Source organism: Actinospineispora acaciae DSM 45401 (assembly GCF_000620785.1).
Lineage (GTDB): Bacteria > Actinomycetota > Actinomycetes > Mycobacteriales > Pseudonocardiaceae > Pseudonocardia > Pseudonocardia acaciae.
Genome location: NZ_JIAI01000004.1, coordinates 1 through 113,081 on the forward strand (window position 1 = coordinate 1; position 113,081 = coordinate 113,081).

The 113,081-nt window shown below is 72.1% G+C and carries 107 protein-coding genes and 4 pseudogenes (1 of these 111 running past the window's edge); 43 read left to right on the top strand and 68 right to left on the bottom strand.

Features of this window, described 5'->3' with window-relative positions:
- Positions 1-82 precede the first annotated feature (82 nt).
- Entirely contained in the window at positions 83-739 is a 657-nt protein-coding gene (locus N912_RS0120065; protein WP_028923818.1) for a TetR/AcrR family transcriptional regulator, read from the top strand.
- Positions 740-772: 33 nt separating this feature from the next.
- Here N912_RS0120065 and N912_RS0120070 read toward each other — a convergent pair whose 3' ends face one another.
- From N912_RS0120070 to N912_RS0120105, 8 genes are all read right to left on the bottom strand, one after another.
- Entirely contained in the window at positions 773-1,600 is an 828-nt protein-coding gene (locus N912_RS0120070) for an SAM-dependent methyltransferase (protein ID WP_342670868.1), read from the bottom strand.
- A gap of 85 nt (positions 1,601-1,685) precedes the next feature.
- Positions 1,686-2,693: a zinc-dependent alcohol dehydrogenase gene (locus tag N912_RS0120075; protein WP_037065875.1), complete on the bottom strand. Its 1,008-nt coding sequence runs from the start codon at positions 2,691-2,693 to the stop codon at positions 1,686-1,688.
- On the bottom strand, positions 2,690-3,184 hold the full coding sequence (locus N912_RS53250; protein WP_156993802.1) for a hypothetical protein: 495 nt from the start codon (positions 3,182-3,184) through the stop codon (positions 2,690-2,692). Before N912_RS53250 ends, N912_RS0120075 begins: the two co-directional genes overlap by 4 nt.
- Positions 3,181-4,248 (bottom strand): aldose epimerase family protein, encoded by a 1,068-nt coding sequence (locus N912_RS0120085; RefSeq protein WP_245645355.1) that lies wholly within the window; start codon positions 4,246-4,248, stop codon positions 3,181-3,183. The genes N912_RS53250 and N912_RS0120085 overlap by 4 nt, the downstream gene beginning before the upstream one ends.
- A 150-nt stretch (positions 4,249-4,398) precedes the next feature.
- Entirely contained in the window at positions 4,399-5,166 is a 768-nt protein-coding gene (locus N912_RS0120090) for an ATP-binding cassette domain-containing protein (RefSeq protein ID WP_028923822.1), read from the bottom strand.
- Positions 5,163-6,137 carry an ABC transporter permease gene (locus N912_RS0120095; RefSeq protein ID WP_037065747.1) on the bottom strand — a complete coding sequence of 325 codons (975 nt, stop codon included), beginning with the start codon at positions 6,135-6,137 and terminating at the stop codon, positions 5,163-5,165. The genes N912_RS0120090 and N912_RS0120095 overlap by 4 nt, the downstream gene beginning before the upstream one ends.
- 3 nt (positions 6,138-6,140) lie before the next feature.
- Positions 6,141-7,229 carry a substrate-binding domain-containing protein gene (locus N912_RS0120100; protein ID WP_028923824.1) on the bottom strand — a complete coding sequence of 363 codons (1,089 nt, stop codon included), beginning with the start codon at positions 7,227-7,229 and terminating at the stop codon, positions 6,141-6,143.
- A 99-nt stretch (positions 7,230-7,328) separates the two neighbouring features.
- Positions 7,329-8,492: a mandelate racemase/muconate lactonizing enzyme family protein gene (locus N912_RS0120105; RefSeq protein ID WP_028923825.1), complete on the bottom strand. Its 1,164-nt coding sequence runs from the start codon at positions 8,490-8,492 to the stop codon at positions 7,329-7,331.
- A gap of 96 nt (positions 8,493-8,588) precedes the next feature.
- Between N912_RS0120105 and N912_RS0120110 the strand changes: the two genes are divergently transcribed.
- Positions 8,589-9,278: a FadR/GntR family transcriptional regulator gene (locus N912_RS0120110; protein WP_064745333.1), complete on the top strand. Its 690-nt coding sequence runs from the start codon at positions 8,589-8,591 to the stop codon at positions 9,276-9,278.
- A 198-nt stretch (positions 9,279-9,476) separates the two neighbouring features.
- Complete coding sequence (locus tag N912_RS0120115; protein WP_028923827.1) at positions 9,477-10,262, top strand: methyltransferase domain-containing protein; 786 nt, start codon at positions 9,477-9,479, stop codon at positions 10,260-10,262.
- 225 nt (positions 10,263-10,487) lie between these two features.
- Here the strand turns inward: N912_RS0120115 and N912_RS53255 are convergent, their stop codons facing one another.
- From N912_RS53255 to N912_RS67025, 3 genes are all read right to left on the bottom strand, one after another.
- Entirely contained in the window at positions 10,488-11,729 is a 1,242-nt protein-coding gene (locus N912_RS53255; protein ID WP_211261314.1) for an ankyrin repeat domain-containing protein, read from the bottom strand.
- Positions 11,698-11,961 (bottom strand): hypothetical protein, encoded by a 264-nt coding sequence (locus tag N912_RS65190; protein WP_211261315.1) that lies wholly within the window; start codon positions 11,959-11,961, stop codon positions 11,698-11,700. The genes N912_RS53255 and N912_RS65190 overlap by 32 nt, the downstream gene beginning before the upstream one ends.
- A 136-nt stretch (positions 11,962-12,097) precedes the next feature.
- Positions 12,098-12,289, bottom strand: a complete 192-nt coding sequence (locus N912_RS67025; RefSeq protein ID WP_156993905.1) for a nitrilase-related carbon-nitrogen hydrolase — start codon at positions 12,287-12,289, stop codon at positions 12,098-12,100.
- Positions 12,290-12,430: 141 nt separating this feature from the next.
- Here N912_RS67025 and N912_RS67030 point away from each other — a divergent pair.
- From N912_RS67030 to N912_RS0120165, 9 genes and pseudogenes are all read left to right on the top strand, one after another.
- A pseudogene (locus N912_RS67030) lies at positions 12,431-12,583 on the top strand (universal stress protein); the annotation flags it as partial.
- A 259-nt stretch (positions 12,584-12,842) separates the two neighbouring features.
- Positions 12,843-13,178 (top strand): annotated as a pseudogene (locus N912_RS60525) (MarR family winged helix-turn-helix transcriptional regulator); the annotation flags it as partial.
- 114 nt (positions 13,179-13,292) lie between these two features.
- Positions 13,293-13,892 carry an LLM class oxidoreductase gene (locus N912_RS53265; RefSeq protein ID WP_051580492.1) on the top strand — a complete coding sequence of 200 codons (600 nt, stop codon included), beginning with the start codon at positions 13,293-13,295 and terminating at the stop codon, positions 13,890-13,892.
- Positions 13,893-14,038: 146 nt separating this feature from the next.
- Positions 14,039-14,614 (top strand): hypothetical protein, encoded by a 576-nt coding sequence (locus N912_RS65195; protein ID WP_028923829.1) that lies wholly within the window; start codon positions 14,039-14,041, stop codon positions 14,612-14,614.
- Between the two features lie 12 nt (positions 14,615-14,626).
- A complete protein-coding gene (gene fdnG / locus N912_RS0120145) occupies positions 14,627-17,059 on the top strand; it encodes a formate dehydrogenase-N subunit alpha (RefSeq protein ID WP_084211046.1) in 2,433 nt (810 codons plus the stop codon).
- The gene (locus N912_RS0120150; protein WP_028923831.1) at positions 17,059-17,913 is read left to right on the top strand and encodes a formate dehydrogenase accessory protein FdhE domain-containing protein; all 855 of its coding nucleotides are present in this window, start codon (positions 17,059-17,061) and stop codon (positions 17,911-17,913) included. Before fdnG ends, N912_RS0120150 begins: the two co-directional genes overlap by 1 nt.
- Position 17,914: 1 nt before the next feature.
- The gene (locus tag N912_RS53270) at positions 17,915-18,751 is read left to right on the top strand and encodes a 4Fe-4S dicluster domain-containing protein (protein ID WP_037065748.1); all 837 of its coding nucleotides are present in this window, start codon (positions 17,915-17,917) and stop codon (positions 18,749-18,751) included.
- The gene (gene nrfD, locus N912_RS53275; RefSeq protein WP_051580494.1) at positions 18,751-19,692 is read left to right on the top strand and encodes an NrfD/PsrC family molybdoenzyme membrane anchor subunit; all 942 of its coding nucleotides are present in this window, start codon (positions 18,751-18,753) and stop codon (positions 19,690-19,692) included. The genes N912_RS53270 and nrfD overlap by 1 nt, the downstream gene beginning before the upstream one ends.
- Positions 19,693-19,732: 40 nt before the next feature.
- Positions 19,733-20,005 carry a DUF3040 domain-containing protein gene (locus N912_RS0120165; protein WP_028923832.1) on the top strand — a complete coding sequence of 91 codons (273 nt, stop codon included), beginning with the start codon at positions 19,733-19,735 and terminating at the stop codon, positions 20,003-20,005.
- A 90-nt stretch (positions 20,006-20,095) separates the two neighbouring features.
- On the opposite strand, the pseudogene N912_RS65200 reads toward N912_RS0120165, so the two are convergent.
- The 7 genes and pseudogenes from N912_RS65200 to N912_RS53295 form a co-directional block, all read right to left on the bottom strand.
- Positions 20,096-20,341: pseudogene (locus N912_RS65200) on the bottom strand (potassium-transporting ATPase subunit KdpA); the annotation flags it as partial.
- A gap of 152 nt (positions 20,342-20,493) precedes the next feature.
- Positions 20,494-22,944 carry a PEP/pyruvate-binding domain-containing protein gene (locus tag N912_RS0120175; protein WP_028923833.1) on the bottom strand — a complete coding sequence of 817 codons (2,451 nt, stop codon included), beginning with the start codon at positions 22,942-22,944 and terminating at the stop codon, positions 20,494-20,496.
- Positions 22,850-23,350, bottom strand: a complete 501-nt coding sequence (locus N912_RS53280) for a MarR family winged helix-turn-helix transcriptional regulator (RefSeq protein WP_211261317.1) — start codon at positions 23,348-23,350, stop codon at positions 22,850-22,852. Before N912_RS53280 ends, N912_RS0120175 begins: the two co-directional genes overlap by 95 nt.
- Positions 23,351-23,449: 99 nt before the next feature.
- Positions 23,450-24,202 (bottom strand): ABC transporter permease, encoded by a 753-nt coding sequence (locus tag N912_RS53285; RefSeq protein WP_084211047.1) that lies wholly within the window; start codon positions 24,200-24,202, stop codon positions 23,450-23,452.
- The gene (locus N912_RS53290; RefSeq protein WP_084211048.1) at positions 24,199-24,921 is read right to left on the bottom strand and encodes an ABC transporter ATP-binding protein; all 723 of its coding nucleotides are present in this window, start codon (positions 24,919-24,921) and stop codon (positions 24,199-24,201) included. The genes N912_RS53285 and N912_RS53290 overlap by 4 nt, the downstream gene beginning before the upstream one ends.
- Positions 24,918-25,472, bottom strand: coding sequence for a TetR/AcrR family transcriptional regulator (locus tag N912_RS0120195; RefSeq protein WP_028923834.1), 555 nt, complete (start codon positions 25,470-25,472; stop codon positions 24,918-24,920). Before N912_RS0120195 ends, N912_RS53290 begins: the two co-directional genes overlap by 4 nt.
- Positions 25,473-25,521: 49 nt before the next feature.
- Complete coding sequence (locus tag N912_RS53295; RefSeq protein ID WP_211261319.1) at positions 25,522-26,313, bottom strand: DUF4118 domain-containing protein; 792 nt, start codon at positions 26,311-26,313, stop codon at positions 25,522-25,524.
- 396 nt (positions 26,314-26,709) lie between these two features.
- On the opposite strand from N912_RS53295, the gene N912_RS0120205 reads away from it, so the two are divergent.
- Positions 26,710-27,279 carry a hypothetical protein gene (locus N912_RS0120205; RefSeq protein WP_037065749.1) on the top strand — a complete coding sequence of 190 codons (570 nt, stop codon included), beginning with the start codon at positions 26,710-26,712 and terminating at the stop codon, positions 27,277-27,279.
- Positions 27,280-27,296: 17 nt separating this feature from the next.
- On the opposite strand, the gene N912_RS53300 is transcribed toward N912_RS0120205, so the two are convergent.
- The 7 genes from N912_RS53300 to N912_RS0120245 all read right to left on the bottom strand — a co-directional run bounded on the left by N912_RS53300 (position 27,297) and on the right by N912_RS0120245 (position 32,268).
- On the bottom strand, positions 27,297-28,634 hold the full coding sequence (locus N912_RS53300; protein ID WP_245645357.1) for a DUF2252 domain-containing protein: 1,338 nt from the start codon (positions 28,632-28,634) through the stop codon (positions 27,297-27,299).
- 154 nt (positions 28,635-28,788) lie between these two features.
- On the bottom strand, positions 28,789-29,451 hold the full coding sequence (locus N912_RS0120215; protein WP_028923836.1) for a GAP family protein: 663 nt from the start codon (positions 29,449-29,451) through the stop codon (positions 28,789-28,791).
- 138 nt (positions 29,452-29,589) lie between these two features.
- Positions 29,590-29,814, bottom strand: coding sequence for a hypothetical protein (locus N912_RS63590; protein WP_037065752.1), 225 nt, complete (start codon positions 29,812-29,814; stop codon positions 29,590-29,592).
- Positions 29,815-29,832: 18 nt separating this feature from the next.
- Positions 29,833-30,003: a hypothetical protein gene (locus N912_RS63595; protein WP_156993804.1), complete on the bottom strand. Its 171-nt coding sequence runs from the start codon at positions 30,001-30,003 to the stop codon at positions 29,833-29,835.
- Positions 30,004-30,016: 13 nt separating this feature from the next.
- Positions 30,017-30,475 carry a DUF7144 family membrane protein gene (locus tag N912_RS53310; protein WP_037065753.1) on the bottom strand — a complete coding sequence of 153 codons (459 nt, stop codon included), beginning with the start codon at positions 30,473-30,475 and terminating at the stop codon, positions 30,017-30,019.
- 122 nt (positions 30,476-30,597) lie between these two features.
- Positions 30,598-31,083, bottom strand: coding sequence for a DUF1269 domain-containing protein (locus tag N912_RS0120240; protein WP_028923837.1), 486 nt, complete (start codon positions 31,081-31,083; stop codon positions 30,598-30,600).
- Between the two features lie 84 nt (positions 31,084-31,167).
- Positions 31,168-32,268 carry a DUF389 domain-containing protein gene (locus N912_RS0120245; RefSeq protein ID WP_211261320.1) on the bottom strand — a complete coding sequence of 367 codons (1,101 nt, stop codon included), beginning with the start codon at positions 32,266-32,268 and terminating at the stop codon, positions 31,168-31,170.
- Between the two features lie 79 nt (positions 32,269-32,347).
- On the opposite strand from N912_RS0120245, the gene N912_RS53315 reads away from it, so the two are divergent.
- Complete coding sequence (locus tag N912_RS53315; RefSeq protein ID WP_211261321.1) at positions 32,348-34,045, top strand: SulP family inorganic anion transporter; 1,698 nt, start codon at positions 32,348-32,350, stop codon at positions 34,043-34,045.
- Positions 34,046-34,055: 10 nt separating this feature from the next.
- Here N912_RS53315 and N912_RS0120255 read toward each other — a convergent pair whose 3' ends face one another.
- Positions 34,056-35,762, bottom strand: coding sequence for a SulP family inorganic anion transporter (locus N912_RS0120255; RefSeq protein ID WP_245645358.1), 1,707 nt, complete (start codon positions 35,760-35,762; stop codon positions 34,056-34,058).
- A gap of 122 nt (positions 35,763-35,884) precedes the next feature.
- Between N912_RS0120255 and N912_RS53320 the strand changes: the two genes are divergently transcribed.
- The gene (locus N912_RS53320) at positions 35,885-37,015 is read left to right on the top strand and encodes an AI-2E family transporter (protein WP_037065758.1); all 1,131 of its coding nucleotides are present in this window, start codon (positions 35,885-35,887) and stop codon (positions 37,013-37,015) included.
- A 6-nt stretch (positions 37,016-37,021) separates the two neighbouring features.
- Here the strand turns inward: N912_RS53320 and N912_RS53325 are convergent, their stop codons facing one another.
- A complete protein-coding gene (locus tag N912_RS53325) occupies positions 37,022-38,008 on the bottom strand; it encodes a hypothetical protein (RefSeq protein ID WP_051580497.1) in 987 nt (328 codons plus the stop codon).
- A gap of 240 nt (positions 38,009-38,248) precedes the next feature.
- On the opposite strand from N912_RS53325, the gene N912_RS0120270 reads away from it, so the two are divergent.
- Positions 38,249-40,138, top strand: a complete 1,890-nt coding sequence (locus tag N912_RS0120270) for an alkyl/aryl-sulfatase (RefSeq protein WP_028923840.1) — start codon at positions 38,249-38,251, stop codon at positions 40,136-40,138.
- 170 nt (positions 40,139-40,308) lie between these two features.
- Here the strand turns inward: N912_RS0120270 and N912_RS53330 are convergent, their stop codons facing one another.
- The 3 genes from N912_RS53330 to N912_RS0120285 all read right to left on the bottom strand — a co-directional run bounded on the left by N912_RS53330 (position 40,309) and on the right by N912_RS0120285 (position 43,941).
- Positions 40,309-40,848 (bottom strand): HdeD family acid-resistance protein, encoded by a 540-nt coding sequence (locus N912_RS53330; protein WP_051580498.1) that lies wholly within the window; start codon positions 40,846-40,848, stop codon positions 40,309-40,311.
- Between the two features lie 212 nt (positions 40,849-41,060).
- Entirely contained in the window at positions 41,061-41,261 is a 201-nt protein-coding gene (locus N912_RS0120280; protein WP_028923841.1) for a hypothetical protein, read from the bottom strand.
- Positions 41,262-41,349: 88 nt separating this feature from the next.
- Positions 41,350-43,941: a winged helix-turn-helix domain-containing protein gene (locus N912_RS0120285; protein ID WP_028923842.1), complete on the bottom strand. Its 2,592-nt coding sequence runs from the start codon at positions 43,939-43,941 to the stop codon at positions 41,350-41,352.
- Between the two features lie 480 nt (positions 43,942-44,421).
- Here N912_RS0120285 and N912_RS0120290 point away from each other — a divergent pair, with 480 nt between their 5' ends.
- From N912_RS0120290 to N912_RS0120300, 3 genes are read left to right on the top strand one after another with little or no spacing between them, the layout of a single operon-like run.
- A complete protein-coding gene (locus N912_RS0120290) occupies positions 44,422-44,829 on the top strand; it encodes an ArsR/SmtB family transcription factor (RefSeq protein ID WP_028923843.1) in 408 nt (135 codons plus the stop codon).
- A gap of 1 nt (position 44,830) precedes the next feature.
- A complete protein-coding gene (locus tag N912_RS0120295) occupies positions 44,831-45,475 on the top strand; it encodes an SRPBCC domain-containing protein (RefSeq protein ID WP_037065762.1) in 645 nt (214 codons plus the stop codon).
- A gap of 41 nt (positions 45,476-45,516) precedes the next feature.
- Positions 45,517-46,080, top strand: a complete 564-nt coding sequence (locus N912_RS0120300; RefSeq protein ID WP_245645359.1) for an SRPBCC family protein — start codon at positions 45,517-45,519, stop codon at positions 46,078-46,080.
- A gap of 71 nt (positions 46,081-46,151) precedes the next feature.
- Here N912_RS0120300 and N912_RS0120305 read toward each other — a convergent pair whose 3' ends face one another.
- From N912_RS0120305 to N912_RS0120345, 9 genes are read right to left on the bottom strand one after another with little or no spacing between them, the layout of a single operon-like run.
- The gene (locus tag N912_RS0120305) at positions 46,152-48,266 is read right to left on the bottom strand and encodes a C45 family peptidase (RefSeq protein WP_028923846.1); all 2,115 of its coding nucleotides are present in this window, start codon (positions 48,264-48,266) and stop codon (positions 46,152-46,154) included.
- A 1-nt stretch (position 48,267) separates the two neighbouring features.
- Complete coding sequence (locus N912_RS0120310; protein ID WP_169747914.1) at positions 48,268-49,962, bottom strand: ABC transporter substrate-binding protein; 1,695 nt, start codon at positions 49,960-49,962, stop codon at positions 48,268-48,270.
- A complete protein-coding gene (locus N912_RS65780) occupies positions 49,959-50,945 on the bottom strand; it encodes an ABC transporter ATP-binding protein (protein WP_028923848.1) in 987 nt (328 codons plus the stop codon). The genes N912_RS0120310 and N912_RS65780 overlap by 4 nt, the downstream gene beginning before the upstream one ends.
- Positions 50,942-51,736: an ABC transporter ATP-binding protein gene (locus N912_RS65785; protein WP_051580499.1), complete on the bottom strand. Its 795-nt coding sequence runs from the start codon at positions 51,734-51,736 to the stop codon at positions 50,942-50,944. The genes N912_RS65780 and N912_RS65785 overlap by 4 nt, the downstream gene beginning before the upstream one ends.
- On the bottom strand, positions 51,723-52,607 hold the full coding sequence (locus N912_RS53340) for an ABC transporter permease (protein ID WP_051580500.1): 885 nt from the start codon (positions 52,605-52,607) through the stop codon (positions 51,723-51,725). Before N912_RS53340 ends, N912_RS65785 begins: the two co-directional genes overlap by 14 nt.
- The gene (locus N912_RS0120330; RefSeq protein WP_028923849.1) at positions 52,604-53,578 is read right to left on the bottom strand and encodes an ABC transporter permease; all 975 of its coding nucleotides are present in this window, start codon (positions 53,576-53,578) and stop codon (positions 52,604-52,606) included. Before N912_RS0120330 ends, N912_RS53340 begins: the two co-directional genes overlap by 4 nt.
- Positions 53,575-54,504: an amidohydrolase family protein gene (locus N912_RS53345; RefSeq protein ID WP_084211052.1), complete on the bottom strand. Its 930-nt coding sequence runs from the start codon at positions 54,502-54,504 to the stop codon at positions 53,575-53,577. Before N912_RS53345 ends, N912_RS0120330 begins: the two co-directional genes overlap by 4 nt.
- Before the next feature lie 31 nt (positions 54,505-54,535).
- On the bottom strand, positions 54,536-55,135 hold the full coding sequence (locus tag N912_RS0120340) for an alpha/beta hydrolase (RefSeq protein WP_169747915.1): 600 nt from the start codon (positions 55,133-55,135) through the stop codon (positions 54,536-54,538).
- A gap of 38 nt (positions 55,136-55,173) precedes the next feature.
- Positions 55,174-56,124: a VOC family protein gene (locus N912_RS0120345; RefSeq protein WP_028923851.1), complete on the bottom strand. Its 951-nt coding sequence runs from the start codon at positions 56,122-56,124 to the stop codon at positions 55,174-55,176.
- Between the two features lie 126 nt (positions 56,125-56,250).
- Between N912_RS0120345 and N912_RS53350 the strand changes: the two genes are divergently transcribed.
- On the top strand, positions 56,251-57,084 hold the full coding sequence (locus N912_RS53350) for an FCD domain-containing protein (protein ID WP_084211053.1): 834 nt from the start codon (positions 56,251-56,253) through the stop codon (positions 57,082-57,084).
- Between the two features lie 8 nt (positions 57,085-57,092).
- On the opposite strand, the gene N912_RS0120355 is transcribed toward N912_RS53350, so the two are convergent.
- Genes N912_RS0120355 through N912_RS0120390 form a run of 7 tightly spaced genes read right to left on the bottom strand, consistent with a single transcriptional unit; the run spans position 57,093 to position 65,160 of the window.
- Complete coding sequence (locus tag N912_RS0120355; protein WP_037065765.1) at positions 57,093-57,836, bottom strand: ABC transporter ATP-binding protein; 744 nt, start codon at positions 57,834-57,836, stop codon at positions 57,093-57,095.
- Positions 57,833-59,596, bottom strand: a complete 1,764-nt coding sequence (locus tag N912_RS0120360) for a branched-chain amino acid ABC transporter ATP-binding protein/permease (protein ID WP_028923853.1) — start codon at positions 59,594-59,596, stop codon at positions 57,833-57,835. Before N912_RS0120360 ends, N912_RS0120355 begins: the two co-directional genes overlap by 4 nt.
- Positions 59,593-60,471 carry a branched-chain amino acid ABC transporter permease gene (locus N912_RS0120365; protein ID WP_028923854.1) on the bottom strand — a complete coding sequence of 293 codons (879 nt, stop codon included), beginning with the start codon at positions 60,469-60,471 and terminating at the stop codon, positions 59,593-59,595. The genes N912_RS0120360 and N912_RS0120365 overlap by 4 nt, the downstream gene beginning before the upstream one ends.
- 12 nt (positions 60,472-60,483) lie before the next feature.
- Positions 60,484-61,707, bottom strand: coding sequence for an amino acid ABC transporter substrate-binding protein (locus N912_RS0120370; RefSeq protein ID WP_051580503.1), 1,224 nt, complete (start codon positions 61,705-61,707; stop codon positions 60,484-60,486).
- Complete coding sequence (locus N912_RS0120375) at positions 61,704-62,660, bottom strand: ABC transporter substrate-binding protein (protein WP_028923856.1); 957 nt, start codon at positions 62,658-62,660, stop codon at positions 61,704-61,706. Before N912_RS0120375 ends, N912_RS0120370 begins: the two co-directional genes overlap by 4 nt.
- Before the next feature lie 4 nt (positions 62,661-62,664).
- Positions 62,665-63,993: an amidohydrolase family protein gene (locus tag N912_RS53355; RefSeq protein ID WP_051580504.1), complete on the bottom strand. Its 1,329-nt coding sequence runs from the start codon at positions 63,991-63,993 to the stop codon at positions 62,665-62,667.
- Positions 63,994-63,999: 6 nt separating this feature from the next.
- On the bottom strand, positions 64,000-65,160 hold the full coding sequence (locus N912_RS0120390; RefSeq protein WP_028923857.1) for a M24 family metallopeptidase: 1,161 nt from the start codon (positions 65,158-65,160) through the stop codon (positions 64,000-64,002).
- A gap of 737 nt (positions 65,161-65,897) precedes the next feature.
- Between N912_RS0120390 and N912_RS53360 the strand changes: the two genes are divergently transcribed.
- The 8 genes from N912_RS53360 to N912_RS53375 are packed head-to-tail and all read left to right on the top strand — an operon-like array spanning position 65,898 to position 76,512.
- The gene (locus tag N912_RS53360; protein WP_051580505.1) at positions 65,898-67,328 is read left to right on the top strand and encodes an amidase; all 1,431 of its coding nucleotides are present in this window, start codon (positions 65,898-65,900) and stop codon (positions 67,326-67,328) included.
- Complete coding sequence (locus N912_RS0120400) at positions 67,325-69,124, top strand: adenine deaminase C-terminal domain-containing protein (protein WP_028923858.1); 1,800 nt, start codon at positions 67,325-67,327, stop codon at positions 69,122-69,124. The genes N912_RS53360 and N912_RS0120400 overlap by 4 nt, the downstream gene beginning before the upstream one ends.
- Positions 69,125-69,143: 19 nt before the next feature.
- Positions 69,144-70,376: an amino acid ABC transporter substrate-binding protein gene (locus N912_RS53365; RefSeq protein WP_051580506.1), complete on the top strand. Its 1,233-nt coding sequence runs from the start codon at positions 69,144-69,146 to the stop codon at positions 70,374-70,376.
- On the top strand, positions 70,373-71,593 hold the full coding sequence (locus tag N912_RS0120410; RefSeq protein ID WP_028923859.1) for an ABC transporter substrate-binding protein: 1,221 nt from the start codon (positions 70,373-70,375) through the stop codon (positions 71,591-71,593). Before N912_RS53365 ends, N912_RS0120410 begins: the two co-directional genes overlap by 4 nt.
- The gene (locus tag N912_RS0120415) at positions 71,587-72,468 is read left to right on the top strand and encodes a branched-chain amino acid ABC transporter permease (RefSeq protein WP_211261322.1); all 882 of its coding nucleotides are present in this window, start codon (positions 71,587-71,589) and stop codon (positions 72,466-72,468) included. Before N912_RS0120410 ends, N912_RS0120415 begins: the two co-directional genes overlap by 7 nt.
- A complete protein-coding gene (locus tag N912_RS53370) occupies positions 72,465-74,294 on the top strand; it encodes a branched-chain amino acid ABC transporter ATP-binding protein/permease (RefSeq protein WP_064745335.1) in 1,830 nt (609 codons plus the stop codon). The genes N912_RS0120415 and N912_RS53370 overlap by 4 nt, the downstream gene beginning before the upstream one ends.
- Before the next feature lie 39 nt (positions 74,295-74,333).
- Positions 74,334-76,103: an adenine deaminase C-terminal domain-containing protein gene (locus tag N912_RS0120425; RefSeq protein WP_028923861.1), complete on the top strand. Its 1,770-nt coding sequence runs from the start codon at positions 74,334-74,336 to the stop codon at positions 76,101-76,103.
- 13 nt (positions 76,104-76,116) lie between these two features.
- Positions 76,117-76,512 carry a RidA family protein gene (locus tag N912_RS53375; RefSeq protein ID WP_051580508.1) on the top strand — a complete coding sequence of 132 codons (396 nt, stop codon included), beginning with the start codon at positions 76,117-76,119 and terminating at the stop codon, positions 76,510-76,512.
- Here the strand turns inward: N912_RS53375 and N912_RS0120435 are convergent.
- The 5 genes from N912_RS0120435 to N912_RS0120455 are packed head-to-tail and all read right to left on the bottom strand — an operon-like array spanning position 76,509 to position 81,915.
- Entirely contained in the window at positions 76,509-77,306 is a 798-nt protein-coding gene (locus N912_RS0120435) for an ABC transporter permease (RefSeq protein WP_028923862.1), read from the bottom strand. The genes N912_RS53375 and N912_RS0120435 overlap by 4 nt on opposite strands.
- A gap of 11 nt (positions 77,307-77,317) precedes the next feature.
- Positions 77,318-78,187, bottom strand: a complete 870-nt coding sequence (locus N912_RS0120440; protein ID WP_037065773.1) for an ABC transporter permease — start codon at positions 78,185-78,187, stop codon at positions 77,318-77,320.
- A 2-nt stretch (positions 78,188-78,189) separates the two neighbouring features.
- Positions 78,190-79,395 carry an ABC transporter substrate-binding protein gene (locus N912_RS0120445; protein WP_028923864.1) on the bottom strand — a complete coding sequence of 402 codons (1,206 nt, stop codon included), beginning with the start codon at positions 79,393-79,395 and terminating at the stop codon, positions 78,190-78,192.
- Positions 79,396-79,423: 28 nt separating this feature from the next.
- Positions 79,424-80,464 (bottom strand): ABC transporter ATP-binding protein, encoded by a 1,041-nt coding sequence (locus N912_RS0120450; protein WP_037065910.1) that lies wholly within the window; start codon positions 80,462-80,464, stop codon positions 79,424-79,426.
- Positions 80,465-80,493: 29 nt separating this feature from the next.
- Positions 80,494-81,915, bottom strand: a complete 1,422-nt coding sequence (locus N912_RS0120455) for an aminobutyraldehyde dehydrogenase (protein ID WP_028923866.1) — start codon at positions 81,913-81,915, stop codon at positions 80,494-80,496.
- 114 nt (positions 81,916-82,029) lie between these two features.
- On the opposite strand from N912_RS0120455, the gene N912_RS0120460 reads away from it, so the two are divergent.
- The 3 genes from N912_RS0120460 to N912_RS0120470 all read left to right on the top strand — a co-directional run bounded on the left by N912_RS0120460 (position 82,030) and on the right by N912_RS0120470 (position 84,180).
- A complete protein-coding gene (locus N912_RS0120460) occupies positions 82,030-82,782 on the top strand; it encodes a FadR/GntR family transcriptional regulator (RefSeq protein ID WP_028923867.1) in 753 nt (250 codons plus the stop codon).
- A gap of 24 nt (positions 82,783-82,806) precedes the next feature.
- Positions 82,807-83,535, top strand: coding sequence for a cache domain-containing protein (locus tag N912_RS0120465; RefSeq protein ID WP_028923868.1), 729 nt, complete (start codon positions 82,807-82,809; stop codon positions 83,533-83,535).
- Between the two features lie 381 nt (positions 83,536-83,916).
- Complete coding sequence (locus tag N912_RS0120470; protein ID WP_245645360.1) at positions 83,917-84,180, top strand: hypothetical protein; 264 nt, start codon at positions 83,917-83,919, stop codon at positions 84,178-84,180.
- Between the two features lie 51 nt (positions 84,181-84,231).
- Here N912_RS0120470 and N912_RS53380 read toward each other — a convergent pair whose 3' ends face one another.
- The 4 genes from N912_RS53380 to N912_RS0120490 form a co-directional block, all read right to left on the bottom strand.
- Entirely contained in the window at positions 84,232-84,543 is a 312-nt protein-coding gene (locus N912_RS53380) for an STAS domain-containing protein (protein WP_169747916.1), read from the bottom strand.
- Positions 84,544-84,713: 170 nt separating this feature from the next.
- Entirely contained in the window at positions 84,714-85,070 is a 357-nt protein-coding gene (locus N912_RS53385; RefSeq protein ID WP_051580510.1) for a DUF427 domain-containing protein, read from the bottom strand.
- Positions 85,071-85,290: 220 nt separating this feature from the next.
- A complete protein-coding gene (locus tag N912_RS0120485; RefSeq protein WP_028923870.1) occupies positions 85,291-87,081 on the bottom strand; it encodes a thiamine pyrophosphate-requiring protein in 1,791 nt (596 codons plus the stop codon).
- Between the two features lie 85 nt (positions 87,082-87,166).
- A complete protein-coding gene (locus N912_RS0120490) occupies positions 87,167-89,083 on the bottom strand; it encodes an acyl-CoA dehydrogenase family protein (RefSeq protein WP_051580639.1) in 1,917 nt (638 codons plus the stop codon).
- A gap of 81 nt (positions 89,084-89,164) precedes the next feature.
- Between N912_RS0120490 and N912_RS0120495 the strand changes: the two genes are divergently transcribed.
- Genes N912_RS0120495 through N912_RS67035 form a run of 3 tightly spaced genes read left to right on the top strand, consistent with a single transcriptional unit; the run spans position 89,165 to position 92,617 of the window.
- Complete coding sequence (locus N912_RS0120495; protein ID WP_028923872.1) at positions 89,165-90,445, top strand: acetyl-CoA C-acetyltransferase; 1,281 nt, start codon at positions 89,165-89,167, stop codon at positions 90,443-90,445.
- Positions 90,442-91,761, top strand: coding sequence for a 3-oxoacyl-ACP reductase (locus N912_RS0120500; RefSeq protein WP_028923873.1), 1,320 nt, complete (start codon positions 90,442-90,444; stop codon positions 91,759-91,761). The genes N912_RS0120495 and N912_RS0120500 overlap by 4 nt, the downstream gene beginning before the upstream one ends.
- Positions 91,762-91,765: 4 nt before the next feature.
- Positions 91,766-92,617 (top strand): MaoC family dehydratase, encoded by an 852-nt coding sequence (locus N912_RS67035; RefSeq protein WP_028923874.1) that lies wholly within the window; start codon positions 91,766-91,768, stop codon positions 92,615-92,617.
- A gap of 186 nt (positions 92,618-92,803) precedes the next feature.
- Here N912_RS67035 and N912_RS67040 read toward each other — a convergent pair.
- A pseudogene (locus tag N912_RS67040) lies at positions 92,804-92,908 on the bottom strand (hypothetical protein); the annotation flags it as partial.
- 486 nt (positions 92,909-93,394) lie between these two features.
- Between N912_RS67040 and N912_RS0120515 the strand changes: the two are divergent.
- The 3 genes from N912_RS0120515 (at position 93,395) to N912_RS0120525 (ending at position 95,486) form a co-directional block, all read left to right on the top strand.
- The gene (locus N912_RS0120515; RefSeq protein ID WP_028923876.1) at positions 93,395-94,366 is read left to right on the top strand and encodes a hypothetical protein; all 972 of its coding nucleotides are present in this window, start codon (positions 93,395-93,397) and stop codon (positions 94,364-94,366) included.
- A gap of 191 nt (positions 94,367-94,557) precedes the next feature.
- Complete coding sequence (locus tag N912_RS0120520) at positions 94,558-95,163, top strand: dihydrofolate reductase family protein (protein WP_028923877.1); 606 nt, start codon at positions 94,558-94,560, stop codon at positions 95,161-95,163.
- Entirely contained in the window at positions 95,160-95,486 is a 327-nt protein-coding gene (locus tag N912_RS0120525) for an alpha/beta fold hydrolase family protein (RefSeq protein ID WP_028923878.1), read from the top strand. Before N912_RS0120520 ends, N912_RS0120525 begins: the two co-directional genes overlap by 4 nt.
- On the opposite strand, the gene N912_RS0120530 is transcribed toward N912_RS0120525, so the two are convergent.
- From N912_RS0120530 to N912_RS0120570, 9 genes are read right to left on the bottom strand one after another with little or no spacing between them, the layout of a single operon-like run.
- The gene (locus N912_RS0120530) at positions 95,450-96,433 is read right to left on the bottom strand and encodes an aldo/keto reductase (RefSeq protein ID WP_037065780.1); all 984 of its coding nucleotides are present in this window, start codon (positions 96,431-96,433) and stop codon (positions 95,450-95,452) included. The genes N912_RS0120525 and N912_RS0120530 overlap by 37 nt on opposite strands.
- A gap of 26 nt (positions 96,434-96,459) precedes the next feature.
- Complete coding sequence (locus N912_RS0120535; RefSeq protein WP_028923880.1) at positions 96,460-97,926, bottom strand: aldehyde dehydrogenase family protein; 1,467 nt, start codon at positions 97,924-97,926, stop codon at positions 96,460-96,462.
- Complete coding sequence (locus N912_RS0120540) at positions 97,923-99,035, bottom strand: zinc-binding dehydrogenase (RefSeq protein ID WP_028923881.1); 1,113 nt, start codon at positions 99,033-99,035, stop codon at positions 97,923-97,925. The genes N912_RS0120535 and N912_RS0120540 overlap by 4 nt, the downstream gene beginning before the upstream one ends.
- Positions 99,028-100,002, bottom strand: a complete 975-nt coding sequence (locus N912_RS0120545; RefSeq protein WP_028923882.1) for a dihydrodipicolinate synthase family protein — start codon at positions 100,000-100,002, stop codon at positions 99,028-99,030. The genes N912_RS0120540 and N912_RS0120545 overlap by 8 nt, the downstream gene beginning before the upstream one ends.
- The gene (locus N912_RS53390; RefSeq protein WP_051580512.1) at positions 99,986-100,495 is read right to left on the bottom strand and encodes a VOC family protein; all 510 of its coding nucleotides are present in this window, start codon (positions 100,493-100,495) and stop codon (positions 99,986-99,988) included. The genes N912_RS0120545 and N912_RS53390 overlap by 17 nt, the downstream gene beginning before the upstream one ends.
- Positions 100,492-101,532, bottom strand: coding sequence for an ABC transporter permease (locus tag N912_RS0120555; protein WP_028923883.1), 1,041 nt, complete (start codon positions 101,530-101,532; stop codon positions 100,492-100,494). Before N912_RS0120555 ends, N912_RS53390 begins: the two co-directional genes overlap by 4 nt.
- On the bottom strand, positions 101,529-102,983 hold the full coding sequence (locus tag N912_RS53395; RefSeq protein ID WP_037065782.1) for a sugar ABC transporter ATP-binding protein: 1,455 nt from the start codon (positions 102,981-102,983) through the stop codon (positions 101,529-101,531). The genes N912_RS0120555 and N912_RS53395 overlap by 4 nt, the downstream gene beginning before the upstream one ends.
- A complete protein-coding gene (locus N912_RS0120565) occupies positions 102,983-103,729 on the bottom strand; it encodes an SDR family NAD(P)-dependent oxidoreductase (protein WP_028923884.1) in 747 nt (248 codons plus the stop codon). Before N912_RS0120565 ends, N912_RS53395 begins: the two co-directional genes overlap by 1 nt.
- Positions 103,729-104,856, bottom strand: coding sequence for a sugar ABC transporter substrate-binding protein (locus tag N912_RS0120570; RefSeq protein ID WP_028923885.1), 1,128 nt, complete (start codon positions 104,854-104,856; stop codon positions 103,729-103,731). Before N912_RS0120570 ends, N912_RS0120565 begins: the two co-directional genes overlap by 1 nt.
- A 102-nt stretch (positions 104,857-104,958) precedes the next feature.
- On the opposite strand from N912_RS0120570, the gene N912_RS0120575 reads away from it, so the two are divergent.
- Entirely contained in the window at positions 104,959-105,855 is an 897-nt protein-coding gene (locus N912_RS0120575) for a LysR family transcriptional regulator (protein WP_028923886.1), read from the top strand.
- Between the two features lie 20 nt (positions 105,856-105,875).
- Here the strand turns inward: N912_RS0120575 and N912_RS0120580 are convergent, their stop codons facing one another.
- Positions 105,876-106,427 carry a cysteine dioxygenase family protein gene (locus N912_RS0120580; RefSeq protein WP_028923887.1) on the bottom strand — a complete coding sequence of 184 codons (552 nt, stop codon included), beginning with the start codon at positions 106,425-106,427 and terminating at the stop codon, positions 105,876-105,878.
- A 132-nt stretch (positions 106,428-106,559) separates the two neighbouring features.
- Positions 106,560-107,498 (bottom strand): LysR family transcriptional regulator, encoded by a 939-nt coding sequence (locus N912_RS53400; protein ID WP_051580513.1) that lies wholly within the window; start codon positions 107,496-107,498, stop codon positions 106,560-106,562.
- 155 nt (positions 107,499-107,653) lie between these two features.
- Between N912_RS53400 and N912_RS53405 the strand changes: the two genes are divergently transcribed.
- Positions 107,654-108,979, top strand: a complete 1,326-nt coding sequence (locus N912_RS53405) for an MFS transporter (RefSeq protein ID WP_037065784.1) — start codon at positions 107,654-107,656, stop codon at positions 108,977-108,979.
- Positions 108,980-108,990: 11 nt separating this feature from the next.
- On the opposite strand, the gene N912_RS60530 is transcribed toward N912_RS53405, so the two are convergent.
- Positions 108,991-109,731, bottom strand: a complete 741-nt coding sequence (locus tag N912_RS60530; RefSeq protein ID WP_169747917.1) for a GntR family transcriptional regulator — start codon at positions 109,729-109,731, stop codon at positions 108,991-108,993.
- 145 nt (positions 109,732-109,876) lie between these two features.
- Between N912_RS60530 and N912_RS0120600 the strand changes: the two genes are divergently transcribed.
- The 4 genes in view from N912_RS0120600 to N912_RS53415 are tightly spaced (at most 26 nt apart) and all read left to right on the top strand, a layout consistent with a single transcriptional unit that may run on beyond the window.
- A complete protein-coding gene (locus N912_RS0120600) occupies positions 109,877-111,391 on the top strand; it encodes a class I adenylate-forming enzyme family protein (RefSeq protein ID WP_028923888.1) in 1,515 nt (504 codons plus the stop codon).
- 26 nt (positions 111,392-111,417) lie between these two features.
- Positions 111,418-111,840 (top strand): PaaI family thioesterase, encoded by a 423-nt coding sequence (locus N912_RS0120605; protein ID WP_028923889.1) that lies wholly within the window; start codon positions 111,418-111,420, stop codon positions 111,838-111,840.
- 9 nt (positions 111,841-111,849) lie between these two features.
- Positions 111,850-112,860: a zinc-binding dehydrogenase gene (locus tag N912_RS0120610; RefSeq protein ID WP_028923890.1), complete on the top strand. Its 1,011-nt coding sequence runs from the start codon at positions 111,850-111,852 to the stop codon at positions 112,858-112,860.
- Between the two features lie 3 nt (positions 112,861-112,863).
- A protein-coding gene (locus tag N912_RS53415; RefSeq protein ID WP_051580515.1) for a VOC family protein crosses the window boundary here: on the top strand, positions 112,864-113,081 show its 5' portion. The gene runs 454 nt beyond the window's last position; only the first 218 of its 672 coding nucleotides appear in the window; it begins with the start codon at positions 112,864-112,866; its stop codon lies off the right edge, out of view.

Genomic DNA, 113,081 nt, shown 5'->3' on the forward strand with positions numbered 1-113,081 from the left:
TACGCTTCAGTACATGTGAACGCAACAGTTCAGTCCAGATGAACTGGACGGGACAGTTCAGCGGGTTGGTAGCATGCGGGGCATGGCCGAACCACCCCGGCGCACGCCCACCGGCGAGCGCGCCGACCTCAAGCGCCGGGCCATCGTCGACGCCGCCCGCGAGGTGTTCCTCACCCGCGGCTACGAAGCCGGCATCGACCTCATCGCCCAGCGCGCCGACGTGTCCAAGGTGACGATCTACAACCACTTCGGGAGCAAGCGAGAGCTGTTCCTCGCGGTGATCCACGACGCCCTCGAAGACGCGCTCCAGCAACCGAAGTCGGCCCTGGAAAAGAGCCTGGCGGAGTCCAGCGACATGCGCGAGATCCTCATGCGGGCGGCGCGAGGATGGGTGACCGGAATGGCGCAGCCACAGGTACTTGCGCTACGCACCCTCGTCGCCAGCGAGGTGGAGCGATTCCCCGAGCTCGGCCAGGCATGGAAGGCCAACGGCCCCGGCCCAACGTCCGCCATCCTCGTCGAGGAGTTCCGCGCACGCATCGACGCCGGCGAGCTCGACATCCCCGACATCGACCTGGCACTGGTCCAGCTCTACGCACTCGTCCTCTACCCACACTTCGCCCACCTCGCATACGGCGAACGAATCAACAAAAACCGCGCCAACGAGCTCATCGACCGCGGCGTGGACATGTTCCTCACCTACTACTCGGCCAAAACTGTGTCGCAACCCAACTGCTGAGCGACAGCCAGGCAGAGAACCGGCTTCGGTGCACTATGGCTTGCGAGCGACCCCGCCGTGGGCATCGATCTCCTGTACGGTGCCCACCTCCGCCAGGTTCGGCCGCCAGCGGGTGACCGGCACCAAGCCGGGCTCCACCAGCTCCCAGCCGTCGAAGATCCGCTCCAGGTCCTCGGGCGTGCGCAGGTGGTACGCCACCGCCCCGGTCTCGGCGTAGCTCTCGCTGGCCCGGCGCTTGGCCTCGCCGGCGTCGGTGTCGTCCCACAACGCCAGATAGCTGCCGGACGGAACGGCCGCCGTCAGCCTGTCGACGATCGAACGCAGCTCGCCGAACTCGGCGACGTGGCCGAGCACGCCCATGAACATCACGGCGATCGGCTTGGTGAAGTTCAGCACGTTGCGGGCGCCATCGATGATCGACTCTGGGTCGTGCAGGTCCGCGTCCAGGTACGTGGTGACGCCCTCCGGGGTGGTGTTGACCAGCAACGCGCGAGCATGGGCCAACACCAGCGGATCGTTGTCCACGTAGACGACCCGCGCATCGGGCGCCACCGCCTGAGCGACCTCGTGGGTGTTCTGCATGGTGGGCAAACCGGTGCCGATGTCCAGGAACTGCCGCACCCCGGCCTCGGCGGCCAGGAAGCGCACAACCCTGATCAAGAACTGCCGTGACTGCTGCGCCATGGTCACGATGCCCGGGTTCAGCGCCACCCAGTCGTCACCGGCCGCGCGGTCCACCGGATAGTTGTCCTTGCCCCCCAACCAGTAGTTCCACACCCGCGCCGAATGCGGCACATCCGCGTCGACCTTGAATCTCGGCCTGCCCGCGGGACTGCTGTCCGCCACTCCACCCTCCAGCACTACCGGCTACTCCATCGAGTGCCCATTCAAGTCGCACGTTCGCACCGACGCATCACGACCCCGGCGGGCGCCGGGACCGCGACGGTCATGGTCGCAGCAGTACCTTGACCGCGCCCGCGTGTTCGTCCGCGAGCAGGGCGAACGCCTCACCGACCCGGTCGAGCGGCAGCTCGTGGCTGACGATCAGGCCGGGGTCCAAGGCGCCGGCCGCGAACGCGCGCACCGCGTGCGACCAGGCGCGAGACGGCGCGCCGAACACCGTGTGGACGGTGACCGCGCCCTGCACCAGGTCGGCGGCGGACAACGGCCGGTCGTCCGAGGCCGGTAGCCCGGTGAGGACCACCCGGCCACCGCGCCGCGCCAGGGCCACCGCCAGCCGCGCCGCGCCCGGCGCCCCGGCCGCCTCCAGCACCAGGTCGAACCGGCCCGGCTCGGCAGCCGCCCGGTCGGGGGTGAGCACCGCGCTCGCCCCGCACCGCCGCGCCAGCCCGGCGCGAGCCGCGCGCGGCTCCACCACCGTCAGCTCGCCCGGATGACAGGCCCGCAGCAGCTGGGTGGCCAGCAGGCCCAGGGTGCCGCCGCCGACCACGGCCACCGCCTCGCCCGGCACCGGCGCCGCCTTGAGGCAGGCCGCCGCGACACACGCGGCCGGCTCCAGCCCGGCGGCGGCGCGCAGGTCGGTCCCGTCGGGCAGCACGTGCAGCAGCCGGGCCGGAACCGTCAGGTAGTCCGCCCAGGCACCGGGCAGCGTGAACCCCGACTCCTCGTATCCGGCCTGGCACAGGTTGGTCTCACCGCGACGGCACGCGTCGCAGCGCTGGCAGGAGCGGAAGTTCTCCCCCACCACCGGCCGGCCCACCAGCCCGGCGTCCACGCCCGCGCCCACCGAGGCCACCGTGCCCGACCACTCATGCCCCGGCACCACCGGATACCTCACCAGCTCGGCCGGGCGCCCGCCGGCCAGCACCTCCCGGTCGGACCCGCAGATGCCGGCCCAGGCGATCCGCACCAACGCCTCGCCGGCCCCCGGCGGCGCGGGCTCGGCCGGGCCCACCCGCAACCGGGTCGGCCCCTCGATGTACACCGCCCTCATGGAGACTGGGCCGGCACCGGCACCGCCGTGTCCAGCACCCCGATGTCGGTGACCAGGACGCTGCGGATACCGGCGTCGGCGGACCGCTCGATGTCGGCAAGGCACGCCACGAGCTGCTCGGTGCCGTGCGCCTGCGCGCCCAGTGCGCCAGCCCCGGACGCCACCGCCGCGGCGGAGGTGCCCCATCCCGCCAGCGGCCGGGCGAACAGGCTCACCTCGATCGACCGGATCGCCGCCGTATGGACCATGGCGGACAGCTCGTCGTCGGTCAGCAGCATCCCGCCGCTACCCTGCGAGACGCGGTGCACCGGCACGCCCCGCGCGTCGGCCTCGACGAGGACCTCGGACAGCACCTCGGGCCCCTCCACGCTCGGGATCTCCACCCGATACTGCGCGCCGTCCGGGAACCGCTTCTCGCTGGACGGCACCGCATCGCCGTCCGAGGCCGCCAGCCCGCTGGAGGCCAGGAACTCCCGGATGTTCCGCATCATCCGACGCCGAGCTGGAACACGGTCGTCTGGTGATAGGTCTGGCCCGGGTTCAGCGTGGTGCTGGGGAACTCCGGGTGGTTGGGCGAGTCCGGGAAGTGCTGGGTCTCCAGCGCCAGCCCGGCGCCCTGCCGGTAGGCGTGGCCGCCGGTTCCGATGATCGTTCCGTCGAGGAAGTTCCCGGAGTAGAACTGGATTCCGGGCTCGGTGGTGAGCACGGTGAGCGTCCGCCCGGTCGAGGGGTCCTCCACCTTGGCGGCCTGCGCCAGCGAGGTGTCGTCTCCGCGGTTGATCGCCCAGTTCAGGTCGTAGCCCTGGCCGGTCAGCAGCTGCGGGTCGTTCGCGGTGATCCGGGCGCCGATCGCGGTCGGGGCGGTGAAGTCCATCGGCGTGCCCTTGACCGGGGCGAGCTGGCCGGTGGGGATCTGGGTCGAGTCGGTCGGGGTGTAGCGGTCGGCGTTGAGGGTCAGCCGGTGGTCGTAGATGCCCAGGGCGGACTCGCCGGCGAGGTTCCAGTAGCTGTGGTTGGTCAGGTTCACCACCGTCGGCGCGTCGGTGCTCGCCTGGTAGTCGATGTTCAGCCGGTTGGTCTGGTCGAGGGTGTAGGTGACCGTCGCCGTGAGCGCACCCGGATAGCCCATCTCCCCTGAAGGACTGACGTACTGCAGCTTCAGTCCGACCGTGTCGCCGCCCTGTTGCGGGGTGGCCTGCCACACCTTCTGGTCGAACCCCGCGGTGCCGCCGTGCAGGCTGTTGCCGTTGTTGTTCACCGGCAGCTGGTGGGCGGTGCCGTTGAGGGTGAAGGCGCCTTTGGCGATCCGGTTGGCGTAGCGGCCGATGATCGCGCCGAAGTAGGGGTTGCCCTTCTTCTTGGCGATGTCGAGATAGCCGTCCAGGGTGGCGAACCCGAGCACCACGTTGTCGACGTGGCCTCGGCGGTCGGGCACCTCCAGCGACTGGATGGTGCCGCCGTAGGTCAGGATCCGCACCGTCATGCCACGGCCGTTGGACAGCGTGTAGCGGCTCACCGCGGCGCCGTCCACCTGACCGAACGGCTCACTGGTCACGGTCGGCGCCTGGTTGGCAGCCGCGGAACTGGCTCCCGCCGAGGGCGGGGCGGGCGGCGTGCTCGTTGCGGTGCCGCCGCACGCTGTGAGGCCGACGATGCCGGCTATCGCTATCACTCTGACAAGCAGGATGCCGCGCATGGGCTCTCCTCAGTCGTGGTTGAGGCGGTATTCGGCGTGCACGAGCTCGAGCAGTTCGGCGACGGAGGTGTCCTTGGACGGTTTGTCGAAGGTGATCTCGCCGTGTTGGAGCAGGTTGACGCGGTCGCAGACGTCGACGATCTGGCCGTAGTTGTGCGCGATCAGGATGATGGCGATGTCGCCGCGCGCCTTGAGCTGTTGGAGCAGGCGCAGGATCAGCCCGCCCTCCTTGGCCCCCATCGCGGCCAGCGGCTCGTCCAGCAGCAGCAGCTTGGCCTCGGAGTGCACCGAGCGGGCCACCGCGATGGCCTGGCGCTGCCCGCCGGAGAGCTGGCCGACCTGCGCGGTCACCGACGGGATGTTGATGCCGATCGCGTCCAGCGCCTCGCGGGCGCGGCGCTTCATCTCCCGGCGGCGCAGGAACGGCAGCGGCGCGTGCACCAGCTCCTTGTTCAGGTGCAGGTTCAGGTAGACCGGCAGCTCGTTGACCATCGCCAGGTCCTGGAACACCGTCTCGATGCCCAGCGACCGCGCGTGCGTGACCGACCGCAGCACCACCGGTTCACCCTCGAAGAACAGCTCACCGCCGTCCGGCCGGTGGAAACCGGTCAGGATCTTGATCAAGGTGGACTTGCCGGCGCCGTTGTCGCCGATCAGGCCGAGGATCTCGCCTCGGCGCACCGACAGGTTCACGTCGCGCAGCGCGCTCACCGGGCCGAACCCCTTGCTGAGGTGCTCGGCCCGAACGACCTCGTCTGCTCTGATGTCGCTGCTCATAGGGCGCTCATCCGCTTGCGCAGCACCGTCAGGTACACGTTGATCAGCATCGCGACCAGGATCGCGATCCCCAGCACCACCGGGAACGCGCTGGCGTTGACCCCGGTCAGGTTGAACCCGTCGTACACGATCCCCAGCAACAGCGCCCCCAGGAACGCCCCGACCACCGTGCCCGACCCGCCAAGCAGCGCGGTGCCCCCGATCACCGCGGCGGCCACCGCGAAGAACATCGTGTTGAACCCGCCGTTGGTCGGGTCGTACGAGCCCACCCTGGTGCCCTGCAACACCCCGGCGAACCCGGCCAGCGTGCTGGTCAACGCGAAGTTGACCACCTTGACCGTGCCGGTGCGGATGCCCGACTCCGCCGCGCCGACCGGGTTGCCGCCGGTGGCCTGGGTGTACACGCCGAACCTCGTGGTGGACAGCACCACCTGCATCACCGCGACGATGAGCAACGCCCAGCCGAACTCGCTCCACGGCGCCTGCCCGATCCAGGTGGCCAGGCCTTCGCCGGTGGGCGCGGCGACCGGCGAGCCCCCGGAGATCACCAGCGAGATGCCCTGCAGCAGGAACGCCATGCCGAGCGTGGTGATGAACGCCGGCAGCCCGAACAGGGTGCGGATCAGCCCGTTGGCCGTCCCGATGAACGCGCAGACCACCAGGGAGCCGACCAGCGCGAGCAGCAGCGGCGCGCCCGCGTCGTAGAACAGGATCAGCACGAACGGCGACAGGGTGAACACGAACCCGGCGGACAGGTCGATCTCGCCGCAGATCAGCAGCATCACCTCGCCCGCGGCCACGATCGCCCACGGCGCCACGTACTGCGCGATCGTGTGGTAGTTGTCCACGGTGTTGAAGCCCACGCTGGTGGTGAGGCTGAAGTAGATCCCGGCGGCCACCGTCACCAGCAGGATGCTCAGCTCCTTGACCCGCACCGAGCCGGCCAGCAGCGCGCCCACGTTGTTCGGCATGCGCTAGCGGGTCAGCGCGGTCGCGGGCGGCAGCGGGATCGCCGAGGGCATCGGCACCATCGCCGCGTTCGGCCCGCCCTCGAACTTGCTGTTGGCCGACTGGTACGGGCCGACGTTCTCCTTGGTCACGAACGTGAGCCCGGTGTCGGTCACCGGCGGCGTCACCAGCGTGCCGGACAGCCGGTACATGTACATGTACAGCACCGGCAGGAACCCCTGCAGGTACGCGGACTGGTCGATGGTGAAGTCCAGCGCGCCCGAGCCGACGCCCTTGATCGTGTCCGCCAGCGTGTCGTACCCGCCGGCGTGCACCTTGCCCTGCAGGTTCCGGCTGGTGATCAGCTGCGCGATGGACGCGGTGCTGCCGGCGTCGACCGCGTAGATCCCCTTCGCGCCGGGGTTGCCGGTGTACGCGGCGGTGATCGCGTTCAGCTCGGCGGCCTGCTCGGCCCCGGTGTTCACCGACCTGACGGTCACCCCCGGCGCGGCCTGCTTGAGCGCGTCGGTGATGCCGTCCAGCCGGGGTTGCACGTTGTTGCCGCCCGGCTGTGAGATCCCCACCAGGATGTCCCCGGACGTCACATCGCGAGCGATCCGCTGCCCCATCAGGAACCCCGACCGGTACAGGTCCTGCCCCACATACGTCAGCGGGAAGTTGTTCGCCGCCGTGGCGTTGTAGGCGATCACCGGGATGCCCTTGGCCAACGCCCGCTTGGTCGGCTCGACGAACGCGTTGTCGTCGGTCAACGCCACCGCGATGCCGTCGGCATTGCTGGTGATCGCGGTGTTGAACGCGTTGGCCATCTCCGAGACGTTGCCGTCCTGCGAGCCCGTCCACTGCGGCGCCGGCAACCCCAACAACGCCGCCGCATCCGCCAGACCGGTCCGGGTCGGCACGAAGAACGAGTTCGTCGTCACGTGGTTGACGAACACGAACCGCCACGGCGGCGTCGCCGGAAAACCGCCCGCCCCCTTACCCTCCGAACCCTGGCGCCCGCCGCCGCACGCGGCCAGCAGCGCGCCCACACCGACCGCGCCACCGCCGGCGCCGACCAGCCTCAGCGCCGCCCTTCGGGAGTAATCACTCGTCACCGTTGACGTCATCACAGACCACGCATCCATCTCGGCGGGAACAACATCGACCCAAGCCCATCCTGCGTGCACGAATGATTCAATGATTCGCCCAAACCGTCAAGCCCCGCGGTCGCCCCTGGACTGGCGCTGCTCCCAGCCCTCCACGAACAGGTTGAAGTTCACCGCCTCGCGCGGGTGTCGGGCGAGTTGCTCGCGGTCCAGCTCGACCCCCAGGCCCGGGCGGTCGGGCAGCGGGAAGTACCCGTCGACGACCTCGGGAAGGCCCGGCGCGCACCGCTTCACGAACGGGTCGGCGAAGTCGTTGAAGTGCTCCTGGATCTTGAAGTTCACCGTGGTCGCGGCCAGGTGCAGGTTCGCCGCCGTGGAGATCGGCCCGCCCACGTTGTGCGGCGCCATCAGCAGGTAGTGGGCCTCCGCCTCGCCGGCCAGCTTCTTGGCCTCCCACAGCCCCCCGGAGTGGGTGATGTCGGTCTGGATGATGTCGGCGGCCCGCAGCTCGAACAGCTCCCGGTAGTCGAAACGGGTGTGCATGCGCTCGCCGGTGGCGATCGGGATCTCGGTGTGGGCGGCGACCTTGGCCAGCGCCTTGAGGTTCTCCGGCGGCACCGGCTCCTCGATCCAGGACGGGCGGTAGGGCACCAGCAGGTTCGCGATGCGGATCGCCGTCGCCGGGCTGAACCGCCCGTGCATCTCGATGAGCAGCTCCACGTCGGGGCCCACCGCGTCGCGGACCGCCTTGACCAGCGCGAGCGACCGGGCGGTCTCCTCGGCGTCCAGCTCGAACATGCCGGCGCCGAACGGGTCCAGCTTCAACGCGCGATAGCCCCGCCGCACCACCTCGGTGGCCGCCGCGTGGAACTCCTCGGGCGTGCGCTCGACCCGGTACCAGCCGTTCGCGTACGCCTTGACCCGATCCCGCACCGCGCCGCCGAGCAGCCGGTACACCGGCAGCCCGAGCGCCTTGCCGATGATGTCCCAGCAGGCGATCTCGACCACCGCCAGCGCGGACATCGCGATCTCGCCGGCCCTGGCGTAGTCGTGGCGCGTCATCCGATGCACCAGGCCCTCGATCTCGAACGGGTCCGCGCCGAGCAGGTGGTTCGGCAACGCCTCGGCCAGGTATCCCAGCAGCGCGTCGGTGTGGTTGAGCATCCGCGCCTCGCCAAGGCCGCTGATGCCCTCGTCGGTCAGCACCTCGACGATCGTCAGGTTCCGCCACGGCGTACCCAGCACGTGCGTGCTCAATCCGGTGATCCGCATGAGCGGTCCTTCCGCCTGTTTGACATTATTGATGAATCATTTGATGATTCGCATGTGAACAGTACGCGGCCCGGGCCCCTCGGACGGCATCGCACCATGCACGGCAGGGTCGTGGAGCTACTGGGTCGCCGGATCGTCTCCGGCGAGTTCCCGCACGGCAGCCAGCTCCCCAACGAGACCGACCTCGCCGCCCAGCTCGACGTCAGCCGGGGCGGGATCCGCGAAGCGGTCAAGGCACTCGCCGCCAAGGGCCTGGTCGAGCCAAGGCCCCGGCTGGGCACCCGGGTACTGGCCCGCGACCACTGGAACCTGATGGACCGCGAGGTCATCGACTGGCACGGCCAGATCGGACCCCCGGGCTTCCTGGACGACCTGCTCGAGCTGCGGCTCATGGTCGAACCCGGCGCCGCCCGGCTCGCCGCCGAGCGCGCCACCGACGAACATCTCGCCGCGCTCGACTCCGCCTACGCCCGCATGGCCGAGCACGCCCCCACGCTGCCCGACGGCGCCGAGACCTTCGTCCAGGCCGACCTGACCTTCCACCTCACCCTGCTGCGGGCCACCGACAACCAACTGATCCAACAGCTCGGCCGGCTGCTGCAAACCAGCCTCCATCACGGCCTGGAGGCCAGCTCACACGCACCGGGCGGCGTCGCGGCCACCCTCCCGCTGCACCACGCCGTCCTCGAGGCCATCCGCGCCCACCGCCCCACCGCCGCACACCGCGCCAGCACCCGACTGATCGAAACCACCCAAGCCGCGGTCCGACACATGGCAGAGAAGTGACACGCAGACCCTGTTCGAGGCGGCGACCAGAGCGGCCCGAGGCTTCGCCCCCATCACCAGTAACGACGTTACAGAGGACTGGCGACGCTCCCCTCGGACGGCGTTGATAAGCATCACGTGAACGCCGACCCGCCGTAACCCTGACACCCGCCCACGGATGCCAGGCCGTGGACAAGCAACGCCTTAGTGTGTTGTGTCATGACCACGCTGCGATTCGATGAGCGCGGTGCGCGGCGGACCGAGCGGATGTACGCGAGCCCCGATGTGGTGGCGCAGCGGGAACAGGTGCTGTCGCTGCTCGCACCGCAGCCCGGAGAGCGGGTGCTCGACGTTGGATCGGGGCCGGGCTATCTGGTGGCCTCCCTTGCCGAGGCGGTAGGCCCGGGCGGAACGGTGCACGGCCTTGACCCGAGCCCGGCGATGAACGCGCTCGCCGCCGCCCGCACCCGAGAGCTGCCGTGGGCGCACATCGACGAGGGCGACGCGGTCGCGCTGCCCTACGCCAACGGCACGTTCGACGCGGCCGTGTCCACCCAGGTCTACGAGTACGTCACCGACGTCGCGGGGGCGCTCGGCGAGCTGCGGCGGGTGCTGCGGCCCGATGGGCGCGCCTTGATCCTGGACACCGACTGGGACTCGCTGGTGTGGCATACGGCCGACCGGGAGCTGCACCGGCGCGTCGTGGCGGCGTGGGAGGAGCACCTCGTACACCCTCGGCTGCCCCGGACGCTGGCCGGGCTGCTGCGCCGAGCCGGTTTCCACGTCACCGGGCAGCGGGTGCACGTGATCTTCAACCCTCGGCTGACGGACGACTCGTTCAGCGCCGGCATGATGACGGCCATCGCCCGGTTCGTCGTCGGTCGACAGGGCCTGACCGAGGCCGATGCCTCGGCATGGCTCGCCGACCTCCGCGCGCGCGGCGACGAAGGCGACTACCTGTACAGCGTCAACCGCTACGTATTCCAGGCCACTACGAGCAAGTAAACGCCTCCGCATCGGTCTGCATCTCAGATGAACTGCTTCGGGGTACGACACGGTTCGTGCCGACCCTCGGCCGCGTCCGCTGTCGGCGCGGAAAGGTCACCGTGCTGGCCCCCAGGGTTCGCCGTTGGTCTCGTAGGCCGGCCGCCGGTCGGGTGTCGCTTGTCGAGTCTCGCTGATGACCGCTGAGGCTCGCCGCATGTGGGACCCCCTTGTCGCGCTGACGTCTCATGACAGGCGAGGGGTGTGCGAGGCCAGGTATTCCACCACTTCGCGCTGTTCGTTGTACTCCGCCCAGCCCGACGGGGTGGCCCGGTGCTCGGCGTCCTCGGCGTCCGGATCGGCGCCCAACTCAAGCAGCGCTCGCACCATCGGCAGGTCACCGCGCCAGGCCGCCTCGTGCAGCGGGGTACGCGCGCCGGCCGGGTTCACCGCGAAGCCCAACGAGGCCAGCAACCGGACCGCGTCCAGCCTGCCCAGCTCGGCCGCCCGACAGACCAATGCCGGGTGCGCGGCCACCGCTCGCTCGGTCAGCGAGGGGTCGTCGGCGAGCAGCCGGGTGGCCCCGTCCCGGTCGCCGCGCATGCACCGGGCGACGAACTCCAGCATCGGATCACCTGCCCGCGCCCCGGCCTCGCGCAACAGCCCTGCGACCTCCATGTTGCCCGACAGCATGGCCAGCTCGTACGCGTCCCAGCCTGCCGTGATCGGGTGCTCGGTGCCCAGGCCGTGCACGTCCACCCCGGCCGTCAGCAGCAGCCGCACCCGGTTCGGCAGGCCCTCGGCGGCCGCGTGCAGCAGCGCGTCCTGCAACAGCTTCGCCGGGGTCGGGTGCATCGGCCCCATCCGCTGGTGCCACGGCCCGCCGGAGCCCCGGCCCAGCCCGTGCGCGAGCAGCAGCTCCAGCCAGTCGTTGCGGTCCTCACCGGGGCCGGCGAACGCGCGGTTATACAGCGCCTGGCTGTCGTTGGCGTCCGCGCCGGCCTCCAGCAGCAGCCGGGTCAGGGCCAGCTCATGTTGGTGCGGCGGCTGGTCGCTCTCCCCGCCGCCGAGCGCACCGGTCAGCGCGGTGAACGGGGACGGCAATCCCTCCCACAGGTAGCCGGCGTTCGGGTCGGCGCCGTTCACCAGCAGCAACCGGGCCACCCCCAGCGTGTCCTGGCCCGGGCCGTCCAGCCGCGAGTAGGCCAGGTAGAGCAGCGGCGGCCAGTCGAAAGGGCCGCCCTCCGCGTTGGCCAGCGACGGGTCATCCGCCAGCGCGACCGCGGCCGCCGCCACCTCGCCGACCGCGGCCATGGTGTGGATGTTCGCGGTGGCCAGCTCGGGGTTGGTGGCGAGCAGCCGCCGCGCCTCGTCCAGGCGGGCCGGGGTGTCCTCGTCGGCGTAGGTCAGGCAGGCCAGCCGGAGCAGTCGGTCCGGGCCGGCCTCGTGGACGGGTTCACGGTGCGGCGCGCGCGTGTAGCGGCCCACCTGGATCAGGTGCTCGGTCAGCCGTGGCCAGCTGAGGAAACCGTAGGAGCGGGCCCAGCGCCAGCTGCGCGTCCGCACGGGACAGCTCGGCGAGCGCCACGTCCCTGGGGTGGAACTCGCGGACCAGCGAGCCCGCCTCCGGGTCACCGGCGCGCGCCCCGCGGTGCAGCTGTTTGGCCTGTTTGCGCAGGTTTTCCAGGTTCGGGTCACTGGGCAGGCGACGGGCAGGCACGACGGCCTCCTTTCCGGCTTGCCTGGTGTTCGCATGATCAGGCAGGAGAAGGAGGTCGGTACACAGGTATCGCGCATGCAACAGGTGGGCTGAGCCCTTCCCGCGAACCGGCGGCGCCCCGTGCGCCGCCACCATGCTAGCCGGGTGGATCTGTCGCCAACCACGGGGTTCCGGTGAGAATGATCTCCGCGCCCCGCACCGTCAGCACCCGCGCCGACTCCGGGAACTCCCTGTCGCAGCAGATCATCATGCCGACCCTGACCGGCCCGTTGCGGGTGTCCAACTCGACAACGCCGAAGCCGTCACCGGGCACCAGCGCCGCCTCCATACCGAAGTCGCAGGTGTGCACCTTCGAGTAGTGCGCCCGCGCGCTCGAGCACCACCGCGCGCTCGGCTTCGAGGTGCAACCGCACGACGACGGCCAGGAGTACGGCTCCGCCGACGAAACCCACGTACGCCCGGGCGCGAGGTGCTCGATGCCGGACCAGCGCAGCACCTTTCCGGCGTCCGACGCGGCGACCCCGCTGGTGAACTGGCCAAGGCGGCGCAGGAGAGCAACGCGCTGCTCATCGTGCTCGGCAGCCGAGGCGGCGGGCTCGCCGCGAGGGTCACGCGCTGGATCAGGCCGTCGGTGACGCGTCGAGCGATCCGGTGCCAGCACAGGCCCGTCCTCGTGGTACCCGCCTCAACGAGATCAGACCACCACGGCAGGCCCGTGTCGAAACGGCTGGCTCGACGGTTCTCGAACTCGGGGTGGAGCGCGGCTATGACCGAATGCCAGGCGACCGACCTGCTGCACACCCTGACCGCGGCCCAGAACCAGCTGACCGACCAGCTCAGCTCCGTGCTGGCAAAAGCAACGCAGTTCCCTCGAAGAATGGTGGGTGCTCTCCACGCTCGCCGACGGCGCGGGCCACACGATGAGCGAGATAGCCAGGGCCGTGCTCATGCCCGCCTCAACCCTCACCAAGCTGGTCAACGCAATGGTGATGCGCAAGCTCGCCTACCGCCGACCAGACCGCACCGACCGACGCAAGATCGTGATCCACCTGTCCGCCCGAGGCCGCGCCACCTACGACCGCCTTCACCAGACCCTCGACGCATCCACCGACCACATCGACACCGGACCCCTCTACACCCTCTACCGGGAACTAGCCCACTGGCTCGATGCCGAACACCCGCGCCGCATTCGCCCTTCGTCGCCGCACTCCACATAACCAACAACCACACCGCTCACCTTGCGGGTCGGACCGAATGTGCGACCCGTTCATGTTCGGCCACCTGGTGGATACCGGTTCACCCCCTGACAGCGCCTCGCTACGGTGAGGCGCATGGAGCCCCAGGTGGGTGAGGTCACCGCGACGGTGAGCGTCGGGGTGCTGCTCGCGCCGCCTCCGGAGGAGCTGGGTGGGTGGCTGGCCGACGCGGCGGCATTCGACAGCGCCGGCGCCGACGCGATCTGGGTGGACCTCCCCTCGGGCACGGGGCTCGATCCGCTTGCGGTGACGGCGGCGTTGGCGAGCCTGACGTTCCGGTCCCTGCTGGTGGCGGCCCTGCCGAGGTCCCCGGGCGGTTGGCGTGCCGACACGCTCGCCACGATCGCGCGGCTGAGCCACGGGCGCCTTGCACTGTGCGGCGAACCCTCGGCGTTCGCCGATCTCACCGAAGGCGACGAGGGCCGGCCCGACCTGGCGCTGTTCCGCCGGCTCGACGACGGGGTCTTCGAGCGTGCCTCGGCGGGCGGCACACCGGAACGCTGGATGCGGACCGCGTCGCCGGAGGGTCGAGCGGCCTGGCGGGTGGCGTTGGCCGAGGCCGCCGAACGCGGGGTCGGTGGGCTACTCGTACCCGCCGGGCCTCGGTTGCTGGATATCTTGCGCAACCCGGACGCACGGGGCGACCGAAGTGATCTTCAGCTCGCCCAAGGTTAGCCTTTCCAAATAAAATCGTTCCTCACGTTATTCACTCAATGCCCCTGACCAGGGCATTGACTCCTACAGCACACGATGGGAACAATTCAATACCCTGGTCGCCCGTTGGGGTGTGAGCGGGCGGTCGCCTGGCGAGGAGGCCAGCCGTGGATATCACCCGACGTGAGTTCCTGGGCGGGACGGTTGTGAGCGGGCTCGGGGCTTCGGCCCTGGGTTTCGACGTCGTCCGGGCGAGGATGGTCAAGCAGCGGTTGCGCATCGAGGGTGCCACGGTGTCGCACTCGGTCTGCCCCTACTGCGCGGTCGGTTGTGCGCTGCTGGCCTACACCCGCAAGACCGGGGACGGCAAGGTCGAGCTGCTCCAGATCGAGGGCAATCCGGACAGCCCGGTCAACGAGGGCAGGCTGTGCCCGAAGGGCGCGACGGCGCTGCAGCTGGCCGTGTCCAGCCGGCGGGTGACGAGCCCGCGCTACCGCGCGGCCGGGGCGAGCGAGTGGAAGGACGTGTCCTGGGACTTCGCCCTGGACAAGCTTGCGCAGAACATCAAGGCATCGCGGGACCGCACGTTCGTCGCCACCGACGCCGGCGGGAACACGGTGAACCGTTGCGAAGGCATCGCGTTCGCCGGCGGGGCGGCGTTCAGCTCCGAGGAGGGCTATTTCGCCACCAAGGTCATGCGCGGGCTCGGCCTGATCCACCTGGAGCAGCAGGCCCGCGTTTGACACGGCCCCACGGTGGTCAGTTTGGCCGCCACCTTTGGCCGAGGCGCCATGACGAACCACTGGCGCGACATCAGGCACGCCGACGTGATCTTGATCAATGGTGCCAACCCCGCCGAGGCCCACCCGGTCGGCTTCCAGTGGTTCATGCGGGCGAAGCTGGACCGCGGTGCGAAGATCATCCATGCTGACCCCCGGTTCACCCGCACCTCGGCGGTCGCCGACACGCACCTACGGATCCGGACCGGCACCGACGTCGCCTACTTCGGCGGCCTGATCAACTACGTGCTCCAGAACCGGCTCTACCACGACGAGTACGTGCGCTACGCGACCAACGCCGGGCTGGTGGTGAAGGAGGGCTACGCCTTCACCGACGGCATGTTCAACGGGTACGACCCGGCCAAGCGGAGCTACGACACCACGGCGTGGGCCTACGAGACGGGCCCCGACGGGTTCGCCGTGGTGGACATCGACCACCCCCGCTCGGTGCTCAACCTGATGCGAGCGCATTACGGCCGCTACACCCCGGAGATGGTGGAGCGGATCACCGGCATCCCGCGCGAGCAGTTCCTCGGGGTGGCCCGGACCGTCGGCGAGACCGGGCGGCCGGACAAGGTGATGACGATCGTGTACGCGGTCGGCCTGACCCACCACACCACCGGCGTGCAGCTCATCCGGTCGGGCGCGCTGCTGCAACTGCTGCTGGGCAACATCGGCAGGCCGGGCGGTGGCATGAACGCCGAGCGCGGCCACGCCAACATCCAGGGCAACACCGACCACGCGATCTCCTGGGAGATCCTGCCCGGCTACCTGAAGATCCCGGCGCCCGGCCAGCGCAACCTGAACGACTACGTGGCGCAGAGCGCGACCACGCCGCTGCGCCCGAACTCGCAGAACTTCTTCGGCGCGAACTACCGCAAGTTCATGGTCAGCCTGCTCAAGGCCTGGTACGGCGACGCCGCGCGCCCGGACAACGAGTTCGCCTTCCACCACATCCCCAAGCCGGCCTCGAACTCGTCCTGGATCTCGATCTTCGACGCGGCGCTGCGGGGCAAGATGGAGGGGCTCCTGCTGTCCGGGATGACGGCCACCAGCATCGGCCCCGACTCCAACCAGGTCCTCCAGGCGCTGTCCAACCTCAAGTGGCTGTGCGTGATGGACGCCTACCCGACCACGAGCTCGGAGTTCTGGCGCGCCCCGGGGATCGACCCGGGACGCGTCCAGACCGAGGTGTTCATGCTGCCGGCCACGCACTGGATCGAGAAGGACGGGTCGTTCACCAACAGCGGCCGCTGGGCGCAGTGGAAGGACCAGGTGCTCCCGCCGGAAGGGGACAGCCGGCACGACCACTGGATCCTCGCCGACCTCTTCGCCAGGGTGCGCCGCCTCTATGCCCAGCAGGGCGGCAAGTACCCGGATCCGATCATGGAGCTGACCCTGCCGTACCGGGACCCGACCAAGCCCGAGCTGGACGAGCTCGCCCAGGAGATCAACGGCCGGGACCTCGCCACCGGCAAGCGCCTGGACACCTTCGCCGCGCTCCGCGACGACGGCGGCACCATCGCCGGCGACTGGATCTACACCGGCCACTACCCGGAGAGCGGCAACCTGACCAGACGCCGCGACGGGGTGCAGGACCCGAAGCGCAACGACCCGACCGGGATGGGCTTCTACCCCAACTGGGCCTGGAGCTGGCCGCTGAACCGGCGCATTCTCTACAACCGGGCATCCGCCGACACCCAGGGCCGGCCGTGGGACCCGACCCGGGCCGGCATCGGCTGGAACGCCGCCGCCGGCAGGTGGGTCGGCGACGTGCCCGACTACCCACCCACCGCCAACCCCGCCGATCCCGCCTCCCCGCTGCCGTTCATCATGACCGGGGAAGGCACCGGCCGGCTGTTCAGCAACTCGGTGGCGGACGGGCCGTTCCCCGAGCACTACGAGCCGATCGAGTCACCGGTCGGCAACCCGCTGCACCCGGCGGTGGCGACCACGCCGGCGGCATTCCTCTACGACAAGCAGGCCGGGCGCCCCGACCGGTTCGGCACCCCGGCGGAGTTCCCGTACGTGGCCACCAGCTACCGGCTCACCGAGCACGAGCACTACATCACCCAGCAGGTGGACCAGCTCGTCCAGCTCCAACCCGAGGCCTTCGTCGAGGTCCCCGCCGCGCTGGCCAGGGAGAAGGGGATCACCAGCGGCGACCTGGTGCGGGTCTCGTCCAAGCGCGGCAAGCTCGAGGTGCGCGCGGTGGTGACCAAACGTCTCGGGCCCCTGCGGGTGGACGGGCAGCGCATCTACCAGATCGGCATCCCGATCCACTGGGGCTTCGTCGGCATCCGGACCGGACAGCACTGGCTGGCCAACGCGCTCACCCCGTTCGTCGGCGACGCCAGCTCCCGCACGCCCGAGTTCAAGGCCTTCCTCGTCAACATCGAGAAGATCTGATGTCCGGCGCGCGGACCGTGACCAGCCCGTGGGCGGACCACCGCCGCAGGGCCGCGGCGCTGCGCGAACGCCACGAACACGCCGCCGAGATGCTCACCCTGTACCTCGCGCTGCTGGACGTCTGGGAGCAGGCATGGCCTCGGACGCGAGCCGATCCTCCGGCCGCCGACGAGCTCGCCGGGTGGGCCGAGGAGCACGTGCTGCCGCACGCCGTCGAGGCCACCGAGCGACACGGCCCCCCGCTGCTGGTGGAGGGCGTGCGCGAGCTGCTCGACCGAGCCGCGACCGGGCGGGTGCTGCGCGGCTGGCTCGCCGGTGAGGACCTGACGCCGGTCGAGAGGTATCTGGCCCGCGCGGTCCTGCGCGGCCCACTGGAGACGATCGACGCCGGCGCCGCGTGCGCCCGCGACCCCGCCCCCCGGAACGAGCGGAGCTGCCCGCGCTGCGCCGGCCCGCCACAGCTGTCCTTGCGCGCCGACGCCAAGGACGGACTCGTCGCGGGCCGACGGCGGCTGGCCTGCGCCCGCTGCGGAACCACCTGGGCCTACTCCGCCAGCAGCTGTGCCTGCTGCGGCGAGACCGACGGTGCGCGGCGCACCATCTTCGCCGAGCACCACGACGGGCCGAAGGTGGGGCGCGGCAACGGCCACGTCCCCCCGGGCTCCGACCCGCCGCTGTTCCCCCACCTACGCATCGAAGCGTGCCAGGGCTGCTCGCGGTATCTGATCGACATCGACGCCGGCATCGACCCCCTGGCCGTGGCCGAGGTCGACGAGCTCACCGCGCTGCCGCTCGACCTCTACGCGGCCGAGCGGGGCCTGACGAAGATCACACCCAACCTGATGGGGTTCTGACATGGTGGAGATCACCCCTGGCCGCGCGTACGGCTTCTTCACCGACACCAGCGTGTGCATCGGCTGCAAGGCCTGCGAGGTCGCCTGCAAACAGTGGAACGAGCTTCCCGGCCACGAACCGTCGTTCCTCGACGGGTTCGACAACACCGGCCGCCTGGACGCCCAGAACTGGCGGCACGTGGAGTTCATCGACAACGTGCCCGATGAGACGATGTCCAGCGGCCAGGGCACGGCCTGGCTGATGATGTCGGACGTCTGCAAGCACTGCCAGCACGCCAGCTGCATGGAGGTCTGTCCGACCGGCGCGATCATCCGCACCGAGTTCGACACCGTCTACATCCAACCCGACGTCTGCAACGGCTGCCGCGACTGCATAGCCGCCTGCCCCTACGACGTCATCGGCATCGACCAACACAGCGGCGTCGCGCAGAAGTGCACCCTGTGCTACGACCGGCTCCAGGGCGGGATGGAACCCGCGTGCGCCAAGGCCTGCCCCACCCAGTCGATCCAGTTCGCGCCGCTCGACGAGCTGCGCATGACCGCACGCAGGCGCGTCGCCGACCTGCACGCCCAAGGGGTCACACAGGCCCGGTTGTACGGCGAGGACGACACGGTCTACGGCGGCCTGAACGCGTTCTTCCTGCTCATGGACGCCCCGGAGTCCTACCAACTGCCCGACAAGGAGAACGCCGTGCTGCCCAGCCGCAACAACGTGGGCGGCTACCTGGGGATGCTGGTCACCGCCGTGCTCGGCCTGCTCGCAGGGCTGGTCGCGCTGCGCCGGCGCCGCGAGCCCGCCGCCGAGACGCCCCCCGAGCCGGGGGGAGGCGAGGACTGATGTCGCCGTCGGTCGCCCAGCACTTCGCCGGCCCGCCGGAGTGGACCTGGTACATCCTGTTCTACTTCTTCCTCGCCGGCCTGGCCGGCGGGTCCTACGCGATCGCCACCCTGCTGCGGCTGCGCGGCGAGCCGGCCGACGAACCCGCCGCCCGGCTCGGCTACTACGTCGCCCTCCCGGCGATGATCATCTGCCCGCTGCTGCTCGCCCTGGACCTGAGCAGGCCGGAGCGGTTCTGGCACATGCTGTGGAACACCTCACCGGGCGCGGCGAGCCTGAACTTCAAGCACTGGTCGCCGATGTCCGTCGGCTCCTGGGCGCTGGTCGCGTTCGGCGCCGTCGCGACGGTGTCGTTCGTCGAGGTTTTGGTGCGGGACCGGGTGATCCGCGTCGGGCTCGCCGACCGCGCCGTGCGGCTGCTCGACGGCACCCCCGGCAAGGCCCTCAACGCGATCGGAGCCCTGCTCGGGCTCTTCATCGCCGGCTACACCGGCGTGCTGCTGTCGGTGTCGAACCAGCCGGTGTGGAGCGACACCTGGGCTCTCGGCGGCCTCTTCCTCGCCTCCGGCCTGACCGGATCGGCCGCGCTGCTGATACTCCTGTGCCGCTTGCGCGCACCGGCCCGGGACAGCATCGGCGCGCTCGAGGTCTCCGAGCGCCTCTACGCCCTGCTCGAGATCGCGCTGATAGTCGTGTTCGCGCTCACGCTGATCCCGGCCGGCACGCTCGGTGAGGTCTTCGGCTTTCCGTGGATCCTGCTCTGGCTGGTCGCCCTCGCCGGGCTCGCGCCCGGCCTCGGCTCACTGGCAACCGTCCGGCTCGCCACCACCGAGACCGGCACCGTGCCCGTCGCGGTGACGCGGACGGTGGTCGCCCAGCCAGCCCTGGTGCTGCTCGGCGTCCTCGCCCTGCGAGCCGTGATCATCTTCAGCATCCAGTGACCCACCCTCGGCTTCCCCTCACCCCCCGCGGCGGTAGCCAATGGCACTCCCAGACGACGAGGAACGAAAGCTGGTCGAGATCGAACAAGGCCTTGCCAGCGACGATCCCCGACTGGCTCACCGGTTCGTTCAGCTACCCGGGCCGACGGTCGGCTCGCTGGTCGCGACGACCATCGGGATCATCGTGCTGCTCAGCGCCGGGGCAGCGATCATCTCGATCGGCGCGCAACTCCACTCCCCCGCGGTGATCGCCCTCGGCGCGGTGTGCACCGCGCTCCTGCCGACGCTGGCAGGCCCTCGGCTTCGCCGATAGCCCGGTCGAACGTGTCCGCCACGAGCTCGCTCCACCCCGTCCGGACGGCGTCATAATGCCTCTACCGCTCGTCGGCCACCCCACCAGCGGTCAGGGTTGCCACCGTGACCATGCCGCCGGTGTGAGTCCTGCCGCTGGCTGGTGCAGCACGCGGCGGGTCGTCGACAAGCCGCCCTCGCAGATTCCTCGCCGCCGCTGTCTCCCCCGCGGCGGCCCGAACGCGAGAGACCGAACCGTCGACGTGCCCGTCGTCGACGCCGCCCACAGCCCGGAGGCGGCCGGGCCGAAACGAACCTCCTTGCCCTCCAGGTAGCCCCCCGACTGGTCCGCGGTGACCGCCGGCTGACCAACACCAACGCGACCACGAACGACAACGGCAGCATGATCCGCACCACCGTGCGGCTCAGGTCCACCGGGGTGCTCGGCCGCAGCACCGTCAAGCGTCGGGCCGGCCGCCGATCTTCATTCGGCCGGCCGCGCCAGCTGTTCTAGTCGGGTCCGATGTGGATGGTTCCGGCGGCGCCGTCGATGGTGATGGTCTGTCCGGTGGTGATGGTGTGGGTGGCGTCGCGGACGCAGATGACGGCGGGGATGCCGTACTCGCGGGCGACGGTGGGTCCGTGGGCGGCGGGTGAGCCGGTCTCGGTGACCAGTCCGGCGGCGGTCATGAACAGTGGGGTCCAGCCGGGGTCGGTGGTGGGGGCGACGAGGATCTCGCCGGGTTCGATGCGGGCGCCGGCGGGGTCGCGGATGACCCGGGCGCGGCCGGTGGCCTGGCCGGCCGCCGCGGGCATGCCCACCAGGACGCCGTCCTGGGCGGCGGGGGGCGGGGTGAGGGTTTCCAGGTCGGTGCCGTCGGAGAGCAGCCCGGCGGGGACCTGGGTCCGGCGCAGTTCGCGCTGGTAGTCGGCTCGGCGTCGGGCCAGGAGCCCTCGGTGGTCGACGCGGTGGTGCACGGCGGCGGCGAGTTCGTGCAGGTCGAGGAACATGACGTCCTCGGCGCGGTCGAGCAGGTGGTTCTCGGTGAGCTCGGCGCCGATCAGGAGCAGCTGGTGGCGGGCCTGCGCCAGGGGTGCGAGCCAGGCGAACTTGCCGATCTCGCGCAGCCCGCCCAGCGCGCGTGCCCGGCGAATCATGGCCACCGCGATCCTGCCCCGGACGGAGCGGGCCCGCGCGGCGAGTTCGTCGATCTTCGCCTCGGCGGTGGCGGCGGCGCGGGCGAACCGCTGCTCCGGGCTTTGGGCCGGGTCGTCGAGGCGCAGGTAGTTGGCGATGGTGGCGAACAGCGGCGTGGGGTCCTCGGCCCAGCGGGGCAGGCCGACGTCGATCTCGCCGGCCGCGCGCCGCCCGTAGGCGGCGAGGAAGGCGTCCAGGCCGATGTCGGGCAGCGCGTGTGCCCGGTAGCGGGCGGTGAGCCGCTCGGGCGGAGTGGTGGTCAGCAGCTCGCGGTGTTGGCGTGCATTGTCGGCCAGCCGCCACAGCGCGAGGTCCATCTCGGTGGTGACGTTGTGCGGCATCCCGCCCATGGTGATGTCGACCTCGCCGTCGGCCGCGACACCCCTGAGCAGGGCCGCCGGGGCGCTGGCGAGCATAACCCCGGTCATCAACGGCCAGGTCAGGGCCATCATGTCCCGACCCATGATCGGCCGCTGGGCGTCCTCGATCACGTAGCGCAGCCGGTCCGCCGCGCTGGCCGGCTCGCCAGGCCCGACAGCGGCGCCGCCGATCCGGTCCAGCGCGCGCAGCGCACGCTCGCGCGCGGCGTGTGGTCGGGCCAGGCTGCGCGTGATGCCGATGACCCCGCCCGGGGTGAGCCGCAGGGTCATCTTCAGCGCGGTGCTCGCCCGGAACGGAAGACCAAAGGTCGGGGCGAACCGGGGGTCGTCGAGCAGGCGTTCGACCATCCCCCGGACCCTCGGGCCGTAGGCGTCCAGGCCTTTCGGCAGCCGTCGCCGGGTCCACCTGCTACGCGCCAGGTCGGTGATGTCGGCGTAGGCGCGCCCACCGACGGGCACGATCCGCCTGATTCCGTCCAGCGGGTCGACCCGCACCCCCATCGCGGTCATCCACCCCGCGGCCGCCACCTTGAGCACGGCCAGGCCCATCGGGGTGAACGGTCGCAGCATCCCCTGGATGTGCCCGAACTCGAAGTACAGCCGGGTCTGACCGACTTCGGCGCGCGGAGGCTGGGGGAACAGGGTGGTGATCGGCCGACACTGCAGCAACCAGAGCACGCCGTCGGCGTCGATCGCCCACTCGATGTCCTGGGGCGTCCCGAAATGCTGCCGCAGGCGCACACCAGCGCTGCCCAGCTCGTCGAGCTGGGCACGACCCAGGCAGCCGCGCTCACCGGAGTCCACGGTCCGGCTCGGGTCGGTCCAGACGTAGTGGTCGGGGACCACCGTGCCGTCGACGATCGCGGTCCCCAGGCCGGGAGCGGCATCGATGATCGTCTCGGTCCGGTTGCCGGTGACCGGGTTCGCGGTGAACACCACGCCCGCCACCACCGGGTCGACCATGCGTTGCACCACCACGGCCATGGCGACCGTGTCGTGGTCGATGTTGTTCGCCTCCCGGTAGGCGACCGCGCGCTCGGTGTGCAGCGACGCCCAGCACGCCCGCACCGCACCGACCAGCCCGTCGGCGCCTCGGACGTTGAGGAACGTGTCCTGCTGGCCGGCGAAGCTGGCCTCCGGCAGGTCCTCGGCGGTGGCGCTGGAGCGCACCGCGACCCGCCCGTCGGTGTCCGCGACCAGCCCTCGGTAGGCCTCGACCAGCTCGTCCTCGTCGAGCGTGCCGGACCGGTGGGCGCGGGTGGTCAGGCAGAACCCGTCCGGTACCCGCTCACCCGCCCTGATCATCTCGCCCAGGCCGGCCGCCTTCCCGCCGACCAGGTCGACCATGCTCGCGTCGATCTTCGCCAGATCGATCACGTTCATCGCGGATCCTCCTCGCCGCCTTCGCGTACAGCTCCATGCCCTGCATGACGATCTCCCGCTCCCCCGCCGTGAGATGGCCCCACAACTCCAGCTGCGCCCGCACCCGCACCATCCGCAACCGACGCAGCACCCCCGCCCCCGCCTCGGTCAGCCGGACCCGTCGCACCCGCCGATCAACCGGATCCTCATACCGCTCGGCGAACCCCCGCCGAACCAGGCCGTCGACAATCCGGCTCGTCCGCGACAACGACCGCCCCAACACCTCGGCAAGCTGCTTGACCGTCGGCTCCCCACCCCGCTCCAACACCTGCAGCAACACCGAGTCCAACACCCGCAGGTCATCACCCTCATGCATCCGCACCAGCGAAGGCATCAGATCCCGCTGCATCGACCCCAGCAGCTCCAACAGCCGCTCAGCCTCATCCAACTTGCTACCCCGCATTAATTGCGAACTAGCAACTAATTTAGGCCGGGTCGACCAGTGCTGTCCAGACGCGTGCGAGGGCTAGTGGTGGTCGGCGCGGTTCCACCAGGCCGAGGTGCCCAGGACGCCGATGGCCGCGGTCGCGGCGGCAAGCCCGAAGCTGCCCGCACCGACGCTGGTCGGCCCGAGCATGCCGCTGGCGATCGCCGGTACCGACCACGGGTACATCCCGCCGACGCCGGCGCCGGCCAGCACGACCCCGAGGACCACCGCGAAAGCCGTTGTCGCGATTCCGGCCAGATAGCCTCGCCCGACGCTGGTGGCCAGGGCGATCGGGCCGACGAGGACCGCGTTGAACCCGAGCACGATGGCCGGTGACTCAAGCGCGTCCAGTGACCATCCCGGCAGGCCGAGCAGCGCGCTCAGGCCCGCCGAGGCCGCGAGCTGAAGGCATCCGAGCAGCAGCATCCAGGCGGTCATCACGATGAGCTTGGCGGTAACGACGGCCGTGCGTGAGGTGGGCAGGGCGAGCAGGTCCAGTGCGGTGCGGTCGCTGAACTCACGGCCGAACGCCCAGGTGATCAGGAACCCGAACACGACCAGGCCACCGATGGCGTCGATCTCGGTGACCGCCCGGACGTAGCCGGCGACGTCACGGGTCAGCCCCATCGCCGTCAACTTCGCGCCGACCGCGCCTTCCGGTGTCGCGCCGGCCACGAAGCTGGCCGCCATCAGGGTCGGCGCCAGGATGGCCGCGACACTCACCCACCGCGCCCGTGACCTGCGCAGCTTGAGCGCTTCGGCCCACAGCGCCGCACCCATACCGGTCCTCATGGCCTGGCCCGTTGCTCGTGCTCGGTGAGCATCCCGAGAAACACGTCCTCCAGGTTCCGCCCGCCGCACGTGCAGTGCGGCAGCGCCGCCGTGTCGAGCTCGGTCAGCAGCCGCCCCTGGTGGATCATGCCGACGCGGGTTGCCACCCGGGCGACCTCGGCCAGGATGTGGCTGGAGACCAGCACCGTGACGCCCTCGGTGGCGAGGTCGACCAGCAGCGCGCGCAACCAGACGATCCCCGCCGGATCCAGGCCGTTGCCGGGCTCGTCGAGGACCAGCAGGTCGGGTCGGTGCACCAGCGCCTTCGCCAGGCCCAGCCGCTGGGCACTGCCGAGGGACAGCTCCCCAGCCCGGCGCGACGAGTACCGCTCCAGCCCTACCAACCCGAGGATCGCATCAACGGCTCGCCGGTCACGCACACCGCGCAACCGGGCGGCGAGCAGCACGTTCTCGCGCGTGGTCAGATCGGGGTAGCAGTGCGCGCCGTCGACCAGATGACCGACCTTGCGCCACTCGGGCCGGGATCGACCGAACAGCCTCGCCTCGCCCGAGGTCGGCCGGGTCATGCCGAGCAGCATCCGAATAGCGGTGGACTTCCCGGCGCCGTTCACACCGAGGAACCCGTAGATCTCGCCCGACTCGACCCGCAGGTCAAGGTCCGCGACGGCCAGCGTGCGCCGGTAACGCTTGGTCAGTCCCCGGGTCTCGATCACACTCATCGGTCGATCACCTCCAGGGCCGTCTCGATCAGCTCACGCACGTCCGCGCGGCCGCCCTCGGCGGCCCACCGCAGCAACGCCACGCCCACCGCCCCGAGGCACGCGGCGGCCGCGACCTCGACTTCGAACGGATCCTCACCCGCCAGCGCGGCGACGATCGCTCGCCCGGTGGCGTACTGGTTCTCCCACAGACGAGCGCGCAGCGCCGGGGTGTCCATGATCAGGCGCACCCTGGCCAACGTCAGCTCGGCGGCCTCACCGGACAGCTCACCCCAGCCCATCAACAGGCCCTCGCCGATCCTGCGCGTCAACGGGCCTTCCGAAGGACCGGCGGCGATACGCTCGGCGATCACTTCGTCGTAACCATCGGACATGACCAGGTCTTCCTTCGTGGGGAAATGTCGGAAGACCGTCATCGCCGAGACCTCGGCCGCCTCGGCCACCTCCGCGACCGTCACACCGTGAAAGCCGCGCTCCAGGAACAACCGCAGGGCTTCGCGTTGAATCTTGGCCCGCGTCCGGTCGCGCTTGAGCTGGCGCAACCCCACCATACGTTAGAGACTAACATCTGCTAGTCACTAACAAATACTCAACCGATCGCTACGAGATGGTGCTCGGTCGGCCCGTGGCACTGGCGTTGGTGTTGGTGGCGAGCGCGGCGCCCACCTGGCTGGCGAGCGCGGCCGCGACCCGGAGCTGCTCCGGCGACGGCCTGACCACGCTGGTGGCGGCCGTGAGCAAGAACCGCCCATACACCACGCCGCCGCTGCGCACCGCGAGTGCGATCTCGGTGTCGGTGGGCAGGCCCAGCCGTCTCAGGTCGACCGGGTGGCCGTTGTAGCTGACCGCTCCGTCGCTGTCGATGGCCGCGAGGACCGGGCCGTCGCCGCGGTCGAACCGGCAGCGGTCGATCTGCAGCAGCTCCACGATCTGCTCGCTGACATGCTCGACCAGCGACTCGATCGAGGACTGGCCGGCGCCCACGGTGGCGGCCGTACGCAACACCCCGTCCAGATAGCCCTGCTCGCGGCTGGCCCTGGCCTGCTGGCGCCGGCCCCACAGCGCGATCTCGGCGACCCCGGCGCCGACCACCATGAGCAGCACCGCGGTCTCGATGTCGGCCCGGTCGGTGATGGTGAACTGGTTATAGGGCTCGGTGAGGAAGAAGTCGAACCACACCGCGCTCGACAACGCGGCCACCAGCCCGGCCGACCGGATCCCGGTCGCGGCCGCCGCGACCACCAACAACACCAACCCCAGCGCGGCATTGGTGTTCGCCACGCTGTCCCGAACCAGCGCGAGCACCGCACACGCCGCCAGCGGCCCCACCGCGGCGACACCGACAAACAGCGGACGGTGAGACACCAACCAACCCGACGGGCTCATGTTCATGCCCGCCAGTGTCCTCGCCCCCGGCACACCCAGGCCAGCCCATCACCGGGCCGGCAACCCAATCTCGCAACACCACACCGACCGAGACTCCCAGCACGGTCAGTACCGGACCGCCGCGGCCTTCTCTCGATATCCGCAAGAGCCCGCCGTTCGCGCCTCCGCTCGCTCGCGGGCGGCGATCGAGGACTTAGGTCTCTATCCCTGCCCGCTGACCCGCTCCGCCGCCCACGCCTGGCACTTCGATCTGGCGCCCTACCAAGCCGGGTCATTCGGAACGGATGAGGACTCCAGGCCGAGCCGGCTTGACGCTGGGCTGGACGTGGTGCTCTCGCGGTTGTCGGCGTCCGCCGCCTGTCCGGGGTGCCGGCGGACGGGTCGGGTGTGGGAGGCGGGTGCGTGGACGGCAGCGGGTTGGGGGTGTTGGCGGTCGGGCTCGTGCTGTGTTTCCTCGGGATCCGGTCGTTGCACCTCGCGGTCGCCGCGTCCGGGTTTGCGCTCGGCTGGCTGATTGCGGAGGGGCTGGGCTCGGGGCCGGGTGTCGCCGCCGTGGTCGGGCTGGCGACCGCGTTGGGGGCCTGGGTTGTGGTGATGCTGGTGCTGCGTGCGGCGCTGTTCTTCGTGGGGGCGATCACGGGCGGCGTGGTGGGCGCCAAGCTCTTTGGCCTGCTGGAGCACGGGGAGGGCAGCGTGCTGCTGGCCATCCTGTTCGTCGTCGCGGTCGGGTTCATCGCGGGGCTGACCGCGCAGCGGTTCCGCTCGGCGGTGCTGGCCGTGGCCTGCGCCCTGGGCGGCGCCGGACTCGCGCTGAGTGGGTTGGCGCGGTTGTTTCCCGGGACGCTGGGTCTGCTGCGCGTTCCGAACTCCGCCGCCGAGGCCGTGATCAGCACCGCGGTGTGGCTCGCGCTCGCCGGGAGTGGGTGGGCTTTCCAACGAAGGCGTACACGCGAGCGTCGTCCGGCCGCCTGACCCGACCCCCGGCGCGCTCAGACCCCGGGCTCGGCCGTGATCCGGCCGGAGCCGATCGCGGCCAGAAGCGTCTGGTGGTCGCGTTCGTTCTGGTCGGCGTAGCCGCTGGCGAACGTGGCGGCTGCCTGGTCGAACGCGCGGCTGGAACCGAGGTAGGCGGCGATGGCAATGCGGTCCCCGGTTCGCGCGTGGGCCTTGGCGAGCGTCCAGCCGCACAGCTTGCCGTAGGCGCGCATTCCGGCCGGCACCATTGCCTCGACGTCCGCGGAGCCCTTCCAGTCCCGCAGTTGGCGAAGATAGAAGTCTCGGTTGCTCCCGTCGAAGCCCTCGGCGCGCAGCCAGCCGAGGAAGATGTCGCTGACGCTCTGCATGAGTCGCTGCCCGACGACCACGCGCTGCCCGGAATTCTCGTACTCGCTGGGGCCGACGTACTCGGCCAGCACCGACGGTCCCGCCTCCTTCGCCTGGAGGAACAGCGGGTCACGTGCGTCGTCGCCGAGCATCAGCAGCATCCACGAGCGGGTGCCCACACTGCCGACTCCTACGACCTTGCGAGCCATGTCCACCAGCCGATACCGGTCCAGCAGCACCCTGCGCTCCGGTTCCAGCGTGTCCCGATAGGCACGAACCAGGTCGCGCAGCTGCTGTTCGATGGCCTCGGCGCGCCCCGGGTCGGCGACCACGTCCGCGACCGGAACGATCAAGGGTGGCTCCGGGCGGATCCGGGGCCGGCCGTCGTGAACGGTGGCGAATCGGCCGAGTGCCCCGAGGTTGTCCCTGGTGTGGGCCTTGGCGACGCCACGGGCGAGCTTCTTGCCCTGGCGGCCGCCCAGCCTAGATCCGACGATCGACTCCACTTCGGACACGTCGGCGCGGGCGTACCAGACATCCAGGGCGGTGCGCGTCGCGAAGTCGCGCATCGCCTCCCGATACGCGGCGACGGCCACGAGGACGATGTCCCGTCGCTGCTTGGTGGTAAAGCCGTTGTCCCGACCGGCGATCTCCAGACTCGTCGTCAGGCGTTTGACGTCCCATTCCCACGGCCCGGGCTGCGTCTCGTCGAAGTCGTTGATGTCGAAGACGAGCCGGCGCTCAGGGGAGGCGAACAGGCCGAAGTTCGACAGGTGCGCGTCGCCGCACGCCTGAACGATCAGCCCGGATCGAGGTGTGCGGGCGAGGTCACCGGCCATGGGCAAGGCGGCCCCCCGAAAGTAGGTGAACGGCGATGCGGCCATTCGCCCGTAGCGGATGGGCAGCAGTTCCGGCACCCGGGTTGCCGCCTGGCGTTGCAGCAGCTCCACCGGGTCCGGCCGGTCGGGCTGGGGTGTGAACGCGGCGTGGCTGGAGCGGGGCACCTCGGTCCTGGCCGCGCGCCCACGGGCTTCCCGTTGTTCCCGGGTGGGGCGAGGTGAGTCCCCGCCCGGTCCATGGCGCCGATCGGTGGTCGTCTGGCTCATACGGAACTCTGCGCACCGGCGGGCGGGCCCGGCATCCCCCACAACGGGCGGGTCACGGCAGCGCGCGAAGGTCCACGACCCCCTTCACCACGAGGTACAGGCCCAGGACTCCGCAGAACACGACCACGATGGTTCGCTGGTGCCGCCTGGCCCAGGCGGTGCCTCGTTCGAGGAGGTCACGGGACACGCTCGGGCGGTAGACCGACATCACGAGCGCCACGATCGCGAGGCTGAACCACAGGGCGTTGTAGACGAGCACCTGCAGGATGCCGTTGACCGGTCCCGACGCGGTCCCGATGATGGCGTTGAGCGCGGCGAGGTAGACCAGGCCGGGCAGGTGGGTCAGGACTCCGGCCAGGGCCGCGACGGGCGGGGTCAGGTGCCGTAGCCGACGCTGCATCCAGGACTCGTCAGCGGGGTCGGCGGCGCGCCGGTGCACCCGCCCGGTCCAGGCGCCGGCGGCGTAGCCCAGGGCCGCGGCGCCGATGACGATGTTGAGCAGCGCGCGGCCGGCCGTCGCCGTGCTCGACGAGCTGTGGCCCTGCAACGCCAGTACCGCGAGCGCGCCGATGGTCAGGCTGAACGCGAGGCCGGCGAGGATGTAGGCGACCAGCAGTCGTTGCGGGCGGTGGGTGGACAGCATCGCGTAGACGGCCGCCGCGCTGGAGGGGCGGACCACGGTGGTCAGCGCGAGGACGAGCGCTTCGGGGCTCACGGCGCGGGCCGAGCACGCCGATCAGGTGTTCAGGATCCGGCTCTTCTCCCGCTCGAACTCGGCGTCGGTCAGCACGTCCTGGGTGTGGGCGAGTCCACGAAGGAGACCGGGCATGGCGCCTTCCCTTCTCGACGGCCTTCAGGCCCCAACGGTTTCGGTGCTGTCCAGCGCGGCGGCCAGGTCCTGGACCGGGATCCGGCCCTCGGCGAGGAGTTGGCCGCCCGCGCGGTGTACGGCCGCGACGAACGGTGCCGCCCACACGTTCTGGTAGACCACGATTCCGGCCGCGTTGCCCGGCTCCGTTCGTTCCGCTCGTTCCTGCCCTCGGGCAGGCTGGGAACCGGACGCGCGGGCCGGCCTCATCCCCGGCGGATGACCCGGTCAGCCGGACCGCGCGTCGGTCGTGGAGGTTCCCGGCCGGGCGAGGAACTCGATCACGGCAAGCGCGACGAGCAGCCCGGTGGCGATGAGCAGGATCGCCCCCCGCGGTCCGCGCGCGCACCAGCTGATCGGCCGGGGCGACGGCGATCGTGGGATGCACCCGAGGGACATCGCACGGACCTCGTCAGCGTTCGAGCTCCCCGCCGTGCACGATGATCGCGTAGATCACGACCACGTCGAGCGCGATGATGATCGTGGACCACACCGGGTAGGCGGGGAGGAACACCAGGTTCGCGATCGCGCTCAGGCCGGCCACGAGAACGCCGACCACCCGTGCCGCGGTGTTCCCGGTCAGCAGCCCGAACCCCACCAGCAGGCCGACCACGCCGAGCGCGAAGTGCAGCCAGCCCCAGGCGTTGTAGTCCACGTTCACGACCAGCCCGTTCTGGCGCACCACGTAGAAGCCGTTGTTGAACAGGGCCACCAGCCCTTCGATCAGCTGAAAGACACCAAGAATGATCAACATGGTGCCGGCGAAGGCGACCCAGCCGGCCCAACCGGTGACCGCGCGCGCCGATCTCTCGCTCGAGGGACGGTTCGCGGCTCCGGCGGGACCGCTGTGGGCGGTCGATGCATCGGTCATGACAGATCTCCTGCGGTCGGGGATGGCCACCTTGGGCGAGGTCGAACAGCCACGCGGTCGACGTCGCTAACAGATGTCCCTCCGAGTGGACGGTCGTGCTCGGCGGGTGAGGGCCCAGGCCGTCATGCGGCGAACGCGGTCCGCAGGGCGTTCTCCTGCTCCTGGGACAGGTTCGTGGAGAGCAGCTGGGGCTTCTGCTCGGCGAAGGCCTCGCTGACCTTGTCCATGACGGCCTCGGAGGTCATCACGAACAGGGCGGACGTGCCCGGGGTGACCTCGTCGCGGGTTCGCTTGATGAAGTCGTCGTCGATGCCGACGTCGCCCAGCGCTCCGGTGATCGCTCCGGTGGCCGCGCCGAGCGCGGCTCCGATCAGCGGGATGAAGAAGAGCAGGCCGAAGAGCATGCCCCAGAACATGCCGCCCAGAGCGCCGGCACCGGCCAGGTTGTGCAGCTGGCGGGTCTTCGGGCGCTTGGCGTCGGCGGGCCAGGACACCGTTGCCGCGTCGTGCACCGTGATCAGCTGCTGTTTCGACAGGGCTTCTAGCGTTGTGACGGCGTCGTCGGCGCCGGTGGCGCTGTCGAACTTCCAGACGGTGAGGGTCGCCATCGTTCCTCCTTCGGTGCGAGTCGTCGGTGAGCCAGCGTGTGCGGTGGCGGCGCGAGGCGCGTCATCCGTCGCGGGTGACCCGGCTCAGGTGGCGGGCCTGGTGACGTCCAGCTCCCGGGTTCCGCCGACGACGAGCGACAGGCGCGCAGGCACCTCGGCCAGTCCCGCCTGGTCGAGCGCGCGACGCAGCGAGGGCGCGTCCGCGCCGGGTGGCGGGCCGACGGCCGCGACGCGCAGCACCCCCCGTTGCATCGACACCTGCACCACCTGCCAGGACCGTGCCCTGGCCCACCGGTCCGCCACCGGCTGCGCGGTGGCGACGATCGCCTGGTCGCGGAAGACCTGGTAGCTGCCGAGCCCGAGCGGGACGGCCACGACGAGCACGAGCAGCGCGACCACGACGATCGTTCGTGCGCGCAGGCGCCCGACCGGTTGCCCGGCGCCGAGGGCGGCGGCCCGCACCCGGTAACCGATCAGCACGACCGTGCCGGTGGCGATGATCGCGGTCACGTTCGTGGCGAACAGAAGCAGCGCACCCGCCGCCTGCGCGGGGGCACCGGACTCCAGCGTCAGCCCGACCACGGACAGCGGTGGGACGAGCGAGATCGCGATCGCGACCCCGGGCAGGGCGTCGGAGATGTCCGAGCGCACCAGGGCGAAGGCTCCGACGGCGCCGGTCGCGAGCGCGGAGACCAGGTCGATCAGCTTCGGGTCGACCCGGCCGGCGACCTGTGTGTTGGTGTCGGCGACGATCGGCCCGGGGACCAGCAGGCCGAGCGCGTAGCCGAGGGCGACGACCACAACGGCACCGGCGACGACGAGCACCGCGCTCCTGACGACCCGGCGACGATCGGCGAGGACGAGCCCGAGCGCGGTACCCAGGATCGGCGTCATCAAGGGCGCGACGATCATCGCCCCGATCACGGTGGCGACCGAGTCGGCCACCACCCCGGCGCCGGCGATCACCGCGGCCAGCACGAGCAGCGCCCAGAAGGCGGAGCGCTGCCGAGGCTGGTCGAGGAACAGCGCGCCGGCCATGCGCTCGATGTCGGCGCCGGTGACGCCCGAAGCCGTGGTCATCATCGCGGCACCGGCGCGCGTGTGCGCGCATCGATGCGCGGAGCCGGTGGCGGGTGGCCTGCCATGGTCGCCCAGCGTGAGCGCCGCCGCCGGGTTCCTCCTCACCCGTGGGGGATGACGTGCCGGCGCGGCGGTGACGACGACAGTGACGGTATACGGCCGGCGGGTGCGGAAGGGGAGATCGATGCGGATGCTCGCCTCGCTCGGCGAGCTCCGGACGGCCTGGCGACGCGAGACGCTGGGCGCGGACGCGCGCGCGGGGGTCGTGCTCGGGGTGGAGAGCGTGCCGGACGGCCTGGCGAGCGGGCTGTTGGCCGGGGTCAACCCCGTCTCGGGCCTGTACGCGTACCTGTTCGGGATGGTCGGCGGCGCGCTGTTCACCGGTTCGACGTACATGGCCGTGCAGTCCACCGGCGCGATGGCGGTCGTGGTGGCCGACGTCGACCTGGGTTCGCGCGCCGACCCCGAGCGGTCGCTGTACACGCTTGCGCTGGTCACCGGGGTGGTGATGATCGTGGCAGGGGTGGCGCGGCTGGGTCGGTTGCTGCGGTTCGTGTCCACCTCGGTGATGACGGGGTTCATCACCGCCGTCGGTGTCAACATCGTTCTCGGTCAGCTCGGGAACTTCACCGGGTACCAGGCGCCCGGCGGGGGCCGGCTCGGCCAGGCGCTGGGGCTGCTGCTCGCGCTGGGTCGTGTCGATCCCGCCTCGACGGCGGTCGGCGTCGTCACCGTCGTGCTCATCCTGGTGTTGCGGCGCACGCGGTTGCGGTCGCTCGGGTTGGTCGTCGCCGTGGCGGTGGGCTCAGGGCTCGGCATGCTGTTCGGTGCGTTGGGTGCGCCGGTGGCGCGGCTCGACGGGATCGTCGCGATACCCCGGTCGCTTCCGCTGCCGGTGCTGCCGGCGTTCGCGGAGATCCCGGGGCTGCTGGTCCCAGGGCTGTCGCTCGCGTTCGTGGGCCTGGTGCAGGGCGCGGGGGTGTCGGCGGGGGTGCCGAACCCGGACGGGTCGCGCCCCGACCCGTCGCGGGACTTCGTCGGCCAGGGCGCCGGCAACATCGCCTCGGCCGTGTTCCGAGGGATGCCGGTGGGCGGTTCGATGTCGGCAAGCTCGCTGCTCGCCGAGGCCGGCGCGCGGACCCGGCTCGCGCCGCTGTTCGCCGGGATCGTGATGGGCGCGGTCATCCTCCTGCTCGGCGGCGTCATCGGATACGTCGCCATGCCAGCGCTCGCCGGCCTGCTGATCGTGGTCGGCGCCGGTTCGATCCGGCCGGCCCAGGCGCTCTCGGTGGCCCGTACCGGCGCGGTCCAGCTCACCGTCATGGCCACCACGTTCGTGCTGACGCTGGTCGTCCCGTTGCAGTACGCCGTGCTGGTCGGGATCGGGCTCTCGATCATCCTGCACGTCGTGCGGCAGTCCAGCCGGATCAGGATGAGACAGCTTCAGCTCCGCGGCGGGAGGCGGGTGCGCGAGACGGCGCCACCCGAGGAGGTGCCGGGCGGGCAGGTGATCGTGCTCCAGCCCTACGGCAGCATCTTCTTCGCCGCCGCTCCCGCGCTCGAAGCACAGCTGCCCTCGGTGCGCGACGGGTCGACGGGCAGCGCCGTGATCCTTCGGTTGCGCGGAGTCGACGACGCCGGCGCGACCTTCATCGACGTCCTCACCAGGTTCGCGGCCGCCCTCGCACGCTCCGGATCGAGGCTGATGGTGGTGACCGACAACCCCCGGATCCGCCGGCAACTGGAGGTGACCGGCGCCCTGGGAGCCCTCGGGGAGGACAACTTCTACGCCGGTGACGAATGGGTGGGCCGGGCGTTGCGCCGGGCCTACCGGGACGCGACCGGCTGGGTGCGCGAGCACGAAGCGGGCGGTCAGCGGTGACGGCGCGCGCTCAGTCCGGCGCCGGCCGCTGGAGGACCGTGGCCACGGCCTCATCCAGCGTGGAACAGGCCAGGATGGGTCCGCCGGCCAGGGCGAGCACGTCGCGCACCTGACCGACGTCGCCGGCGATGGCCAGCCGGATGCCGTCGCGCTCGAGGTCGGTCCGCAGCCGCTGAAGCATCGCCGCGGCCGTGACGTCGACGAACGGCACCGTCCGCGCGTCGAGCACCACCGCGCGGACAGTTCCCTCGCCGGCCAACGCACGCAGCCGCTCGCGGACGTGGTCGGCGTTGGCGAAGAACAGCCCGCTCTCCACCCGCGCCACGATCACGCCCGGCGCCCCGGCACCCTCCGGGTTGCGGGCGAGGTCGACCCACGTCCCCGGCGTGGCCGGCGCCCGGCCGAGCACCGCCACGTACGGACGCGACACCCGGTACAGCAGGAGAAGAAGCGACACCGTGATGCCGATGAACAACCCGGGCAGGGTGTCGAACACGAGCACGCCCAGCAGCGCCGCGACGGCGGCGGCGAAGTCCGCGCGGGCCGCCGGGCCGTAGATGCTGCCCAGCCGGTGGGTCCAGATCCCGTACAGCGTCCGCAGCGCCGCCAGGTCGACGAGCTCGATGACCGCCACGATGACGATGGCCGCGAGCACGGCCTCGGGCAGCCGCTCGAACAGGCCGGTCAGGAACAGCAGCGTCAACAGGGTCAGCGCCGCCACCGTCAGCCCGGAGACCTGGGAGCGGGCGCCCGCGCCGCCGTTGACGGCCGTCTTGGACAGGCTGCCGTTGACGACCATCCCCGACGACAGGCCGGCACCGACGTTGGCGGCGCCGAGCCCCAGCAGCTCACGGTTGGCGTCGATGTCGTACCCGGCCTTCGCGGCGTAGGTCTTGGCGGCGCCCAGTCCCTCCGCGAACCCGACCAGCAGCACGCCCAGTGCGGGGCCGACCAGCCCGAGATAGTCGCCGAGCCCGATCCCGGCCGGCAGGCCGAACGAGGGCAGGCCCCGCTCGATCGGCCCGACGATCGCCACCCCCCGGTCGTCGAGGCCGAACAGGATGACGGCCAGCACCCCGAGCACCACCACGACCAGGGATCCGGGCACCAGCGGGACCACCTTGCGCAGCATCGCCAGCACCGCCAGGGCGGCCAGCCCGACCCCGAGCGTGGCGAGGCTTGCCCCGCCCAGGTGAGCCACGAGCCCCCCGACCTGCTCGAAGAAGTTCCCGGACGCCTTCTCGACCCCGAAGAGCTTGGGGAGCTGGCCGGCGATGATCGTCAGCGCCAACCCGATGATGAATCCCTTCAGCACCGGCTCGGAGATCAACGACGCGATGAACCCGAGCCGCAGCAGGCCCGCGAGGACGCCGACGACCCCGGCGACGAGGGCGAGCGTGACGGTGAAGGCGGCGTAGCGGGCGGTACCGGCCCCGGCGAGGCCGGCCACGATCGCGGCGGACAGCGCCGCCGTGGCCGACATGGGTCCGACGACCAGGTGCCGGGAGGACCCGATGAGGGCGTACAGGAGCAGGGACGCGACCGCCGCGTAGAGGCCGACCACCGGAGAGACGCCCGCGATGGTGGCGTAGGCCAGTGACTCGGGCACCAGCACGGCCCAGACCGTCAGGCCCGCCACCAGATCGGCGCGCAACCACGACGGCCGGTAGTCCCGCAACGTCGCCATCAGCCCGGGCGCGGGCGGACCTGGCCGCACGGCAACCTCCCCTCCGCCGCTTCCGATCGCCTCGGACTCATCGGAGCCGAGCGCACCTCATCCGTGCCTCACCCGGGAGGGATGATGCGTCGGAGGTGCCCACGGCGGCAGCATGCCGGTTCATGGCGACCGTGACCGAACCGCCGAAGCGTCGCTGGCCCCTCCCCCGTGGCCTGATCGTGCTGCTCGCCCTGGCGGCCATGGTCATCGTCGCCGCCGGGCTGCGCGCGTTCGCGGACATCCTCGGGCCGGTGTTCCTGGCGCTGATACTCACCGTCGCCGTGCATCCGCTGATCACCCGCCTACGGCGCCGGGGCGCCCCGACCTGGCTGGCGGTCACGGTGACCTTGCTGGCCACCTTCGTGATCGTGCTCGGGCTCGCCGCGGCGCTGGCGCTGTCGGTCGCGCAGCTGGCGACCCTGTTGCCCGAGTACCAGGACCGGTTCGCCGCGCTCGTCCAGGACGCCGTGGCCTGGCTGCGCGGCCTGGGCGTGGGCACCGAGCAGGTGCAGGCCGTGCTCAAGAAGGTGGACTTCGGAGCGGTGGCGGGAGTGCTGGGCAGCATGCTCGCGGGCCTGGCCGGCGCGTTCTCCAACCTGGTGTTCCTGCTCGCCGTCCTGCTGTTCATGGGCCTGGACGCCGCCGGTTTCCCGTCGCGCCTCACGGCCGTCGCGCGCTCACGTCCGGATGTCGCCTCGGCGTTCACCTCGTTCGCGCGGGGAACCCGCAGCTACCTGGCGGTGTCGACCGTCTTCGGACTGATCGTCGCGGTGTTCGACGGGGTCGCGCTGGGGTTGATGGACATACCGCTGCCGGTGCTGTGGGCGCTGCTGGCGTTCATCACCAACTACATCCCGAACATCGGCTTCCTCATCGGGCTCGTGCCACCCGCCCTGCTCGGGCTGCTCGAGGGCGGGCCCCGGCTCATGCTGCTCGTGATCGTGGTCTACTGCGTCATCAACTTCGTGATCCAGTCGGTGATCCAGCCGAAGTTCGTCGGCGACGCCGTGGACCTGTCGCTGACCCTGACCTTCCTGTCGCTGGTGGTGTGGTCGTGGCTCATCGGGCCGCTCGGCGCGCTGCTGGCCATCCCGCTGACCCTGCTCACCAAGGCCCTGCTGCTCGACATCGACCCGCAGACGCGCTGGATGACGTCCATGGTGACGATGGGCGCACCGGCACCCCCCGCGCCCGTCCCGCTCCAGCGCACCGGTCCCGACCAGGACGCGCCGGCCAGGACCGCGCCGCACTGACCGCCGTCACCGCTCAGGCCCGGCAACGACCCCCGAACCCGGTGGAGCGGCGCCGAGCTCGGTGTGCCCCACGGCATCGGAATCGGAATCGGAATCGGCATCGGCCCCGGCCCGGTCGCTCGCGCGGTCGGGCTCCGCGCCACGCCGGCGAGCGAGCCAGGACGCGACCGGTATCTCGACGGCCAGCCCCACCAGCAGGATGCCGGTGAGGCCGGCGAGGATCGCAGGGTCGTTGCCGAACCCGATCGCGACCGCGGCGAACGCGGGCCTGGCGTTGCGGGTCGGCGCGATCAACGCGACCGTCGTACGGGTCGTGGCGCCACCGCGGGCAAGACACCACCCGGCCACGGCGCCGACGACGGTGAACACCGCGGCGGCCGCCAGGGTCCGGGAACCGATCAGATCGACGATCTGCTCCCAGCTGCCGAGCACACCGAACGCGAGCACACCGACAAAGGCGAGGTTGGAGCCACGGGCGACCGGCGGCATCCAGCCCGCCGCGGTCTCCGGCGCCCAGGCCCGCACGGCCAGCCCCACCGCGAACGGCACCAGCTGCAGGACGGCGACACCCGCGATCAGCCTGCCGATCGGAATGCTGATGTCCGCGCCGAGGTCCGCCCAGCCGATGAGCAGGTTCGCCGTGATCGGGAACGTCACGCTTCCCATGGCGGCGAGGACGACCTGAAGCACCGAGCCGGTGACCACGTCCCCCTTCTGGATCATCGCCAGCTTCGCCCCGAACGGCGCACCCGGCGAGGAGGCCACCAGCACCAGCGCGACGACACCGGCGGTGGACAACGCGAACACCCGCCCCACCACCAGCCCGAGCAGCGGCACCACCACCAGGTTCGCGACCAGCACCAACCCCACCAGGACGCCGTTGCGCAGCACCCCGAGCAGCGCCGGAACGCTGGTGCGCAACCCGGCCGAGAGCATCGTGGCCACCACGAACACCACAAGCACCGTGTTCAACAAGGCGGTGAGAACGTCCACAGCCGCTCAGCCTGGCCGGCCCACGATCGCGTGACCTCATACCCAAGGAATGACCCGGCCCGGCGGGCGGTCGGTGTCCGTCGAAGCCTGCCTGATGTCGCCGTCTCACAACACGTCTGCCGCGGTCGCCTACCGGTGCGCTCAGCCCCGAAGCAGGCCGGGGTCAGGCCCAGCGAGCAGCAACGCTTTCACCCCCAGCGGATGATGAGGATCCGTCCAGGGGGCCGCGAGGCTGGTTGCATGACAGCTCCGAAGTACGCGGCTACGGCGATCGTCCAACAGCAGGAGGAGTTGCTCAAGCTCCTGCCCTTCTCCGATATGCAGGACTTCGACGATGCCAGGCGAGGCCTGGTCGCCCCGATCGAGTCACCCGTCGTCGACGAGGACGGGAAGGTCCTGTGGGACAACTCGACCTATTCGTTCCTCGAGGGTGACGCCCCGGACAGCGTGAACCCGAGCCTGTGGCGCCAGTCGAAGCTCGCCGCGATCGGAGGGCTGTTCGAGGTCACCGAGGGGATCTACCAGGTCCGCGGCATGGACCTGTCGAACACGTCCTTCGTGGAGGGCCACGAGGGTGTCGTCGTGATCGACACCCTGCTGTCGGCGCAGACGGGCGCGGCGGCGCTGGACCTTTACCGCAGGCACCGCGGTGACCGGCCGGTCAAGGCGGTTGTCTACACGCACTCGCACGCCGATCACTTCGGCGGGGTGAAGGGCTTCGTGACGCAGGACGAGGTCGACGCGGGGACCGTGAAGATCTTCGCTCCCGACGGGTTCATCGAGGAGGCGGTCTCGGAGAACGTATACGCGGGGACCGCGATGAACCGCCGGGCCGGGTACATGTACGGCGCGGCATTGGCCCGAGGCCCGCGCGGTCAGGTCGGCGCGGGCCTCGGGCAGACGCTGTCCACCGGCACGGTCTCGCTGATCGCGCCGACGGACGTCATCACCACGACGGGGCACGTCGAGACCGTCGACGGCGTGCGGATGGTCTTCCAGATGGCTCCGGGCACCGAGGCGCCGGCGGAGATGCTCATCTACCTGCCGGACTTCAAGGCACTCTGCGCCGCCGAGGACGCCACGCACAACCTGCACAACCTGCTGACCCTGCGCGGCGCGGTCGTGCGCGACCCGCACGCCTGGGCCCACTACCTCACCGAGACGATCGACCTGTTCGGAGGCGACGCCGACGTCGTCTTCGCCTCCCACCACTGGCCGACCTGGGGCACGGACCGCGTTGTCGAGTTCCTGTCGACGCAGCGGGACCTGTACGCCTACCTGCACGACCAGACGCTGCGCATGATGAACAAGGGGTTGGTCGGTCCGGAGATCGCCGAAGAGATCATCCTGCCCGCCACGCTGGAGAACGCCTGGAACGCCCGCGGCTACTACGGCTCGGTCAGCCACAACGTCAAAGCCATCTACCAGCGCTACCTCGGCTGGTTCGACGGCAACCCGGCCCACCTCTGGGAGCACCCGCCCGTGGAGAAGGCCAAGCGCTACGTCGATTTCATGGGCGGCGCCGACGCCGTCGTCGAGAAGGCGCGAACCGCGTACGACGCAGGCGACTACCGGTGGGTCGCCGAGGTCCTCAACCACGTCGTGTTCGCCCAGCCCGACCACCCCGCCGGTCGCGAACTGCTCGCCGACACCTACGAGCAGCTCGGGTACGGCTCGGAGAACGGCACGTGGCGCACCTTCTACCTGTCCGGCGCGACCGAGCTGCGCGACGGCCCGTTCGGGACGCCCACGGAGACGACCGCACCCGACGTGATCGGCCAGCTCACTCCGTCGATGTTGTTCGACGCCATCGCCATACAGGTCGACGGGCCACGGGCGTGGGACGAGAACCTCAGCATCGACGTGGTGCTCACCGACGTGCACGAGCGGTACCGCCTTCGCCTCGCCAACGGCGTGTTGACCTACAGCCCTCGCCCGCAGAAGGGCGACGCGGACGCGGTGCTCACCACGACACGACGTGCGCTACCCGCGCTCGCGGCGGGTGGCCTGAGCGCCGAAGGCCTCGCCACAGCGGACATCGCGCTGACCGGTGACGCCTCGGTCCTCGCACGCCTCGCAGGCGTCTTGGACCCGGGCGACAAAACCTTCGCCATCGTCACTCCGGACTGAGTCATCCCGCCGCCGGAACGGCCTGACACGAACGCGACACGACGTGCGCCCGCGCCGACCCAGCGCCCTGACTCGTCCTGAGCCGGGGTTCGGACTCGACGAACTCCGGTGGTCGATCGGCCGTGACCAAGATGTCAGTGTGGGGATCGGAACGCGTGTCCCCCGACCGGTCAGCTCGCCGGGGTCGTGGCGGGCCTGCCGAACGCGCCGATTGCCGTCACGGCTCCGTGCACGATCATCACGATGCCGAGCACCCACGCCAGGGTGACCGCGCTGATGACCGGCATGGACAGCACGACGACGCCCGCGATGAGCCCCACCACACCGCCGAGGATCGCCCAGCCCCTGCCCCGTTGGCTGCGTCCCGCGACCCCGGCCGCGAGTTCCATCACGCCGTTCACCAACCAGAACAGTCCGACCACGATCGCCAGGAACACCGCGGTCGCGACCGGTGAGCGCAGGCACATCACCCCGGCGATGATCGCCAGGATGCCCACGAGCACGCCGATGACCTTCGTCGCGGTCGAGGTGTCCGGGACCGCGAGCACCCAGACGGTGCGGAACAGTCCCAGGATGAGCAGCTGGATCCCGAAGATCGCCGCCAGGACCAGCGCGGTCACACCCGGCCAGGCAACGGCGAGGATGCCGGCGATGACGGCAAGCACCCCGTAGGCGACCGGCCACCATCTCGACTCACCGACGTCGGCCATGACATCCGCGACGTCGCGTCGACCGGGCGTTCCTGACGCGCGATGCTGGTGCGTCGCCGACGGCCCGGGTGTCTGTGCGGCCGCTCCCGTCCCCTCGGTCATGCTGCCTCCCCGCGCGTCGAAGTGCGTGTGCACGATGCGGTGGCCAGGGTGAAGGCCTCCCGAGCCCGCCGCCTCACCCGGCGCGGATGATCCTTGGGTGCGCGTCCGGCTCAGTCGGGGAGCCGGTGCAGGTCGATGAGCTCCAGCCCGAGGTTGCGGAACCGCGCGAGGATGCCGTCGAGGTGCGCACGATCCTGAACCGCCCCGTAGAGCGTGGTGCCGCGCGGGTCGACCATGGAGACCTTCAGCTCAGGGAACGCGGCCCTTGCGGTCATGGACAGGGGGCGCGCCAACGTGAACTCATACCGCACGAGCTCGACCTCCTGGACACGGCACCACCTGCTCAGCACCAGGATGTAATCGCCGCCGGCGCCGGTCGTCACACGGGAGGGATGAACGTCAGAGCAGACCGAGCCGCCCGGCGGCGGCGATAGCGTCGCGTCGGGTCCCGACGTCGAACTTCCGGTAGATGCTGCGCTGATGGGTCTTGATCGTGTTGACACTGACCCCGAGATCGTCCGCGATCTCCTCGGAGGTGCGCAGCGAGCGCAGCTCGGCGAGCACCTCCAACTCGCGGTCGCTGAGACGCTCGGCGGGACCGAGCGCGCGCCCGGGAACGGCACGCAGGACGTGGTGCACGAATGGCTCAAGGCGGCCGAACCGGCCCAGGTATCGGGCGACCAGAGCCCGAGTTCGCCGGCCTCCGTCGTCGAACGGGCGCAGCGCATTCAGCGGCTCGGCGACCCGCGCGGCCTCGATCAACGCCCGGCGCGTGCGTCGCGTATCACCGCAGAGGTCGGCGCTCACCGCGTCGAGCAGCCAGGCCTGCACGGTCGAGACCGGCGAGACGCAGGTCGAGGCCCGGGCGAGCACCGGAGCAAGGCACCGCTGGGCCGCGGCAACCCGGCCACGATGGAGCTCGACGGTCGCCCTGAGCACGTTGGCCTCGCCGGCGTCTCCCAACGACTGGGTCACGTGCTGGGTGGCTTCCGCCGCCCAGCCCGTCTCGCCCACCCACAGGCTCATCCGCGTGAGCGCCTCGGCCGCGAACGCCACCCACACCGGCTCGAGCGGGCCGGACATCGCGGCCCACGCCCCTCGGATGGCCGCCGGATACGACCGCAGTGCCTCCCGAGTCGCGGACCCGGATCGCACGGCGCGATCGAACCTCACGGTGGCGCCGAGGGCGGTCGCCGCGAACGCCGAAGCCGGGTCTGCCTCGGCGTCAAGCAGCCGGCCAGACAGCGACGAGTACCCGTTCGCGTCGGCGCGGTCGAGCCGCAGGTACGCGACGTGCCCCGCGGTGAGGTAGGCGGACCCGCAGGCCGCTGTCTGTTCCTGTCCCCGCGCGCGGGCGAAGTCGATCGCGGCCTGAGCCCGCGCGCCCGCCTTGTCGAAGTCGCCCCACGACATCGCCGTCGCGGCCAGCCCGGCCAGGCATCGCAGGACCACGTACTCATGGCCGTGGCTGTCGGCCGCGTCGAGCGCCCGGCGCAGGGCCGGCTCGGCCTTGTCGGCAGCGCCGTGCAGCAGGTGGGTGGTGCCCACGGTCAGCTGGGCGAGCTCGTCGACCTCGGGGTCGTTCGCCGCGCGCGCCGCCGCCTCGAGATCGTCAAGGGTCGTGTCCGCGGCGCCGGTCGCGTGGCCGCTGCGCACGCGCAGCACGGCGTGCAGCGCCGCCCACCGCGGATCCTCGGTCCGCACGCTGTCCAGCGCGGCGTCCGCCTCGGCCACGTCGCCGGCCTCCAGGGCCGCGGCCGCCTCCATCAGCCGCACCGAGGGCAGCTCGGCCAGCCGCGCGGGGACGTGCGCGACGAGCGAGCGCAGCCCGTCGGCCTGCCCCGACAGCACCAGCCCAGGCCCCGCCCGTTCGATGAGATCGGCGGCCTGAGCGGCATCGTTCGCGGCGAGCGCATGCCCGACACCACGGCGCGGATCGTCATGCTCGGCATACCACCGCGCCGCGGCGCGGTGCAGCCGTGCCACCGACGCCTCTCCCTGCGTACGTCGCAGCTCCGCGCGCAGGTAGCCACGCAACAGGCGGTGGTACCGATAGGTCCCGGTGGTGCCCGCCGAGAACTCGGTGAGAGCGTTGCACCGGCAAAGATGATCAAGAATCTCACCCGCGTCGTCGAGCCCGGACAGCTCGCCGGCCAGCGCCGGTGTCAGCTCGTCACACACGGACGTGCGCAGCATGAATCCGTGCTCGCGGGGCGACTGGTGCGCAAACAGCTCGCCGACCAGATAGTCGGCGACCGCGCGATGGCCGCTGGCGAACCCCGCGAGCAGCTCCGTCTCGTCGCCGGTCTCCAGCGCCATGGCGGCCAGCCGAAGGCCCGCCGCCCATCCCTCGCTGAGCTCGATCAGCGCATCCATCGCGGCGTCGTCGAGACGAAGACCATGACCGCCGAGCAGCTCAACCGCCTCGTCCCTGGTGAAGGCCAGCTCGCGAGCCCGGATCTCACGCAGCCTCCCATCCACCCGGAGCCGGGGGAAGCCCAGCGCCGGCTCGAACCGGCCCGCGAGAACGAAGCGCAGCGAAGACGGCGGCCACCGCAGCAGCAAGCTCAGGCTCCGCAGCAGATCAGAGTCGGACAGATGCTCGATCTCGTCGAGAAACACCCACACCGGTTCACGCAGCTCGTCGGCCGCGCACACGAACTTGGTGACGAACTCGAGGTCGGGCCGACCGCCCCCCGGCACCGCGACATCGAGCATCGGCAGCGTAGCGAGGACCGTAGCCCAGACCGAGCGGGAGTCGTCGCCCTCGCTCAACGAGACCCAACCGGCCCGCCCGACGGACTGTGCCCACTCCGCCAGCAGCGTCGTCTTCCCCGACCCCGGCGGCCCGGTGACCAGAACGACGTCCTCCGACGTCTGGTCGGTACCCGTCCCAGGCATACCGGACAGCCGCGGCCGAGCCACGAACCGATCCGCCACCGCCGGGATCCTCGTCCTGAAGCCGCTCGGCGCTCGCCCGCCGCGGACCATCACCCCTCCCGACCCATTGAGTGATATGTGATCACACACACTCTCCGTGTGCGGCCCTCAACCACTGTGCTCGTGCGCAGCACCGACCCGCAATGCCCGAACAGGTGCTTTGCCTGCACATTTGGCGCAGTACCGCCCCCGCACACCCCGCACTCGTAGCCAACCGATGTACAGAGAGTGAGCGATGCGCTCACGCGGCAGGCCGGCTTCGGGGTCGAAGGCCGGCGCCCCAAGTCCCAAGAGGCGGACACGCGCGACTCCGAAACCGTGGAGCGTTGTGCGTCCAAGCAGCAGGACCGCTACGCCGGTGGCGGACACGCCGGCGAGCAGCGGCGCGAGGGTGGTGCACACGCTGAGGGATCGGGCCCTCACCTGCTACCGCGGGGCAGAGTTCGCGAACGACGACGAACTCTCAGTCGAACATGGCGTCAGGATACCATGAATGACTTATATAAGTGGAGACTAGTACGGTCCTTGGTTGTGCACGCGTTCGACATCCTTGGCGACCCGGTGCGCCGGCGCATTCTGGAGCTGCTCGCCGACGGCGAACAGACCTCTGGCGCGATCACGGACGTGATCCGGGCCGAGTTCGGGCTCTCCCAGCCGGGTGTCTCACAGCATCTGCGCGTGCTGCGTGACAGCGGGTTCGCGTCGGTGCGGGCTGAGGGCGCTCGCCGGTTCTACGCCGTCGAGCCCGCGCCGCTGAGCGAGGTTGACGCGTGGTTGGACCGGTTTCGCCGGTTGTGGGAACAACGCCTCGACGCTCTGGGAACCGAGCTGGCGCGGGGCAGGCGTGCAGCTCGGACTCCGGCCGGCGGGGAGCCCACCCGACCGGCCGAGCCCGGCACCGATGCGGACAAGACCGATCCATCAGCGAAGGGAACATGACATGAAAGACGTATTGGACGAACTGGCCGCCGCGCGCCGAGCGATGGGCAAGGGCAGCGTGCCCGCCGGCGACGCGTACACCATCGAGGTGCGGCGTCGATACGAAGCGCGGATCGACGACGTCTGGGACGCCCTGACCAGCCCCGAGCGGCTGCCTCGCTGGTTGAAACCGGTCACCGGGGACCTGCGGCTTGGCGGGAAGTTCGAGCTGGACGGTGGTGAGCACGGCGAGATCCTCCGGTGCGAGCCGCCGCGTCTGCTCAAGGTGTCCTGGCTCTACGGACCGGACGCCGACGCTTGGCCCGGCACGAGCGAGGTGGAAGTGCGCCTGGCCCCGGGCCCGACCGGCGACACCGAGTTCGAACTGATCCACGCAGCGATCGTCGAGGAGCCCCTCTTCCCGACCTACGGCCCCGGTGCCGGCGGCGTTGGCTGGGACCTGCATCTCCTCGCCCTGGCCCGGCTGTTGGCCGATGGCGAGACCGCCGACCACGAGGGCGTCCAGCAGTCGCCCGAAGGGCGCGAGTTCATCCGGCGCAGCGCCGCGGCCTGGGGACGGGCTCACCTGGCCGCTGGTGGCGAACCGGAGCACGTCGCGGCCGCGGTCGAGGCCACCACCAAGTTCTACGCACCCGACCCGACCTGACATCCCCACCGCGGCGGGCTGACCAGCATTCCTGGAGACGGATGTCAGACCTCTCCGTCGAGGAGCAGGACGAGCAACACAACAGCATGTCCCACACCTGGAAAGAATGCGCGATGAAGTACACCAACTCGATCGAGATCGCCCTGCCGAGGGAGAAGGTGGCCCAGCTGCTTGCCGACCCTGCACACCTACCGAGGTGGCTGCGGGGCCTGGTGCTGCACGAGCCGGTGAATGGGATACACGGGCAGCTCGGTACGACGTCGCGGGTCGTGATGCGGTCGGGGCAGCGGACGATCGAATGCACCGAAACGATCACACGCCGGGATCCGGCCGACCTGCACGGGATCCCCCAGGGGATCGTCGTTCACTTCGACCGCGAGATCGTCGGCGCGGGCATGTGGAGCGTCGTGCGCGATCGGCTGACCGAAGCCAATCCGGAGACGACGCTCTGGGAGAGCGAGAGCGAATACCGGTTCAGCGGCCTGCTGATGCGGCTGGTGGGGCTTCTCATGCCCGGCGCCTTCCACAAGCAGTCGCAGCAACACATGCGGGACTTCAAGGCGTTCGCCGAACAGGGCAAGGATGTCCGCAAAGGAAGGGACTGATCTGTCGCAATCAGCAACGGTCGGAGCGCCCAGGCGAGCACTGTTCCGGTTACCAACGAGCGTTGGTGTGTTTACGCGTGGCGGCGCAGGGTGAGGCCGGCGGGCGGGCGCACGGCCTCGGCGACCTGCTTGGCGCGTACCTGGGCACGTGTAGCCGAGCGAAGCCGCCGCGACAGGCCGGCCGGTTGAGCGTCAGCGGCGCGGTGCCCGCTGTCGCGGCCCGCCCCGGCGAGCTCGGACTCTGCCAGATGCATGAGGCGGGCGAGCTCGGCGCCCGCCTCGGGACAGCCGTCGAACGCGGCGAGCGCCTCGGATGCATGGGCGAGGTGCGCCCGCGCCCGCCGCTCGGCATCGGCCAGCACCTCGGCGGGCGATGCCGCCAGCGTGATCTCCCAGAACGCGTTGGTCTCGTCGACGTAGTAGTAGCCATGGCCCGGATCGGGGGTGGCCAGCCCGCGAGCGGCCGGTCCGACGCAGGCGCGGTAGGTACCGGAGCCGTCGGCCCTCGGGGCCATGAGGGCGGTGAACGCGTTGCCCCGGTGCGCGACGGAGGAGTTCCACCGTTCGCCGGCGTGCCAGCGCTCGGCGACCTCCCGGACGTCGCCGGGCGGAATCTCGCCGCTGGTGTGGTACAGGGCGTCCAGGTAGTCCAGGTCGATCCGCCCGTAGCCCTCCATCATCGCCCGGTAGTGGAAGCGGTTGCGGCCCTCGCTGGTCTTGGTGATCAGGCGGCGGATCGCGATGGGTCCGGGCGCCTCGTGGATGACCCGGGGATCGACCGTGTGCCACCCGCCGGCCAGGGAGTACTCGTAGCCCGTGCGCGGCGCCCCGTTGAGGTGCCCGGAGCGGGGGCTCAGCGCGTTGTTGTTGGCGTAGAGGAAGTCGTGCGGCGACCCGTAGGCGTCGTAGGTGGCCTCCCTGATGATCGGGTCTGGATCGTCGGGGCAGCCGTTGCGGGCCTCGAAACAGAACGCCCGCTCGCCGTCGGCCCACAGCCCGCCGGCCGTCCCCAGGGTGACCCCGGCGTCCCCCACCGGCAGCCGCAGCATCATGTCCCGGGCCTCGGCGGCGCTGTCGGCGAACTGCAGCGCGTGGAAGGTGGCGGCGCCTCGGCGGACGCCGTACCCCCACTGGTCCCTCGGCTCGCCGCCGCTGGCGCCGCCGTGGTGGACGTAGGCGACGCCCCTGCTGTTCATCCCCGGGTGGCCGCCGAGGTAGTCGCGGCCGATCATCGGGATGGAGCCCTTCACCGAGAAGGGCGTGTAGACGAAGCTGTGGCCGTCCGCCGGGAAGGCGACGATGGTCGCCTGGAACGTGCAGTCGTGGTCGGTGGTCGCGCCGGCCACCAGCCGCCCGTCCGCGGTCGCAGCGCCCCAGGCGCACACGCCGCTGCACAGGTCCGGGACGCCGGCCCTGGGCGGTGACCCTCCGAGGTAGGCCGCGTTCGTGCGCTCGCCGGCGGCGTCGGACTCCGCGTAGGCGAAGGGCCTGGACTCGGTGGCGAACGGGCGGGTGCCGGTCCAGATCGCCAGCACCTGGTCGTAGGACATCGACGCACCGTCCGCCCAACCCTCGACGAAGGCCAGCACCTCGGGCATGTGCCGGCGCAGTTGCGCCTCCCAGATGCGCAGCTGGGCGGTCTCCGCCGCGTCCAGCCGCCTGGCCGCCTGCGGCGCGAAGATCCACCGCCCGAAGATCTCGATGACCTGCTGGGCGTACTGGCGCCCCATGTCCCGGTTCGATCCCTGCAGCACCACGATGGGGCAGATGGACGGCACCAGCGGGACGTCCCCGGCGAAGCTGATCTCGCTGCCCGCCCGGCCGACGAGCTCGGGGAGCGGGGCGTCGAGGACGCGGCCCGCGCGGCAGGCGTCCTGGATCCGCCCCGCGGCGCCGGTGACCTCGCCGAACATCGCGACGACGGTGTCGAGGTCGCCCGAGGCGCCCAGCGGCGGGGCGAAGTCGCCGTAGGTGCCGTCGATGCGGCCGAGCATCCACTTGGCCCGGGCGAGGTCGACGGTCACCCGCTCCAGCGCCCGCCGGGTGGCGACGTACACCGGGTCCCACCAGTCGCGCTCGACCAGCGCGCGGTTGGCGTCGTGCAGCGCGTCGTGTGCGTCGTGGCGCGCCGCGAATGCCGGGCCCAGCTCGGCTGTGTCGATGTCGGACGGCGATTCGACGGACATCTCATCCCCCGTTCGTCAGGTGCGGCCTGGTGTAGAAGTCCTTGTTGGTGGCGACCAGGAGGAAGCTCGGGAAACCTGTCCACCGGTCGTTGTGGGCACTGATCTCGGGTATCTCCGCGATCGGATAGGCCGCGCGCGCCAGGTAGTACATCTCCTGCAGCTTCATGATCCCGGCGTCGCGCTGGGCGGGGTCGCGGGAGGTTGCCCGGTACAGCTCGTCGTAGGCGGGATCGGTGAACCCGGTGAGGTTCCAGGCGCACCACGACGAGCTCACGTAGTGGTCGAGCGTGTCCAGGGGGTTGATGTCGGAGATGTCCACGTCCAGCCACAGGTCCCAGCCGGTGTAGCCGCGCCGGGTGGTGGCGTCGCAGTCGGCGCCGAGGGTCTTCGCCCAGGTCGCCGGCTCGTCCCCGACGGTGAGCTGGGTGGCGTCGACCCCGAGGTCACCCAGGTTGGAGCGCAGGATGGTGGCCGCCCGCGTGATGTTGAACGGCCACGAGTTCGGCGTCACGACCTCGTAGGCCATGCGGTGCGTCGGCTGCCCGGAGCCGGCCGGCACGATCCGCACGCCGTCGGGTCCGCGCCGGTAGCCGAGCTCGTCCAGGATCCGGTTCCCGGCCGCGCAGTCGTGGTCGCGCGCGGGCAGCGCACGGTTGGCGTACTGGCTGGTGCTCCCGAACAGGGTCTCGATCCTCCGCGCGTACCCGTGGAAGACCACGTCGATGACGTCCTGGCGGTCGATGCAGTAGCCCAGCGCCTCCCGGACCCGGGGGTCGAGCAGCTCGCGGTTCTCCGTCTTGTTCGGGTTGCTGTTGAACAGCAGGTCCAGCTGCTCGAACGACGGATCCGCGGACACCGTCGCACCGGGCGTCTTGCGCACGGCCGGAACGGCCGAGGTGGGCACCGAGAGGATGACGTCGACCTCGCCGGCGCGGAAGGCGTGGACCATCGAGTCGGCGTTGGTGAACAGCGTCAGGGTCAGCACCTTCGCCCGCGCGGGCGGGCGGTAGTAGTCCGGATCGCGGACGAAGACCACTGTGCCCCTCGGGTCGAACCGTTGCAGGCGATACGGGCCGCCGGTGACCATCCCGCCCGGGCGCTGGTCGGGCCGGTAGGCCTGCAGGCCCCGCCCGTCCCCGGTCGCCAGCGGCGCCCACACGTGCTCGGGCAGCAGCGGAACGCCGCCGACCGCCTCCAGCGCGTCCGACCGAACCGTGTGGTAGTCGACCACCAGCGTGGTCGGGTCCGGCGCGCTGGCCCGCTCGATGCCGGCCACCACGCCGGCCATCCTGCTGGTGGGGCCGTCCCGGAACCTCAGGGTCGTGTTGATCGTCCACGCCGCGTCCCGCGCGGTGATGGGGCCCCCGTCCGACCACTTCGCGGTGGGCCGCAGGTGGAACGTGATGCGCCGGTAGTCCGGCGCGATGTCCCACGACGTCGCCAGGTCCGGCGCCGGGTGCCAGCCGCCGGCACCGGCGTCCTGCTCGATCAACCGGGGGTAGGCCAGCATCTTGCCGATCCCCGACGGGAGGGTCAGCGTCAGCCACGGGTTGAGCGACTGGGAGGTCTCGACCACCCCGACGCGCAGCACGCCGCCCTCCGCATCGGCGCTCGACACCCGGGCCGCCGTGCCGTTCCCGCAGGCCGCAACCATCAGCGCGACGACGACGGCGAGACCCACCCTCCTGCCGGTCACGATGTCTCCACCAGCCAGCAGGCGGCGCGGTGGCCGTCGACGTCCGGGAGCCGGGGGTCGTCGCGGCGGCAGCGCTCGGTCACCGCCGGGCATCGGGGGTGGAAGCGGCAGCCGGGCGGGACCGCGCCGGCGTCGGGGATCTCGCCCCTCAGGACGCGTGGCTGCCCGCGCCGGCGCGGGTCGGCGGACGGGACGACCGACAGCAGCGCCCGCGTGTACGGGTGGCGGGGCGCGCGGACGACGGCCTGGGCCGGGCCCTCCTCGACCACCCGGCCCAGGTACATCACGGCGATCCGGTCGGCGAAGTGGGCGGCGGTGGACAGGTCGTGGGTGACCATGACGATGGCGAGGCCGTCGCGGCGCAGGCCGTCGAGCAGCCGCAGGATGCCGGCCCGCACGGAGACGTCGAGCATCGACACCGGCTCGTCGGCCACGATGAGCTCCGGCCCGAGGATCAACGCGGCGGCGATCGCGACGCGCTGGCGCTGGCCACCGGACAGCTCGTGCGGATAGCGCTCCAGGAACCGCTCGGGCGGGGTCAGCCCGGCCCGCTCCAGCGCCCGCGACACCGCCGCCCGGCGCCGCTCACGGGTGCCGCCCGTGCGGTGGATCAGCAGCGGTTCCTCGACGGTGGCGCGGACCCGGAAGCGTGGGTCCAGCGACTCGTAGGGATCCTGGTGGATGAGCGCGACGCGGCGGCGCATCGCGCGCAGCCGGCGCTCGTCCAGGCCCGCGACGTCCTCGCCGTCGAAGCGGACCCGCCCGGAGTGCGGCTGGACCAGGCGCAGGCCGGCGTGGGCCAGCGTGGTCTTGCCGCAGCCGGACTCGCCGACGACGGCCAGCATCTCGCCCCGCGCCACGGACAGCGTGACGCCGTCGACGGCGGTGACGTACCCGCGCCCCCGGCCGGCCAGCGCGCCGAGCAGGCTCCGCCGCGCCGGGAACCGGACCGCGACCCGATCCAGGGTGAGCAGCTCGGTCATCGCGCCACCTCTCCCCACAGGTCGGGCGTGGCCTCGAACAGCAGCCGGGTGTAGGGATGCCGAGGCCGGTGGTAGAGGTCGTCGACGGTGCCCGCCTCCGCGATCTCGCCGGCGTACAGCACGGCGGCCCGCGCGCAGGTCTGGGCGACGACGGCGAGGTCGTGGGTCACGAGCACCACCGCCAGGCCCAGCTCGTCGGCCAGCCGCCCGAGCAGCTCCAGGATCTGGGCCTGCATCATCACGTCCAGGGCCGTCGTCGGCTCGTCGGCCAGCAGCACCGACGGGTCGCACGCCAGCGCGAGCGCGATCGAGGTCCGCTGGCGCATGCCGCCGGACAGCTCGTGCGGGTACGCGCGCGCCCGCGCCGGCGGGATGCCGACCAGTTCGAGCAGCTCGGCGGCCCGCAGGCGGGCGCGCCTGCCCCGGGCCACGCCGTGCAGCTCCATCGGCTCGACCAGCTGGTCGCCGATCCGGCGCACCGGGTTCAGGGCGTTCATCGCCCCCTGGAAGACCATCGCGACGCGGCGCCAGCGGATCGGGCGCAGGCCCTCCTCGCCGCCGGCGAGCACGTCCCGGCCGTCCAGCAGCACCCGCCCCGCCACGCTGGCCGACGCCGGGAGCAGCCCCATCACGGCCATGATCGCGGTCGTCTTGCCGCTCCCCGACTCCCCGACCAGCCCCATCCGCTCGCCGCGGTCGAGGGCGAACGAGACGCCGCGCACCGCGTGCACCTCGCCGCCGTCCGGCAGCTCGAACCAGACGTGCAGGTCCCGCACCTCAAGCAGCGGCATCGTCATCGACCTCTCGCGGGACCGGCGGGCGAACGCGGAAGCGCCGCCCGGACAGGTGTCCGACCCGCAGCCGGGGGTTCAGCGAGTCCTCGATCGACTGGCCGACCATCGTGCAGGCCAGCACCACGGCCGCCACGCACACGCCGGGCGGGACCACCGCCCACCAGGCATCGTTGAGCACCGCCGCGCCCCGGAACGAGTTCTGGATCAGCCGCCCCCACGAGACCAGCGTCGGGTCGCCGAGGCCTAGGAACGCGATGAAGGTCTCCGCGAAGATCGCGCTCGACACCAGCAGCACGGTGTTGGCGATCAGCAGCGGGGCCACCTGGGGCAGCACGTGCCGGGTGATCACGCGCGGGTGGCCGGCGCCCAGCGCCCGGGAGCGGGTCACGTACGGCCGGGCGCGCAGCGTCTTGACCTGCGCGCGGATCACCCGGGCGGTGTACGTCCAGTAGACCGCGCCGATGATCAGGACGACGTTGGTCAGCGTCCGCCCGAACAGCGCCGCGACCACGATCATGGTCGGCACCGTCGGGAGCACGATCACGTAGTCGGTGATCCGCATCAGCACGCCGTCCGTGCGCCCGCCGAAGTAGCCGGCGACCAGCCCGACCAGGCCGCCGACCGCCGCCGCCACCGCGGCCGCCGCGAAGCCGATGACCAGCGACACGCGGGTGCCGTCGAGGAGCAGCGACAGCATGTCCACGCCGCCGTCGTCGGTCCCGAGCGGGTGGGCCGGGCTCGGCGGCTCGTACACCGCGCCCGACCTGGCGGTGGTGCTGTAGGGGGCCAGCAGCGGGCCGAGCACGCCGGCCGCGACGAAGGCGACGACGATCACCAGCCCGACCCGCGGTTGGCGCCCGGCGCTCATGCGATCACCCGAGGGTCGAGCGCGGCGTAGAGGAGGTCGGCGGCCAGGTTGCTGAGGATCACCGTGACCGTCACGACCAGGAAGATGCCCTGGAGCACCGGCCAGTCCCGCTGGTCGATCGCGTGCACGGCGCGCAGCCCGACGCCGGGATACGAGAACACGTACTCGATCGTGATCGCGCCGCCGGCGATGAACCCGATCGACATGGCGACCGCCGTGACCTGCGGCAACATCGCGTTACGGAATGCGTGCCGCCAGACGATCCGCCGGTCCCGCATGCCCATGGCCCTGGCCGTGAGGACGTAGTCCTCTCCCAGGGTCTCCAGCATGGACGACCTGCTGATCATCGTGAACTCGCCGAAGATCACCAGCGCCAGCGTCGACACCGGCAGGATCATGTGGCGGAGGCGGTCGCCCACCACCTCCCACGTCGACGCGTCGGCGAGCACGCCGAGCATCGGGTCCACCGCGCCCGCCGCCGGCACGCCGAGCCAGCCGGCCACGAACAGCACCATCAGCAGCCCCAGCCACTGCGGGGGAAGCGCGTGGCACACCAGCGCGGTCCAGGTGGTGCCCCGGTCCACCGCGGTGCCGCGCCGCCAGGCCGCGAGGACACCGGTGCCGACGCCCAGCGCGACGGCCACGACCAGGCTCAGCGCCATCACCGGCACGGAGTTGAGCAGCGGCGGCCCGATCTCCTCCAGCACCGGGCGCCGCGAGTCCAGCGAGAGCCCGAGGTCGCCGTGGGCCAACCCGCTCAGGTAGATCCAGTACTGCTCCGGCAGCGGCCGGTCCAGGCCCAGGGCGTGGCGCTGGGACGCCCGGAACTCGGCGGAGCACTGGCCGCACTGCAGGGCGGTGACCGCATCGCCGGGGACGGCGCGGAAGAGCACGAAGTTGAGCGAGATCGCCATGACGATCGTGACCATCGCGAACGCCACCCGCCTGACGACGACGTCCGCGCGCCTCATCGCTCGCCGCCTCGGGGTGCCAGGAGCAGCCGCTCGGCGGTGCCGTGCTCGATCGCCGAGCGTGCCTCGGCGCTCACGCCGAGCCGATCCATGATCCCGATCGTCTGCTCGATGTAGTCCAGCCCGCCGCCGGGGCCGAACGGCGTGTCGCTGCCGAACAGGACCCGTTCGGCGCCGAAGAAGTCGAGGGCGCACCGCGCGGCGGCGGCCGATCCGGACACCGCGGTGTCGGCGTAGGCGCGTCGCAGGTCGGCGCGGACGGCCTCGGACAGCCGTCCTTCGAAGAACGGCACCATCGCGCCGCCGTGGTGGGCGATCACCACCGCGTCCGGAACCCGCCGGAACAGGCCGGCGTGCGCCAGCCGGGCCAGCGCGACAGTGGTCGCGTACGGCCAGCCGAAGGTTCGCCACAGCCCGTGCTCGGACTCCGCCTCGCCGGGGTAGTCGGGGATCGGCATCCGGGCCGGATGCAGCAGGCACGGCAGCCCGGCGGACAGCGCCGTCTCCAGCGTCGGCAGCACCGCCGGGTCGTCGAGCGGCCGGCCGTCCAGGTCGGTGTGGCACTGGAAGCCGACCAGCCCGAGGTCCGCGAAGCGCGCGATCTCCCGTTCGGTGGCGCGCGGGTCGCACAGCGGAAGCTGCCCGAACGCGCCGGGGAACCGCCGGGGATGGTCCGCGACCAGGCCGGCCAGCTCCTCGTTCAGCTCGGCGCACAGGTAGGGCAGGCGCGCGGCGTCGACGAGCGTCTCGGGCGGTGGGACGGCGACCGAGGCCACCTGCCGGTACCCGGGGAACCGGTCGATCATCTCCAGGCGGGCACCGACGTCGGTGAGCGCCCTGACGTCCTCCCGGTACGGGCTGTCCGTGGCCGCCACTCGCGCGGCGTACCGGGGCGGGTGAACGTGTGCGGCAACGTCGACGATCACGTTTCCTCCGCTTGCTGGTGAGCGGGTTGATCTAGGGTCGGGTCATCGAGTCGAGCAGTTCCGCCGCGGCCGCGATCCCGGTGTCGTCGATCTCGTGCGCGCCGCCGGGCCGAACCTCCAGCCGGACCCGCGCGCCCATCCCGGCCAGCGCCGAGGCGGTCTCCCGCACCCGGGCCAGCGGGACGTGGTCGTCGTTGTCACCGCAGGCCAGGAGCACGGGCGTGCCGTCCAGCCGGCCGGTGTGGTCGGGCGGTCCGATGAGCCCGCCGATCAGGCCGATCACGGCCCCGTAGCGGGCCGGGCGCCGAGCCAGGTACTCCAGCGCGAGGCAGGCACCCTGGGAGAACCCCACCAGGGCGGTCCGGCTTCGGGGCAGGCCGGCCCGGTCCACGCGTTCCACGACGTCGTCGACGGCCGCCAGCGCCGAGTCCAGCCACGGCTGGTTGCGCTCCAGGGGGTCCAGGAAGCTGTGCGGGTACCAGCTCCCGCCGGCGGCCGAGGGCGCCAGGAACCAGCGCGAGCGGCCGCCGAGGCGCGGCGCCAGCTCGGCGATGCGCTCCGGGCTGTCGTGGCGCCCGTGCAGGAGGATGACCGCGGCCGAGGCGCCCACCTCGCTCCCGAGCTCCAGCACGCGACCACTGCGGTGTGGCCCGTTTCCGGTGCCCATCCTCAGGCGTTGGGGTCGTGGATGGGCGGCAGCGTCCGCTCCAGCCGGCCCCGCCACGGCTCCAGGAAGACCGGGAGCTTGAACGACTGGCCGAGGAACTCCTCGGGCTCGTCCCGGGTGAAGCCCGGCACGTCGGTGGCGACCTCGCAGCGGACGCCGCCGGGCTCGCTGAAGTAGAGCGAGTGGAAGTAGGCGCGGTCGACGATCGGCGTCGCCTCGATCCGGTGCCGGCGCAGGTCCGCCGCGTGCGCGTAGAGCGTGTCGCGGTCGGGCGCGCGGAAGGCGATGTGGTGCACGGCCCCGACACCGATCCGGCCGCCTCGGTCGTCATCGTCGTCGTCGGTGCGCAGCAGGTCGATCCGGTCGGCCAGGCACCCGTCACCGGTCTCGAACCGCGTGCGGTCGCCCTCCTCGCCGACCCGGCGGTAGCCCAGCGCCTCGACCAGGAACCGGGCCGTGGCGGCGGTGTCGCGGTGAGCGATCGTGACACCCGAGAAGCCCCGCAGGTGCTCCTGCGCCGGCACCGGGGAGTTGGCCCACGGGTGCACCTGCGCCACGGACGCCCGGCCGACGATCTCGACGGACATGTCGTCCGGGTCCTTGAACGCCACCACCTCCTCGCCGAACCGGACCAGGCGCTCCACCTTGGTCCCGGCCCGCTCCAGCCGGTCGGTCCAGTAGCCCAGCGCGGCGGCCGGCGCGGCGAACGACGTGCCCACGACCAGCCCGGCGCCCTCCCGGCCACGCCGCTCCTCGGGCCAGGGGAAGAACGTCATCGCCGTGCCCGGCGCGGCCAGGCCGTCGCCGTAGTACGTGTGGTAGGTCTCCGGGTCGTCGAAGTTGACAGTCTTCTTCGCGAACCGAAGCCCCAGCAGCCCGCAGTAGAAGTCGATGTTGCGCTGTGCGTCGCCGCAGATAGCGGTCACGTGGTGCAGCCCGACGGTCTCCGTCATGGACGCCTCCGGTGGTCCTGTTGACGTCCTGAACGTATCCACTCGTGTATACGTTGTCAACAGACCGGCGAACCACGGCAAGATCCAGTCGCGCGGGTACGATGACGGCAAATCGAGGAGCCGCGGATGCCAGAGCAGCCCACCGCCGCGCTCAGCGCCGCGGTGCGTGAGCGCCGGGTCGACCTCGGTCGGACGCTGGCCGAGGTCGGGGCCGACGCCGGGGTGTCCGTCTCCTACCTCAGCCTGATCGAGCGCGGGCTGCGGCGCGCCCCCGCGGCCGTCGCCGGTCGCCTCGAGCTGGCGCTGGAGATGGATCCGGGCAGCCTGGCCGCGCTGGACGACGACGGCTCCGGCCACGCCGTGGAGCGGACGTACCGGTTGATCCGGCGCGCCATCCTGGACGGCGACCTGCGGCCCAACGAACGGATCCTCCAGGCCGAGCTGGCCGAACGGTTCGGCGTGAGCCGCACGCCGGTGCGCGAGTCCCTCCAGCGCCTGGAGGCGGAAGGCCTGGTCGACAGCAGCGTCGGGCGCGGCTGGAAGGTGCATGAGCACACGGCTCGCGAGGTGCGCGACATCTACGAGCTGCGCGCCGCGCTGGAGGGCTACGCCGCCCGCCTCGCCGCCGAGCGCGCCACCCGCGCCCAGTGCGATCGCATCCTCGAACTGGCGGGCGCCCGCGAGGGCGTGTCGTACGTCGAGGAGAACGAGGAGTTCCACGCCGCGGTCGCCCACGCCTCGGGCAACCAGATGCTGATCACCGCGATCGACCAGAACATCCAGCACCACTTCAACCGCCGGCTGGCCGGCCTCTACACGGCCCGCGACCGCACCCTCGCCCGCCGTGAGCACCACGCCATCGCGACGGCGATCGGGCGCTCGCATCCCGCGCGCGCCGAAGCGGTGAGCCGACGGCACGTGGCGCGCTCGCTCGAGCTGGTCCTGCGCGTTCAGTCCTGACCCGCTCGTTACCCGGCGCCGCTGTGCGCGGAGGAGCCGCCGAAGTAGAGGTCCGCGATCTCGGGGTTGTTCAGGACCTGCTCGGCGGGGCCGGTCAACCTGACCTGGCCGCCCTCCATGACGATGCCGTGGGTGGCCAGGCGCAGGCCGAACCGCACGTTCTGCTCGATCAACAGCACGGTTCGGCCGGCCTCGCTCATCCGGCGCACGCTCTCGTAGGCGCCCTGAAGGGCCTTCGGGTCGAGCCCGACGGACGGCTCGTCCAGCAGCACCATCCTTGGCTCCAGCATGAGGGCGCGGGCGAACTCCACCATCCGCCGCTGCCCGCCGGAGAGGTTGCCCGACCTGTCCTCTGCGCGCTCGGCGACGATGGGGAAGATCTCCTGGACCCGGGCGTAGTTCGTCCGGACCCGGGCCCGGTCGCGGCGCAGCGGGTACGCGCCCATCAGGACGTTCTCCCGCACCGTCATGTCCGGGAACAGGCCCTGCGACTGCGGGACCTGGACGACGCCGGCCTGGATGATCTTCGCGGGCGGCCTGCCCCCGATCGGCTCGCCGGCGAACAGCACCTGCCCCGCCCTCGGCGCGAGCAGCCCGCTGACCAGCCGCATCACCGTGGACTTGCCGGCACCGTTGGGCCCCACGATGCAGGCGATCGAGCCTTCCTCGACGGCGAGGTCCACGCCCCGCAGGACGTCGCCGCCGCCCCGGTATCCGGCGACGACGCCGCGCAGCTCCAGCAGTGGTGTCATGGCCGAGGGTGCCCCTGTCCCGTGAGCTCGTCACCGAGGTAGGCGTCCCGGACGAGCGGGTCGCGTTGGATCTCGGCGGGGGTACCAGACGCGAGGCACGAGCCTCGGGCCAGCACCAGCACGCGGTCGCTCAGCTCCAGGATGAACGGCATGTTGTGCTCCACGATGAGGAAGGTGATGCCCCGCTGGTTGAGGGCCAGGATCAGCCCGGCTATCCGCTCGACCAGGCGCGGGTTGATGCCGCCGGCGGGCTCGTCGAGGAGGACCAGCGTGGGGTCGAGCATCAGGACCTGCGCCAGCTCGACCAGCTTGCGCTGCCCGTAGGACAGCGAGCCGCAGGGTTGGTCGCGGAATCCGTGCAGGCCGACGAAGTCGAGCAGCTCCTCGGCGCGGTCGGCGCTCGTGACCGCGTGCGGCGAGTACGGCGCCACCACGTTCTCCAGGACCGTCAGGCGGGCGAACGACCGGGTGAGCTGGAACGTGCGGCCGAGGCCTCGGTGCGCGCGGGTCCACGGCGGAAGGCCGTCGATGCACTCTCCGGACAGCCACACGTGCCCGGCGTCGGCGCGCATCGTGCCGCCGATCAGGTTGAACGTGGTGGTCTTGCCGGAGCCGTTGGGGCCGATCAGCCCGGTGATCGAACCGTGCGGGACCTCGAACGAGCAGCCGTCCACCGCGCGCAGGCCGCCGAACGACCTGCGCAGCCCCTCGACGCGCAGCAGCGGCTCGCGAGCGTCGGGCTCGGCCCTCCGAGCGCGCACCACCAGCGCGCCGCCGCCCGGCTCGACGTCCGCCAGCCGCCGCCCGACCGCCGAGGCGGTGCCACGCGCCCGCCGCGCCCGCAGCCAGGCGCGCGCGCTGGGCAGCAGGCCGGTCGGCAGGAACAGCACGACGACGACCATGAGCCCGCCGACGATGAACAGCCGGGCGTTCCCGCCGCCGAACGTCTGGTTGCCGTAGTAGTCGATCAGCTCCAGCAGGAACGCCCCGAGCACCGGGCCGTACCGGGTGCCGGCCCCGCCGAGCAGCACCGCGAGCAACAGCTGGCCGCTCAGGACCAGGCTGAACGTGTCCACCGGGTCGACGAAGCCGGCGTAGTAGGCGTAGATCCCGCCGTCCAGGCCGAGCAGCATGGCGCTGAGCACGAACCCGACGATCTTGTACGCATGCGTGCCGATGCCGATCGTCGCGGCCTTGTCCTCGTCCTCGCGGATGGCCAGCAGGCCCATGCCCAGCCGCGTCCGCCGCAGCCGGGCGGACAGCAGCAGGGCGCCGGCGAGCAGCGCGAGCAGCGCATAGTGGAACGGCCAGTTCTGGAAGTCCCGGTCCCAGCCCAGCGTCGGGAGCGGCAACCCGGCCGGCCCGCCGGTGAGGTCCTGCCACTGGGTGGCGACGAACTGCACGAGCAGCAGGGCCACCATGGTCAGGACCACGAAGGCGTGCCCCCGGCCCCGCACCGCGACCGCGCCGACGAACAGGGCGTACCCCCCGGAGGCCAGCGCCGCGACCGGCAGCCAGAGGAACGGCGAGCCGCCGGCGTGCTCGGCGAGGACGGCCACGGTGTACGCGCCGACACCGAACGGCACCGCCTCGCCGAAGGAGTAGTAGCCGGCGTAGCCGCCCATGATGTTGACGGCCACCGCGCCGGCCGCCAGCACCAGGGACAGGATCACGATGTTCTGGTCCGCCTGGTTGGACACCACCAGCGGGAACACCGCGAGCAGCAGCCCGGCGGCGGCGACGGCCAGCCGGCGGGTCACGCCACGTCCTCGCGCAGCCGCGCGCCGAGCAGCCCGTGCGGCCGGGCCAGCAGCACCAGGAACACCACGACGTACGGCACCGCGGTGGTCCACACCAGGCCGACGTACCGGGAGGTCAGGCTCTCCGCGACGCCGAGCACCAGGCCGGCGATCACGGTGCCGCCGATGCTGCCCATGCCGCCGAGCACCACGATCGCCAGCAGCCGCACCAGCCACTGCGTCCCGGAGCCCGGGACGAACGAGAACAGCACGCCCACTATCGACCCGCCGGCCGCCGTGGCCGCGACGCCGAGGGCGAACGTCATGGCCGACACCCCACCGACGTCGACCCCGACCAGCTCGGCGCCCCGGGGGTTGGCCGAGGCGGCCCGGATGGCCCGGCCGGTCCAGGTGTGGCGCAGGAACGCCACCAGCGCGACCAGCAGCAGCACCGCCAACCCCACCCCGAACAGCTGCACCTTCGGCAGGAACAGCCCGCCGACGTGGTAGGAGTCGTCCACGTAGGACGGCCGGATCGACTTGGTGTTGTTGCCCCAGATCGTCCCCATCGAGGCCTCGACCAGCAGCGCGAGCCCGAACGGGAGCAGCACCGAGGCCCCGACGAACTCCTCGCGCACCGGCCGGATCAGCACGCTGTAGAGCGCCCAGCCGAGGCCGAACATCAGCGGGGTGGTGACGACCAGCGCGAGCAGCGGGTCGAGCCCGGTGGCCTGCCAGATCGTGTAGGTGAGGAACGCGGCGAGGATGAGCAGCGCGCCGTGCGCGAAGTTGATGATCCCCATCACGCCGTAGATCAGCGACAGGCCGCACCCGACGAGCGCGTAGGTGCCCCCGATGAGCAGGCCGAGCACGACGGCCTGGGCAAGGTCGGTCACCTCGGCCCCCGTTCAGCAGGCCCGCCAGCAAGCGCGGACGGTGGTGGTCTGGGCGAGCTCGGGCGGCAGGATGATCCGGGTGCGGCCGCCCTGCCACTGGCCGGTGGCCACCACGCCCTGGGAGATCCCCTTCGCATCCCAGGACAGCTTCCCGGCGACGGTGTCCACCGAGTTGGCCCGCAGCCAGTCGGCGAGCTTGCGCTGGTCCTTGACGCCCTCCTCGCCGACGGCGGTGAGCGCGGCGGTGAGGACCTGGCCGGCGGCGAAGGCGTAGGCGGCCAGGCCGGACGGGTCGGTGTGGTACAGCTCCCGGAAGGCGGCCACGAACGCGGGGTTGTCCCGGCTGTTCAGCTCGACGTTGTAGCCGGCCGGGTAGAACACGCCCTCGGCGTTGGCGGCGCCGATCGCCGCCGGGTACTCCTTCAGGAAGGCCGGCGCGTTGGTCTGGTAGAGGAACCTCGGCGTGGCTCCGGCCTTCATCAGCGCGCGGACCAGCGCCGTCTCGTCCTCGAACCCACCGGCGTCGATCACCACCTGGGCGCCGCTCTGCTTGACCTGGGCGGCGATCGGGTCGAAGTTCTGGGTGCCCATCGGGTAGGTCTCGTTGACCACGGTGGCCACCCCGGCGGCCTCCAGGATCGGCTTGATCGCCTCCACGGTGGTGCTGGTGAACGGGTCCTGGGTGAGTACGTAGGCCGCCGTCCTCGGACGCTGGTCGGCGGGCAGGTTGGCCAGGTAGCGGGCGAACGGCGTGCCGAACTCCCACGGTGCGGCCGGCTCGGTGTAGAACAGCAGCCGGTTGCCGCGCTCGAAGACCTGTCGCGCCCCGCCCGCCGGGTTCAGGTAGAGCTTCCGGTGGCGTTCGGCCACCGTGGAGGCCGGGATGGTCAGCCGGCTGGAGAAGGTGCCGACCACGAAGTCCGCGCGGTACCGCTCGATCAGCGCGTTGTAGTCGCTGATGACCGTGTTCTGGTCGTCGGCGTCGTCGAGGATCTTGAACGCGACCTGCCGGCCGAGGATGCCGCCGGAGGCGTTGATCACCTTCTCCCACGCCCGGTAGCCCTGCTCCACCGCGACGCCGGTCTGGGAGTCCGCGCCGGTCAGCGGCAGGGAGGTGCCGATGAGCAGCGGCGTGGTGGACCTGTCGGCCCCGGCGCCGCCGCACCCGGTGACCAGCGCGGCGACCAGCAACGCCGCCACCCCTCGGCCCAGGCGGGCCGCGCGGCCGCGCGTCATGGCCGGCTCCGGTTCGTGGTCGATGCCATCGGCAGGAAGTGGTCGTCGACCAGCCGCCCTGGGAGCGGGTCGGTGACCGAGGCGCTCACCGCGCCGGGGCCGCCCGCCTCCGCGCGCAGCCCGGCCACGGCGGCCAACGCGGCAGGGTCGACGCGCCCGTCCACCACCACGCCCTCGCGCGGCGAGGTCAGCACGGCGTGGAAGGCCTCGACGTCCGGGGCGCCCAGCCCGGTCTGCTCCGCGAGCAGGCGCAGCGCGGCCGAGCGGCCCTCGGGCGCGACCAGCTCAGCGGCGGCGGCGAGCCATCCGGCCAGGAAGGCCCTCGCCAGCTCGCCGTGCTCCTCCACCCAGCGCCCGGTGGCCGCGACGACCGTGCCCAGGAAGGGGCCGACCACGTCGGTCACCCGTGCCAGCCGGCGGCAGCCGGACGCGATCGCGGCGAGGTCGTGCCCGCCGTAGAGCAGCGTGGCGGTGAACGCGCCGTCGAGCAGCGCGGCCCGCCGGCGCGGTGTCCCGCCGACCGGTACCGCCCGGTAGTCGCGGTCGCGCTCCAGGCCGTGCGCGGCGAGCGTCCGGTACAGCGCGAACGCGAAACCCGACCGCACCGCGTCCACCCCGACCGTCCCGCCGCGCAGCCCGGCGATGTCGCCCACCCCGGGTGCGCCGACGACGGAGAGCCCGAGCCCCCTGTCCGCGGCGGCCAGGATCCGCACGTCGTGCACGCCGCCGAGCGGGTTGGCCGGGTCGAAGCGGTAGCCGAGCACGTTGTCCGGGCTGGTCAGCACGAGGTCGTAGCGCCCGGCGAGCAGGTCGCGGAACTGTTCGACCGACGAGCCGACCCGGGCCTGCTCTATGTCGAGGCCGCGCGCCGCGAAGTGCCCCGCGTCGGCGGCCAGCCGCGCGATCGGCGAGGGGCCGAACACCCCGAGGGTCAACCGTGTCGTGGCGCTCATCCGATCACCTCGCCCCGGCCAGGACGTGCCCGCGCGCGGCCGCCAGGTCGCGGCGCAGCCGGCCCTCGTCCACGCCCACCAGCCGGCCGCCGCGCTTGCGGAACTCCCCCGCCACCAGCACGGAGTCCACGTCGGCCGCCGACGCGTGGCACACCACGTGCGCGGCGAGGTCGCCGGCGCCGAGCCCGAACGGGGCGGTGGCCAGCAGCAGCACGTCGGCGTCCTTGCCCGGGATGAGGCTGCCGGCCCGGTCGCCGAGCCCGAGCGCGCGCGCCGCGTCGACGGTCGCCAGCCGGACCACGTCCCGGGCGGTGAGCGCCGGCACCCGGGGCGTGCGCACCGCGTCCCGGCCCTCCATCCGCTCGCGTTGCGCGTCGAACAACCGCTGGAGCTGGAACGCCAGCCGCAGCTGCACCAGCAGGTCCGCGTTCACCCCGCTCGGGATGTCCACGCCGAGCGTCACCGGCACGCCGTGCCGCAGCGCCCGGCCGGTCACCGGGTAGCGCCCGCTCATCCCCGCCTCGATCTCCGGCGTCACCGCGATCACGCCGCCGCGCGCGGCCAGCAACGCCAGCTGCTCCGGCCCCGCCGACTCCTGGTGCACCCAGACGATGTCCGGGCCGAGCAGGTCACGGCGGTGCAGCTCGTCGATGTCGCCGGGGTCCACGGAGTGCACGGTGGCGAGCACCCCCAGCTCGCGCGCGCAGGCCAGCTCGCGCGCCCCGGTCGGCGCGTCCACGTGGTCGATGTTGTTCAGCGCGATCGCCATCCGGACCAGGCCGTCGCCGGCGAGCGCGTCGGCGACCCTGGCGGCGTCGCGGACCCGCTGGTCATGGCCGGTGAACGCGCGGCGCGCCACCTCCGGGCGGTCCCGGAAGCTGTAGCCGAACAGCGCGCGCACGCCGGCGTCGCGCAGCGCGGCGACCGAGGCGTCGGCGTGCTCGGGCGAGTTGACCGAGTGGCAGAAGTCGACGACGGTCGTGGTGCCGTGGGAGAGCGCCTCGACCGCGCCGCCGTAGGTGGCGGCGTACATGTCCTCCGGGCGGTAGCGGCCGGCCAGCGGGTGCACCGTGGGGAAGTACTCCCCCGCCCAGCACTGCGCCGCCAGGCCGCGCAGCGGCACCTGCCACAGGTGCACGTGCGAGTCGATCAGCCCGGGCATGACCAGCGTGTTCGCCGCGTCGACCGTCTCGTCGGCCGGCACGTCCAGCTCGGCGGCGACCGCCGCGATGCGCCGGCCCTCGACGAGCACGTCGCCGCGCGGCAGGTCACCGAGCTCGGGGTCCATGGTCAGGACCGCCCCGCCCTTGATCAGTGTGCGACGCTCGGTCATCTCGCCTCACCCCTCGGCGATCAGCGGGCCGGACGGGACCGCGTGCAGGCACTCTGCGCCGCGATCGGTCACCACGGTGAGCGCGCCCAGCTGGATGCCCATCCGCTGGTCGGGCGTGATCGGGTTGGGCTGCAGCACCACGGCCATGCCGGCCGCGAACCTGGCGCCGCCGTCCTCGGGCGGGTGGTGGAACTCCTCGGGGTCGACGTACGGCGGGTGCAGCCCGAGCCCGAAGCCGTGCAGCAGGCTGTCGCAGATCGAGTAGCCGGCCGCCCGGATCGGCTCGGCGGCGGCGATCGCGTCGGCCACGCTCGCCCCGTCCCGGACGGCGCCGCGCATCCCCTGGAAGGCCGCGAGCGCGGCGTCGAACAGCCGCTGCCACTCCGGCGTCGGGTCGGCACCGACGAACACCGGCCACAGCACCTGCCCCGAGTACCCCCACGAGGACGCCGACAGCTCGCAGATGATCACATCGCCGCGCTCGATCCGACGGCCGGCCGCGCGCTGTGCCGGCACGATGCCGGACGGGTCGGCCATCGCCATCGACCGCAGGTAGGTGATGCCGACCTCGCCGCCGGCGCGCCGGTAGGCGAACTCCGCCCGCGCCACCAGCTCGTGTTCGGTCATTCCCACCCGGGTCTGCTCGGCGAGCGCGGCGAGCGCCAGGTCGGTCAGCGCGGCGGACTGGCGCAGCGCGGCGACCTCCTCGCCGGACTTGACCAGGAGCAGCTCGTCGAAGCCTGCGGTGACGTCGGTCAGCTCCAGCTCGGGCGCCAGCTCGCGCAGCGCCAGGTGGTGCAGGTACGGCATGCCGAAGCCGTAGGACGCGCGCCCGCCGACCAGCCCGACCCGACGCGCCCCGGCCGCGCGCAGCGCCGCCACCACCTTCTCCCACGGCCGGTAACCGCCCCACTCGGCCGGCACCGCGCTGCGCTCGCGGGCGTTCGGCAGGTGGTTGAGAAAGGCCACGAACAGGGTGGGCTCGCCGTCACGCGGCACCACCAGGTGCGCGCCGTGCGGGTCCCGGTGGTTGGACAACCAGCACAGGTCGGCGTTCTGCGAACCGGCGCCGTAGACCAGCAGCGCGTCCAGGTCGTCGCCGGCCATGAAGTCCCGGGCCGCGCCGAGCCGCCGCCGCATCTCCGCCTCGGTGAACCGCCCGGTCACCGAAGCTCTCCGCCCGGGAGGCTCATCCGAATAGCAATCGATTGCACAGCCGGGAGTGTGGCACAGTCGATTTGCTTGGACAATCCCCTAGTTTCAACCGAGATCATCGCCTACGGGGCGTTCTACCGCGAATTTCGTTGTAACGACCGGAACGATCTGGCCAACCCGACCAGCGGCCTCGGTCGCGGCCAGGTGCTCGCATGTGACCTCGAAGCTCAGGAGCTCGTACGACCACCACCAGCGACGAGACCCTGCTCCCCGCGACAGCCCCTGGTCGACCGGACTCCTTCGCGCCAGCCCCTCGACAGCAACGAGACGGCCCGACAGTCGGACGAGAGCCAAACGATTGCAGCCCAGGCCCGCCCATCCGCGACAGCCGACGCCCTGGCCACAACCCGTGAGTGGATAGAGGTGCTATGGCACCTCTATCCACTCACGGGTCTTGACCTGCGGAGATAGCGCGGCAACTCGGCGGACGGGCACTTGAGCGGCGACGTGGGGCGTGGGCACGGCGATCAGAGCACCGGCAATCCGCACTGAATCGCATGGTTCGGGGGCGATGCGTCGTCGATTCCGTTGCAAGCACTCCCATCATCCACGGAATCGCTTTGTCGGTCTTGATCGTCCGCCTTGACAGTGGCCGCCTCAGGCCAAATACTGCAAACGTTTGTTGTTTCCACGACGAGGTGGAGGTGGGGCGCGTGGTTGGCTCCGAGCGTCGGGGTGACGTGTGCGCTGTGTCCGCGACCGAGCTGGCCGCCGCGATCCGCGCGCGGGAGCTCTCCCCGGTGGAGGCGACGGAGGCGGTGCTCGACCGGATCGCGGCGCTCGACCCCGAGCTGAACGCGTTCTGCACGGTGACCGCCGAGACCGCCCGCCACCGAGCCCGGGAGGCCGAGCGGCAGGTGCTGCGCGGCGACCCCCTCGGCCCGCTGCACGGTGTGCCCTACTCGCTGAAGGACCTCACCCCCACCAAGGGCATCCGCACGACGTTCGGCTCGCGCCTCACCGAGCACCACGTGCCGACGGAGGACGCGCTGGTCGCCCGCCGGATGGCCGAGTCGGGCGGCGTGCTGGTGGGCAAGACCAACACGCCGGAAGGCGGCTGCAAGGCGGTCACCGACAACCCGGTCTTCGGCCCGACCCGCAACCCGTGGCACACCGGCCGCACCCCTGGCGGGTCCAGCGGGGGCGCGGCCGCAGCGGTCGCGGCCGGGATGGCGCCGCTGGCCGAGGGCAGCGACTTCGCCGGGTCGATCCGGATTCCGGCCGCGTTCTGCGGCCTGGTCGGGTTCAAGCCGTCCGACGGGCGGATCCCCACGGCGCCCAACCCGATGCTGTGGCACCCGATCACCTACTGCAACGGCCCGATCACCAGGTCGGTCGCGGACGCCGCCCTGATGCTGCAGGTCCTGGCCGGACCCGACGACGCCGACCCGCGTTCGCTGCCGGACACCGGGGAGGACTTCCCCTCGGTGGTGGCCGCCGAGCGGCCGGTCACCGGCTGGCGGGTGGGCTGGCTGGGCAACCTGGGGTTCGTCCCGGTCGAGGCGGAGGTGACGCGGGCCTGCCGGCGCGCGCTGGGAGTGCTCGGCGAGCTGGGCTGCGAGCTGGAGGACGTCGAGCCGGCGAACGCCGACTTCAGCGCGGCCGTCGAGGCATACGTCCTGCTCAACGCCAACCGGCGGGCCGCGCTGATGGAACCGCACCTGCCGGAGCGCGAGCGGGACGTGGACCCGCTGATGATCTGGCGCGTCGAGCACTCACGGGCCAGGACGGCGACCGACGCGGCGCGCGCCGAGATGGTCCAGTCCGCCGTCTACCAGCGGGTTCGCCGACTGTTCGAGCGCTACGACCTGCTGGCGCTGCCCACCACGCCGTGCCCGCCGTTCGAGATCGGCGTCGACTACCCGGCCGAGATCGCCGGGGTGCCGCTCGCCTCGCAGTTCGACCTGATCCCGCTGACCTACCTGTTCAACATGACCGGGCACCCGGCCGTGTCGCTCCCGGCCGGGCCGACCGAGGACGGGCTGCCGGTCGGCCTGCAGCTCGTCGGCCGGTGGCGGGGCGACGCCGACCTGCTGCGCGCGGCCGGCGCCTACGAGCGGGCGGCGCCGTGGGCCGATCGCTGGCCGCCGCTGGTCCCGGCCTCCGGGGTCAGGGCGTGAACGGGCGTTACTGGGACGCGGGCGTCGACCGCGACCACGTGATCGCCGTCGCGCTGGGCGAGCGGCCGGCGGACCTGGTGATCCGGGGCGGGCGGTTGGTGGACGTGCACACCGGCGAGATCTACCCGGCCGGGGTCGCGGTGGCCGGCGGCCGGATCGCCTCGGTCGGCGAGGTGGAGCACCTGCTCGGCCCGGACACCACGGTGGTGGACGCCGCCGGCCGGTACCTGGTGCCGGGTTTCGTGGACAGCCACGTGCACATCGGGGCGTCCGCGCTGGCCATGACCGAGTTCGCCCGCCTGGTGGTGCCGCTGGGCACCGCCGCCGTGGTGACCGACTTCTACGAGCCCGCGACGATGGCCGGCGTCGCCGCCATGCGGTTCCTGCTCGACGAGACCGCCCGCACCCCGCTGCGGGTGTTCCTCTCGCCGTTCTGCCCCGCCTTCGGCGCCCCGCGCGACCTGGAGCGGATCGACCCGGACGAGTTCGCCGAGGTGCTGGACTGGCCGGAGTGCGTCGAGGTCCGCGAGTGGTACCTGTCCCGCGAGCATCGCGGCGACCCGGCCGAGCGCCGGATCGGGCGGCTCGCCAGGGAGAAGGGCGTGATCCTCTCCGGGCATCTGGCCGGCCTGTCCGGCCCGCCGCTGCGGGCCTGCGTCGCCGCCGGCATCCGCTCCGACCACGAGGCGCGCACCGCGGCCGAGGCGATCGAACGCGCCCGCCTGGGTGTGGCCGTGCAGATGCGCTGGTCGTCGGGCATCCGCGAGGACATGGCCGAGCTGCTCACCGCGATCACCCGGCACCGCCTGGACAGCCGGCTGTTCATGTTCAGCACCGACGAGGAGGACGTGGACGAGATCGCCGACCTCGGCCACCTCGACCACCGGGTGCGGGCCGCGGTGGCGGCCGGGGTGGCGCCGGTGGACGCGATCCGGATGGCCTCGCTCAACGCCGCCACCTTCCTCGGCGTGGCCGGCGAGCTGGGCAGCGTCACCCCCGGCCGGCTGGCCTTCGTCAACCTGGTCGAGGACCTGGCCGACATGAGGGTGAGCGCGGTGGTCGCCGGGCCGAGGGTGGTCGGCGAGCACGGCCGCTACGTCGCCGACCTGCCCTCGGAGGTGACCTACCCGGCGGACTTCCACGACACCGTGCGGGTCGGGCGTGAGCTGGCGACCGCCGACTTCGCGGTCGCCGCTCCCGACGGGCGCGCCACGGTGACCGTCCGCGCGATCGGGCTCGGCGCCGGCTCGCCGCGCTGGAAGGAACGCCTCCTCGACATGCCGGTGGTCGGCGGCGCGGTGCCGGCCGACCCCGGCCGGGACGTCGCGAAGGTCGCGGTGATCGAACGGCACCGCGCGACCGGCCGGAGCGCGGTCGGCTTCCTGCAGGGCTTCGGCATGCGCCGGGGCGCGTTCGGCTCGTCGTTCAACCCGGTCGCGCTGAACATCGGCGTGGTCGGAGCGGACGACGCCGACATGGCGCTGGTGGCCAACCGCATCAGCGAGCTGGGCGGCGGGTTCGTCGCCGCGCTGGACGGCCGCGTGCTGGCCGAGGCGCCGCTGCCGATCCTGGGCTTCCTCAGCGCCGCGCCCGCGCCGGAGGTGGCGGCGGCGTTCCGGGCGGTGCGGTCCGCGATCGCCGACCGGCTCGGCTGCGCCCTGCCCGGCCTGTACACCACGTTCGGCTTCCTGCTGCTGCCGGTCGGGCCCGGGCTGCACATCGTGGCCGACGGCCTGGTCCGGGTGGACTACGGCGAGGACACGGTCCGCACGCCGCTGCCCGTGCTCGTGGGCTGACCTCGAAGGGCGGTGAGGCATGAGAGCCATCACGGCGACCACGGCGTTGTCGCTGGCGCTCGCGCTGGTGCTGGCCGGCTGCGGCATCGGCGGCAGCGACAGCGGCGGGGGCGGCGGCTGGGACCGAAACGAGATCACCATCGGCACCTCGCTGCCGCTGACCGGTGAGGACGCGCAGCTCGGCGTGGCGGTCCGACGCGGCTACGACGCCTGGGTCAAGGTGGTCAACGAGCAGGGCGGGCTGCTCGGTCGCCGGGTCACGTTGAAGGTGCTCGACGACGCCAGCAACCAGAACACCGTGATCAGCGACTTCAACGCGCTGATCGGCACGGAGAAGGTCGACTTCGTGATCGGCACCTTCTCCACCCGCCTCGCGCTGCCCGCGCTGTCCATCACCGAGCGCAACAGGCTGCTCTACCTCGATCCGGCCGGCGCCGCGCCGGAGGTCTTCGACCGCCGCTCGCCGACGTACTTCTACACCGAGCCGGCGCCGCCGTGGGACTTCGGCGTCCCGTTCGCCAGGCACGTCGCCGCCATGCCCCCGGACCGGCGGCCGGCCACCGTCGGGTACGTCCTCACCGAGGACCCGTTCACCGCCAGCACCGTCAACGGGATGAGAACCATCCTCTCCGAGGCCGGCGTGCGGACCGTGCTGACCGCCACCTACCCGTTCGGCGAGCGCAACTTCGACCCGATCGCCAACCGGGTCAAGCAGAGCGGCGCCGAGCTGGTGGTCTCCGCCGGCGGCTTCGCCGACGAGGTGTCCCTGCTGCGCGCCATGCTCAAGGCGGGCGCCGCGCCGAGGATGCTCTACCAGACGAACGCGCCGGGCGAGCTCGCCGAGTACGCGGCCGGCGTCGGCGCCGAGAACGCCGACGGCGTCTTCTACCCCGCCGGCTACACCCCGACCCTGGCCAGCGAGGGCAACGCGGCGTTCGTCAAGGCCTACCAGGAGCTGTTCGGAGACCGGCCGGGCGGGTTGTCGGCGTTCGCGTTCGCCGCCGGCCAGATCCTGCGCGCCGCGCTGACCGCCGTCGGCGAGAAGGGCATCAAAGACCAGCTCGCACTGGCCGACTGGCTGCACGCGAACAAGGTGAACACCGTGCTCGGCGCGCTGTCCTGGGACGCGCGGGGGGCGTCCCAGGGCACCTTCGCCACCGGGCAGTGGCAGCGCGGTGCGCCCCAGATCGTGCTGCCCAGGGACCTGGCGACCACCCAGACGATCCTGGACTGCTGGCGGTGCGGGCGATGAGCGCGCGCCGGGCGGTGAGCGCGCTGGTCCTCTCGGCGGCGCTGGCCCTCACCGGCTGCGGCCTGGCCGGCACTCAGAACGGCGACGGCGCCGGCCGCCCGATCATGATCGGCACCTCCCTGCCGCTGACCGGCCAGGACTCCCAGACCGGCGTCGCCGTGCAGCGCGGCTACCAGGTGTGGGAGCGGATGGTCAACGAGCGCGGCGGGATCCTGGGCCGCCGCGTCGAGCTGAAGATCCTCGACGACGCCAGCAACCAGAACACGGTGATCAGCGACTTCAACGCGCTGCTCGGCGGCTACAACGTGGACTTCCTGATCGGCACGTTCTCCACCCGGCTGACGGTCCCGGCGCTGTCGGTGGCCGAGCGCGGGCGCAAGCTCTACCTCGACCCGGCCGGCGCCGCGCCGGAGATCTTCGACCGCCGCTCGCCGATGTACTTCTACACCGAGCCGGCGCCGTCCTGGAACTTCGGCGTGGCCTTCGCCAGACACGTCGCCGGCCTGCCGCCGGCCGAGCGCCCGGCCTCGGTCGCCTACGTCCTCACCAAGGACCCGTTCACCAGCTCGACGGTGACCGGCATGCGCACCCTGCTGGAGCAGGCCGGGGTCCGCACCGCGCTGAGCGCGACCTACCAGTTCGGCGAGCGGAACTTCGACCCGATCGCCAGCCAGGTCAAGGACAGCGGCGCGCAGCTGGTGGTCAACGCGGGCGGTTTCGAGGACGAGACCGGGTTCCTGCGGGCGCTGCTCAAGGCCGGCGCCACCCCCCGGCTGCTCTACCAGAGCAGCTCGCCGGTGTACCCGAAGGAGTACCCCGAGGCGGTCGGCGCCGCCAACACCGAGGGCGTGTTCTACCCCGCCGGCTACAGCCCGAACCTGAACAGCCGGGACAACGCCGAGTTCGTCCAGCGGTTCCGCTCGGAGTTCGGCACCGACCCCGGCCGGCTGTCCGCCGGCGCCTACGCGGCTGGCCAGGTGCTCGCGGCGGCGCTGGCCGCGGTCGGCGCCCGCGGCATCGCCGACCAGCGGGCGTTGGCCGACTGGCTGCACGCCACCTCGGTGGAGACCGTCATCGGCCCGCTGTCCTGGGACGCGACCGGCGCCCCGCTCAGCGAGTTCGCCATCGGCCAGTGGCAGCACGGCGTGCCGAAGGTGGTGCTGCCGGCACGGCTGGCCACCAGCGACCGGATCCTCACCTGCTGGCGGTCGTGTTGACCGCGCTGACCCAGGCCGTGGTGCTGGGCCTGCTCATCGGCAGCACCTACGCGCTGGCCGGCGCCGGCCTCTCGCTCATCTACGGCGTCATGCAGGTGATCAACTTCGCCCATGGCGCGCTGCTCATCCTCGCCGCGTTCCTCACCTACTCGGTCTGGGACCGGACCGGGCTAGACCCGCTGGTGGCGCTGGTCGTCACCACCCCGCTGATGTTCGGCCTCGGCTGGCTGCTCTACGCGACGGTGATCCGCCCGGTGCGGGCGGACTACGTCGGCGCGGCGATCCTGCTGCCGTTCGGGCTCGGCCTGCTCATCGAGGCCGGCATGGGCTTCGCGTGGGGGAACAACGCGCGCAGCATCCGCCCCGCCTACGCCGACGAGTCCTTCCACCTCGGCCCCCTCTTCGTCCCGTTCGTGCAGGCCGTCGGGCTGGTGCTGGCGCTGGTGCTGCTCACCGCGCTGGTCGCGTTCCTGCGGCGCACCTGGACCGGCCGGGCGATCCGCGCCTCGGCGGCCAACCCGCAGGGCGCCGCGCTGGTCGGCATCAACGTCGGTGCGATCGCCTCGGTCGCCTTCGCCACCGGGGTGGCCGCCACCGCCGCCGGCGGGTCGATCATCGGCGTGCTGTACCCGTTCGTGCCCGGCTCGGGCACGGCGTGGCTGGCCCGGCTGCTCGCGATAGTGGTGCTGGGCGGCATGGGCAACCTCGCCGGCACCGTGCTGGCCGGCCTCGCACTGGGCGTGGCGGAGAGCCTGACCTCGCACTACATCGGGGTGGACTGGACCACCTCGGTGCCCTACCTCGCGGTGTTCGCGGTGCTGCTGCTGCGCCCACAGGGCCTGCTCGGCACCCGGCTGCGCCAGGACGTCCCGTGACGGCGCGCGTGCGGCGGCTGGCGGTGCTGGCCGGCGCGGTGCTGCTCGGCGGCGTCCCGCTGTTCACCGCGAACCAGGCGCACCAGAACCTGGTGATCCTGTCCATGGTGCTGGCGGTGAGCGCCGTCGCGGTCAACATCATGGGCGGCTACGGCGGCTACTTCTCGTTCGGCGAGGCGGTGCCGTTCGGGGTGGGCGCCTACACGGCGGCCATCCTCGCCAGGCACACCGGGCTCTCGCCGTTCGTGTGGCTGCCGGCCGCCGCGCTCGCCTCGGCGGTGTACGCACTGTTCGTCGGGGCGGTCGCGGCGCGCGGGCGCGGGCACACCTTCGTCATCCTCACCATGACCGCGTTGCTGCTGGTCCAGTTCGTCGCCACCCAGGCCACCCCGCTGACCAACGGCCCGGCGGGGCTGCCGCTGCCCACCCCGGGCTGGAGCCCTGCCTACCTGAACTGGCCGTTCCACTTCGCGCTGTTCGCGCTGCTGGTCGCGGCGCTGCTGCTGTCCGCGCGGGTGCGCCGGACCAAGCTGGGGCTGGGGCTGTTCGCGATCCGCGACGACGAGGACAAGGCCGCCACCATCGGGGTGAACACCCGCGTCTACAAGGTAGTGGGCTTCGCGATGGGCGCGGCGGTGCTCGGGCTGGCCGGCGGGGTCTACGCGTACTACGCCGCGTTCATCGACCCGGTGTACGTGTTCAGCGTCCTGCTCAGCGGCCAGATGCTGCTCGCCATGCTGCTGGGCGGCACCGGCACGCTGTTCGGGCCGGTGATCGGCGCGTTCGTGCTGCAGTTCCTGGACTACTACGGCAACCTCACGCTCGGCGGCGGCAACGTGCGGCTGCTCATCGTCGGCGGCCTGCTGGTCGCGGTGACGCTGTTCTTCCCCCGGGGACTGCTGCCCACTGTCGAGGGCTTCGCCAGGGGCCGGGGCGGCGGCCCGGTTCCCGGAGGAGGCGGCGAGCCGGCGCGGCCCGGGCGCGTGACCGGCGTGCGCGAGCGGGTCGCGCCACCGCCGGATCGGCCGATGCTGCAGGTGCGCGGGCTGCGCAGGGGCTTCGGCGGCGTGCGGGCCGTGGACGGCTGCTCGTTCGCGGTGGCCGCCGGCTCGATCACCGCGCTGATCGGCCCCAACGGCTCCGGCAAGACCACCACGTTCAACCTGGTCGGCGGCACCATGCGGGCCGACGGCGGCGAGGTGTGGCTGGACGGCGAGCGGGTGGACCGGCTGCCCGCCTGGTCGCGGGCGCACCGGGGGCTGGCCCGCACCTTCCAGACCACCCGGCTGTTCGGCCGGATGAGCGTGCTGGAGAACGTGGTGACGCCGCTGCGCGCGTTCTCCTGGCGCGGGCTGGGCGCGGTCGCGGTGAGCGGCCCGGAGGCCCGCCGCGCCGGCGAGCTGCTCGACCTGGTGGGCATGGGCGCGCTGCGCGACCAGCCGGCCGCCGCGCTGTCCTACGGCCAGCGCAAACTGGTCGAGCTGGCGCAGGTGCTCATCCTGGAGCCGAAGCTGATCCTGCTGGACGAGCCGGCCGGGGGCATCAACCCCCGGCTCATCGAGCGGATGGGCGAGCTGATCGTGGAGCTGAACCGCGCGGGCCACACCTTCCTCGTGGTGGAGCACAACATGCCGTTCGTGCTGGGCCTGTCCGACCGGGTGCTGGTGCTCTCCCGGGGGCGGTGCATCGCCGAGGGCTCACCGGAGAAGATCCAGCGCGACCCGCTGGTGCTCGACGCCTACCTGGGGGCGGACTTCGTGGCGCGACCCGCATCGGTCGGAAAGCAACCAACAGGAGAGCGCCTTCGCAGCCCCGCCGGCGAGTGAGGCGCAGACACCGCGGAAACCCACGGCTAGGGAGGACGGATGGCACCGACCCGATCCAACGCGCACGTGCTCGCCGAGGTCGCCGGCCGCCGGCACGCCGGCGAGGTGGCCGCCGGGCATCGGCCCGCCGACACGGTGCTGCGCGGCGGCCGCGTCGTCGACGTGTTCAACCGGCGGATCGCGGCCGCCGACGTGGCGATCGGCGGCGAGCGGATCGCGGCGGTGGGCGACGTGTCGTACACCGTGGGCGAGGCGACCGAGATGCACGACTGCGCCGGGCTGTTCGTGCTGCCCGGTTTCGTCGAGCCGCACCTGCACGTGGGCAGCTCGCAACTGACCGTCGAGCGGCTGGCCGAGGTGCTGGTGCCGCGCGGCACCGTCGCCTACAGCACCTGCTTCTACGAGCCCGCCGTGATCGCCGGCGCCGCCGCCGTCGACCTGCTCATCGACCGCTCCGCCGGCACCGGCCTCGACCTGCTGCTCTCCCCGTTCCTCGCAGCGGTACGTACCGGGGCCGCCACGACCGACGACGTACTGCGCTGGGTGGCCGACGACAGGTGCGTGGAGATCCGGGAGTGGAGCTGGACGGTCGGGCTGGACGGGGGTCCCGGCGAGGTCTACGCCGAGGCACTGCGCCGCGGCCGGGTGGTCGCCGGCCACCTGGAGGGGTTGGACACCAGGCTGGTGCAGGCCTCGGCCGCGCTGGGCTGCCGCTCGGACCACGAGACGGCCACCGCCGAGGAGGCACTGCAGCGCGCGCGGGCCGGCGTGGTGGTGCAGATCAGGGAGGGCTCGGCGGCCCGCGACCTGCGCGCGGTGGCCCGCGCGGTGACCGAGCACGGCGCCGACCCGGCCTGCTTCGCGCTGTGCACGGACGAGCAGGAGCTGGCGTCCCTGGTCGAGGACGGCCACCTGGACCACAAGCTGCGGCTGGCCGTGCGGCAGGGCATCGCGCCGCTGGACGCGGTGCGGATGGCCACCCTGAACTCGGCGCGAAGCATGGGCGTGGACGGCGACTACGGCGCGGTCGCGCCCGGCCGGTTCGCCTCGCTGGCGCTGGTCGAGGACCTCGGCGACTGGCGGGTGCGGCGGGTCTACGCGCGCGGCCGGCTGGCCGCCGAGGACCACCACTACCTGCTCGCCGCCGACCCGCCCGGCTACCCGCCCGAGTGGTCGGACACCATCGCGGTGGCCGGCCCGCTGAGCGCGTCCGACTTCCTCCTCGCCCCGGCCGGCGCCACGCTGCGGGTGATCGGCTTCCGGTCCGGCTCGCTGCTCACCGAGGAGCTGCACGAGGACGTGCGCCTCGACGCCGGCCGGTTGGCGCCGGGCCAGGGGCTGGCCAAGGTCGCGGTGATCGACCGCCACCAGCGCTCCGGCCGGATCGGGCTGGCCGTCGCCCTCGGCCTCGACATCGCCCACGGCGCGTTCGCGGCCACCGTCAACCCCGGCACGTCGAACCTCATGGTGGCCGGCGTCGACGAACACGACATGGCACGGGCCGCCAACCGCGTGATCGAGCTCGGCGGCGGCATCGTGGTGGCCCGCGACGGCGAGGTACGGGCCGAGGCCGCGCTGCCGCTGCTCGGCATCTTCTCCGACGAGCCCTCGCGGCGGGTGGCGGCGGCGTGCGTGCGGGTCGACCGGGCGCTGCGCGAGGACCTCGGCTGCCCGCACCCAGGGGTGCTCACCACCGTCGGCTTCGGCTGCCTGGCCTCGGCCATCCCCAGGCTCAAGGTGTGCGACAGCGGCCTGATGCGGGTCACCCGAGGAGCGGCGCCCGAGCCGGTCGGGCTCGACGTGGACTAGAAGGGAAACGTCAGTGGGAACCAAGCGGATCGTGCCCGTCGACGGGCTGGAGGACCCGAGCGAGTACGGCTACTCACAGTGCGTGGTGGTGGGCCGTCAGGTGTTCCTGGCCGGGCAGTGCGGCCTGGGCACCGACCACGAGGTGGTCTCGCTCGACTTCGCCGAGCAGTGCCGCGCGGCCCTCGACCGGGTCCGGCTCGGGGTCGAGGCGGCCGGCGGCACCCTCGACGACATCGTCACCATGACCGTGTTCATCACCGACGTCCGCCACGGCCGCGTCTTCACCGGCATCCGCCGCGAGTACTTCGGCGACCGCTTCCCGGCCAGCGCCCTGATCGGCGTGTCCAGCCTGATGCCGCCCGGCGCCATGATCGAGATCCAGGCCACCGCCGTGCTCCCCGGACCCTAGAGCCGGCCGCCGCCCGCGCTGTCGCCGGACAGCCGCTGCGCCAGGTACACCGGGACCGTCGACACCACGACAAGCACCGCGGCCACCACGTTCACGATCGGGGCCTGGTTCGGCCGGAACAGGTTGTTCAGGATCCAGATCGGCAGCGTCTCCAGCCCGGTGCCCAGGGTGAACGTGGTCACGATGATCTCGTCGAAGGACAGCGCGAACGCCAGCAACCCGCCGGCGAGCAGCGCCGAGCGCAGCAGCGGGAAGGTCACCAGCCGGAACGTGGTGAACCCGTCCGCGCCGAGGTCGGCGGACGCCTCGTCCAGGTTCCCGCCCATCCGGCGCAGCCTGGCCACCACGTTGTTGAACACCACCACTATGCAGAACGTGGCGTGCGCGACGATCGCGGTGAACAGCCCGAGGCCCACCCCGAGCACGGTGCGGAAGGCGTTGTTCAGCGCGATGCCGGTGACGATGCCGGGCAGCGCGATCGGCAGCACCAGCAGCAGCGACACCGCGTCCCGGCCGAAGAACCGATAACGCCGCAGCGCGAACGCCGCCATCGTGCCGAGCACCAGCGCGATGGCCGTGGCGGCCAGCCCGGCCCGCACGCTGGTCCACAGCGCGGCCAGCACGCCGGCGTTCCCCGCGGCGCGGACCCACCACTGCGCGGTCAGCGTGGACGGCGGCCAGCCGAACGTGGCGTCCGCGTTGAACGAGTTCAGCAGCACCAGCAGCAGCGGGAAGTAGATCACCGCGAGCCCGGCCGCCAGCGCGCCGTAGAGCACCCACCGCGACGTCCGCACGACGACCTCCTTTACAGATTGTCCAACGCGCCCGTGCGCCTGGCGGCGGCCAGGTAACCGATCATGATCACCACCGGGACCAGGGCGACGGTGGCCGCGAACGGCAGGTTGTTGGCCGCGCCGATGTTGCTGTAGACGACGTTGCCCAGCATCTGGCTGGTGCCGCCGACGATCTGCACGGTGATGTAGTCGCCCAGCGACAGCGAGAACGTGAAGATCGACCCGGCCACCACGGCGGGCATGGTCAGCGGCAGGATCACCGTGCGGAACGCCCGCAACGGCTTCGCGCCCAGGTCCCCGGCCGCGTCCACCAGCGAGCCGGGCAGCCGCTCCAGGCCGGCGAAGATGGGCAGGATCATGTACGGCAGCCACAGGTAGGACAGCGTGATCACGGTGGCCGCCAGCCCGTAGCCCGGGGTGTCCAGCCCGAACGGGCTCAGCAGCCAGTGCAGCACCCCCTGCCCGGACAGCATCGCCCGCCAGGCATAGGCCTTCACCAGGTACGACGCCCACAGCGGGGTCAGCACCGCGATCACCAGCACCCGCCGCGCCGCCGGTGGCACCACCCGGGCCATGCAGAACGCCATCGGGAACGCGATCACCGCGTCCACCACCGTGACCACCGCCGCGATGCCCACCGTGCGCAGCGTGATCGTCCGATAGACCGAGTCGGTCACCAACGCCCGGAAGTTCTCCAGGGTCAGCTCCGGCACCACCAGCCCGGTGAACGTGTCGGTCCGCCAGAACGCCGTGACGAACAGCGCGCCCAGCGAGCCCAGGTAGGCCAGCCCCAGCCAGGCCAGCGGCCCGGACAACAACACCCCCAGCCGTACCCCCGGCCGCCGCCGCAGGAACCGCGACACCGGGTAGGACAGGGCCATCGTCAGCCCTTGATCTCGGTCCAGGCCCGCGTCCACTGGCCGTAGTCGGTGCACCTGGTGTCGCTGCGCCCGTCCAGGCACTGCTCGATCGGCGTGGTCCAGTACTGGATCTTCGAGGCGAACGCCGCGTCGCCGGCGTGGTAGGTGTCGCAGAACCCCTTGTCGGTGGTCTGGGCGCACGCCTTGGAGTTCGCCGGCGCCTCGCCGAAGTACTCCGCGACCTCGGCGTTCGTCTTCGGGCTGACGATGTGGTTGAGCCACAGGTAGCCGCAGGTCTTGTGCGGCGAGCGGGCGGCCAGCATCCAGGTGTCCGACCAGCCGGTGGCGCCCTCGGACGGGATGGCGGCGTCCAGCGGGGTGCCCTCGGCCTTGGTCACGTTCACCGTGACCTGCCATCCGGTGCCGACCACCGCGTCGGCGTTCTTGAGCGCCTGGCTCTCCTTCAGGTAGTCCGACCAGTACTCGCCGACCATCGGCCGCTGCCGCTTGAGCAGGTCCACCGCGGCCTGGAACTGCGCCTGGTCCAGCGCGTACGGGTTCTTGATGCCGAGCTGGGGCTGGTGGGCCATCAGGTACAGCGCGGCGTCGGCGATGTAGATCGGCGAGTCGTAGGCGACGATCTTGCCGTGGTAGGGCGAGCCGGGTTCGAACATGACCGACCAGGAGGTCGGGGCCGGGGTCACCTTGTCGGTGCGCCAGGTCAGCAGGTTCGCGCCCCAGCCGTGCGGGATGCCGTAGGCCACCCCGTTCACGCTGTTCCAGGACCTGTTCTTGAGGAACTCGAAGGTGTCGGCGTAGTTGGGCACCAGCGCGGTGTTGACCGGCTCCACGTCGCCGGAGGCGATCAGGCGCAGCGAGGCGTCGCCGGACGCGGACACCACGTCGTACTGGCCGGTCTTCATCAGCGTGACCGCCTCGTCCGAGGTGCCGAACGTCTTGACGTTGACCTTGCAGCCGGTCTGCTGCTCGAACGGGGCCACCCAGTTCACCTTGGGGTCGTTGCCGCCGTTCTCCGCGTAGCCGGGCCAGGCCAGGACGGTGAGCTGGCCCTCCGGCTGCCCGAGCTTCGGCATCGCCGGCAGCGACGGCGGGCTGAAACCCTTCGCCCCCGGCTGCGCGCCGGTTCCCGATCCGCCCGACGTCCCGCAGGCCGCGACCAGCAGGCCGGCGCAGAGCACGCCGGCGAGCAGCGCCTTCCGATTCCTCATCACAACCCCTTTGTCGCGCCGATACCGACTACCGCCCGTCCGGGACCCGGAAGCAGTGCTCGCGCCGCCAGGCCAGCCGCACCCGGTCCTCGGGCCGCACCGGCAGCTCCGAGACGTTCTGGCGCAGCACCGACAGCCGCCCGCCGACGTCCAGGGAGACCTCGTAGCGCACCAGCGCCCCGGCGAAGACCACGGCGGTGACCGTCCCGGTGGCGTTGACCTCGCCGTCCTCGGCGGGGGTGGACAGCTCGCCGTCCAGCCGGATCTTCTCCGGACGGATGCTGAACACCCCCGACCGCCCGAGCAGCGACTCGGCGGCCGGCCCTGCGACCAGGTTCGAGGTGCCCACGAACCCGGCGACGAACGCGCTGGCCGGCCGTTCGTACACCTCGGCGGGGGTGCCGACCTGTTCCACCCCGCCCTTGTTGACCACCGCTATCCGGTCGCTCATGGTGAGCGCCTCACCCTGGTCATGGGTGACGAACACGAACGTGATGCCCACGTCGCGCTGGATCTGCTTGAGCTCGGTCTGCATGGCCAGCCGCAGCGTCAGGTCCAGCGCGCCGAGCGGCTCGTCGAGCAGCAGCACCTTCGGCCGGTTCACCAGCGCCCTGGCCAGCGCCACCCGCTGGCGCTCGCCGCCGGAGAGCTGGGCGGGCATCCGCGAGCCGTAGTCGTCCAGCCGCACCGTGCGCAGCGCCTCGCGCACCCGTTCCCGGCGTTCGGCGACGGGCACCCGCTTGACCCGCAGGCCGTACTCCACGTTGCGCGCCACGCTCATGTGCGGGAACAGCGCGTAGTCCTGGAACACCGTGTTGACGTCCCTGTCGAACGGGGCCAGCGCGGTGACGTCGCGGCCGTCCAGCTCGACGGTGCCCTCGGTCGGGGCCTCGAAGCCGGCGATCATCCGCAGCAGCGAGGTCTTGCCCGAGCCGGACGGGCCGAGCATCGCGAAGAACTCCCCGGCGTGGATGTCCAGGTCCACCCGGTCCACCGCGCGCACCTTCCCGAAGTCCTTGCGCAGCCCGCGCAGCCGCACCGCCGGGTGGGCGGGCACCCGCCGCGGCATCGCCGTCTCCTCCGAGCTGGACACAGCCGTCACAGGGCGCTCATCACGTGCTTGACCCGGGTGTAGTCCTCCAGCCCGTACATCGACAGGTCCTTGCCGTACCCGGAGCGCTTGAACCCGCCGTGCGGCATCTCGGCCACCAGCGGGATGTGCGTGTTGATCCACACGCAGCCGAAGTCCAGCCGCGCCGCGCACCGCATGGCGCGGGCGTGGTCGGCGGTCCACACCGAGGACGCCAGCCCGTACCGAACCCCGTTGGCGGCGGCCACCGCCTCCTCCTCGGCGTCGAACGACTGCACGGTGATCACCGGCCCGAACACCTCGTTCTGGCTGATCTCGTCGTCCTGGCGCACCCCGGCGACCACCGTCGGGGCGTAGAAGTAGCCCTCGTCCCCGACCCGCCGGCCGCCGCTGGTCACCGAGGCGTGGTCGGGCAGCCGGTCCACGAACCCGCTCACCCTGGCCAGCTGCGCGGAGTTGTTCAGCGGCCCGTAGAGCACGTCCTCGTCGTCCGGGCGGCCGGTCCTGGTGGCGCTGGCCTGCCCGGTCAGCTCGGAGACGAACTCGTCGTGCGCGCCGCCACCGACCAGCACCCTGGTCGCCGCCGTGCAGTCCTGGCCGCCGTTGAAGTACCCGGCCACCGCTATCGCCTCGGCCACCGCGGCCAGGTCGGCGTCCGGGAACACGATCACCGGTGCCTTCCCGCCCAGCTCCAGGTGGACCCGCTTGACGTCGGCGGCCGCCGATCCGGCCACCTCGATCCCGGCGCGCACCGACCCGGTGATGGACACCATGGCCGGGACCTCGTGCGCGACCAGCGCGCGGCCGGTGTCGCGGTCCCCGCAGATCACGTTGAGCACCCCGGGCGGCAGGAACTCCGCGCAGATCTCGGCCAGCAGCAGGGTGGACGCCGGCGTGGTGTCCGAGGGCTTGAGCACCACCGTGTTCCCGGCCGCCAGCGCCGGCGCGATCTTCCAGATGGCCATCAGCAGCGGGTAGTTCCATGGCGTGACCTGCGCACACACCCCGACCGGTTCGCGCCGCACGAACGAGGTGTGCCCGGCCAGGTACTCCCCGGCCGCACGGCCCTCCAGCACCCTGGCGGCGCCGGCGAAGAACCGCAGCTGGTCGAGCACCATCGGGATCTCCTCGGCCATGGTCACCGCCAGCGGCTTGCCGGTGTTCGCCGACTCGACGGCCACCATCTCCTCGGCCCGGCGCTGCACCGCGTCGGCGATCCGCAGCAGGGCCAGCTGGCGCTCGGCCGGCGTCGTCGACCCCCACGACTCGAACGCCGTGGCCGCAGCGGCCAGCGCGCGGTCCACGTCCTCGGCGCGCGCCACCGGGGCGGTGGTGTACGCCAGCCCGGTGACCGGGTCGATGATCTCGGCCACCGGGCCGGACAGTGCATCGACGTACCGCCCGCCGACGAAGTGCCTCAACTGGTCCACGGGACGCTCCTCGAATGTGACGCCGGACACTCTGACAAAAACATATAAGTCCATATGTCAAATGACAATGGCTAGACTCCGGCCGGAAGGAACCCACAGGTCGGGAAGGACGCGATGGTCCGCCGCATGTCGCACAGCGCGCGGTCGGCCGTGTTCGCGCCGCTGGAGCAGGCCGGCCGCGCCGAGGCGGTGACCCGGCGGTTGGTGGACGCGATCACCCTGGGGCTGCTCCGCGATGCCGAACAGCTGCCCAGCGAGACCGAGCTGGCCGGCCGGTTCGGCGTGTCCACGGTGACCGTGCGGGAGGCGCTGGTCGCGTTGCGCCAGCTCGGGCTGGTGGAGACCCGCCGAGGGCGCGGCGGGGGCAGCTTCGTGCGGACCCCCGCCGACTCCCAGGGCTCTCCCGCCGAGGCCTGGCGGCGGCGCCTGCGCGCGGTGTCCCTGACCGACCTGCGCGACGTCGGCGACCACTACCTGGCGATCGCCGGCACCGCGGCCAAGCTGGCCGCCGAGCGCAGCACCGCCGACGACATGGACCGTCTCCGGCTGGCCACCGAGGACATCGCCGCCGCGACCGGGACGGCGGCCTCGCGCGCCGAGCGGCACTTCCACCTGGAGGTCGCGGCGGCCGCGCAGTCGCCCCGGCTGACCCGTCAGGAGCTCCAGCTCCAGGCCGAACAGGGCGGGCTGTTGTGGCTTCCGGTCGGCCGCACGGATCACCACGAGCACGCGTACGCCGCGCACGACGCGATCACGAAGGCCATCGCGGACGGCGACGGCGAGCTGGCCCGGCGGCTGACCGAGCGCCACATCCTGGACGCGATCGACCGGCTGGCGGAGCTACACCTGGACCTGATCGATCCGTAAGCTTCCAACCCTGGGGTGAGCACCGTGACGGACACGCGGACGCGAACCGGCGACGACGTCGTCGAGCAGGTGTCGAGCATCGTGGAAGGGGTCTTCACCGGCCTCGAACCGCTGCTCGCCGCCGCCGAGGCGCTGCTCGCCGCCCCCGGGCGGCCGACCGCCACCGACCTGGAGCGGCTGCGCCCGCCGGTGCTGGACACCCTCGGCGGGCTGGTCGTCGGCGCCGGCTTCATCGCCGCCCCGCACGCCCTGGCCGACCAGGAGTTCGGCTTCGAGTGGTGGACCACCGCGTTCACCGGCACGCCCAGCCAGCTGTTCATCAGCCTGGACCCCGCCAGCGACCACTTCCTGGACTACACCCGCCAGTCCTGGTTCACCGTGCCCCGCGACACCGGGCGCCGGCACATCACCGGCCCGTACGTCGACTACCTGTGCACCGACGAGTACACCCTGACCTTCACCATCCCGGTCCGCCGAGGCCGGGCGTTCGCCGGCGTGGTCGGCGCCGACATGTTCGTCCGCGAGTTCGAACACGCCGTACAGCCGAGCCTGGACCGGACGGCCCGCGCCGCGCTGGTGAACGCGCAGGGCAGGGTGATCGTGTCCACCCTGGCGCGGCAGGTCACCGGGTCGGTGGTCCGCGAGCCGGACGTCCCGGCGTGGTGGACCTCCGGCGCCGAGTCACTGACCGGCCCCCGCGCCACGCTGCGCCGCTGCGGCAACGCCCCGATCGCCCTGCTGACCGAGCCGTGACCCTGGTAGTGGTCGTAGGTCTCGCGGATATGTGGTCGACCGCGACCCTCGGCTGGGCGAGATGTCCGAGTGAGAGGTCCCCCTGCGCGAGACCCTGTACCGATGACGACCCTGTACCGATGACGACATTGCCCGAACCCGAGAGCGCACCGAGGCGCCCAGCATCCGATCTCCGGGCGGTCACCGTCTACGTCGTGGCCGTGGTGCTGGGCGGAGTGGGCGGCTTCGCGCTCACCAAGCTCGTCGGTAAACCGGGCACAAATCGATAACAACCGGTATATCCCGGCACGTGCCGGGCATCACCCGCTCATGACGACAGATCGCGGGTCTCCCGGAACGGCTACCAGGATCGGCGCGACGTTCGGCCGAGCGGTTGACTTCGTGAGCGGGGCGGTCCGTCTGGTTGGTGTGGTCTTCGCCGCCATCCTCGTCGGGAACATCGTGCTCACACTCCTCGATGCCAACCCCGAGAACCAGATCACCACGTTCTTCGCCGATTCCTCCAGCAAGCTCGCGCTCTGGTTCGACGGGCTGTTCACCCCCGACGACCCGAAGCTCGCCCTGCCGATCAACCACGGCCTCGCCGCGGTGTTCTGGCTCGTGGCGGCCGCGATCGTCGCGCGCCTGCTGCGTGCACTGCGCTGACGTCCGCAAGCGGGTTCCCCGGTCGGGCGGCGTGACCCCGCGCACCGGTCGTCATGCCACCGCGGCGTCGAGCGGCAGGAGCCGGTCCTCGTCGGCGGCTCGGATCGCTCGCAACGCGGCGTTGCTGGGGTTGACCACCTCGAAGCCGAGCCCGCGAATCCGACAGAGCCGGCAGGCGTTGGTCAGGGCGCACAGGCCGGCGGCGTCGACGAAGTCCAACCGGGCGAGGTCGACGACCACCCCGTGGCTGGCGCGCGAGCACGCGTAGGTCAGCTTGATGTCCAGCATCGTGGCGTTGGAGAGATCCACTTCGCCCTGCACCACCACCTCGGTGCGAACCCCCGGACCATCGTTGATCGACACATGCATCAGTGGGCGCATGGCAGCGTCCCCTCCGCCGTTGGGATACCTCGTTGCCCTCCCGACCACCGTGGCCGGCCTACCCGCTCCGGCGCCGGCCATACGTGAGCGGCCGGTGCCCTGGTTCGACGACGGTCAGCGGCACCACGCGCACGGCGTGCGGCGCTGCCTGCCTACTCGTGGGGGCTGGCCCCGCGCGGGTGCAGCCACCCGCGCACCGCGTCGCCGAACCGGTCGACGATCCAGGTCGGCGGGCGGGGGTCCCGAGCGGGCAGCTGCGTGGGTATCGCCCGGCTGTCCACGCGAACGTCCACCTTGGCGTCGTCGAAGCACCAGTATCCGGCGATCTTGCCGGCCTCGGGCAACGGGTCGCGGTAGCACCACGCCACGTCCGCGACCTCGCCGGCGCCGGCGTAGCTCGCCGTGCCCTTGTACGGGCAGACGGTGCTGGTCGACGACTCGGTGAGCTCGTCGGAGCGCAGGTCCGGCAGGTAGAACCGGTTGGGCAGCCCGGTCTCGGACACGAGCATCGGCCGTGCCGAAGGGTCGCCGATGGCAGCGGCCGCTCGCTCTGACCCGGCAGCGACACCGGGCTGCGGTTCGACCCCGACAGCGGCGGGCACGAAGCCATCCACCTCGCCGAGCTGCTCGCCGGCGGCCTGTCGAACGGCGTGAGCGGACGGTGACGGCGATGGTCCCGGCTCGCCGCGCAGCTCGGTGGCCGGGTCGGCGATCAGCGGATGACCGCCGTCATCTCCGATGCGGCAGGAACTCCTGCAGCTTGGTCTTGACCCCCTGTTTCAGCACGCCCCAGCGGTCCTCGTCGCCGTGCGCCATCGACAGCGCCGAGTCCTTCATCTGCTCCCAGCTGGCGTGTGGCGGGATGGGCGGCACGTTGGGGTCGCAGCGCACGTCGAGCACCGAGGGGCGGTCGGCGCCCAGCGCCCGCTCCCAGGCGGGAACGATCTCGTCGGGCTTGTCCACGGCGATCGCGTCGAGCCCGAGGCCCCGCGCGAACGCCGCGTAGGAGACCTCGGGCAGCGACTGGGACTCGGCGAACTTGGGCGCGCCCTGCATCGCGCGCATCTCCCAGGTGACCTGGTTGAGATCGTTGTTGTGCAGCACCGCCACGACCAGCCGGGGGTCGCTCCACTCCTGCCAGTACCGCTTGATGGTGATCAGCTCCGCGAGACCGTTCATCTGCATGGCGCCGTCGCCTTCGAGCACGATCACCGGCCGGTCCGGGTGGGCGAACTTGGCCCCGATCCCGTACGGCACACCGGGGCCCATGGTCGCCAGCGTGCCGGACAGCGAACCCCGCATCCGGCCTCGGAAGCGCAGGTTGCGGGCGTACCAGTTGGCGGCCGAGCCGGAGTCGGCGGTCACGATCGCGTCCTCGGGCAGCCGCTCGGACAGCTCGGAGAACAGCCGCATCGGGTTGATCGGGTCCGCCTCGAGCTCGGCCTGCATCCGCATGGTCTCCCACCATCGGGCCACGTCCGACTCGATCCGCTCGCGCCAGCACCGATCCGTGCGCTCGGCCAGCAACGGGATCAGCGCGCGCAGCGTGGTGGCGGCGTCGCCGACCAGGTTGACCTCGTACGGATAGCGCATGCCGACCAGCGTCGGGTCGATGTCGATCTGCACCGCGCGGGCCTGGTCGAGCTCGGGCATGAACTGGGTGTACGGGAAGCTCGAACCGACGGTGAGCAGCGTGTCGCAACCGGCCATCATCTCGTAGCTGGGCCGCGTGCCCAACAACCCGATCGCGCCGGTCACGTACGGCAGCTCGTCGGAGAGCACGTCCTTGCCCAACAGCGCCTTCGCCACCCCGGCCCCGAGCAGCTCGGCGACCCGGCGCAGCTCCTCGGCGGCACCTCGGGCGCCCGCACCGGCCAGGATCGCGACCCGCTCGCCGGCGTTGAGCACCTCGGCCGCACGGCCGAGGGCATCGCTGTCGGGCACCTGGCCGGGCTGGGTCAGCCCCAGGCTGGACGGGACCATCTTGAACTCGTGCCCGGGCGCGACGTAGTCCAGCTCCTGCACGTCCGCCGGGATGATCACCGCCGTGGCGGTGCGCCGCGCGGTGGCCACCCGGATGGCCCGGTCCAGCACGTTGGGCAGCTGCTCGGGGACCGTGACCATCTGGACGTAGTCGCTGGCCACGTCCTTGTACAGGCTGAGCAGGTCGATCTCCTGCTGGTAGGAGCCGCCCATCGCGCCGCGGTTGGTCTGCCCGACGACGGCCACCACCGGCACGTGGTCGAGCTTGGCGTCATACAGCCCGTTGAGCAGGTGGATCGCCCCCGGGCCCGACGTGGCGGCACACACGCCCACCCGCCCGGAGAACTTCGCGTAGCCCACGGCCTCGAGCGCCGACATCTCCTCATGGCGGGACTGCACGAACCGAGGCTCGTTGCCGGCTCGCACCCACGCGGCCATGATGCCGTTGATGCCGTCACCCGGGTAACCGAACACGTACTCGACGCCCCACTGGCGGAGGCGACGCAAGACGTAGTCACCGACGGTCTGCGTTGGCATGAGACTTCCTCTTCCCGGCCGAGGACGGTTTCGTCACCATCCCCGCTCAGGCCGGCGCCAAACATGAACCGGCCGGTCCGAACCGTCACGGTCGCACGATGGCGGCGTCCAGCCAGGCTTCGGGGATGTCGAAACCGTCGACGAGGGTGCGCGCGTGCGGGCGCAGCTCCGCGCAGAGGTGGTTGAGCGTGGCGGTGACGGCCTTGGCCTGGTTGGGGGTCAGGCGTCCGTGTTCGAGGAACCAGCCCCGGTCCGCCGCGATGTGGTCGAGCGCGTGCAGGGCGCGGAGCCGGTCGAGCAGCTCGCGCACGCCGCGGTCCGGGCATCTCTGGATGGCGGCGGTGAACGTGTCGAGCACCAGCCGGTCGACGTGGGCGCGGGCCGCCGCCAGCACGTGGTCCTGGGCGGCGTTGAACACCGCGAACGGGTCGGCGCCGGGCGCGGTGGCGCGCCGCAGCCGCCGGGTCAGGCCGGCCAGTATGTGGTCTTCCCGGTCGGCGAACAGGGAGTGGTGCCAGTCCGGGTCGTCGGGGCGCGGTTCGTGCAGGTGCTGGGCCAGGCGGCGGGCGGCGGTGTGCTCGGCCACGATGTCGGCCATCTGCTCGGTGATGAACCGGATCATGCCGAGGGTGTCCAGGTCGCCGACGTGGTCGCGGTACCGGGTGAGCAGGCCCTTGGCGACGAGCTGCAGCAGCACCGTGTTGTCGCCCTCGAACGTGGTGAACACGTCGGTGTCGGCCTTGAGCTGGGGCAGTCGGTTCTCGGCCAGGTAGCCGGCGCCTCCGCAGGCCTCCCGGCAGGCCTGGATGGTCGCGGTGGCGTGCCAGGTGGCGACCGCCTTGATCCCGGCCGCCCTGGTCTCCAGCTCGCGTTGCGCGGACTCGTCGGTGGTGCCGCCGGTCTGCACCTCGTGCAGGGTCTCCACCAGGGCCTGTTGGGCGAACCGCAGCGCGTAGGTGGTGGCCAGCGCCGGCAGCAGGCGTCGCTGGTGGGCGAGGTAGTCCAGCACCGGCAGCTCGCTCGTCGACCCGGGCGCGGCGAACTGGCGGCGGGTCAGGCCGTAGCGGATCGCGATGGCCAGCGCGGTCTGGGTGGCGCTCTGTGCGGCGCCGGCCACGCTGACCCGGCCCCTGACCAGGGTGCCGAGCATGGTGAAGAACCGCCGGCTCTCGTTGTCGATCGGGCTGGTGTAGCGGCCGTCGGGGTCGACGTCGCCGTACCTGTTCAGCAGGGCGTCGCGGGGGACCCGGACCCGGTCGAAGCTCAGCCGCCCGTTGTCCACGCCGTTCAGCCCGGCCTTCGGCCCACAGTCGGCGATGGTCACGCCGGGGCACGGCCGGCCTTCGCGGTCCCGGATCGGGACCAGCAGCGCGTGCACCCCGTGCCGGCCGCCCGGGGTGAGCAGCTGGGCGAACACCACCGCGAGGCGCCCGTCCACCGCCGCGTTCCCGATGTAGTCCTTGCGCGCGGCCTGCGACGGGGTGTGCACCACGAACTCGCCGGTCGCGGGGTCGTAGCCGGCCGTCGTCTCCAGGGCCTGGACGTTGCTGCCGTGCCCGGTCTCGGTCATCGCGAAGCAGCCGGGCAGCGAGTAGTCCATGATCGCCGGCAGGTAGCGGGCGTGGTGCGCCTCGGTGCCCAGGGCCTGCACCGCGCCGCCGAACAGCCCCCACTGGACGCCGGCCTTCACCATCAGCGACAGGTCGCCGTAGGCGAGCATCTCGATCGAGGTCACCGAGCCGCCGATGTCGTCGCGGCCGCCGTGGCGCGCGGAGAAGCCGAGCCGGGGCCGGCCGCTCTCGGCGAGCAGCCGCATGCCCTCCGCCACCCTGGCGCGGTGCTCGGCCACGCTCCACTCCGGGTCGGGATGCAGCCGCCGCTCGCCCAACTGGGCCCGAACGTCCGCCCTGACCGCCCGCCAGCGGCCGTCCAGCAGGGTGCGCAACGCCTCGATGTCGATCTCGGAAGGCACGCGTGAGGTGGTGCTCGGCGTGGTACTCATGGCGACTCCGATGCGGATCGGCGGACGGGTGCCCACCGGTGTGGTACCCGGTGCCGGCGTCGACTACCACGGGAGCTCGTCATGGCGGACACCACTCGCCGCGCGGCCGTGCTCGGCGGCAACCGGCTCCCGTTCGCGCGCTCCGGCGGGCACTACGCCCGCGCGTCCGACCAGGACATGCTCACCACCACGCTGGACGGCCTGGTGGCCCGCTTCGGGCTGCGCGAGCGTCGGCTGGGCGAGGTGGTGGCCGGCGCGGTGCTCAAGCACAGCAGGGACCGCGACCTGACCAGGGAGGCGGTGCTGGGCGGCTGGCTGTCCCCGGCGACCCCGGCCTACGACCTGCAGCGGGCCTGCGGCACCGGGCTGGAGGCCACCGTCGCGGTGGCCAACAAGATCGCCCTCGGGCAGGTGGAGAGCGGGATCGCCGGCGGGGTGGACAGCGCCAGCGACGCGCCGATCGCGCTCAACGACGAGCTGCGCCGGGTACTGCTGCGGCTGAACCAGGCCCGCACCACCGGCGCCCGGCTGGCCGCGCTGCGCGGGCTGCGCCCCGGCCAGGTCGTGCCGGAGGTGCCGCGCAACGCCGAGCCGCGCACCGGCATGTCCATGGGCGAGCACGCCGCGATCACCGCCGCCCGGTGGGGGATCGGGCGCGCCGAGCAGGACGAGCTGGCCGCCGCCAGCCACCGCAACCTGGCCGCCGCCTACGACCGAGGCTTCTTCGACGACCTGCTCACCCCGTACCTGGGGCTGACCAGGGACGCCAACCTGCGCGCGGACGCCTCGACCGAGTCGCTGGCCAGGCTGCGGCCGGTGTTCGGCGGCGCCGAGGGGACCATGACCGCCGGCAACTCCACCCCGCTCTCCGACGGCGCGTCGGCCGTGCTGCTGGGCAGCGACGAGTGGGCGGCACGCCACGGGCTGCCCGTGCTGGCGCACCTGGTGGACGCCGAGACCGCGGCGGTGGACTACGTGCACGGCGACGAGGGCCTGCTGATGGCGCCCGTCCACGCGGTGCCCCGGCTGCTCGAACGCAACGGGCTGACGCTGCGGGACTTCGACCTCTACGAGATCCACGAGGCGTTCGCCTCCACCGTGCTGGCCACCCTCGCGGCGTGGGAGGACAAGACGTACTGCGCCGAGCGGCTCGGGCTGGAGGCACCGCTCGGGCCGATCGACAGGTCCCGGCTCAACGTGGCCGGCTCCTCGCTCGCGGCCGGCCACCCGTTCGCCGCCACCGGCGGTCGCATCGTGGCCACCCTGGCCAAGCTCCTCGCCGAACAGGGCTCGGGGCGCGGCCTGATCTCGATCTGCGCCGCCGGCGGCCAGGGGGTGGCGGCGATCCTGGAGGCGCCATGACCGACTGGTACGCCCGGATGCTGAACGCGCCGGTGGGCGGGCCGCTGGCCCGGCGGCTCGGGTTGCCCCGGCCCGCCGAGCTGCGCCGCCACCACCCCGGCCAGCCGCTGGTCGACGGCCCGGTGCTGATCGGCGCCGCGGGCCCGAGCCGGCGGCTGGCCGACCACGTGCAGGCGCTGCTCGAACCGGACGCCACCGCCGACCCGGGCGGACGCCTCGGCGCGGCGGTGCTGGACGCGACGGGCCTTGCCGAGCTGGCCGAGCTGGGCGCGGCCATGGAGTTCCTGCGCACCTGCGTGCGCCGGCTCGGGCCGTCCGGGCGGCTGCTGGTGCTGGCCGGCCCGCCCGAGCGGGCCGATGGGGTGGAGGCGGCGGCCGCCCGGCAGGCGCTGGAGGGGCTGGTCCGGTCGGTTGCCAAGGAGCTGCGCGACGGCGCCACCGCCAACCTGGTGCTGGTCGCCGACGACGCGGACCCGAGGGCGGGCGACTCCACCGTGCGCTTCCTGCTGTCCGCGCGCTCGGCGTACGTGGACGGACAGGTGATCCGGATCGACCCGGCGCGCACCGACGGCGGCCCGCCGCCCGCCGGCCGCGTCGCCGTGGTCACCGGCGCCGCGCGCGGCATCGGCGCCGCCACCGCCGAGGTGCTCGCCCGCGACGGCGCCACCGTGGTCTGCGTGGACCTCCCGGCGCACGGCGAGGCCCTTGCCGCCACGGCCAACCGGACCGGCGGCACCGCGCTGCAGCTCGACATCACCACCCCCGACGCGCCGGCGCGGCTGGTCTCGCACCTGCGCGAACGGCACGGCGGCCTGGACGTCGTGGTCCACAACGCCGGCGTGAACCGGGACAAGCTGCTGGCGAACATGGACGCCGAGCGCTGGGACACGGTGCTCGCCGTGAACCTGCGCGCCCAGCTCGACCTCAACGCCGCGCTGCTGTCCGACCACGGCCCGCTGCGACCGGGCGGGCGGATCGTCTCGGTGTCCTCCACCACCGGCATCGCCGGCAACCGGGGCCAGACCAACTACGCGGCCAGCAAGGCCGGCATCATCGGCATGGTCCGCGCCCTCGCCCCCTCGGCGGCCGAACGGTCGGTCACGGTGAACGCCGTGGCCCCCGGTTTCATCGAGACCGAGATGACCGGCGCGATGCCGCTGGCCACCCGCGAGGCCGGCCGCCGCATCAACAGCCTGCGCCAGGGCGGGCTGCCCGTCGACGTGGCCGAAACCATCGCCTGGCTCGCCGAACCCGGCACCGGCGGCGTCACCGGCCAGGTGGTCCGCGTCTGCGGGCAGAGCATGCTCGGGGCCTGACGCGATGGCCACCGAACACCTGGCCGCCCCGCCCCGCCTCGCGCCCCGCTACCTGGCCGCGCTGCTGCCCCGCCGACGCCGGGACGGCACCGTCGGCGGGCGCGAGCTCGTCCTGGACGAGGTGACGGTCGACCCCGACCGGCTCGCCGACTACTGCCGGCTGTGCGGGTTCGCGCTGGACGGGACCCTGCCCACCACCTACCCGCAGGTCCTCGCGTTCCCGCTGCAGCTCGCGCTGATGACCGAACCCGGCTTCCCGTTCCGCCTCCCCGGCCTGGTGCACCTGCGCCAACGGGTCGCCCAACGGCGCCGCATCGAGCAGGGCCGCCCGCTGACGCTGCGGGTACGCGCCGAGCCACCCCGCGCGCACCGGCGGGGCGCGCGGTTCGACCTGGTCAGCGAGCTGGCCGCGAGCGGCGAGACCGCCTGGACCGGGCGCGGCACCTACCTCGCGCGCGGCGCCACCGCGCCCGGCGGCAACTCGGACGACCCCGAGCCCCGGGAGGTGCGCTCGGAACACCCCGCCGCGCGCTGGCGGGTCGCCTCGGACACCGGCCGCCGGTACGCCCGCGTCAGCGGCGACGTCAACCCGATCCACCTCCACCCGCTCTCGGCCCGGCCGCTGGGCTTCCCGGGCGCCGTCGCGCACGGCATGTGGACCGCCGCCCGCTGCGTCGCCTCGGTGGCCGGCCGGCTGCCGGAGGCGCACACCCTCGACGCGGTGTTCCGCTCACCGGTGGCGCTGCCCAGCACCGTCGAGCTGGCCCTCGCCGCCGTCACGGACGGTTGGGACCTCACGCTCCGCCCCAAGCACGGCCGGCGCCCGCACCTGGTCGCCTCGCTCCGGCACGCATAAGACGACCATGCCGTCGACGAGACCTGGCCGACGCACGGCTGGCCGGCCGCCGGCTACAGCCGGGACAAGGCATACGTGGAGCGGGCGCTGGACACCTTCGAACACGAGCGGCCGCAATGCCGCGTCGTCCGGCTCGGCGGAGATCGTCTGCAGCGCCCCGGCCTGGTCGGCGCGCCCTCCTCGGCCGAACGCCACCCGTACCGCCAGCCAGGCCACCAGCGGATGGATCAGACCATTGGCGGCCAACCCGGCGCGCGCGGCGATCCGGGCCGGCTCGCGCAGGTCCTCCACACACCGTGGGTAACCACAACCCCGGTGCTCAACACCCCCACAGCTCGACAGACCGCCCTCTCACAGCGCCGATCGATCTCGGCCGAGAGCGCAGCCGAGCTATTCCAGACCTCGAGCGCCCCGGGCGGCGACGAGATGCCGTGAGCGACTCGCGGACGGTGACGTAAGGACCTATCTGACCACCGCCGCCAATCTCGGGCACGAGACGTCATCACGGAGCGGCAGGAGATCCGGCACGACGCCGGTCCGGAGTTGAGCCGCGAGCTCGACGACATGTGGGACCAGTCCGTCCGCGGTTCCCGCTGGACCTGACCGCGCCTCGCGGCCGTCGCCGAAGGTTCAACAGGTAGACGTAGCCATGCCGCACTACTCCTGAGTAACGACTTGGCGATATCGGTGTCGCATTAATGCGCTACGGTCTCCGAATCGACGGCGTTCGCCAAAACTCAGACCCGGAGCCCGCAGGTTTAACAGAAAAGGATAGCGGTGACTGATTTCGGAGAAGAATTCGGACCACAGTTTCTGAATGACGAGGCGGTGGATGCGTTGTTCGCTGAGCTGGCCACGGGAGCCGCTGAGTTGATTCGTGATCACACCGCCGCCGAGAGGGCCGTTGACAGCTGGTCGAAAGAGAGCGACCGGCTCCTCGAGCAAAGGCAGGTACCACGGCACGAGTGGCCGAATCCGCGCGAGATCGTCGCGTCGCTGAGAGTGAATCTGGCCGTCGACGCGGAGCGTGAGCTTGATCGAACAGCCCGGGAATTTGTGGCATGGTGGGCCGACGTGGCCGGCTATGCGCTGCTGGCCACGGCGACCGGCACGCCGATCGATCGTGACCGGGTGGTCGTGGCCGCGCCGTGTGCAGCGTGGGCGTGCGACGCCGCCTCGGCGGTGTTCGAGGAGCCTGAGCAGGTCAGTGAACTGGTCGGGCTGGCGGGCTGGATGGCAGGGGCGGTGCTCGACAGCGACGCCCAACATCGCGATCTGCTCTATACCGTCAAGGACCTAGCGGCTCGTAATGGCCTGGTGATGCGACGATCCGCCCAGGGTGAGTTGATCGTTTCCGAGGACAGGGACGACCTCAACGCGGAAACATATCGTCGGCGACTCTGGGGCACGGTGTGGGCCGATCACCGTCTGCCCGAGTTGCCCGATGCTGAGCAACTTGTGAACGCGCTCATCGCATGCGGGACACCGCACCCGGTGGTTGAGGACATTCGCGCCGCCGCGGTCGCCGTGGCCGATGCATTGGCCGCGTCGGTGCGGCTGGGTGAGCTGCCCACTCTCGCCGAGCAACTCCGAGAGCGTGATCCTCTCGAGCTAGACCTCACCGACGCGGAGATCGACGCACTCCACGATCGGTGCGCCCAGGCCACAGGCCGACTAGCCAACTACGCGGAGACATTGACCCGACACCTGAGCACGATCCGGTCCGCCCGGCGAGGCGTTATCGCATGAAGCGGTGATCAGGCCCGGTCGGACGCCGTGTCGAGCGACGGTCGAGTGGGCTCCGCACCTTGGGTGAATGGCGGGGCCTACGAGACGATCGGCCGCGGCGTCATGGGTTCCTGGTTACCCCACAGCGCGGCCGATGAGTTCGTGGCTCCCGGCCGGTCGAAGCTCGTAGCACCCGCGGAAAGGACACCGTCATGGCAGAGCTTCTCGTCGACTTCATCACCTCCCTCGACGGCTACGCATCGGGAGAGGGCTGGCCCGGGTTCTGGGGCCTCGAGGGCCCGGAGTACCTCGCATGGCTCGGCGAGCAGCCCGAGGTCACCCACCTGATGGGAGCGAACACCTACCGCCAGATGTCGGGCTTCGCCGCCGGCCAGGTCCCGAACGGTGAATACGAGTTCAGGGCCGAGGAAGCGGCGTCCCTCGACGGGCTCACGCAAGCATCCAAGGTGGTGTTCTCCTCCTCGCTCGAGGAGCCACTGACCTGGGCCAACTCCACGCTCGTGCGCGGCGACGCCGTCGAGGCGGTCCGCGCCATGAAGGAGAACGGCTCGGGGCTGCTCGGCACGATCGGCAGCCTGCGCCTGAGCCGGTCCCTGCTTCGAGCCGGACTCGTCGACCGCTTCCGAGTCGTGATGTTCCCCGTGATCACCGGGGCGACGGGCGCGGAACGCATCTACGACGGCTACCCGGACGTCGCCCTCGAGATGATCGATCACCGCACTTTCGACGGCCGCATCCAGCTGGTCGAGTACAGGCCCCGCGTGCTCGAGCACCCGCCGCTGGGCGCCCCCGCGTGACGTCGCCCCGTCCGCCGGCGTCACCGCGCACCACACATCACGGCTCCTCGGCCAACAGCTACTACGAGACCGCGCACGCCGGGGCCTGGGGCGCCGGTGCGCGTTCCACGGTGCCCACCGGCGTCGCCGTGTTCCCCCTGGATGTGTCGATCCGCACCCTCGAGGCCGAACACACGATCGTGCACTGGTCCGAGTTCGACCGCGGCGGCCACTTCGCCGCCATGGAGGCCCCCGACCTGCTCGCCGGCGACATCCGGGCGTTCTTCGCCACGCTGCGCCGACGGCCTCACGCGTCCAGCGCGGCGATGAACTCCGGTGGGTAGCGGTCGCCGGCGGCGGCGCCGGGGGGTGCGGCGGCGTCGATGGCGGCGAGGCCGGCCGGGGTGAGCGTGACGGTGGCGGCCTCGGCGTTGCGTTCCAGGTTCGCGATGGTGCGGGTGCCGGGCAGGGGGACCACGTGGTCGCCTCGGTGCAGCAGCCAGGCCAGGGCGAGTTGCGCAAGCGCGATGCCGTGCTCGCGGGCGATGGGGGCGAGCGCGCGGGTGATGCGCAGGTTGGCGTCCAGGTGGGCCTCGCCGAAGCGCGGCGAGCGGCGGCGCCAGTCGTCGGCGGGCAGGTCGGCGGCGCCGGTGATGGCGCCGGTCAGCGCGCCCCGGCCGAGCGGGCTGTAGGCGACGAAGGTGATGCCCAGGTCGCGGGCCAGGGCCAGCAGCTCGCGCTCGGGCTCGCGGCTGAACAGGGAGTACTCGGTCTCCAGCGCGGCGATCGGGTGGACGGCGTTGGCGCGCCGGACGGTGTCGGCGCCGGCCTCGGACAGCCCGAGCGCGCGGACCTTGCCCTCGGCGACCAGCTCGGCCATCGCCGCGACGGTGTCCTCGATGGGCGTGGCGAGGTCGACGCGGTGCAGGTAGTACAGGTCGACGTGGTCGGTGCCGAGCCGGCGCAGGCTCGCCTCCAGCCAGCCGCGCACCCGCTCCGGCCGGCCGAGCCCGCCGCCGCCCGGCTCGGTCGGGCCGCCGCCGAACTTGGTGGCCAGCACCACCCGGTCGCGGCGGTCGGCGATCGCGCGCCCGACCAGCCGCTCGTTGTGGCCGTCGCCGTACACGTCGGCGGTGTCGATCAGGTTGATGCCCAGCTCGACGGCGCGGTGGATGGTGGCGATCCCGTCGGCGTCGGCGCTCGGGCCGTAGACGCCCGAGAGGCCCATCGCCCCGTAGCCGATCGCGCCGATGGCGGGGCCGTCCTGGCCCAGGGTCCTGCGCAGCAGCATGTGGTGTCGTCCCTTGTCGTGATGGTTCAGTTGTCGAGGCGAACGGTGATCGTCTTGGTTTCGAGGAACTCCGCTATCCCCTCTCGTCCGCCCTCGCGGCCCAGCCCGGAGGCCTTGTAGCCGCCGAACGGCGTGCCGGGGGTGAACACGAACGGTCCGTTGATGCCGACGGTGCCGGTGCGCAGCCGCCGCCCGACCCGCAGCGCGCGGGCCAGGTCGCCGGTGTAGACGCCGGCCGAGAGCCCGTACGGCGAGTCGTTGGCCAGCCGCACCGCGTCGTCCTCGTCGTCGAACGGGATCACCGCGAGCACCGGGCCGAAGACCTCCTCGCGGGCCAGCGGGGCGCGCGCATCCACGTCGGCGAGCAGCGTCGGCTCGACCCAGTTGCCGCCGGCCGCGGCGCCGGCCGGTCGCGCGGCGCCGCCGCCGGTGACCAGCCGGGCGCCGCCGTGCACCGCGGCATCCACCAGGGACAGCACGCGGCGGGCCGAGGGCGGGGTGATGATCGGGGCGGAGGTGGTGGCCGGGTCGCAGGGGTCGCCGTAGCGGACCTCGGCGGTCTGGGCGCGGGCGGCGTCGAGGAACGCGTCGTAGACGCCGCGCTGCACCAGCGAGCGGGTCTGCGTCGAGCACACCTGCCCGGACAGGCCCATGGTGACCAGGCTCATCGCCGTGCGGGCGGCGGCGTCGAGGTCGGGCACGTCGTCGAAGACGATGCTGGGGCTCTTGCCGCCCAGCTCCAGCGCGACGCCCCTGGTGCCGGCGCCGGCGACCACCCGCTCGCCGATCTCGCGGCGCCCGGTGAAGGTGATCTTGTCGAGGCCGGGGTGCGCGGCGAGCGCGGCTCCCGTCTCGCCGAGGCCGGTCACCAGGTTGAACACGCCGGGCGGCAGGTCCAGCTCGGCGATCAGCTCGGCGTAGCGGTGGGCCACGCCGGAGGCGAACTCGGACGGCTTGATCACGACGGTGCAGCCGGCGGCGAGCACGGGGGCGATCTTCTGGGCGAACTGCAGCACCGGCCCGTTGAACGGGGTGATCGCCCCGACCACGCCGACCGGCTCCCTGAGCACGAGCGCCTGGGTGGGCGTGTGCGCGCTGAACGGCGCGGGCGCGTCGCCGCCGAGCTTGTCGATCCAGCCGACGTGGTACTCGACGATGTCGGCGGCCAGGTGCGCGGACATCCGGTACGAGGCGCCGAAGCCGATCGGGATGCCGTTGTCGCGGGTCTGCAGCCGGTGCAGCTCGTCGGCGTGCCGGCGCAGCAGGTCGGCCAGCGGCCGCAGCGCGAGCTTGCGCTCCCGGGGCGCCAGGTGCGGCCACGGGCCCTCGTCGAAGGCGCGGCGGGCGGCCCGCACCGCGCCGTCGACATCGGCGGCGGACGCGACCGGGACCGTGAAGTCCGCGCGGCCGGTCGCGGGGTCGACGTGCCGCCAGCCGTCCTCGGGCTCGCGCTCGCGCCACCGCCCGCCGATGAACATCCGGATGCCGCTCACGGCGTGACGCTCACGCGCGCGACGTCGCCCCGGTCGGCGGCGAGGAAAGCCTCGTTGATCTCCGCCAGCGGGAACGACCGACCGGTCACCGCGTCCCACGGGTAGTCGTCCCTGGTGCGCGAGAGCAGCCCGAGCGCGCTCGCCAGGTGCGCCGGCTCGTAGTAGAAGTTCGCGTGCACCGTCGCGTTGCGGAAGACCAGCTCGCTGACGTCGACCGGCACCGTCACGCCCGGGTGCAGGTTGCCGATCTCCAGGTACCGCCCGGTACGTCCGAGCATCGCTATCCCTTCGTTGAATGCCGACGGATGCCCGGCGACGTCGACGACCACGTCCGCGCCCCATCCGCCGGTCAGCTCCCTGACCAGGGCGGCCCTCGTGGCCGGGTCGGGCAGCTCGGCGAGGCCGATGGTGCGGTCGGCGCCGAACCGCCGCGCCAGCTCCAGCCGCTCCGCCCTGCCGTCCACCACGATCACCTGCCCGGCGCCCAGCTCGCGGGCGACCGCCGTGGCGTACAGGCCGAGCCCGCCCGCGCCCTGGATCACCACCTGCTCGCCGATCCCCAGGCCCACCTGGTCGAACCCGCCGACGACCTGGCTGAGCGCGCAGTTGACACCGGCGACCACGGCGTCCGCCAGGTTGTCCGGCACCCGGAACAGCGATGTCCCCGGCCGCAGGTAGTAGTAGTCGCCGAACGCGCCGTTGAAGTGGGGCGGCCGCGAGCACGGCTCACGCAGGTAGCCGCGCGCGTCCGGGCAGGCCCTGCTGACGCCGCGCAGGCAGGCGCGGCACCGGCCGCACGGGGTGAAGTAGCGGAACACCACCCGGTCGCCCTCCGCCAGCGGCGCGCCCGCGCTGTCGCGTCCCGCCCCGGCGCCCAGCGCGGCCACCACCCCGGTCATCTCGTGCCCGAGCACCTGCGGGTACGGCCGGCCGAGGCGCGCGATGTCGAACTCGCCGCGCCACTGGTGCAGGTCCGTCCCGCAGACGTTGGCCACCGTCATCCGCACCAGGGCGGCGCCCGGCTCCGGCGAGGGCACCGGGTACTCCCTGATCTCCATCGGCCGTCCCGGCCCGAGGAACGCCGCCAGCCGCCCGCTCGGCCTAGGCACGGGCCGCCCCCGCCCGTTCCGGGTCCGGCGTCCCGGTCGCGTCCCAGCCGTAGGGCTCCTCGTCGAGCACCCCGCACTCGGCCAGCCGCGCCCGCAGCGCCTCCTTCGCCGCCGGCTCCAGCGCGAGGATCGGCAGCCGCGCCCCGCCGACCGGGCGGCCCATGATCTCCATGGCCGCCTTGATCGTGGCCGGGTAGCCGGGCCGCAGCAGGAACCACAGCCGGGAGATCCGGTGCTGCAGCGGCAGCGCGGCCGCGTAGTCGCCCTTCGAGACCGCCTGGTACAGCGACCGCAGCAGCCGGGGCGCCACCATGCCGCACGCCGAGAACGAGCCCGCGCCGCCGACCGCCATGTTCGGCAGCAGGTACTCGATCCCGGTGAACACCGAGAAGTCCGGCCGCAGGCCCGAGGTGACCCGGCACAGCTCGGTGAAGTCCTGCATGTCGTAGCCCGCGTCCTTGACGCCCAGGTAGTTCGGCAGCCGCTCGATCAGCCGCGCGGCCAGCCCGGCGTCGACCGTGACCTGCATCGCGTCCGGGTAGCTGTAGGTCAGCAGGTCGATGTCGATCGCCTGCCCGACGGCGGCGAAGTGCGCCTCCAGCGCCGCCGGCACCGGCCGCCAGTGGTACGGGGTGGCGACCACGACGCCGGCCGCCCCCACCCGCTGGGCGTGCCGGGACAGCTCGATCACCTGGTCGGTGCCCGGACAGCTGGTGTGGATGGTGACCGGGACGTCGCCGGCCACCGCCGCCACGGTCAGCCGGGCGAGCTCGGTGCGCTCCTCGACCGTCAGGTTGAGCGACTCGGCCAGGTGCATGGGCCAGCACAGCGCCGAGACGCCGGAGTCGACCATGAAGCGGACGTGCTTGACGAACGTCTCGGCGTCGATCTCCAGGTCGTCGTCGTAGGGCGTCAGCGGGGTGCCGAAGTAGCCGACGAACCGGCCCGCGCTACCGAACAGCCCCATCGGTCCCCTCCCCCGGCCAGACGTAGGTGGGCGGCTCGACGTCGCCGGAGTACGTCTCGATCACGACGCCGCCGAGCACGCCCTCGGCCTCCAGGTACTGGTACTCCAGGTTGGCGCCGACGCTGCCGCCCATCGAGATCGCCATCCCGGCGCCGGTCAGGCGCTGGTTCAGCGCGGCCGAGCCGTCCGGCGCGTCGCACAGGATGTGGTGGATGCCCTCGCCGTGCGCGGCCAGGAACTCCTTGTAGATGCTCGGGCCCTCCAGCGGCTCGATCAGCTCGTAGTCGATGCCGCCCACGGTGGTGACGGCGATCCGCATCGAGTACGGGCTGGGCCGGCCGTGCAGGTGGGTGTGGTGGTGCCGGTCGCCGTCCAGCACGAACACCGACCACGGGCCCCAGCCCAGCGTGCGGTGGTACTCCTCCATCGTGGCGCGCATGTCGCGCACGACCACGCCGATCTGCGCGATCCGCGCCCGTTGCTCCTGGCTCACCGGGTTTCCTTCCTGTCGTTGCTCCGGGCTCGCCGCCACGCCCTGATGCGGGCGGCGTAGCCGGAGAGGATCACGGACAGCAGCAGCGCCGCGCCGTTGAACACGTACTCGACCCAGGACGCCACGCCGAGCTGCTGCAGCCCGGTGACGCCGGCGGCCAGCACGTACACCGCGATCACGGTCCCCCAGACGTTGAACCGCCCCGGGGTGACGGTGGTGGCTCCGAGGAACGCGCCGGCGTACGCGGGCAGCAGGTAGGACGGCCCGACCAGGGGCTGTCCGCTGCCCAGCTCGGCGGCCATCGCCACGCCGGTCGCGGCCGCGAGGCAGCCGCAGGTGACGAACGCGAACACGACCATGCGGTGGGTGCGCACCCCGGACAGCCGCGCGGCGTCCCGGTTCCCGCCGGTGGCGAGCAGGCGCCGGCCCAGCGCGGTGCGGGCGAGCACGAACCACAGCAGCACCGCGACCGCCAGCGCGTAGATCGTCACCAGCGAGACCTTGCCCACCGCGCCCTGGCCGGCGTCCAGGAACGCGGCCGGCAGGTCGCCCTGGACGACCTGGCCGCCGGAGTAGGCCAGCGCGACGCCGCCGAGCAGGGTCTGGGTGCCGAGCGTGGCGATGAACGAGCTGACCCCGAACCGGGTGATGAGGATCGCGTTGAAGACGCCGACCAGCCCGCCGACTCCGACCGCGACCAGCACCGCCGGCACCACGCCCAGCCCGGAGCGCACCAGCAGCCCGACCACCAGGAGCTGGCAGAAGCCGAAGGTGGCCGCGACCGACAGGTCGAACTCGCCGACCAGCAGCGGCACCAGCACGGCCAGCGCGAGCAGCAGCGTGATCGCCTGGTTGCCCAGGATGGACGTGGCGTTCTGCCAGGTCGGGTAGGTCTGCGGGCGCAGCATCGAGAACACCGCGACGACCAGCACGAAGACGCCGAGCAGGGCGTAGCGGGAGACCAGGTCGCCGAGGCGCCGGGCGGGCTCGGCGGCCTCGCGCGCGGGTGCGGCGGTGGACGTCACCGTCTGGCTCATGTGGGGACCACCCCCATCACGGCCGACCCGACCCGGTCGGCGGTGACCTCCCCCTCGGCCAGGTGCGCGCGCACGCCGCCGCGACCGAACACCAGTACCCGGTCCGACATCTCGCAGATCTCCTCCTCGTCCGATGAGGCGAGCACGACGGCCAGCCCGCGAGCGCGGGCGTCGTCGACCAGGCGGTAGAACTCCGCCCGCGCCCCGACGTCGACCCCGGCGGTCGGCTCCTCCAGCAGCAGCACCCTCGGCGCGGCCTCCAGCGCCCGGGCCAGCGCGATCTTCTGCGCGTTCCCGCCGCTCAGCGTCCCGACCAGGCTCGCCGAACCGCCCGCGACGATCCCGTACCGCTCGATCAGCGCCCGGGCCAGCGCACGTTCGCGCCGGGGCGACACCCACCGGCGCACCGGGTTGATCAGCAGGTTCTCCGCCACGGTCAGGCCCCGGGCCAGCGACAGCCCCCGGTCGCCGCCGACGTAGGCCACGCCGGCGCGCAGGGCGTCGGCGGGCGCGGCGGCGCGGTAGTCGACGCCGCCGACCTGGACGGCCCCGGTCCAGCCGAGCAGCCCGTACAGCGCGCGCCCCAGCGCCTCCTGCCCGGCGCCGCGCAGGCCCGCGCAGCCGATCACCTCGCCCGCGCGCACCTGGACGTCCAGCGGGCCGACCCCGCCCGCGACCAGCCCCTGTACCCGCAGCGCGACCCCGTCCCCGGCGAGTTTCGGGGCCGCCCGGGGCCCGCGCGCCACGGCCGCGCCGATGATGCTCGCGGCGAGCTGGGCCTCGGTGGCCTCCTCCGGCCGCACGGTCAGCTCCGCGACACCGCCGCGCAGCACGGTGATGCGATCGGCCAGTGCGCGCACCTCGGGCAGCCGGTGGCTCACGTACAGCACCCCGACGCCCCGGTCGCGCAGCCGCCGCAGCGCGCCGAACAGCCGCTCGACGTCGGCGGCGGGCAGGCTCGCGGTCGGCTCGTCCAGCACCACCGCCCGGGCGTCGAGGTGCAGCGCGCGGGCCACCGCGACCAGCGTCCGGTCGCTGACCGGCAGCTCGGACACCAGCGTGCGCGGGTCGAGTGTGACGCCGAGCGCGGCCAGGCTGGCGGCGGTCTCGCGGTGCAGCCGCCGGTCGGCGACCAGGCCCCGCCCGGAACCGAACCCGGCGACCAGGCCGAAGTTGTCCGCCACGCTCATCGCCTCCACCAGCCCGAGGTCCTGGTGGATGAACGCGATCCGGTCACGGCGGCGCCGCAGCGGCTCACCGGCGATCTCGATCGCGCCGCCGTCCGGCTCGTGCAACCCGGCGAGGATCTTGATGAACGTCGACTTGCCGGCGCCGTTTCGGCCCACCAGCGCGTGGATCTCCCCCGCCCGCACCCGCAGGTCCAGCCCGGCCAGCGCCCGGGTGGCGCCGAAGTCCTTGACCACCCGGCGCGCGTCGATCAGCGGCGGCATCAGTGCATCACCATCCCGCCGGAGACGTTGAGCGCCTCGCCGGTGATCTCGGCGGCGTCCTGCGACGCCAGGAACAGCACGGCCGCCGCGACCGCCGCCGCCGGCTGGAACCGCCGCAGCGGCACCTCGGCCAGCCAGGCGTCGCGGACCTCGCGCTCGCTGCGCCCGCTCGCCCGTGCCTGCGCGCCGAGCTGCTCGGCGACCAGCTCGGTCTCGACGATGCCCGGGCACACGCAGTTGACCCGCACGGCCGGCGCCAGCTCCAGCGCGAGCGCCCGGCTGAAGTTGACCTGAGCCGCCTTGGCCGCGCAGTAGTGCGCGATGTTCGCCACCCCGCGCTTGCCGGCCTGCGAGGCGACGTTCACGATCACGCCGCCCTCCGGGGCCAGCGCCGCGAACGCGCGGCAGCACAGGAACGTGCCCTTGACGTTGACGCCGACGACCCGATCGAAGTCCGCCTCGGCCATCCCCGCCACCGGGGCCACCGTCGACACCCCCGCGTTGTTGACCAGCACGTCCACCCGCCCGAACCGCTCGACGGCGAACCCCATGGCCCCCGCGACCTGGTCGGCGTCGGTCACGTCGCAGGCCACCGGGACGATCCGGTCGGCGCTCGGCGCGTCGGCCGCGAGGTCGGCCGCCAGGACGTGCGCCCCGGCGTCGGCGAACGCGCGCGCGATCTCCCTGCCCAGCCCCCGCGCGGCGCCGGTCACCAGCGCCACCCGGCCGTCGAAGCGCGCGGCCATCAGGCGCCGGTCCAGATCCGCCGGTAGTTCGCGCGGAAGTCCAGCCTGGCGAGGTCCTCCACGGTCCCGGCGGCGGGGCAGGTCTGGGGCGTGGCCAGGAAGTGCGGCACGTAGTTCGCGTCGACCGGCGGCGCGCCCTCCACCACCCGCAGCAACTGGTCCACCCCGGCCCAGGCGTGCCAGCTCACCAGCGAGGCGCCCAGCACGTCGACGTCCCCGTTGCGGCAGTTCCTGGTCTGCTGCGCCTGGCTCTCGAAGTCCGCCAGCTTGACGTCGTCGCGCCGCAGCGCGCGCAACGCGGGCACGGTGAACGACTCGGTCGCGCCGTACGGGGAGACGACGTACCGCAGCCTCGGGCCGAACCGGTCGCCGGCCGCCTTGATGATCTGCCCGATGCGCGGCGAGAGCGCCTCGGTGTACACGATCTGCTGCTCGTCGAGGACCCGGCAGCCCGGGCACCGGCGCAGCTCGGCGACCAGCGCGTCGGAGCGCTCCTTCACCCCGGCGAACTCGTCGTTGCGGATCACGAACACCTCGGCCCTGCCGCCGCTGTCCTTCGCGATCCACTTCGCCACCGCCGCGCCCTGCGCCGCCCACGGCAGCGGCGCGACCGCGGCCACCAGCGGGTCCGCCGCGCTGGTGTCCGACTCGCTCACGAACGGGATCCGCCGCTGCCTGGCCAGCTCCAGCGCCGGGCGGATCAGCGCGGGCGGCACCGACACGGCCATGATCCCGGCCACGTTCGCCGACACCGCGCTGCGCACGCACTGGTCGTAGCCGGCCGGATCGCCCCGCCCGTCGCAGACCTGGGCGGTCCACCCCAGCGCCCGCACCGCCTCGACGGCCTGGCCGACCGCCAGCGAGGTGCCGTCGGACGCCTGGCTGGACGAGATGATCGCGATGTTCCGGCCGGGCGTCGGCCTCGGCGCCCGCTCCGGACCCGGCCAGCCCTGCGAGGGTGGGGTCAGCAACTGCCGCAGATCGCCCTCGATCGACGCCAGGTACGCCTCGGAACCGGGCGCGGCGGCCGCGCCGCCCGCGCCGTCCGCCTCGCCGCCGCAGCCCGACAGCAACGCGCCCACGACACACGCCAACGCCATGGCGCGCACCAGGATGGGTCCGTTCATCGCTCCGCCTCCTCCGGCACCGGGCGTCGTTGCCGTGCCGCCAGGAAAGGCTGCGTCCATCGCACCGGCGACGTCCAAGACCTGTGGCTATAGCCTGCTGGCATGGACGCCGACCTGCGTCACCTGCGCTACTTCGTCGCCGTCGCGCAACGGCTGAGCTTCAGCCGCGCCGCCGAGGAGCTGCACATCGCGCAACCGTCGCTGAGCAAGCAGATCCGCCAGCTCGAACGCAACCTGCGCATCCAGCTGTTCCGCCGCACCAGCCGCCGCGTCGAGCTGACCAACGCCGGCGCGCTGCTGCTGCGTGACGCGCAGACCCTCCTGGACGCCTGGGCGACGACCCTGACGTCGGTGCGCGAGGTCGCCGCCGTCGAGAGCCAGGTGCTGCGCGTCGGCTTCGTCGCCAGCGCCGCGAACGAGATGACGCCGACCATCCTGCGGATGTTCGCCGAGCGCCACCCCGGCTGGCGCGTCGAGATGAGCCAGACCGACTGGCAGGACCCGACCGCCGGCCTGGCCGGCGGCGCCGTCGACGTCGCCCTGCTCCGCCTGCCGGTCCCGCTGGACGACACGTTCACCAGCCACGTCCTGCTGGAGGAGCCGCGCTGCGTCGCGCTCGCCAGCTCACACCCACTCGCGACCAGCGACCTGATCCGCCTCGACCAGCTCCTCGACGAACCGTTCGTGGCACCACCCGAGGAGTCCGGCGCCTGGCGGGACTACTGCCTCGCCGCCGACCAGCGCGGCGGCCACCCGATCCGCATCGGCGCCGTCGCCAAACGCCCCGACGAGTGGCTGATCGCGATCGCCAACGGCCTCGGGATCGCCTTCACCCCGCTCGCCACCGCCCGCTACTACCAACGCCCCGACATCGCCTACCGTCCCGTCGACGGCGTCAGCGGCAGCAAGGTAGCCGTCGTCTGGCCGAAGGACACGACATCGGCGACCGCCCTCGGGTTCGTGCGCGCCTGCGCCGAGGCGGCGGACCGACCCACGTAACCGTCCCCACCCCGAGCGCTTCAGGCTCGTGTGACGGGGTTGTCGTAGACCCGGCGCACGCTGCTGCCCAGTGCGGCGATGTCCGCTCCGTAGATGTGCAGCGAGATGGTGAGTGCGTCCGAGGAGTTGGCGACGCGGTGGATGTCGCCGGGGGGTGCCAGCGCGGACACGTCGCCGGGGTGGTTGGTGACCTCGGCGGTGGGGACGAGGTGCGGGGTGGCCAAGGGGTCGGTGCGCAGTTCGTAGCGCTGCTCGTGTTCCTGGCCCTCGGCCACGCCCGCGACGCACCACGCGCGGTGGTCGTGGATGGGGGTGCACTGTCCGGGCAGCCACACCAGGGCCACGACGGAGAAGCTGCCGTCGTCCTCGACGTGGATGAGGTGCTGGACGTAGTGGTCCGGGCTCGCCCGCCGGTACCGCTCGGGCAGCGGACGGCCCTCGGTGAGGTAGCCGGACAGCCGCGCGGCGACGACGTCGGCGGTGTCGGCCGGGGACAGCCCGCGCCGGACGGCGGCGCGGACGGGGGCGATCAGCGGTGTCAGCTCGGTGACCTCGAAGGTGTGCGTCGACATGGGTCTGGTCCTTGTCCGAAAGGGCTGGCAAGGGCCGCGGCGGATGCCAGGGTGTCGACCGCGACCCTCCGCCGAGTGTGTGCCGCCCCATGCATCGGCACCAGACCGCGGAACCTTGGACACATCCAAGGGCTAGTTATAGGTCGGGGTCCCGTGGACGCCCGGGCGACCGGGTCGGAGCTGGGTCGAGGTGTGACGCAGCGCCGCGAGCATGGTCGCGGTGGCGGGGACGTGCAGGTACTCGGGCAGGGTGTAGGCGGCCACGGCACGGTGGACCGCCGGGCGCAGCGGGCGCGCGACCAGCCGGGGGTGCCGCAGGAAGGACAGGACCAGGCTCGGCATCACCGCGATGCCCGAACCCGCGACCACCAGGCTCTGCATCGCCAGGTTGTCGTCGGTGGTGAACGCGATGTCCGGGGTGAAGCCGGCGCCCGCGCACGCCTCGACGAACGTGGCGCGGCACCGGGGGCAGCCGGCGATCCAGGTCTCGTCGGCCAGTTCGCCCACTTCCAGTGCCCGCCGGCGGGTCAGCGGGTGGCTGGCCGGCAGCACCACCACCATCTCGTCGTCCAGCAGCGGCGTGACCGCGAGATCCTCGCGTTCGGTCGGCGCGGACAGGTCGTAGCTGAAGGCGAGCGCGATCTCGCAGTCGCCGGCCGGCACCATCGCCAGCGAGTCCGGGGGCTCGGCCTCCAGCAGCTGAACCCGGATGCCCGGGTTGGTGGCCCGCAGGTGGGTGACGGCCGAGGCGACGATGGTGGCGCAGGCGCTCGGGAAGGTGCACAACCGCACCCGGCCCGCGGCCAGGCGCCTGATCGCGGCCACCTGCTGGGCCGCGGACCGCAGGTCGCCCAGGATGACCTCGGCGTGGCGGGAGAGCAGCTCGCCGGCCTCGGTCAGCCGCAGGGTGCGCCCGGACCGGGTGAACAGCGGCGTGCCCACGGCGCGTTCGAGGGACCGCATCTGCTGGCTGACGGCCGGTTGGGTGCAGCCAAGCGACCGGGCCGCCGCCGAGTACGAGCCCGAGCGCACGACCTCGTGGAACGTCTGGATGTGCCGCGAGTCCAACATCGGCCAACTATAAGAAGTTCAATGGGTTTCTCCCAGGGTTCACCGCCAGGCTTGGAGGCTGATTAGACTATTGACCTACTCAGGGTTCCTTCCTAGGGTCGCTGCATCCGGTCGGGTGCGCCATTGACCCCGGTGCCGGCGTCGAAGGAGTCCGCATGGCGCAGTCCGTGGAACCACCCCGGCCAGCGGGTCGGCTGCTGCTCGCCACGACGGTCGGCAACCTCGTCGAGTGGTTCGACTACCTGGCCTACGCGTACGTCGCCTCGGTGCTGGCGACGCTGTTCTTCCCCTCGGCGGACCCGAACGCGGCGCTGCTCGCGACCTTCGCGGTGTACGGCGTGAGCTATGTGGTCCGGCCGCTGGCCAGTCCGTTCTGGGGGACGCTCGGCGATCGGCTGGGCCGGCGCAACGTGCTCACCATCGTCATCGTCCTCATGGGAGCGGCGACGTTCGCCGTCGGCCTGCTGCCGACCTACAGCCAGGTCGGCCTGCTCGCGCCTGCCCTGCTCATCGTGTGCCGCGTCCTGCAGGGGTTCGCCGCGACCGGCGAGTGGGTCGGGTCGCTGTCGTTCCTCCTGGAGTCCACCTCGGGGCGCCGGCGCGGGCTGCTCTGCGGCGTCAACACGGCCGCGACGGTGCTTCCCGGCGCGGTGGTGGCGCTGTTCCTGCTCGCCCTGCGCCTGACGCTGTCCCCGGAGGCCTACCTCGCGTGGGGCTGGCGGACCCCGTTCCTGATCGGCGGCGTGCTCGCCCTGGTGGGTTTCTACATCCGCAACCGGTTCGACGAGAGCCCGGCGTTCCGCGAGATCGCGCGGGCCAACGCCGTCGAGAAGGCCCCGGTGCGCCGCGCCCTGAGGGAGTTTCCACGGCAGATCATCTCGGTTTTCGCCGTCGGCGCACTGATGTCGCTGTCGACGTACACGATCCTCACCTATATCCCGACGTTCCTTTCCGAGACCGTCGGGTTCAGCCCGAACAGCGCGCTGCTGTCCAGCAGCGTCGCCACGATCGTGCTCTCGGTGCTCATCCCGCTGTTCGGCAGGGTGTCGGACCGATGGGGCCGCCGGCCCGTCCTCATGATCGGCGCGGCGGCGCTGGCGGTGCTCAGCGTGCCGGCGTTCCTGCTGCTCTCCAGCGGCTCCATGCTCGGCGCCGGCGCCGGTCTCGGGCTGCTGCTGCTCGGGACGGCGATCACGCTCGGCGGTGGCGGGGCGGTCATGGTGGAGGCCTTCCCGACCAGGGTCCGCTACACCGGCAGCGCGCTGAGCCAGACGGCGTCCTACACCCTCTTCGGCGGCACCGCGGCGTTCGTCAGCCAGGCCCTCGCCTCCGGCACCGGGCACCCGGTGGCGCCCGCCGTCTACATCACGGTGGTCGCGGTGGCGGTGCTGCTGACCGTCGCCTTCGTCGTCCCGGAGACGTCCCGGCTGCCGCTGCACGGCGCGGAGGCGGACGTTCGGTCGCCGGCCGGTGTGGACTGACTACCCGCGATCTACCCGCGATACGGCGCCATTCCGCCGTCGGTCACGGCGTAGTCGCGCATCAGGGTGTACGCCCGGGTGAGCTGGTCGCGCATGAGCTCCCGCGCCGCGGCGGGGTCACCGGCGGTGACGGCGCGGGCGATGGCCACGTGGTCGTCGGTCATCTCGCCGAGCGTGGACAGGTCGTAGGTGACGAGGGTGAGCACCCGCTGCAGCTCGTCGTGCACCGAGTCGATCGCGGCGGCGAGGCGGCCGTTGCCGGACAGCGCGGCGATCTCATGGTGAAAGTCGTGGTTGAGGTCCGCGTGCCGCTGTCCCCGGTCCGGGGACGGGTCGGTCGCGAACGGCAGCGTCGAGCCGGCGAGCTCGAGCAGGCGCGCGGGGTCGGCGAGCCCCCGGGCGATCCTGTCGGTGGCGAGCTCGGCGGCGAGGGGTTCGAGCGCGATCCTGATCTGGAAGACCTCGTCGTAGTCGCGCAGCCCCACCCCGGCCACGATGTAGCCGACCCTCGGCACGCTGCGGACCAGGCCGGTGCGGCGCAACCGCTGCAGCGCCTCGCGGGCCGGCCCCCGGCTCACCCCGAAACGCTCCGCGAGCGCGCCCTCGACCAGGATCTCCTCGGCGGCGACGCGACCGCTCAGCACGTCGGCCTTGATCGACTCGAAGACCCAGTCGGCGATGCCCTGACCGGGCGCGCGCTCGGGGCGGGTGAGTCCCTGTCCGGCAGGCCGGGACGGCGCCGCCTTGCTCATGATGCCTCCCTCGAGTCGGTCGGCGGCCATTCTCCCAGCAGTTCGGTGCACTCGGACGCCGTGCTTGACCGGTCTCTGACTATACAAGTAACTTATTCAGTATTCCCGTGTGATCGGTCCCGCCGTTGAACGCGAAAGGTGGCCTGTGCGCGACGCCCAGAACCTCGGCGATGTCGTTGCCGCTCACGACGAGGATTCGTCCACGGTCGCCGTCGTCGACCTGCGCAACCCCGAGGAGCCCGTCCAGGTCACCCACCGCGACCTGGCCAGGATGGCCGGGGGTGTGGCCGCGCACCTGGCCGGCCGTGGCCTACGCCCCGGCGAGCGGGTGGGCATCCTCGCGCTCAACCGCGTCGAGTACCTCGCGGCCTACTTCGGCGCCATGCTGGCCGGCGGGGTCGCCGTACCGCTGAGCATCAAGCTGCCGGCCGAGTCGCTCGCCTACATCATCGACGACGCCGGGCTCCGCCTGGCCTTCGTCGACGCCGGCCGCCGCCACCTCGTGCCACCGGGCCTGGACGTGGTGGACTTCGACGACCCCGGTCCCGACGGGTTCGCGGCCTCGGTCGTGGCCCAGGAGTTCGCGGCCGTCGAACCGCCGGACGGCGCCGAGGCCGAGCTGCTCTACACCTCCGGGTCCAGCGGCCGGCCCAAGGGCGTGTCGCTGACCCACGCCGGGCAGCTCTGGGCACTGCGCACGATGGCGGCGACCCGCCCGGCGCAGCGCCACACCCAGATCCTCGCGCAGCCGCTGTTCCACATGAACGGGCTGGTCACGGTCGCGCTCGCGCTGCTGTCCGCCGACACGGTCATCCTCCAGCCCGCCTTCGCGGCCGGCCCCTACGCGGCCGCCATCGAGCACTACGCCGTCGACACGGTGGCCGCCGTACCCACGATGTGGGTGCGGACGCTGCGGGAGGCCGAGGCCGGCCGCGCCGACCTGTCCTCCGTGCGCACCCTCACCCTGGGTTCGGCCCCGACCAGCGACGAGCTGATCGCGCGGACCCGGGCGCTGCTGCCGGAATGCCGGGTCTCCCTCTCCTACGGGACGACCGAGGCGGGCCCGGCCGTATTCGGACCGCACCCGGACGGCCTGCCCACCCCGCCGCGCGCCCTGGGCTACCCGCTGCCCGGCAGCGATCTGCGGCTGGTCGACGGGCCCTCGCCCGACGAGGGCGTCCTGCTCATGCGCAACCCGGCGGTCATGCGCGGCTACCACAACCTGCCCGAGCGCACCTCGGCCGTCGTCCGCGACGACTGGTACACCAGCGGCGACGTCATGCGGCGCGACGAGGACGGCTTCTACACCTTCGTCGGGCGGGCCGACGACATGTTCGTCTGCGCCGGCGAGAACATCTACCCCGGCGAGGTCGAGCGGCTGCTCGAGCGCAACCCCGCCGTTCACCAGGCCGCCGTGGTGTCGCTGCCCGACCCCGAGCGGGGCCGGATCCCGGTGGCGTTCGTGGTCCCGGTCGACGACCGCCCGCTCGACGCCGCCTCGGTCAAGGAGCACGCGCTGCGCCACGGCGCGCCGCACCTGCATCCGCGCCGGGTCAGCTTCCGGCCCGACCTGCCCCTCGCCGGCACGAACAAGACCGACCGAAACGCCCTGGCGCAACTGGCGATCGAGCTGGAACGAACCCACGGGTGGTCACCGTGACCAGACGACCTACGGAGGATGCCGCCGTGAACCCGCCCGAGCTGACCACGACGACATTGCAGGGCTGGCTGGATGGCTCGCCGTTCATCGCCTTCCTCGGCATCACCTGCGAGAAGCTCGACCGCGACCGGCAGCGGGTGACGCTGCGCATGCCGATGCGGCCACAGCTTCGCCGCGACGAGGGCTCGGGCTGGTTCCACGGCGGGCCGATCGCCTCGCTCATCGACATCGCCGGCGACTTCGCGGTCGCCCTCGCGACCGGGGGCGGGGTGCCGACCGTCAACTTCCGGGTCGACTACCTGCGGCCCAGTACCGGGGACGCGCTGGTGGCCACCGCGACGGTCCGCCGCGCCGGGCGCACCGTCGCCGTCGCGGATGTCGACGTGCACGACGAACAGGGCCGGCTCACGGCCGTGGGGCGCGGCACCTACTCGACGACACCCGGTTAGGAGCAGACCATGAAGGCCCACGTCCTGCACTCCCACGGGACCGTCCGTGACCTGCGCTTCGAGCGGTCGTGGCCGGACCCCACGCCGCACGAGGGCAGCGTGGTCATCGCCGTGAAGGCATGCTCGCTCAACTACCACGACATCTTCACCATGCGCGGCATGCCGGGCATCAAGGTCCCGATGCCGATCATCATGGGCATCGACATGGCCGGTGACGTCGTCGCCGTCGGCCCGGGTGTCACCGACTTCAAGCCGGGCGACCGGGTGCTCGTCGACCCGCTGGACCGCCGGCGGAACAAGCTGATCGGCGAGATGATGGACGGCGGTCTCGCGGAGTACTGCGAGGTCGGCGCGCACACCCTCATCCCGCTGCCCGACCAGGTCTCCTATGCCGACGCCGCCGCCCTTCCGGTCGCCTACGGCACCGCGTACCGCATGATGGTGACCCGGGGCCGGGTGGCGCGGGACGAGAAGGTGCTGATCCTCGGCGCCTCGGGCGGGGTCGGCACCTGCTGCGTCCAACTGGCCCGGCTCGCGGGCGCCCACGTCGCCGTCGCGGCCTCCACCGACGAGAAGCTGGCCCGGCTCAAGGAGATGGGCGCCGACGAAGGCATCAACTACACGACCGAGAAGCTCACGCACGCCGTCCACGAGCGGTATGGCAAGCCCAGGGTCTGGGGCGACGGCGGCGTCGACGTCGTCGTCAACTTCACCGGTGGCGACACCTGGGTGCCGACGCTGCGGTGCCTGCACAACAACGGCCGGGTCCTCACCTGCGGAGCGACCGCGGGCTACGACCCCAAGACCGACCTGCGGTTCATCTGGACGTTCGAGCTCAACGTCATCGGCTCGAACGGATGGAACCGCGAGGACCTGCACGCGCTGCTCGACCTGATCGGCGACGGGCGGCTGACCCCCACCATCGACTCGACGTTCCCGCTGCACCGGGCCGACGAGGCGCTCACCCTGCTCGAACAGCGCGGCGTGGTCGGCAAGATCATCGTCGCGCCGGGAACCTGAGCCATGACCCGCGTGGACCATCTGCTCGTCGCCGTCACCGACGTGCCCGCCGCGGCCGCGCGGTGGACGCGGGCCGGGCTGCGCGCCGAGCTGGGTGGACACCATCCCGCCGGGACCAGCAACGCGCTCGTCCGAGGACCCGAGCCGGCCTACATCGAGCTGATCGGCGCGGATCCGGCCGCCACCAGCCCGAACGCCCGGCGGGTGCGGGCCAGCCCCGG

What these genes read in the sequence shown, in the direction of transcription:
- N912_RS0120450 (WP_037065910.1), bottom strand. Translation starts at nt 80,464, where the DNA reads ATGCCGCGGCGGGTGCCCGCCCACCCGGCGGTGCGGCTGCGCGGGCTG.
- N912_RS63590 (WP_037065752.1), bottom strand. Translation starts at nt 29,814, where the DNA reads ATGAGGCCGGCCCGCGCGTCCGGTTCCCAGCCTGCCCGAGGGCAGGAA.
- N912_RS0120610 (WP_028923890.1), top strand. Translation starts at nt 111,850, where the DNA reads ATGAAGGCCCACGTCCTGCACTCCCACGGGACCGTCCGTGACCTGCGC.
- N912_RS67025 (WP_156993905.1), bottom strand. Translation starts at nt 12,289, where the DNA reads ATGGAGGCGGCGCTGGTGCCCGGTGACGGCTTCGGCGTTGTCGAGTTG.
- N912_RS0120305 (WP_028923846.1), bottom strand. Translation starts at nt 48,266, where the DNA reads ATGTCCGTCGAATCGCCGTCCGACATCGACACAGCCGAGCTGGGCCCG.
- N912_RS0120490 (WP_051580639.1), bottom strand. Translation starts at nt 89,083, where the DNA reads ATGAGTACCACGCCGAGCACCACCTCACGCGTGCCTTCCGAGATCGAC.
- N912_RS0120440 (WP_037065773.1), bottom strand. Translation starts at nt 78,187, where the DNA reads ATGGCCCTGTCCTACCCGGTGTCGCGGTTCCTGCGGCGGCGGCCGGGG.
- N912_RS65785 (WP_051580499.1), bottom strand. Translation starts at nt 51,736, where the DNA reads ATGCCGCTGCTTGAGGTGCGGGACCTGCACGTCTGGTTCGAGCTGCCG.
- N912_RS53320 (WP_037065758.1), top strand. Translation starts at nt 35,885, where the DNA reads ATGGCGACCGTGACCGAACCGCCGAAGCGTCGCTGGCCCCTCCCCCGT.
- N912_RS0120090 (WP_028923822.1), bottom strand. Translation starts at nt 5,166, where the DNA reads ATGAGCAGCGACATCAGAGCAGACGAGGTCGTTCGGGCCGAGCACCTC.
- N912_RS0120150 (WP_028923831.1), top strand. Translation starts at nt 17,059, where the DNA reads ATGTCCGGCGCGCGGACCGTGACCAGCCCGTGGGCGGACCACCGCCGC.
- N912_RS0120570 (WP_028923885.1), bottom strand. Translation starts at nt 104,856, where the DNA reads ATGAACGGACCCATCCTGGTGCGCGCCATGGCGTTGGCGTGTGTCGTG.
- N912_RS67035 (WP_028923874.1), top strand. Translation starts at nt 91,766, where the DNA reads ATGGCCACCGAACACCTGGCCGCCCCGCCCCGCCTCGCGCCCCGCTAC.
- N912_RS0120575 (WP_028923886.1), top strand. Translation starts at nt 104,959, where the DNA reads ATGGACGCCGACCTGCGTCACCTGCGCTACTTCGTCGCCGTCGCGCAA.
- N912_RS0120565 (WP_028923884.1), bottom strand. Translation starts at nt 103,729, where the DNA reads ATGGCCGCGCGCTTCGACGGCCGGGTGGCGCTGGTGACCGGCGCCGCG.
- N912_RS0120370 (WP_051580503.1), bottom strand. Translation starts at nt 61,707, where the DNA reads ATGACGCGCGGCCGCGCGGCCCGCCTGGGCCGAGGGGTGGCGGCGTTG.
- N912_RS0120500 (WP_028923873.1), top strand. Translation starts at nt 90,442, where the DNA reads ATGACCGACTGGTACGCCCGGATGCTGAACGCGCCGGTGGGCGGGCCG.
- N912_RS53395 (WP_037065782.1), bottom strand. Translation starts at nt 102,983, where the DNA reads ATGCCGCCGCTGATCGACGCGCGCCGGGTGGTCAAGGACTTCGGCGCC.
- N912_RS0120300 (WP_245645359.1), top strand. Translation starts at nt 45,517, where the DNA reads ATGTCAGACCTCTCCGTCGAGGAGCAGGACGAGCAACACAACAGCATG.
- N912_RS0120545 (WP_028923882.1), bottom strand. Translation starts at nt 100,002, where the DNA reads ATGGGGCTGTTCGGTAGCGCGGGCCGGTTCGTCGGCTACTTCGGCACC.
- N912_RS53330 (WP_051580498.1), bottom strand. Translation starts at nt 40,848, where the DNA reads ATGGCCGACGTCGGTGAGTCGAGATGGTGGCCGGTCGCCTACGGGGTG.
- N912_RS0120445 (WP_028923864.1), bottom strand. Translation starts at nt 79,395, where the DNA reads ATGAGGAATCGGAAGGCGCTGCTCGCCGGCGTGCTCTGCGCCGGCCTG.
- N912_RS53405 (WP_037065784.1), top strand. Translation starts at nt 107,654, where the DNA reads ATGGCGCAGTCCGTGGAACCACCCCGGCCAGCGGGTCGGCTGCTGCTC.
- N912_RS0120195 (WP_028923834.1), bottom strand. Translation starts at nt 25,472, where the DNA reads ATGGTGGGGTTGCGCCAGCTCAAGCGCGACCGGACGCGGGCCAAGATT.
- N912_RS60530 (WP_169747917.1), bottom strand. Translation starts at nt 109,731, where the DNA reads ATGAGCAAGGCGGCGCCGTCCCGGCCTGCCGGACAGGGACTCACCCGC.
- N912_RS0120075 (WP_037065875.1), bottom strand. Translation starts at nt 2,693, where the DNA reads ATGAGGGCGGTGTACATCGAGGGGCCGACCCGGTTGCGGGTGGGCCCG.
- N912_RS0120115 (WP_028923827.1), top strand. Translation starts at nt 9,477, where the DNA reads ATGACCACGCTGCGATTCGATGAGCGCGGTGCGCGGCGGACCGAGCGG.
- N912_RS53310 (WP_037065753.1), bottom strand. Translation starts at nt 30,475, where the DNA reads ATGACCGATGCATCGACCGCCCACAGCGGTCCCGCCGGAGCCGCGAAC.
- N912_RS0120240 (WP_028923837.1), bottom strand. Translation starts at nt 31,083, where the DNA reads ATGGCGACCCTCACCGTCTGGAAGTTCGACAGCGCCACCGGCGCCGAC.
- N912_RS63595 (WP_156993804.1), bottom strand. Translation starts at nt 30,003, where the DNA reads ATGTCCCTCGGGTGCATCCCACGATCGCCGTCGCCCCGGCCGATCAGC.
- N912_RS53385 (WP_051580510.1), bottom strand. Translation starts at nt 85,070, where the DNA reads ATGCTCGTGTCCGAGACCGGGCTGCCCAACCGGTTCTACCTGCCGGAC.
- N912_RS0120375 (WP_028923856.1), bottom strand. Translation starts at nt 62,660, where the DNA reads ATGAGCGCCACGACACGGTTGACCCTCGGGGTGTTCGGCCCCTCGCCG.
- N912_RS0120330 (WP_028923849.1), bottom strand. Translation starts at nt 53,578, where the DNA reads ATGAGGCGCGCGGACGTCGTCGTCAGGCGGGTGGCGTTCGCGATGGTC.
- nrfD (WP_051580494.1), top strand. Translation starts at nt 18,751, where the DNA reads ATGTCGCCGTCGGTCGCCCAGCACTTCGCCGGCCCGCCGGAGTGGACC.
- N912_RS53350 (WP_084211053.1), top strand. Translation starts at nt 56,251, where the DNA reads ATGCCAGAGCAGCCCACCGCCGCGCTCAGCGCCGCGGTGCGTGAGCGC.
- N912_RS53285 (WP_084211047.1), bottom strand. Translation starts at nt 24,202, where the DNA reads ATGAGGACCGGTATGGGTGCGGCGCTGTGGGCCGAAGCGCTCAAGCTG.
- N912_RS53315 (WP_211261321.1), top strand. Translation starts at nt 32,348, where the DNA reads ATGCGGATGCTCGCCTCGCTCGGCGAGCTCCGGACGGCCTGGCGACGC.
- N912_RS0120425 (WP_028923861.1), top strand. Translation starts at nt 74,334, where the DNA reads ATGGCACCGACCCGATCCAACGCGCACGTGCTCGCCGAGGTCGCCGGC.
- N912_RS53365 (WP_051580506.1), top strand. Translation starts at nt 69,144, where the DNA reads ATGAGAGCCATCACGGCGACCACGGCGTTGTCGCTGGCGCTCGCGCTG.
- N912_RS0120285 (WP_028923842.1), bottom strand. Translation starts at nt 43,941, where the DNA reads ATGGTCCGCGGCGGGCGAGCGCCGAGCGGCTTCAGGACGAGGATCCCG.
- N912_RS65780 (WP_028923848.1), bottom strand. Translation starts at nt 50,945, where the DNA reads ATGACCGAGCTGCTCACCCTGGATCGGGTCGCGGTCCGGTTCCCGGCG.
- N912_RS0120165 (WP_028923832.1), top strand. Translation starts at nt 19,733, where the DNA reads ATGGCACTCCCAGACGACGAGGAACGAAAGCTGGTCGAGATCGAACAA.
- N912_RS0120410 (WP_028923859.1), top strand. Translation starts at nt 70,373, where the DNA reads ATGAGCGCGCGCCGGGCGGTGAGCGCGCTGGTCCTCTCGGCGGCGCTG.
- N912_RS0120175 (WP_028923833.1), bottom strand. Translation starts at nt 22,944, where the DNA reads ATGAACGTGATCGATCTGGCGAAGATCGACGCGAGCATGGTCGACCTG.
- N912_RS0120065 (WP_028923818.1), top strand. Translation starts at nt 83, where the DNA reads ATGGCCGAACCACCCCGGCGCACGCCCACCGGCGAGCGCGCCGACCTC.
- N912_RS53340 (WP_051580500.1), bottom strand. Translation starts at nt 52,607, where the DNA reads ATGAGCGCCGGGCGCCAACCGCGGGTCGGGCTGGTGATCGTCGTCGCC.
- N912_RS53355 (WP_051580504.1), bottom strand. Translation starts at nt 63,993, where the DNA reads ATGACCGAGCGTCGCACACTGATCAAGGGCGGGGCGGTCCTGACCATG.
- N912_RS0120485 (WP_028923870.1), bottom strand. Translation starts at nt 87,081, where the DNA reads ATGCCAACGCAGACCGTCGGTGACTACGTCTTGCGTCGCCTCCGCCAG.
- N912_RS53250 (WP_156993802.1), bottom strand. Translation starts at nt 3,184, where the DNA reads ATGATGCGGAACATCCGGGAGTTCCTGGCCTCCAGCGGGCTGGCGGCC.
- N912_RS0120460 (WP_028923867.1), top strand. Translation starts at nt 82,030, where the DNA reads ATGGTCCGCCGCATGTCGCACAGCGCGCGGTCGGCCGTGTTCGCGCCG.
- N912_RS0120495 (WP_028923872.1), top strand. Translation starts at nt 89,165, where the DNA reads ATGGCGGACACCACTCGCCGCGCGGCCGTGCTCGGCGGCAACCGGCTC.
- N912_RS53290 (WP_084211048.1), bottom strand. Translation starts at nt 24,921, where the DNA reads ATGAGTGTGATCGAGACCCGGGGACTGACCAAGCGTTACCGGCGCACG.
- N912_RS0120270 (WP_028923840.1), top strand. Translation starts at nt 38,249, where the DNA reads ATGACAGCTCCGAAGTACGCGGCTACGGCGATCGTCCAACAGCAGGAG.
- N912_RS53400 (WP_051580513.1), bottom strand. Translation starts at nt 107,498, where the DNA reads ATGTTGGACTCGCGGCACATCCAGACGTTCCACGAGGTCGTGCGCTCG.
- N912_RS0120555 (WP_028923883.1), bottom strand. Translation starts at nt 101,532, where the DNA reads ATGAGCCAGACGGTGACGTCCACCGCCGCACCCGCGCGCGAGGCCGCC.
- N912_RS0120095 (WP_037065747.1), bottom strand. Translation starts at nt 6,137, where the DNA reads ATGCCGAACAACGTGGGCGCGCTGCTGGCCGGCTCGGTGCGGGTCAAG.
- N912_RS0120580 (WP_028923887.1), bottom strand. Translation starts at nt 106,427, where the DNA reads ATGTCGACGCACACCTTCGAGGTCACCGAGCTGACACCGCTGATCGCC.
- N912_RS53265 (WP_051580492.1), top strand. Translation starts at nt 13,293, where the DNA reads ATGGAGCCCCAGGTGGGTGAGGTCACCGCGACGGTGAGCGTCGGGGTG.
- N912_RS0120520 (WP_028923877.1), top strand. Translation starts at nt 94,558, where the DNA reads ATGGCAGAGCTTCTCGTCGACTTCATCACCTCCCTCGACGGCTACGCA.
- N912_RS0120355 (WP_037065765.1), bottom strand. Translation starts at nt 57,836, where the DNA reads ATGACACCACTGCTGGAGCTGCGCGGCGTCGTCGCCGGATACCGGGGC.
- N912_RS0120530 (WP_037065780.1), bottom strand. Translation starts at nt 96,433, where the DNA reads ATGCTGCTGCGCAGGACCCTGGGCCAGGACGGCCCCGCCATCGGCGCG.
- N912_RS0120295 (WP_037065762.1), top strand. Translation starts at nt 44,831, where the DNA reads ATGAAAGACGTATTGGACGAACTGGCCGCCGCGCGCCGAGCGATGGGC.
- N912_RS0120110 (WP_064745333.1), top strand. Translation starts at nt 8,589, where the DNA reads ATGCACGGCAGGGTCGTGGAGCTACTGGGTCGCCGGATCGTCTCCGGC.
- N912_RS53295 (WP_211261319.1), bottom strand. Translation starts at nt 26,313, where the DNA reads ATGAACATGAGCCCGTCGGGTTGGTTGGTGTCTCACCGTCCGCTGTTT.
- N912_RS53270 (WP_037065748.1), top strand. Translation starts at nt 17,915, where the DNA reads ATGGTGGAGATCACCCCTGGCCGCGCGTACGGCTTCTTCACCGACACC.
- N912_RS0120345 (WP_028923851.1), bottom strand. Translation starts at nt 56,124, where the DNA reads ATGACGGAGACCGTCGGGCTGCACCACGTGACCGCTATCTGCGGCGAC.
- N912_RS0120105 (WP_028923825.1), bottom strand. Translation starts at nt 8,492, where the DNA reads ATGCGGATCACCGGATTGAGCACGCACGTGCTGGGTACGCCGTGGCGG.